Origin of the sequence: Sediminibacillus massiliensis (genome assembly GCF_900156915.1) — a bacterium.
Lineage (GTDB): Bacteria > Bacillota > Bacilli > Bacillales > Amphibacillaceae > Sediminibacillus_A > Sediminibacillus_A massiliensis.
Genome location: NZ_LT732535.1, coordinates 3,398,719 through 3,489,561, shown reverse-complemented (window position 1 = coordinate 3,489,561; position 90,843 = coordinate 3,398,719). Strand labels below are relative to the sequence as shown.

Sequence of the window (90,843 nt, the reverse complement as noted above, 5' to 3'; positions counted from 1 at the left end):
TTAACGGGACTTCCTTCCATCCTTTTCTGATTGAGTGGTAGTCCAGCGCTGCGGAAAAATACTCGCTTTCCGTGGGGAACGCTTCAGCCTCCTCGGGAAAAGCGCCCTGCGGGGTCTTCAGACTGTTCCTTTCCCACTGGAGTCTCGCATTTTTCCGCAGCTTAAGATAGATATCTGATCAAGTGAGAAGTGGTCCTGAAAGTTGTCTAACATGTGTACTCGCAACAAATAAAGCTAACTATTACTAGGTCAATTCACAGCACACACACTGCAGATTTTTCGGAACTGCCCTTTGGCAAAAATTTTAAAAGACAACCATTAATTTACATCCAAAACAGAAAATGAACAATATATTCAAGGAAAGCAAGCAATTTCCGCTGCTTACGATTGACTTTTAGTTAATTGGGGTTAAATCCCAGAATATGTCTAACATAGGTATCTTAACATCGAAATTCAGAAAACTCCTAACAGCGAAGGCATACCACTCATTTTAATCAGAAAGAGAGAAAGTCTCCCGAGAATGAACTTTTACTATGTTGCATTTTGCCTCATTTGTAAAACTTTTAAATAAGTGTTTTCGATGGATGAAATTCCGTGGTTTTGACTTGATTATCTGAAATGGTCTTTTTACTTCGCTATTGGAAAAATTTCCTTTTGAATTGTATTGATTTTTCAAAAAATAATGGTAAGATAGTAAACCTCTCACAAAAATCTGCGGTATTGGAAGGGGGAAATGAAATGCAGAAAATCGCCATAATCGGCAGTGGAGGAGCGGGCAAATCGACGCTCGCTAAACAAATCGGTACTATACTGAATCTTCCAGTTTATCATTTAGACGCTTATTTCTGGAAACCTGGATGGGAGCCTATCCCCAAGAAAGAATTGATCAGCTATCATCAGGAAATTTTTCAACAAGATGGTTGGATTATTGATGGAAATTACAGCTCAACCATGGAAATGCGTCTACAAGCAGCTGACACAGTGATTTTTCTGGATTATTCCACCATCCGGTGCCTCTACGGGATCATAAAAAGAAGATTTCAATACAGGGGAAAAACAAGGCCCGATATGGGAAAGGGCTGCCCGGAAAGACTGGATCCCCAATTTGTGTTATGGGTCGCCAGATATAAACAACAAAAGGCTCCCATCGTAAAACAAAAACTTAGAAACGCAGGCAATATCACTATTTACCACCTAAAGAAACCCAGACATACAAAAGATTTCCTTACTCAACTTGAAAGAACCAGCACGATTGAAGCTGAATCGCCTTCAAAAATTACCCCTTAAAACAGGCGAACTTCCTTTTTAAACCGGGGTCATGGGAACATCATCCTCTGGCCCCGAAAATAAATGAGTCGAACCGCCGGTCCGACCCATGGGATCACTTATTGATTATTCTTTTCTTCTTCTTCCAATCTTTCCATATCCCGGTGGGTTTGCGGGAAGCCATTAGCCACCCATTCAGCTCTATATTCATGATCCAGTCCTGTTAATCCTTTTTCAGCTTCATCTTTATCTGCATCGGGACTCTCAATATCATCCTTCTTGGCAATGGTGTTATCTGCCTGAGCCTTCCCTTCATTGTCGTCAAGTTTTGTTTCCATATCGTCCAGTGCTTCTTTTTCTTTTTTCATCATACCCATTTGGCCGTCGATTAACGATTTGGTCTTTTGAATAGTTTTGCCGGTATTATTTTTCAGTGATTGCTTAAAGTCGTAACTTCCTTGCTCTTCATTTTTCGCTTTCTTCTGGAAAGTCTTCACAGCCACCATAGTCCCGGCAGATACTAAAGCAGTAGATCCGGCTATCATACCAATAGTAGATTTTTTCATAGAAAACACCCCTCCGTAAATTTGACTCCGTTGTTATTACTCTATAACCCGATTAGGGCAAACCTAAACAAGTAATATATGCCAAGTCAAAAGTTCATCATTTAACCTACAGCTTCGACAAGGGGGTGAATGAATAATGTCATTTGGATGGACATCTTGTAGTTAAAACATGACCGGAAATCAATCATTTATGCAGGGCAATTCCTTGTTCAGAGCGAATATTAGTAACAAGAGAAAGACATATCCGGATGAACAGGAGATGATGAATGATCGATGAGTAAACAAATGGATGGACAAGCTGAAGAGAAGGACAGAAACAATACAAACTATGTGAGCATTTCCGAAGCTTCAGAATGGACAAAAATTCCTAACGCCACTTTAAAAAGATATATACTTAACCATGAACACATCATCAATTTTAAAAAGCACGGCAGAGAATACAGGGTCAGAGTTTCTGACTTGGAAAAATTGAAATTGATTCGGAAGCTATATAGTGAAGGACTGAAAAAGGAAGCAGTAAACGAGAGGCTTGAATCAGAGGGCCTGCCTGTAACAATCACGCTTCCTTCAGGAAATGAAGGCCGGAACGGATTAATCTCCGTAAACCAGGAACTTCACGAACTGAAGAATAATTTTAAAAGTTACATGCAGCTTCAAGAGCAAAAAAGGCAAGAAGAAATGCGATTAATCCAAGAAAAGTTTTCCCAGTTGGAACAAGACAATCTTGAATTAAAACGGATCATCAATGAACGGGATGTACGGATGATTGATCATATGAATAAAAGCATGGAAGAGACCAAGAAATCTTACGAAGAAGCTGCAGCCGCCAAGGGCCAGCAAAAAGGATTTTGGAAAAGGCTATTCCAAAGAGAGTAAAAATGAACAAATCAATGTTCTTTTTTTTTGCTTTTTTCACACCTTGTCCACTAACTATCTGCTTTTTACCAGTAAGTTGACGGCCTCTTTCACTAACTCATCACTGTCTTCTCCACTTTCTTCCGCTTTTCTGACACATTCGATTAAATTGGCACTTACCAACACACCGATAGTTCGATCGAGTGCAGTTCTGCTTGCGGACAACTGGGCAATGATGTCTTTACAGTCTTTTTCCTCCTCCATCATCCTCAAGATACCACGCAATTGTCCTTCGATTCGTTTCACACGGTTCTTCGTTTGAACATCGTATTCCAAGATAATTCCCCTCCATTATTGTTCTTTAAATATATCTAGCACAACTATATACCCTGACAGGTATAACGTCAACTGCCGGGATAATTCTAAAAGACAGGCAATTTAACAAATAGCGCGCATAAAGTAATTTTACATGCAGTTTGAAAAAAGGGAGAGGATTTATTTTGCTTAAGGAACAAAGGGTATGTGTCGGTGAATATAAAATGAACATAAGATTCTTTCATGAATCAAATAGCCAGGAAGTGGTCGTACTTATTCACGGGATTCCGACCAATTCCCATTTATGGGACCAGGTTGCCCCTTATTTAGCTGAAAATTATGCTGTGATTGCGATAGATATGATTGGTTACGGAAAGTCTGATCGTGCCCCTTTTACGGATTTGACATTACCAGACCAGGCTAATTACATCGTTCAGGCGCTAGACCAGCTGAATATCCCAACAGCTCACTTCATCGGACACGATTTGGGTGGCGGTGTTGTACAAATTCTGGCAGTAGCCTCCCCAGAGCGGGTTTCCAGTATTGTAGTGATAGACGGAGTTTGTTTTGCAAATTGGCCGCTGCCGAAAGTGGTCTCCATCCGCTACCCAACTGCAGAAGAATTTGTACCTTCCCCGCTATTTATCGAACGAATGTTGAGAGAAGGGGTTTACTATCCGACGATGCTGACTCCGCATTTAATCGAAAAGTTCACGTCACCTTTCAATACACCGAGCGGACCGGAAGAGCTTCGTCAGGCATCCTTTGCATTGAATCATCACCAGACAGAAGATCTCGTTCCTTATTTACCTGGAATCAAATGCCCTGTTACGCTATTATGGGGACAGCACGACAGGTACCTTGTGCCCTTTTGGGGATTGCTTCTACAGCAGACAATTCCTCATTCAAGCTTTAAAATCATACCGAATGCCAGCCACTATTCCATGATAGACCAGCCAAGTATTGTCGCACATGAATTTCTGCGGCACTTAGCTTCTCATTAAAACGCCAACATATATACTTACTTCGAATAATTTAAGAATTGAAAGGGATGGAACCCGAGGATATTTTCCCCTTCTGCCAGTTTCCACTCTTAAAACTCCTCATCTGTTCATTTTTTCCTGGAATAAAAAGCGCAACAAGCCGGATAAGCTGCTGCGCTTTTTATTGTGTCATTGGTTGCCAGTTAGAAAATGAACTATTTGGAAATCAATCACCCGGCAGAACACCAACTTTGCTTAGTTCGAAAACGTAGCTTGCTGATAGTCTAATGTAAATACTGCAGCACGATTTGTGCAGCACGCTGTCCGGAAATAACTGCTCCTTCCATAGTGGCAAAATAGGGTTGTCTGGTATAGTCACCTGCCAAGGTCAACCCTCTGATTGGTGTCGATTGGTCGGGGCGCATCCAATCATGGCCTGGTTCTAAGGAATGGAAGTCTTCCGGATGGGATACAATACGGTAATCCTTTAAGTGAGGCTTAATATCAAGGCCGATTTTCCGTGCTTCTTCTATTGTTATTTCAAGTACTTGTTCCGGCTTCATGTCCAAAAATCGGTCAGACGGTCCCAAAATAACCGAAAGCCGCCCAGGAACATGTTTGAAAGTAGTCCGTGATTGTTCTGCAAAACTGACTAAAGCAGTTCCTGCTCCAAAAGTAGTCCGGTCATAAGGAATAAGCGGCTTGTCCAATTCCATTTGAATCGTGACAGCAGGCATTGTTGGAAGTTTCATCATTTTAGCAAGACCTTCATGATTTATTCCGGACTGTTTCAAAATTCGTTTGGCAGCACCCAATTCAGTCGCGACGACCGTCTGCTTTGCCTTGATTTCTTCCTGTTTGAATGCAACTCCTGTTACTATTCCGTCTTGATAAAGCAGTCTATCCACTTTCACACCGGTCCGGACAGTTCCCCCCTTTGTTTCAATTGCGTCGGCAATCGGCTTTGTGGTCATTTCTGTCATTCCGCCTAAATATGCACCAATACGCATCTTATAAAATCGCGTTACCGCCGGAAAACACAATCCAAAAAATACATAGGCAGAGTACCTTTCAGGTGGTAGGAAAAACAGTCCAGCCGTCAAAGGAAAAAGCAGGATATGATAAGCATCATCATGCACACCATGCTTCTTTGCATACTCATGGATACTCACCTTATCAAGTTCTTCCGGATGATTGAGATAATCCCAGAATCCTTTCACAAAAAAAGGGAGCAGCGACAACTTATCAGAAAACGAAAGAATATCATTGTTGCCAAGAATTCCTTGCAGCATTTTGACGGGTCCGTGCAACGGAGCAATACCGAACGTTGCGATTCTTTCCTTAATGGGGGAACGTACGTCCATTCGTTCCTCCCAATTCACAATTTTATTGACATCAACGCCTGCCTTGGCCAGCACCGCCGGGTATTGCTTATAATACCCGATCACCCGGTGGAAACCTGATTCCACATGCATCCCGTTTTCCACCCAGGATGACGTCCTCCCACCGACGACATGATTGGCCTCCAGGACAAGTGTCTTATACCCCTTCTCTGTTAATTCCAGCGCACAGGTCAACCCTGCCAATCCTGCTCCCACAACAACAGCGTCAAATTGTTTATCTTCCATTTCCATAACCCCGCACTTTCCTTATATATTACTAATATCCTTTCCATCTCTACTCTTCTTACTCAGGGGAATAAATCATTAGACAGAAAAGTGCGACCTTCTTGTTTTATTCAGGGTAAGTCTCTTGCAGGAAAGAGATCGATTCAGAAATCATTTTTTTCAATATGTCTATATCGATATCATCCACCTTGTTGATATAAACACACGACTTGCCGGTTTTATGTTTTCCAAGTTCCGCTAATAATGTCTCGCGATTCGGCTCTGCCTGAGCAAGGTATAAACTGATTTTTGCTTTCCGGGGTGAAAAACCGACTAACGGCGCGTCCCCTTCATGGCCGGTTTGATATCTATAATGATACCGCCCAAACCCGATAATGCTTGCTCCCCACATTTTCGCTTCATATCCGGTCGTTGAAGTGAATATATCCAGTAACCTAAAAGCATCCTCCCGTTTCTTTGGGCTTTCCACTTTCTCAATAAATTCGATCACACTTTGATCTGTCTGTTTTGTTTTTTGTTCATAAGCCATTTTCCTCACTCCTTTGTTCTAACAATTCTCTGTCTGTTTATCTATTTCCTACCCGATTCACCATTTCTCTGCTATATCGCTTTCATGGAGCCCGATGTTTAATCTATTTCATTATCGGATAAATAAAACCTTTAAGCTGAGTCATTGATCATTCTCTTAAAAACATCCGTTTTACAGCAGGAAAACCAACATCAATATTGGTGTTTATATAAATCCCTGTAAAAATCATAGCAAGAAAATACTTAAAGAAAGGTGAGACTAATGGAAATACTACTAATCTTTCTCATTCAGCTTATTTATGTTCCGATCATGTCGATCCGGATTATTTTCTTAGTAAAAAACTTGAAGGCCCAGGCAACAGTGATAGGCGTTGTGGAAGCCTTTATTAACATTTTTGCATTCTCTCTCGTTTTAACAGGAGATCAAAACATAGTAGCAATGCTTGTTTATGCGTTAGGTTTTGGAGTAGGACTGTATATAGGCGGTGTAGTGGAGAACAAACTGGCTGTCGGTTATACCACTTTCATTGTCAATACACAAAACCTGAATGATGAATTAATAGAAAGACTGCGTGTCGAAGGATTTGGAGTGACAACTTTCCGCGGAGAGGGGCGGGACAGCTCCAGACATAAATTAGAGATACTGACTAAACGAAGACGTGAGGAAGAATTGGAAACCCTCGTATTAAAGTACGAGCCGAATGCATTCCTTGTGGCTTATGAGCCAACGAAGTTCCATGGCGGCTTCCTATTAAAAGCGATGAGTAAAAGAAGAAGAAGGAAGATGGAAAGACAACAGAACCAGTCCTCTCCATCTGAGGCTTAAAATCAACAACAAAGCGTATAGGGCAAATATCCCTATACGCTTTTTTCAATGAAAAGAGTTCACTCTCCCCATCTTCGCGGACTCCAAATAGTTCCTTCTATCTCATCTTCCATCTGATGGATCCGTTTCTTTTGTTCTTTGATGATATCTTGGGTCGTTTTGATTAAAATCCGTTCATTATAATCCTGACTATTGACGAAAAGTTTTTCCAACTCTTCCAGGATCCATGTTTCCTTTTCCACCTTTTATCCCCCCCCATTTTGTCGTCATCCATACATCTGATCCAAAACAATTTTCAAATCATCCATTGTATCTCGATTTTCTTCCATAATCCCAATGGCAAAATCCACCACATTTACCCCTTTAGGATTTTTCTCTGATGTGGATATATTCTCCAACTGCTTAATGAGCCACCGTTCCCGGGAAGCCAAGCTGTCATCATTTTCCATCGTCAGTTTCTGCCAGTATTGAACGAGCATTTTCATCTTTTGCTCCTCTTCCAAATAAGCGAATTGGAAAATGGAAAAGGGACGAAGATATTTCATACCCGTTTTATAAGCCATTGCCTGGAAGGGCCGGGTAAGTTCACTTATTGTGTACAACTCTTCTCCCCCGGCTTGATACTCCTTCTCATGCACTCCAATCATCATGATTAACCCGAACTCTTTTCCAGCTAATGCATTTCCCCTAGTCCCATAGGCAAACCCATCTTCCAGCACAACATCCTGCCAATGCTTTAACAAAGGAGGAGAACTGTACCAGTAAAAAGGAAATTGAAAAAGAATCCGATCATGTTGTCTAAGTAATTTCTGTTCTTCCGAAACATCGATATTACCGTCCGGATAAGCGGATTCCAGGTGGTGAACGGTTATTCCCTCAAAGTTTTTGATGGAGTTTAAAAAATATTGCTGGCTCCTGGACTCGATAATATCCGGATGGGATATAATTAATAGCGTTTTCACACCTACTGCCTCCCACTACATTTTGTTAGTATTGTAGCTTACAACTCTCGTATTGTCTTATGTTCCGCACTGATACATTTCGATTTATCCAGAGGATATTAGAATTTAAAATGGATTCCTTATTCTGTTCCATTTTTGCTATTATATAAACAAACAGCTCAAGGCAGAAATATAGAAACCTTTAGAAAGATATTTCTTAAAGCAGGTGAATGGACGAATGACGCCTAAAATACTGATTGTAGAAGATGAACAGAAGATTAGTCGCGTTTTACAGTTGGAGCTCGGTTACGAGAACTATCATACAGAGATTGCTGGTGACGGCAAAACAGCACTACAGTTAATGGAAGAAAAAGAATGGGATTTAGTTTTGCTGGATATCATGATTCCTGAATTAAGCGGCTTTGAAGTTTTACGAAGACTACGAAAAAGGGATGAACACACACCAATCATCCTGCTAACCGCAAGAGATGAAGTGCACGACAAGGTGAGTGGACTCGATCTAGGTGCGAATGATTACATCACCAAACCTTTCCAAATAGAAGAATTGCTGGCAAGAATACGTGTCCATCTAAGAAGGCCCAAAACAAAGCCGCAGCAGATGAATACTTTTTCCCTAGGTAACCTAACCGTTGATCCTGACTCCCGCGAAGTCAGGCAGGGGGATTTCCTAATTGAACTGACAGCGAGAGAATTCGACTTGCTTCTATGTTTGCTTCGTAATAAGAATATCGTGATGACAAGGGATCAGTTGATCGCACAAGTCTGGGGTTATGACTATCATGGCGAAACCAATATAGTCGATGTCTATATTCGTTACTTAAGACAAAAATTGGAAAAAGATTATGGTACAAAATATATTCAAACGGTAAGGGGCGTGGGCTACACGATAAAGGATACCAATCATGAAACTTAGAACGAAAATCCAGTTGTTTTCCAGTTTGTTCATATTGTTTTTAGTATTATTAGTTAATATGGCTGTATATGTGTTCTTCTACAAGATTAGCACAAATGCCGAATTGGAAGAACTCGAACTCATAACGACAGATGTCATTTCGGCTATAAATGAAAATCCAGATGTAGACCCAAGAGGATTAATGGAAGCTTACCTGCCTGCAAATGGTATGATTCGGATAATTTCAGAAAATAATGTTCCGATTATCGAGCAAACAAGGTCAAAAGATTATCTAAGCTTGCCTTGGCATTTCTCCAATAATGAAAATCGGGAACTGATTACGAAGGAAGATGCACCGGACATTGTTGTCATCGAGAAGCCGCTCATTTGGCCGGCAGGTGAAAATAGAGGAAAAGTAGTAACCCTCCAAGTATCGAATCATCTAGTATCTTTTCATCAGACCATGCGTACGCTCTTATTTGTGTTGGGAGTCCTATCGCTTATTGTATTAGTTCCGGCATTTATAGCAGGTTCATTATTAAGCAGTTTTCTATTGCGGCCAATCCAGAAACTTATTCAGGCTATGAAGGAGAATACAAAACTTGAAAAGTGGCAGACATTAGATATAAGACATCATTCCAATGATGAAATTCACGAAATGGAGATGACTTTTAACGAAATGATCGAGCAGTTAAAAGCCAGCTATGAAAAGCAGGAGATGTTTGTTTCAGATGCCTCGCATGAATTGAAAACACCGATCCAAATCATAAAGAGTTATGCTCAATTGTTGGAAAGAAGAAAAAACATAGACCCGCACATATTTAATGAGTCAATAAAAGCAATCGATTCGGAAGCTGACCGGATTCAAAAACTGGTAGAACAAATGCTTGCTTTAGCCAAAAATAAACAGCCTGATTTGAGAGAAATTGTCAACATCGGGGAAGCTGCAAAAGAAACCGCCTCCACCTTCCAAAGTGCTTATCATCGTGATATACATGTTGCGATAGAGGATAAGAATCTCCATGTTCATGGCAACAGGGACCAACTCAAGCAGATTATTTACATATTAATCGATAATGCCATCAAGTATAGTGATGAATCCATTTATGTAAGTGTATTTCCTCAAGACGGTCAAGTGATTTTAAAAGTGGAAGATCGTGGGCAAGGGATGGCAGCCAAGGATGCAAATCGCATTTTTGATCGTTTTTACCGTGTCGATAAAGCCAGAAGCCGGGATACAGGAGGAACAGGTCTAGGGCTTTCCATTGCCAAATCAATAGCGAAAGCACATGGAGCTGAATTGACAGTCGAGAGTGAACCGGAAAAAGGCTCCATTTTCACACTGAAACTAAAAAGATAATAAACCACTAGTCAATTTCTCATCAAATTTTAATCTTCCTCACATCCTCCTTTCATGATGTAAGTATACAATGAGGATACTAAAGAACAGGAGGTATTCATAGTGAAGAAAAAAACAGTTATTGTCATCGCAGTAATGGTTGTAGCAGGTATCATGGGCCTTGCGTTTTCCCAGTCAGGAATCGTAAACGCTGATCCGGATTATTCCAAGGATGATATCCGGAAGCAGGTAACGGAGCTTTATCCAGGTGAAATTACCGAGTTGGAATTTGAAAAACAAGGCAATAAAGCAATCTATGAAGTCGAAGTTATCGTTGATAACAAAGAATACGAATTGCAGATAGACGGAAACACTGCTGAAGTTATAAAACTTGAGGAAAAATCCGTTTCAGCTCAAAGTCGTTCAGATGATTCCTCTAAGCAGCCTATACCTGATGACGATGAATCAGGTGATGATAGGACTACTAACAGCAATGGTAAAGAAGAAGACAATCACACCAGCAGCGATGCAGCAGAAAAAACAGTAATTAGTGAAGCGGAAGCGGAAAAAATCGCAAAGGATAATTTCTCCGGGAAGATTGAAGAATTGGAATTAGACGAGGACGACAATCGCCTAGTTTATGAAATTGAAATGGTCGATGGGAATCGGGATGCTGATATCGAAATTGATGCCATTACTGGTGAAGTCCTTGTATTAGAAATTGAAACAGACAATGATTAATGAAAAAGGATCCTTATTATTTATAAAACCGGCACATATTAGTGCCGGCTATTTTTATACAGTACTATCTTAACTGTTGCTCCGCAAATTCCCTGTATAGATTGTGGGAGTCCACCAGCTCCCGATGTGTACCCGTACCAGTTATCTTCCCATTTTCTATAAAAATGATTTTGTCCGCATTGACGATCGTTGACAACCGGTGCGCAATGATAAAGGTGGTTCTGCCCTCCATCAGCCTTGTTAAAGCTTGCTGGACTATCCCCTCAGATTGACTGTCGAGGCTTGCTGTTGCTTCATCCATCATCAAAATTTTCGGGTCTCTCAGAAAGGCTCTGGCAATGGCAATGCGCTGTCTTTGTCCCCCGGACAATTTGATTCCTCTCTCCCCAACCTCTGTGTCTAACCCATTCGGAAACTCATTGATGAACTGATCAGCATAGGCCATTTTGGCGACCTCCCATAATCGTTCGTCCGTAATTTCCACAGAATCTTCCAGGCCATAACAAAGATTTTCACGGATTGTGCCCACCATCATAGGACTTTCCTGTGAAACATAACCAATTTGCCTTCTCCAAGAATACATAGAAAGTTCCCTTACCGGAGTGTCTCCGATAGTAATTTCACCAGAAACAGGTTCATAAAAACGCTCAATCAAACCAAACAAGGTCGTTTTCCCACCGCCGCTTGGCCCAGCAAAAGCCACAACTGAACCAGCTGGAACATCAAAAGATATATTCTCCAATACACGTTCATCTTCACTATAAGAGAAAGATACATCGACGATATGAATCTCTTGATTGGAAATATCGATGTCTTTCCCCTCTTGTCCGGGCTCTACCTCCACCCCAAGTATATCCACAATTCGTTCTGTTGCTCCTTTCGCCTTTTGCAGCTGTGTGAAAAACATGGTAAAAGAAGTAATTGGATAAATAATTTGAAAAAGGTAAAGCAAGAAAGCAACCAGCGAACCTGTTGTCATGGTACCTTCTTTTACTCTTATCCCTCCATATCCAATGATAATGACGATCACTACCATCACAACAAGATACATAAGTGGACCGATGAGAGCAAAAATCTTCCCTTCCCTCAATCCTGTGGAGAAAAGCTTTCCGATTCCAACCAAGCCTTTGTTTTCCTCTGTGTTCTCGGCATTGGAAGCCTTCATTAATCTTATTTCGCTAAGCGTCTGCTGGACACTGGCTGTAAAGTTTGCAGTGTCATCCTGAAGCTTTCGCGATATTTTGGCCATCCTGCTACCAAGCGGCGCTATGAGCAGAACCGTAACCGGAACAGCTATCAACATAAGCAGTGTCATTTTCCAGTCCATGATGAACAAGATGATAATCGAACCGATAATGGTGATAATACCACCGATGAATTGCGGGAAGTGCTGGGAAATCAAGTCTTTCAAAATACCTGTATCATTTACGACACGGCTGACTGTTTCTCCGCTGGTATGTTTATCAAAGTAATGAACCGGTAGTCGTAATAGTTTGAACCATAGTTTTTCTCTTAATTGGGCAACTATCTTTTGGCCGACATAGGTCAATGCATATAAAGACAGGCCGTCAATAACCGCCTGCAAAATAAACACCAGGACGATGGCTGTAATTAACATAGTATTCAGTGATTCCACCGAAAATCCGTCGACCATTTCTCTTGTTAATAACGGGATGGCAAGTCCCGCCATCGTCGTCAAAAGGCTCCCGGCTATCCCGATTGTCAAAACAAATTTTGGAATGTTTAAGGAAAGCAGCAGAGAAAAAAACGACCCGCGCTTTGTTTGTCCAGTATCCATATATTCATGCTCCTTTTATAAGTAAAGCTAAATAACATACTTTCCCATGACCACTCGCCAAGATGATAACGCTTTTTGAACTTCATAGATAAGAGAAACTGCGACATAGTGACAATTCTATTTATTGAAGCTTATTCTTGTTCTGATTTTAGTTAAGCTTATGTACTCGCTGCGGCAGAACACTTCGCTTTCCGCAGCGCTGGACTACCACTCAATCCGAAAAGAATGGGAGGAAGTCACTTTAAAGTTATGGCGCAGTTTATGGGTATGACGAATAAGCTACAAGGTCATTTTATTCTGAACTCAATTGGATTTCTTTGTCATATTTTACTTTATCAGAAAATGAGACAATTTTCTCCAGCAACAGTAAAAAAAGCTTCTACACTTAGAATGTAGAAGCCTCGAGGGTGATTTTTGTTGTTGTGTACAGTCAAGGCTGTACGTTATCTTGCTGGGCGTTCAAATTAGAAAGGGCTCTGTCCATCTGATGCTGACTCTCTTCTATACTTAATTGAGCCTCGATTAATGGCTCGGTTGATGTTCCACTGCCATTGATTGCCTTGCCGCGGGCATCCTGAATTTTAGCCTGGAGTTCACGCAGCTCCTCCTGGAGTTGTTGTATCTCCTCTGCATCTGCGTTGTTTTTGGCCTCGCGTGCAGCCTGCTCCAATTTTTGAGATGCTTCAAACAATGCTTTAATTTCATGTCCGTTTTGAATAGGCATAAACGTTTTCCTCCATATGTTTTTTCCCTTTTATCATATACAGAAATTGTTTATGTTACTCATACGCTTCATTAAAGAACTTAAAGCCCGTCTATTTAGAACCAGCAGAATTTTTGAATAAAAAAACAGGGAATACTTACTGCATGTAAGCTTCCCTGTTTCCATTTATTATTCTGCTAAACTTTCCAATACATCATCGATCATTTGTTGATTGGCAACAGGGCCTGTGTAGAGCCAGCTGGACTCTGGACCATATTCATAAATATTGCCATTCTTGACGGCAGGAATGTTCTGCCAGATTTCATCCTCAAGCATTTCGGCTCCATCGCCGTCGCTATTAATAAGGAAAATGTGATCAGCATCCAATTGCGCTAATTTTTCCAAAGAGATTTCAGACCAGTTCGCAGTTGAATTTGCAGATATTTCTTCCACAACATTCGGCAGCGTCAACCCCAGATCATTATATAGCACATCCCCGCTCGATAAGCTGTCACTAACTATATAAAAAGTGTTGCCAACCAGCCAGATGGCTGCTACTGATTCGTCACCAATTGCTTGGTGAACCTGTTCTTTGGCTTCCTCCGCTTTTTGTTCGTAATCATCCAGGACCTGCTGGGTTTCCTCTTCTTTGCCGAAGATTTCTCCCACCTGCTTGAATTCTGAACGCCAATCGTTGTTTTGTTCTGTTCCAATCACGTATGTCGGAGCGATACTGCTGTATTGATCATATTTATTTCCTTCAACCATTTCTGCCGAATCCATTATAATTAAATCAGGATCGAAACTCGCTACGGTTTCATAAGGAAGATCATGAGGAATAGTTGGCACATCTTCCAGAGAATCCTGTAAATAATCTTGAATGCTCTCTCCATCTTGAACAGACCATTGAGCAACAGGGGTAATACCTAAAGCTACTAGGTAATCCTCCAGGTAGGAAGCAAGCACTCTTTCAGGATTTGCCGGAATTGTCACTTCATTTCCCATGGCATCTGTCAATATTCGTTCTTCTGATGTTTCTTCGGTATTTGATGTTTCTTCATGGTTTGACGATTCATCGTCAGCATTATCTTCTTCACTATTCCCACAAGCTGATAAAACAAAGAAACATAATAGTAAACTAGCAAATATGTATAGATAGTTTTTCTTTTTCATGTTTTCTGTCCTCCCGAAATTGCTGTCTGAATAAATGATAACAATTCTCATTATCATTTACAAGCTTTATTTTATTTGGCCGGTATATTACAATGATAGTTATTATTAATCTCACCTTTTTTAGGAGTTCTACATATGACAATCAAAAAAGCAACTAATAAAGAATCCCGCCCTGTACTGGCTTCTATAATATTAATTGGCGGGATGATCCTGCTCCTTTTGTCTATGGGAGGGTCTATTTTATATGGTGCTGCCGACTTGGAATGGGGAGCAATATGGCAGAGCATCTATCAATTCGATCCTGCTATTACATCACATCAGATTATCAGAAATCTACGGATTCCCAGAGCGCTTGCAGCCGCTTTAATCGGGGCTGCTCTAGCCATTTCAGGTTCCATTATGCAAGGGATGACCCGGAATCCACTTGCTTCTCCCTCCATTATGGGGGTAACTTCCGGTGCAGCTTTCATGATGGCTCTAGCACTTGCAATCACACCTGGTGCTTCCAGCATTACCATGATGCTGTGGGCATTTGCCGGTGCTGGTTTAGGTACTGGTATAGTATTCGGAATCGGGTCAATTTCGAAAACCGGACTGACTCCAGTGAAACTCGCTCTGGCAGGAACAGCTCTGACCGCCATGCTTAATTCGTTATCATCTGTTATTGTCATCCATTTTAATATCGCAAAAGACTTGGGGTTTTGGTATGCGGGGGGTGTCTCAAGCGTCCAGTGGATTCATGTTAAATTACTTGCACCAGTAGTCGTAATCGGCATCATTCTCGCCATTTTGCTTGCAGGCTCGATCACCATCCTGAATTTAGGTGACGACATCGCCAAGGGACTCGGCCAGAAAACCTGGCTGGTTAAACTGGCTGGAACGATCGTTGTCTTAATGCTCACTGGTGCAGCCGTATCTGTGGCTGGAACAATCGGTTTCATCGGACTGGTGATTCCACATATTACCCGCTTTCTTGTGGGTATTAATTATCGATGGATAATCCCCTGTTCTGCCATTTTAGGGGCGATTCTTTTAGTGGTCGCAGACACAGTTTCGAGGATGTTAAATCCACCGTTCGAGACACCCGTCGGAACGGTGACTGCTTTGATTGGCGTTCCCTTTTTTCTTTATCTGGCCCGTCGTGAAGGGAGGGCTTTATAATGAGAAATCAAATGACACAAAAAGCTTGGTTAATCGGAATATTGCTGGTTTTAGCTATCTTAGGGACCCTGTTACTTAGTTTGAATCTCGGTGTTATCCGGATATCGCCTATGGATGTTTTCCGGACACTGACGGGGAACGGAAATGAACAAAACACAATGGTATTGTTTCAGTTTCGATTACCAAGGATGGTTATTGCATTGTTAATCGGTGCTGGCATGGCCGTATCCGGCGCATTGCTTCAAGGGGTTACACGTAATGAGTTGGCAGACCCAGGGATAATCGGCATTAATGCTGGAGCGGGGTTTGCCGTTGTTCTCACCATCTTCTTGTCTCAGGGAAATACTGCGGATGCTGGGGTTTTGTCTATCTTCCTCTTGCCGTTAGCTGCGTTAATTGGTGCCGTCATTGCGGCGGTGCTCATTTATGCTATTTCCTGGAAAAACGGGGTTTCACCGATTCGTTTGGTTTTGGTTGGAATCGGGATCAATAGCGCCTTTGCAGCTTTGATTGTCGTTTTTCAATTAAAGATGGATCCGGATGATTTCACTCGGGCAACGGTTTGGCTGTCCGGAAATATATCAGGAACAGATTGGACATATGTACTAGCTTTACTGCCCTGGATTCTTATCTTTATACCATTAGGTTTATACAAGGGAACGTCATTAAACACTCTTTTTCTTGGGGATGATGTTGCCCAGGGACTCGGGACAAAGGTAGAACATGAGCGAAGAACACTGTTGTTCATCGCAGTCGCTCTTGCGGGAGCAAGTGTTTCTGTCGGAGGTGGTATTGCCTTTCTGGGACTGGTAGTTCCGCATTTATCCAAAAAACTGGTCGGTCCAACCTTTGAAAGACTTCTTCCAATAACCGCACTGATGGGAGCTTTTCTCTTACTAGCAGCAGATACCATCGGCCGCAACATACTGGCACCTTCAGAAATACCAGTTGGTTTGATTGTGTCTCTCATAGGCGGAGGTTACTTCATTTATTTGTTAATGAAATCGTGACTAGTAAAGTTTTCCAAACCAGAAAAGAAGGACGCCACCTACAAATGTAGATGTCGTCCTTTTTGAATCCGTGGATGGAGCTTCGTGCTATGCTTCCAATCCAACTATATAAATACCTTCACTCCACCAACGTTTGCCTACGAAATTTCTCTATCCTCACGAGCACCTGTTTCATCCACCGGATGTGTTGCCTCATAAATCAATTGGTCCAATTCATCCTGATAAGCGGTCCGCTGCTGCTCTGTCCAACCGAACAACTGCTTCATATAATTGATGACTCCCGTTTTATTTGCTTTCACCCAATCGATATGGAAAAATAACGCACCCGTTCTTCGAATAAAGAAGTCTGCAGGTTTGTAACATGCTTCCTGTTCAGTTGCATAGCGGAGCATCGCGTAAACTAACGGATCTAATTTCGCTTTCTCAGCAGCTGATTTTTGGTTATGATAGATATCCAGAATTTCAGTAACATTTGCACCATAACGTTGAACGATACTGTTTGCATCTTCCGGAGATAATCCAAGGGCAACCGCTTCTTCTATTTTTTCCTTGGCAAACACTTTAAAACCAGCAGATCCACCGACATCTCCTCCCGAAATCGGCAAATGTTTCGTTGAGGAGGAAGAATACAGAATCCCTTTCGAAGCTTTAAGCTTTTCCACTGTCAGGTCGACGACACTTTCGGCCATTTTACGATAACCTGTCAACTTTCCGCCTGCGATCGAAATCAGCCCAGAATCTGCAACAAAAATTTCATCCTTTCTCGAGATTTCGGATGGATCTTTGCCTTCCTCATGAATCAATGGTCGTAGACCTGCCCAGCTGGACTCTACGTCTTCCGGTCCTACATCAACTGAAGGAAACATAAATCGAATTGCGTTCAATACGTAGTCCCTGTCTTCGGTCGTCATCGTTGGGTGGGCGATATTGCCTTTATATACAGTATCTGTCGTCCCTACATACGTTTTTCCTTCCCGTGGGATGGCAAATACCATTCTGCCGTCAGGCGTATCAAAGTAAATCGCCTGCTTGAGCGGGAATTTTTTCCCGTCAAATACTAAATGGATCCCTTTCGTCAACTGGAGTGTTTTTCCTTGTTTGGATCCATCCTGCTCACGCAGCGTATCGACCCATGGACCAGCAGCATTAATGACATGATCTGCATAGATGTTGTGTGTCGAATGATCGATCTGATCTTCCACTTCTACTCCTACAACCTGTCCTTGATCATACAATAATTGATCAACTTTGGCATGATTGATCGACAAGGCCCCTTGTTCCACTGCTTTTTTCATCACTTCAAGCGTTAAGCGGGCATCATCTGTTTTATACTCGACGTAATAACCGGCCCCTTTCATATCTTGCTCTTTTAACAGAGGCTCTTTCTCTAATGCTTCCGGCTTTTTGAACATCTTTCTGCGTTCCTGCTTTTTAACACCTGCCAGAAAATCGTAAACACGTAACCCTACATTAGTAGACAACGGTCCGAATGTCCCACCGTCATAAAATGGCAGCAACATCCATTCCGGCGTGGTCACATGCGGCCCATTTTCATAAACTATGGCACGTTCTTTGCCTACCTCTGCAACCATTTTCACTTCGAATTGTTTCAGATAGCGCAATCCACCATGCACAAGTTTCGTAGATCTGCTCGATGTTCCGGCGGCAAAGTCCTGCATTTCCACCAATGCTACTTTCATTCCCCTTGTCGCGGCATCGAGTGCAATCCCGGCACCTGTAATCCCTCCGCCTATTACGATCAAGTCATGTTTTTCTGCTTCCATCTTGTTGTACATCTCTTTACGATTCAAACTTGAAAATGTCATTTTCCATCGCTCCTTTATAATTTAAACGATGTTCATCTTGTTTTCTCCATGTCCTCAAGAAAAACAACTGGATTAAAGAAAAAAAGAGACCACAACAAACCCTAGGATAATACTATCCTTAGTGATCGTGTGGTCTCCTTATCTCCGAACGAAATATTAACTTGTATCTTCATTATAACAAGTTTTATCACAGAATGCGACTAATAATACTTATTTTATTTAAAAGCTCTTGTGGCTTCGACCGCTTTCTGCCATCCAGTATATAACTTGTTTCTATCTTCCTCTGTCATTTCTGGATGGAAGTTTTTTTCTGTTTTCCATTGCTTCGCGATTTCTTCTGTGTTTTTCCAATAACCGACTGCAAGACCCGCGAGATACGCTGCACCAAGAGCTGTTGTTTCATTAATCTCCGGTCGTTCCACCGGCACCCCGAGGATATCGCTTTGAAATTGCGTCAAGAAATCGTTTTTCACTGCCCCGCCATCTACACGCAATGACTTCAATTCAATGCCTGAATCAGCAATCATGGCATCAAGGACATCTTTGGTCTGATAAGCCAATGACTCTAATGTCGCACGGATAAAGTGTTCCTTCGATGTACCACGTGTGAGTCCAAAGATGGCACCACGTGCGTCACTATCCCAATATGGTGTTCCAAGCCCTACAAAGGCAGGAACCATATAAACGCCATCCGTGGATTCCACCCGGCTCGCATATTGTTCTGTTTCCGGCGCATTGTCGATCATCCGCAAACCATCGCGCAGCCATTGAACAGCAGAACCCGCAACAAAAATACTGCCTTCAAGCGCGTATTCCACTTTTCCATCTAACCCCCAGGCCAATGTTGTAAGGAGACCGTGCTGTGATTTAACCGGTTTTTCGCCAGTGTTCATAAGCATGAAACAACCTGTTCCATAAGTGTTCTTGGCCATTCCCTTTTCATAGCATGCCTGTCCGAACAATGCAGCCTGCTGATCACCGGCAATACCTGCGATAGGTACTTCCTCGCCGAAGAAATGATAACTGACGGTTTTGCCATATACTTCAGAAGAAGGCCGAACTTCCGGCAGCATGCTTTTTGGTACAGCTAGGATGTCCAATAGTTCTTCATCCCACTCTAAGTCGTATATGTTATACATCAATGTCCGGGAAGCATTCGAGTAATCTGTCACGTGAGTTTTTCCGCCTGTCAGCTTATAAATCAACCAGGTATCCACCGTTCCAAATAACAAGTCGCCCCGTTCGGCTTTCTCCCTGGCCCCCTCTACATTGTCCAAAATCCATTTCACTTTTGTGCCAGAGAAATAGGCATCGATCAATAAACCGGTCTTTTCCCTGAAGAGGTCCTGGTATCCCTCTTCTCTCAACTGCCTGCAAATATCTTCTGTCTGGCGTGATTGCCAAACAACAGCTTTATAGACAGGTTTACCTGTATGTTTATCCCATACAACTGCTGTTTCCCGTTGATTTGTAATGCCGATTCCTTCGACCTGCGAAGGATCTATATCACCTTTTCTCAAAACTTCGGCAATACAAGCAAGCACCGAGGTCCAGATTTCATTTGCATCATGTTCGACCCAGCCCGGATTCGGAAAGAACTGCTCGAATTCTTTTTGTCCTGTCGCGACAATTTCGCCCTTTTTATTAAATAAAATAGCACGTGAGCTTGTTGTTCCCTGGTCTAACGATAAGATATATTTTTCCATTTTGAAGTCCCCTTATTATATGTTTTTTACTTTTTTCAAACTGTTGTTATTAACGTTGCTAGTTACGGATACATTGCCTTTTTTCAGTTCGATGTTTGTTGCCACTATCATAATGACGACAATAATTCCTGTTACGGCCCAGAAGCTTAAGCCATACTCATTTGCAAAAATAGCACGATAGAACAATGCTCCATATATACCGCCGATCGCCGGCCCTGCAACCGGTATCCAAGCATAGCTCCAATCAGATTTCCCTTTACCTATTATCGGTAGAACAGCATGAGCAATCCTCGGCCCTAGATCACGGGCTGGATTAATCGCATAACCTGTGGTTCCACCCAGAGACATTCCAATCGCCATGATCAACAACCCTACAATCGCTGGATTGAGTCCTTCAGTGAAGCTGTTGGCACCGATGAACAGCAATCCCATGACAAGGACAAAAGTACCGATAATTTCACTTACTAAATTAGATAACGGACTCCTGACCGCCGGATCTGTTGAAAAGACTGCAAGTTTGGCACCTTGGTCTTCTGTTTCCTTCCAATGTGGCAAGTATTGCAAAAAGACAATTACCGCACCGATAAAGGCGCCGATCATTTGTGCCGAAATATACATTGGCACCTTGGCCCAAGGAAATTCTCCAACAGAAGCAAATCCCAGTGTGACAGCAGGATTCAAGTGTGCTCCGGAAACATTTCCCACAGCATATACCCCCATTGTGACGGCTAATCCCCAGCCAATTGTAATCAAGACCCAGCCTGCACCTTCCGCTTTTGTTTTCTTCAATACAACGCCGCCAACAACGCCACCGCCAAATATGATTAAAATCATGGTACCGATAATTTCTGCTAAGAACTCTGACAACTCCATCCACCCCTTAAGGATAATATAGTGGTTCCATCAACAAATTTCGCATATGTGCTCTCTATTGGTAGGGCCCTCGAAATGTATGGCAAAGTATCTCTGATACTACCTAACTCATCTCATCAATTAAAATAACGCAAAAAAGCCCACACAACAATCACCCATGTACTTTATACCTAGGAAAAGTACACGGTTTGCTGTGTGGGCTCCACTTCTCTAACACATTTACTTAACTTGTTAATACTAGATTAATATAAACTGAAAACGCTGTCAACATATGAGTGGATTTTTTCCCAGAAAAAATAGCCCGGCATTCCTGTATTATAAGAAATGCCGGGCATTATACTGGACCGTTATTTACTATTCCACAATTCCGAGCGGGAAGTGGTCACTGCTACCGCCCCACTATCCAAGGCATTTTTCACGTCTTGATCTGTTCGTATCAATCCACCTGCGATGATCGGCAGACCGGTACGCTCGTTAATTTCAGCCAATATAGACGGCGCGATTCCCGGCAGCACTTCTATGTAGTCTGGCTTCAGCCGTTCAACCAGCTTAACGTTATGATTAATTGCCTGACTGTCCAGGGCAAACAAGCGTTGAACAGCAATTATCTTGTGTTTCTTGGCGAGTGATATCACATTCCCTCTTGTCGACAAAATACCATCTACTTTCAGGTCGTGCACCAAATATTCAACACCGTAGTCATCCGCTTTTAATCCTTGAATAAGATCAGCATGAACAAGCACCTTTTTTCCGCTTTTTTTCGCATAAGCAACAAGACTGGAAATTTGGGATATGCGTGATTCGAGGAAAATAACGCATTCCTTGTCGCTCGAAAGAACTTGATCAAAGTCCTTCATGCTTCTTATAGCAGGCAGTACGCCTTGTAATTGAACCATGTTGATACTCCTCTCCACACTTGCACGATTATCGTATAGACAATTTTAGCAGAATCTTATCGGACAGTCCTTCTTCGTGTACCGTGCTTGCCGGAAATCAGGTGGAAACATTTCATCACTGTTATTCAAAATAACTTTTAATCCTAAAAGTGCTATTTCTTCCTTTGCCTGAATAAATCGATTGATTTATATCCTTGTGAGAGAATATCGACCATTTGTACCTGGCGCTTTTCCTTTGTCTTCTGTTGCTTTGCTGAAAAGATATACCGAGCCCAATCCCTTTGATAGCCTGGTGTCAGGCCTTGAAAAAATATCAGCACATTTGGATCGTCTGCTAACATGTTCTCTATATCTTTTACATGTTCTTCATAATCTGCCACACACTGACTCGGGGCCGATGACCGCTTAACTGTTCTCTTCTCCCGCTTTAATCCGATAACCGTAAATACGTCGTCCATACTCACCATACGGGAGAATTTCAAATCACTATCTCCAACATATCCTTTTTCTCCGACTTTCATTGCAGGGAATATATCGTCTCTGTGTATAAACGTATCATATCGCTTGTTGCCTTTTTTCGGATAAGCAAAAAATAAGTACCCTTTTTCAAGCAATAGCCCATTATCCAGGATACTATTGGTGTGTCTTACCATCTCCTCGGTTGTTTCGACGAAAATGAAAATAGCATCATGGTTAGTCGAGAATGATGCCCGATACCCATTAAACACCTCATAATCAACCGGTTCATGAATCACTGCAAGATTTTGGTACTTATTCAAGTTCAATTTATCAATGATAGTCATAACTACTCCTTTATTTCATATACAGTTTTCTTTTCCAAGTATCCTTTCAACGCATCCAAGTCTTTCGCACAGGCTTTCTTAAAAGTGCCTGCCATCATCTTCCCGAACATCTTGGACAAACCGGTAAGTCCATTTATTTCGCCATCTAAAGTAACCTCTGTTTGATCCGTCGTGGAGACAAGCGTGTATGTAAATACGTATTCCCCTTTGCCAGTTGTCCCCTTCGTTCCATCGCAGCGCAGCACGATCTTATCCGGTTCCCGGAGTTCCTGCACTTCGAAATGTTCTGTTGCCTCTTTTCCAAATATTTTCCTTGTTTCTTTCCACTCACTTCCCTCATCAATCGCCCCTTCGTCCAATCGCTCAATTCTTACTAATCCTTGCATCCACTGTTTTGCGGAATCTAGATCCAGCAATCCTTCATAGGCTTTTTGTTTTGGTACTTGCATGGATTTTTTCACTTCAAATCGAATGGTCAAGCCAGTTTCCTCCTTAGGATATTCACTTAATTTAAGACTGTAAACGGCTCCCTGTCCCTATAAATTCAACATACATGATGGTGAATCCTTCTATGCCGGCTTCCATAACCAAAGTGCCTCTGGCATACACCAGGGGCACTTATTTTCAATTTTCTATATCCCGTTTGTTAAAACCGATAAATCCAATTATTATCAAAACGAACGCAAGAACTGTCAATAGTATCAACGGCATGTAGGCGAAATCTTCGATCGGTATTTGTGGAACATGGCCAAAAGGAGAAATCTTGCCAATCCAGTCAGAGAACTGGAATAATCCGCCTAAATACAGGACGATAAAGGAATAAAATACATACAGCCAAATGAAGCTGGTTGTCTTTGGGAAAACCCCGATCAATAGAATTGCCACCCCGATCATGACAAGCATTGCCGGATAATAAGACAATGCTGCCCCAATAATCATCTCGAATGATAATCCTCCTTCGACCATTGCCGTTCCTGCAGACCAAAGACCAAATGCAGCGAGCGAAATCATGACAAAACCATTGATGACTGATATGAGGAAATAACTTCCTAATAGTTTTTTTCTGGAAACTGATCTGGCCAAAATATTGACAATCCGATCCTTTTTCTCTTCCCCACGCAGCTTATTTGCAGCCATAACGGGAGGGACTGTTGCGAGCAGGGATACGACGATCATCAACATAGGTATAAATTGTTCAACCAAAGTTACCCCTTCCGCTGGCTGGAGCAGCTGTTTCATCGTTTCATTTTCAGAAAAAAACGATTCCAGATCCCCTAAAACGGATCCGTAAGACGCACCTAACACATACATCCCAATCGCCCATGAGATGATTCCCGTCCGCTGCAGCCTTAAAGCAAGACCGATCGGACTTTGCAAAAACCGAGAGGCGTTTGTTCTGCCTGGTTTGGATGGCAGAAAGCCGCGGTCGAGGTCCCGGATGGCATTCAAGTAATTCGCCGCAATATATAGAACAAAAGAAACAGTGATCATCAACACGATCGGCCACCAATTATTCGTATCATAAACCTCCGCCTTGGTTACCCAGGCCAATGGTGATATCCAGGATAATCCTTCGTTGCTTACGTCTGTAACAGCTCGAAAAAGATAAGCAATCAGCAGTACAGAAATCGAGTAACCAATTGTGCCCCGTGAACTGTCAGACAACTGCGCGAACACAGCAGTTACACCAGCGAAAAAAGTACCGGTAGCACCCAAGGCTGTGCCGTACAATAAAGAACCTTCCAAATTCATACTCTCAATGCCAAGTGCATATAGGCCTAGACCATTAATCAGTGCCAGTCCCCCACATGTCAAGGTTATAACCAGTAACGATGCATTCAAATAGGAAAGGCGTCCTGTTGGCAATGCACGGATCATTTCAAGGCGGCCATCCTCTTCATCGGCTCGAGTATGGCGGGTGACAAGCAGAATACTCATCAGTCCCACCACTGCAGCAGTCATAAGCAACATTTGATGAGCTGTCATAACACCCATTGTATAATTACTTAAATCTGCAGGACCTGTCATGGCTGTCATCGCCGGGTTTGCCATCGTCTGTGCCATCGCATCTCTTTCCTCTTGGGAACCGTATAAATCCCGAAAAGCAGTTGGCACAATTATCGTAAAAAAAGTCAGAGCAATAATCCAAACAAGGATCCGGAACCGATCAAGCCGGAAAATGAACCGGGAGAGAGAACCCATCTTGGCACCTAAATCGCCAGTCATCACCGCTCATCACCTACTCCCGTTTTATTCGTCCCTTCATAATGGCGCATAAACAAATCTTCCAAAGTCGGAGGCGCACTTTCCAGCTTAACGATACCAAATTGACTGATATGCTTGATCACTACATCCATTTTGTCACTATCAACCTGAAAAGATAAACCTTGATCAGTTTGTTCCAACTCATGGATCCCTTCCATGTCTTGTAAACCCGTGACGGGCTGTTTGGTGTCGACCAGCATTTGGGTCCGGGTCAAATGCCGCAATTCATTTAAAGATCCGGATTCAATAATCTTGCCTTGCCGGATGATGCTGACCCGGTCGCACAGCTTTTCTACCTCTGATAAAATATGACTGGAAAGCAGTACACTTTTGCCTTGTCTCTTAACATCCATCACGCATTCCTGAAAAACCTTTTCCATCAACGGATCTAGACCAGAAGTGGGCTCATCCAGAATATATAGGTCTGCATCCGTGGAAAAGGCAGCAACAAGGGCGACCTTTTGACGGTTTCCTTTGGAATAGGTCCGACACTTTTTTGATGGATCCAAATCAAACTTCTTTATTAATTCATCGCGCTTTCCCTTATTTGTTTGACCATTTAATTTTCCAAACAAATCGATGACCTCTCCACCGGTCAAGTTGGGCCATAAATTCACGTCGCCCGGCACATAAGCAATCCGTTTATGAATTTCTACTGCGTCCTTCCAGGCGTCCTTGTCAAAAATCTTCACTTCACCACTTGTTGCCTTTATTATTCCTAACATCACCCTGATCGTGGTCGATTTACCTGCTCCATTCGGTCCGATAAAGCCTAACACTTCCCCATTCTCCACTTCGAAATTAACCCCATCCAAGGCAGTGAATTTGCCAAACCTTTTAGTTAAATTGGTCACTTTTAATAAGCTCATCGCTCAATCCCCCGCTTCTTTATAGAAACAACGTTTCAAAATGTCTGAATAGCTGTTCCATTCATTGATCAGCTCCATTCCAAGCCCCGTCTCCATGTTCTTAAAAGATTTGATTTTTTCCATTTGCATTTCCCCAAAGCCGACCATCGTCCAATTCAGGATATGAAGGGCTTTTTCAGGATCGATATCTTCCCGGAACTTTGACCAGTCGATGTTTTCATAGATTCTATTCAAACCGTTCTCCATAATATTACCCATTATTCGTTCAACATCTTGTTTGACTTCTGCAGCTTCTTCCTCCCGGGTCGCTTTCAGAAAATCAAATACTAACGGATACTTTTGTTGTATCTTTAACTTGACCAACCCTACCTGACTGATGCGTTTAAAAAGATCCCTTTCTTCCAAGTCCATTTCACCAAAGATAACATCCAGAATTTTAATTGCTTCATCGATCAAATACAGGTACAAGTCTTTTTTATTATTAAAATAATTGAACAACGAGCCTTTCGAAATCTCTGCTTCTTTGACTATTTCGTTTGTAGATGCTTTCTCAAAACCGTTCTGCACAAATTGTTTCATTGCAGCATTGACAATGCGTTCCTGCTTTTCCGTCTTCAAACTGAAAAATTTATTATTAATGTTTCTGACTCCTCTCACAACAAATGACCAACCCGGTCATTTTAAACTTACCACAAATGACCGGGTTGGTCAAAAAGAAGTTTGCGACAAATTTTCGGGAAATTGAGCAGTGTGAGATAACCCGGGGAAAGCGTTTTGATAAAAGAAAAAGCATACTATCTGACAACAGACAGTATGCTTCATTCTATATTTTTTTATGAAACAGCGATTGAGATGTGGCTCAAATGGCTGTACTTCATTTAATCGATTATCTTAAGCTCTACATCCTCTTGACGATTTAAATACCAATTTTCGATAGCCAGTGCGTAAGCGAGCGGAATGTCATCAATGGTCTCGATATGAGCCGGAATAGAACGATTCATCGTCTTAATAGAGGCCACATGAAAATATTTTTGCAGCATTGTTTGGGAATGAGCTATTTCAATAATATTTTTCCGTTTCGTTATAAACATGCGGTTTGTCAGGCCACCGTTCCACCATTGCACCTGGTCTGAAGTCACTGCATATCTTGTATGGATATAATCAAGAATCCGGTGTAACAAAATAAAGCAAAGTAGAGTAAGACTGACAATCCACCAAGCTTGATCCATCTGAAAGAAACGGGGTCTAAAAAAAGCTAATCCAATAGTGGCCACCATCCAAACCCAGCTTGGTTTCAACAGCTTGATATATAAAGACTTGCGAGGGAGCTTTTCTAATTTTCCATTCAACCGATAAATGGGAAGTAAATCTTCTATTAGTTGATAAGCCTGTTTCATGGGCAAAAAAGGATAGAGCGAGTTAACATTAACCGTCCCATCACCACTACCAGGATTGGAAGAACTGATTAATTTTACTTCAGCTAACCCAAATATCCGCTTTAACCATGTTTGCTGCATTTCCAGTCCCTGAACCTTTCTCTTTTCGATTGCAAAATAACTTTCGTCCAATATTCCTCTGTCAATATAAATGTGGCTTGCATCCGAAGAGATTTCATACTTGCCATAGTGGATGAATGTTCTCGCAACCCCGAAAATGACAGCAACAATAATGGCTATGACAATAATGATAAAAAGCAGCCACCCACTTTTTATCAGCCCCCGGAACAAGCCTTCTGCCTGGTTTGCATCAGGTAAAAAAGGCTCCAAATAATCCATAACACCAGCAATTACCGGAATGATTGCCAGAAAGCTCAATGAAGTGAAACTTGCTTTCCACAAGTCTTTTCTTTGTGGAGTAAAATGAACCGTACGAGTTGGCACGTGAACGTCTTCTTGTTTTACATCATTTTCTGGACAATCCACTACCTCTTCATCAGTACTATCAGCTTCTGATTCTTGGAAGCCTTTCTCCTTTAGCTGTACTAACTCAATCAAATAACCGGCATGCTGCTTCGATAAAATTTCAAAGTGGATTGCATCATCTTTTCCATCCATTGCCGTTTCAAAAGTTAAAGAAGTAAGCCCCGCCATTTTGTGAAAAAAACTTGTCTTCCTCGTCACATTTTGAATTTTTGAAAATGGAATAGCACTCGTTTGTTTTATGAAAATCCCTTTATGTATATGAAACGTACGGTCCTTCCATTCATACCTCTCGAAAAACCAAGCGATAATAATATAAAAAAGCCGCCATATAAAAAATAAAACAAATGCATATCTTCCGTACTCGATAAGCCAGAAGTCGGAATCTTTCCTCATGACAAATAGAATAATGGCAATCAATAAACTGTTTTTCACTAATTGAAAGATACGAAAACCGATTGTTAGTGGATGATACCTCATCATTCATCCACTTCCTTTAGCTTCGCATATTCCGCTAATGTTTCCCTTAACTCGTATGCGACGTTCTCTTCCAAAGCGGGAATTGCATGGGATGAACCCATCGTTTCTACTTGGATGGCACGCGTCCGGTATCTTTTCATAATCGGACCTTGACTGATGGAGACCGACTGTATCTTTGTCATCGGAACGGTCACCCATTGTTTTTTAAAAATTCCATAGCTTAGCTGAAGATATTCATCATCAAACTGGTAACTCCAACTTCGATATAGATAGGTAGATTCAAAGATTGACCAGACAGTGCTGCATACAGCCATTCCGACCAGGCCAACCAAGACCCAAAACACCCAATCAGGCCAAGCGAAAAAGCGATCCACCCAAAAAAGTACACCCAATACGATAAAACCGACAATATTACCAATGGTTTCAGAAACGATTCTTATTTTGGTAAAAGAAGGCGATAAATTATTTTTTAATTTCCTATCATTCATAGCAGCGAACTCCTTACAGTACTTAGCATTTTAATGATCAAAACTATAATTAATGTAATGGAACGTTTGTATCCTTTTCCTCTCATTAAACTGTCGCTCTCCCCCCAATACCTTGTTATTAGGAATACGACGACTCGGATAAAAAAGTTTCACAATCCGCATTTCCACCATAATTGATTTATTTAACAAAAAATACGAGGCTGGGACAAAAGTATTTTGACTAGTGAAGAATCCGAACAATACAAATGCGGTGCGTATAATCGCTCCTGAAATATACTTTCCGCTGGGCGGGTGGTGAGCATCCTCGCTGCTCCAGCTGCGGGATCTCACCTATCCCACTCGCCCCGAAGGTGTCTGCGTATATTTCATCCGCTAAATTCGTTCTTTGTTCGTATCTCAGTTAAACACTTTTATTATGTCCCAACCTCGCTATTCATGCATTAATGCATGCCCTGTTGAGGAGCTTTCGTATACGCTTGTAACATCGTGGTCATATCCTGCTGATTAAGTTGCGGAACCTGATAATAACCATTTTTATTTTGGTACAAAAATAACTCATAGCTCATTTCAATTAAATTCGGCACACTGTCTGCGACTATACGGCGCAATACCGGGTTATTCATTTCTGCGGCTGCCATTGTGAAAGTAGACGAGGCTGCTTTTGTTTGTCCCAGCATAAACGAGGAGTAGCATTCATCTGTAAGCTCATTCACAGACTGTTTTGGCTTCTTGGGCTGACTTGCCTTCAATCCATAAGTAACTTCGTTGCTTTGCTGCATTTTATACTGTTGTGTCGGTACTTGTGGATCTTGACCCGTTTGAAAACTTTCCACAATGGTGTTATAAGTTTGCGTCAAGAAAGATGATTGGCGCTGCAAGATCCCTTTCAGTTCCTGATCCTGAATATGTTGATTGTACAATTGATATTGCTCCAATACTCCAATAACGCAGCCAATCAATTCATGCGAGTCAAGAACTTCGTGCGCACCATGATTAAGGTTCATCGCCTGGTTTACCGCATTTTGCGGATTTTGCATCTGGTTTTGATTTTTAGCCATACTGAAGACCTCCTATTTTATCGATCAAAATATATATTTTCCTCTAAGGAGTCAATTATGTATCATTCTTCAAAGAGTAACTGCATCGACGGCTTCAAAAGTAAACGCTTCTTGTAAAGCTCTCCTTAAAGAGCAGACCACGACCATCTTGACAATAAAACAAGCCCATTTCTCAGTAGGTATTCACCTGGCGCCACCAAAGTTGAATACATTATAAAAGCTACTGGAGGTTGTTAAGATGAATGGTTTATATCACGATACCCATAATAGAAGTAAGCTTAGTGATTGGGAAAAAACAACGCTGAGGCAATTCAAAGTAAAAATGTCCGATAATAAGAAACCATTTCCTTGTATACCAGCGACGATCGGGTTTTCAATGAATCAACTCCGATATGGTTTTATCGGGGATCCCCGGATGATGTCAACGATAGAAGCCCTTGCCGATATATTGACGGAATATACAAAAAACGCAAAAGAATATGGGGATTATACTTCTCTCATCGTCTTTTATGAATTGCCGGAGGAGTTACTCGAGACCTGTACTGTTACGGATTATGAACAGCTTTTTTGGAGAAATTTGAGCGGACTGTCGGCGATAGATACTAGCGAATGGCCAGGCGACATCCCAACAGATCCAAACAATCCTATTTGGGAGTTTTGTTTCCATGGAGAAAGGTATTTTATGTATTGTGCCACACCAGCACATATAAATAGAAAAAGCAGATACTTTGATACGATGATGCTGGCGATCACTCCAAGATGGGTACTCCAAAAATTCAATAAAAACCAGACACATGCAGAAAAGATAAAAAGGCACATTCGAAAGCGCTTGTCCAAATATGACTCAACCCACATCCATCCTGATTTAAATAGTTATGGTGCAGAGGATAATTATGAGTGGAGGCAATATTTTTTACGTGATGACGATACCACAATTGCTAAGTGTCCGTATCATCAATTTATTAACTTGTTGTCGGTAAATAAGAAATAATGGAAAAGGCACTTGCCACAAGAACCAAAAACCTCAAAGGAAGACTTTGAGGTTTTTTAATCCCTATATGTAATCTCATTTCACCAAAAAACCATCCATTAAAGGATCGGAGTGATCAATAACAAATCGATGTAATCCAGTTATAAAGCCCTTTCCGCGAATGTCTATTTGCAGATTGAAACTGAAGTCAGATTCGGAATAATTTAGTACATGGCATTCAACTTGGTTATTCAAAAAATTAACTACTTTAAAATTACTCTCATCTCGGCTAATGCTGCTTTGTTGAAGCAAATAACCAATATGGGCAGCTGACGAACGATAAGGGGAACGTTCAATATGCAGATTCCGGTCTATAGCTAAATGGGTTATTTGCCGGGGACTTGTTCCATGAACAATTAGTAGTTTACTGACAGCATTCAGTTCATTTTGTTCAAACAACCAAACAGCCTTTTCCTTTACATCCTTTAAGTGATTGACAGACAGTACCACATCCACGTAACTACTATCGATGACGGCAGTCTCTTCACCATTAACCTTAAAAATATTTATTTCCGTACCTTTGACATTCACTTGCTCCTTATAAGAACTGGATTCCACGACTTTCGCTTCTTTGACTTGTTGCTTTTCATCATCAAATTGAACAAAGACTTCCACTTGGCCTGTAAGCGAATCAAATACATATTTGTCTTTTATAATGTTCTTGACTTCCGCCAGAACAGTAGCCACCCCAATTGCTCCATAGTTTAAATTGGAAAGTTCTCCATCGACATTTCTAAACAATACTCCTGCATCAGCATCCTCTGTGACTGGCGGTGTTATGATACATAGCTTCATTTCGTTATGTCCTCTAGGTTCTTCTAATAACGTTTTCCATTGTCCTGAAAAACGCTCTCCGTTTAGTTCTTTTCGGTATTCCTGCATCGTGGTTTTTCTTTTCACAAGAGGATCCATATCTAGAATACGTATTGACTCACCGGCTGCATGGACATCTACTGTATTTATATAGTGGTTGACCTTCAATTGCCTCACCTCCGTTATTAATGATCTTCCATTTCAGGAATTAATAAAAATCCGGTAAGCTGTGGGTCTTCTTTATTTAAGACAAATTGATGATGGCCTGTGACCCATGCAGATCCACCAATATAATTAATCGTTGCTTCGTACCCGCCTACTTTAGTAATTTCGCGAATGTGTCCTTTAAATAGGGAACCTACAATGCTTTCATGTACAAATTCCTCATTCAATTTCAACTCTCCTTTGGAATACAGTGTGGCCATTTTGGCTGATGTACCCGTGCCACATGGCGAACGGTCAATCCCTCCAGGTGGTACAACGACAGTATTTTTTATGTCGGCATCAGGATTACTGGGATTTGTGGAAAATTCGATATGGGTCAAACCTTTTATGAAATGATTCTCCGGATGTATAATTTCTACTTGGCTATTCACTGCTCTTCTTATTGCAATAGCCCTTTCAATAATCTGTTCTGCATTAGATGGCAGTAATTCGAGTCCAATATCCTCGGCAGAAACAATGCCATAAAAATTGCCGCCATACGCGATGTCGATAGCTATTCCATCACCTATCCCCGCTACATTCAACTTTACTATTTTGTATAAAAATGACGGAACATTGGTAAATGAAACGGAAATCACTTTATCATTCTCGATTAGAATGTCGACTTTCACCAACCCTGCAGGTGTATCAAGTGTCAATTTAGTCAACGGTTCTTGGTAAGCGATCAATCCGCCCTCTACCAGAGCTGTACAAAATCCTATTGTATCGTGGCCGCACATCGGTAAATAGCCACCCGTTTCAATAAAAATCACGCCGACATCCGCTTCTGGATGGCATGGTTCCTGCAAAATAGCACCCGACATGATATCGTGCCCCCTAGGTTCATTCATGAGAGCCTGCCGAAACCAGTCACAGTTGTTTTTCATATAAAGCATCCGTTCACTCATGGTGCTGCCTTCCAGCTTCGGAGCCCCGCTTATGACAGTCCTGGTAGGATTTCCGCCTGTATGGGTATCAATGGTTGTGACTAAGCGATCTACTTTCAAAGAATTACCTCCTTCTTTTCAAATCGGTCAAAGCGTAACGGATCTATATCTATGGAAGTTTTATCCTCATTAATCATCTCGGAAATCACCTTCCCCGTAATGGCCGCCAAACCTATTCCATCACCTTCATGGCCCGCTGCAATAAAATAGCCGGGATATTGTTCCACTTCTGAAATAATTGGAAGATTATCCTTCGTCCACGGTCTTAACCCAGAATAGACTCGCAACAAGTCCATGTCTTTCATTTTCGGATAAAAACGCATGCACCTTCTGGCGATGGTACCTACCACATCCCAATTGACATTAGTATCGAAGCCGACGAACTCTCTGCTTGAACCAAGCAGAAAGTTTTGACTCTGGGTTGGTTCAAAAACCAGTGCGACCCCATATTTGTCCGTCTTCTCATCGACCCTTCTTTCTCCTCCGAATTTAGACATTAAGTAACCGAATTCCATCACTTTTCTTGGCGAAACCGGCACTTGCCGGGTAGATACTAATATGTGCCCTTTCCTCGGTGAAATGGGGATTTTCAAATCAAGCATCTCCCCTACATGCGGGGCCCACACTCCAGCACAGTTCACTATGTACTTTGCACGGATGTCGCCTTGATCTGTTTCTATATGATAAAAAGAATGCTTGTAATCCACGTTTTTAACTGCTGTTTTTTTTCTCAATTGAGCTCCATTTTGTTTGGCTCCTTCAAAAAGGGAAAAACACAAAAGGTATGGATTAACAGTTGAATCCGTACCACATTCCAGGCCACCTAACAGATCATCTGCTAGATATTTCGATTCAAACTTCAAATCCTGACGATCTAACATTCGAAAAGGAAGCCCTGCATCTTTTTGTAGATTCACCCATCTCTGGGCAGCCTCCATTTCCTCCTCTGTTTCACACACCAATATGCTCCCCGGCAATCTATATTCAAACTCCAAAGGTAATTCTTTTGATAATTGGTCGATCAGCTTTTGACTCTCCCAGGCCATCTGACTATCAAATCCTGGATCTTTATCAATCGCGAGAATATTCCCATCGCAATGGGAGCTGGTTCCACTGGCAAGTTCATTTTTTTCAATAACAGTAACTTGATAGCCTAATTTAGACGCATAATACGCTACCGCACAACCGATAATTCCACCGCCGATAATTGCAACATCTGTCTGAAATGACACGTATGCTCCCTCCTCTACTACTTAATCCAATGCAAGTATTATGCCAACTTTAAAAACACTAAATTTTCTAAAAAATTAGACAGTAATCGGAAAATGTGTTTAAATTCTTATATAAAGTGTCATAGATAAGGAGGATAAGATGAAACATTTACTACCTTCTATTAAAGAATTAATTCAAACTGATTTTATTTACTGGGATAAAGCTTCCGCCCCCTCAGCTCCCCCACCAAATAACATTGGAGCTAAAATATTATTTATTAATCATCCTGATCGACTGATTGCTCAAACAATCAATGATATTCAACACCTCAATAACCCCAACAAGAGCTTGCCCGCCTATACAGCACAAATAATTGATATACATGATTCATGGAAAGATATTCAGATAAAAATCACGGAATGCGATTACCTTTTAGTCACAGAATCATCCACTCCAATTGGTTACATGAAAGTATCTACTTTAGCATCTACCACCCTTTACTCATACATATATTTAAAAGCTTATTACGATACAATCTTAGACACAACAGACAGCAGCATTTCAGTAATCAACGACTCCTATGAAACAGTGGTCTGGACTACTGGGGCTGAACGTATATTTTCGATCAAGAGAAAAGACATCATCGGCAAACCGATGACTGACTTCTTTCCTGAAAAAATGTTGGAAAATATCATAACCCTGCAAAAAGGGGAAAGTGTTAGACGAAAACAGCATCAACCAAGAGAAGACTTGTTTGTGTTAATCAATACGAACCCGGTTAAAATCGGCGATAAAATCGTTGGCGTGGTCGTATCTGAAACAGATGTTACAAAGCAAGTGCATTTGAGCGAAAAACTGGTCAATGCCAATAAGACCATCCAAGACTTAAGACATAAAGTCCTGGGCGAAACTTCGCCCAATCCTTTTCGTTCGATTGTAGGAACAAGCTATGCTGTTCAAAAGACAATCCAGAAAGTTAGACAAATTGGAACTACGGAGGCAAGAGTCCTCTTTTACGGAGAATCGGGTGTTGGCAAAGAATTGTTTGCCAAAGCGATCCATGAATTACGAAACGATAAGAACGCTCCTTTTGTTGCAGTAAACTGCGGAGCCATCCCTGCTTCTTTATTCGAGAGTGAGTTGTTCGGCTATGAAAAAGGGGCTTTTTCCGGTGCTAACTCTCAAGGTAAGAAAGGACAATTTGAACTAGCCAAAGGCGGTACACTATTCCTGGATGAGGTTGGAGAATTACCACTAGACATGCAGGTAAAGCTATTACGCGTATTACAAGAGGGGACATTTTATTCTGTCGGCGGGACGAAAGTAAAAAAAGTTAATTGCCAAATCATCTCTGCTACTAACAAAAACTTGCAAAAATTAGTGGAGTTGGGTGAATTCCGGGAGGACTTATATTATAGATTGAACATTGTAAGTATCAAAATACCACCCTTAAGAGAACGGATGGATGACATTATGGAGTTGAGTCATATGTTTCTCTATGAATTCTCTGAAAGGTATGACCGGGAAGTCCATGAAATACCGAAATCCATCATGCAAAAATTAATGAACTATCATTGGCCCGGGAATATAAGAGAACTCCGAAATACGATGGAGAGACTAGTAGTTTTCTCTACGGAGGGTAAGTTAGATGCAGAAGATTTACCATCTAAGATGATAATGAGTCAAGACAATCAAGAAGAAATCAGGCACATAGATCCTTCTCCGGCAGCTACAATCGATGAAGAGTCGATACTTCCTTTAAAAACAGCTTTAGAGGAGTTTGAAAAGGATTATATCAAGCAAGCACTGTTAAAAACGGAAAACAAAAATAAAGTCGCCGATATGCTGGGAGTGTCACGTGCTACCTTATATAATAAAATAAACAAACTTGGTCTTTGATGGTGATTTGGAAGACATCGGATTTACCGACGTCTTCCTTATTAATTTAAGCGGATTGGTCTATATCGGCTTTTCCCTTATCATCCTGGTAAAAATAAAGACCCTTATATCCAAAATAAAGCGTGACCAAAATACTAACGAAATTCAGCCACATAAACGGTAGGTATTGTAACGTTGATACCCCCAATACTGCAGTCATATAGACACCTGCATCTGACCAAGGGACCATTGGCGCCGTTAGTGTTCCACCAGCTTCCGTATTTCTTGATAAAGCCCGTTTATCCACTCGATGCTCTTCGTAAAGTTTCTCTGTGATTTTTGTACCGGTAATCATGGAAACGTAGGCTGCACTTCCAAAAACATTACCAAAGAATGCAGAAAGCAACGTGGAAACGGTAAGCCTGCCTGATTTCCTAGACCCTTTATCAACCCATTTTCTGAACAGATTGCTGAAGGCATACAACACGCCGATCCTGTCCATTAAACCACCCAGTCCCAGAGCTAACAAAATGAGTGCAATGACACCGAGCATTGCCTCGATTCCCCCTGAATTTAAAAGGCTATCCAAAAAGTCAATTCCCGAGTCGATTACAAACCCCGTGTAAGCGATTTCAATAGAGTTTATAATTGGCATACCTTGAAACACGATGGACCACACAATACCCAGGAAAGCACCAAATGTAATCGCGGGAATCGATGGCTTCTTCATCGCTAACAATGTAATAACCACTACCGCCGGAATCAGCACATACCAACCAATGTTGAAGTTAGCCTGTAAAGCTGCCGCTACCTCTTCCGCTCTGCTAAGGTCTGCTGAACCATTGACATAGAAAAAGCCAACTATTGTGAACAATGCCCCGGTTATGACATAAGTTGGCAAGCTTATCCGCAGCATTCCTTTTACGTGGTCAATAACATCTAACTTGGCTAAGGATGCTGTCATCACGGTTGTATCAGACAAAGGTGACATTTTATCTCCAAAGTACGCGCCTGACAAAACTGCACCCGCTACGAGTGGCAGCGGCACGCCGAAGCTGGCTCCAATTCCCATCATTGCAATCCCGGCTGTACCGACCGTCCCGAACGAAGTCCCTGTTGCCAAAGCTGTTATCGAACAAATAATCATTGTGGCCAACAAGAAGATAGATGGATGAATCACTTGCAGTCCATAGTAAATAAGACCAGGAACCACCCCGCCTGCGATCCAGGTACCAATCAGTGCCCCCACAGTGAATAATACTAATGTAGCTTCCAGTCCATTGTAAATTCCCGTCAGAATGGAATCCTGCAGCTCTTTGTAAGTATGCTTCAGTTTCATACCCAGACCAATGAATAGAAACCATGACGCAAACAAAGCTAATTGAATCGGTAAGGCGAAAGTGGACACAGACAAGAACATGATGATTAAAAACAATACCAATACCCCAATGACCTCGAATAGTTTGGGTTCTTGAACACGACTCATAAATCTAACTCCTCCTTTTAAGATTGAAAAGTCTTCATAATATTCCGTTGCAAAAACTATGCCATTTCTCCCGGTTACCTATATCAAAATTTCCTATGTATTTGTCTAGACTTTTTTACACCAACAATCCACTTTCTTAGAAAATTGTTTCCAAGGGCAATTTTTCTTAACTTTTAAAGGTGAACGTTTTTGGCACGCTTCTTGCATTACATTTTTCAAAAGGAGGGGGCCTATGACAGACAGAGATTATGTGATATGTCGATGTGAAGAAGTTAGTTACAAGGATATTTATCGAACGGTAAAAGAATTCAACTGTTCCTCCCGTGAGGCAAAATTAAGAACTAGAGCAGGTATGGGGCAATGCGGTGGCAGAACTTGCAGAAATTTTGTTGACCAAATAGTTGCAAACATAAATCAGGAAGCCATCACAGATGACATTCCATTAAAATATCGCCCGCCAGTAAGGCCGGTACCGTTTAAGTTATTCGGAGGTGAATAGTTTTGGGACAACTGCGTATTAAAAACCACCCAATATTATCGATAGACCAAGATAGACAGGAGATCAACTTCACTTTTGATGGAAAAGTTCTATCAGGGTACCAGGGCGACACGATTGCAAGTGCTCTGCTCGCCAACAATATCCGGACGCTCCGCCATCATGAAGAAACAGAATCTCCTCGCGGTATTTATTGCAATATCGGCCATTGCTTTGAATGCAGGGTTACAATTAACGAACATCATGTACAGAGAGCCTGCCTGACAGAATTGGCAGAAGGAATGACTATTCAATCAGGCAAAAGGCTGCCAGCACCTTTTAAAGAAGGGGTCTATCATGAGTAGTCTATTGATAATCGGGGCTGGTCCGGCAGGGTTATCAGCTGCCATAACCGCAGCCCGACAAGGTGTTGAAGTCACTATAGTCGATGAGTTTGTCAAACCGGGTGGAAGACTTTTAGGCCAACTGCACCAGGAACCAAACGGTGTTTGGTGGAACGGTATAGAAGAGGCGGGAAAGCTGGAGTCAGAGGTCAAAAAGCTTCCCGTCGAAATCCACTATCATACAAGTGTCCATCATATAAGAAAAGTCGCGAAGCAATGGGAAGTACAAACGAACAAAAAAGTCTTCACCGCTGAAGCGTTGTTACTAGCGACCGGAGCGGCGGAACGAAGCATACCAATTCCGGGTTGGACCTTGCCTGGCGTGATGACTATCGGAGCAGCTCAGGTAATGACTAATGTACATAAAGTAAAACCCGGACAAAAAGGAATAATCGTCGGTCTGAATGTTCTTTCCATGGCCATTGCCCATGAACTAAAACTGGCAGATGTCGATATCGATTCTATGGTGCTCCCACCACAGACCATTTTAAGTGAACAAGAGAGTAACCCCAAGCAAGTATTAAATACCCTGTCAACACTTTCACACCTGGCCCCTTCCCCACTATTACGATATGGTGGGGCTCTTATCCAAAAATCATCCTGGTTAAAAGAGAGGGCACTTGCCTTTTATCCAAACAGCGGTTTTAAGGTTTGGGGGGTGCCGATAAGGTTGAGGACACAAGTAATAGAGATTATTGGCACTACTCAAGTGGAAGCGGTGCGGGTTGCTCGTGTGACGTCGTCAGGAAAAATTATCGATGGTACAGACAGAACCATCGATGTTGACTTTGTATGTATTGCCGGCGGTTTATATCCTCTGTCCGAATTGATCGCCCTGACCGATTGTCCAATGAAGTATATCCCATCTTTAGGAGGACACATACCCGCTCACAACGAGAACATGTGCACACCTGTGGAAAGCCTGTATGTTGCAGGGAACATTACCGGAATAGAAAGCGCAAAAATTGCAATTAGACAAGGTACCGTAGCGGGCCTGAGTATTGCTAAAGATATGAATCTATTAGAAAACCACCAACAATTAGATACTGCACGACAGCTAGTCAAAAAAGAACGAGAAAATGCCACAATCAAATTCCATCCCGACATCAGCCAGGGCCGGGACGATCTCTACCAAGGCAGCAATGATTTGTTGGCATAGTTTTTGCATTGTAATTATAGAAAAAACAAAAGGAGTGTTTTGATGGAAAAGTTTAAAGGAGTCTACGTCGCCCTCGTTACACCGATGAAAGAAGATTTCAGCCTGGATACAAAACGTCTGTATGAAATATGTGAATGGATGATCAGTAAAGGTGTTGCTGGATTAATCCCTAATGGATCGCTTGGTGAATATGCGACATTAACTCATGAAGAAAGAGCTAAAGTAGTAGAAACAGTGATGGAAGCCAGCAAAAATAAAGTACCGGTCGTGGTCGGAACAGGAGCCCCGGCGACAAGAGATGTTGTATTTTGGGCAGAGCATGCGAAACAACATGGAGCTGAAGGAATCATGGCCTTACCTCCAATCAATTATAATCCATTGGAAAATGAAGTAATCTATCATTATGAACAACTATCAAAAGTCGGCTTACCTATTATTGCATACAACAATCCACGGGATTATGCGACAGATCTAACACCTGACCTCCTCGCCAAACTAGCGAAAATCGACAATGTGGTTGGTGTAAAAGAGTTCAGTGGCGACATTCGAAGGGTCCATGACATCAAAGCAAAAACCGACCTGGAAGTGCTTATAGGGGTGGATGATTTGTCGATGGAAGGCCCACTTTGCGGAGCAACCGGCTGGATCTCTGGTGTACCGAATGCCCTGCCTGAAGAAGGAGTTCAACTATTTAACTTGGCAAGGGAAGGAAAAGTGGAAGAAGCACTCCCCCTATACAGGAAAATGCTTCCACTATTTCACTATGACGCCGAACCACAATTAGTCCAGGCAATTAAATACATGATGGAGCTGGCAGATCAACCGGTCGGTCCAACACGTCCACCGCGTCTTCCATTAACGAATGAAGAGTATGCAAATATTCAAAAGGCTTACCACGAAGCAGTAAAACCACTATCCAAGCAAGTTTAACCCGAATATTTTGGGAAAGGAGTTGGTAAGATGAACATCACACACAGCCCTTTAGTGGCAACAAACTGGATCAATGGCAAGTGGGAAATCGGAAATGGCGAACGATCTCTTCGATATAATCCCGCCAATGTAAATGAACCTGTTGGTGAAATTGCCTTTTCCAGTCAAAAGGAAGTAGCCTTAGCAGAAAAAGCCGCGCACCAAGCCTTACCTCACTGGAGAAAGCTAACTGGAAACCAACGTGCGAATTACCTTTATGCTATGGCAACCGCGCTGGAAAACAACACAGATGAAATAGCCGAGTTAGCAACACGAGAAATGGGAAAACCGATCGGAGAAATGAAAGGCGAAGTTGCTCGCGGGATACAGCTTCTGAAATACTATGCAGCAGAAGGTGTAAGGGCAGACGGTGATGTTATCCCGTCTTCCGCTAATGGAGTCTTGCAGTACACGAAAAGAATCGCATTAGGGGTTGTGGGATTGATTACCCCCTGGAACTTTCCTGTTGCCATACCTATATGGAAGCTAGCCCCGGCACTTATCTGTGGTAACACAATTATTTGGAAGCCTGCCGAAAATGGGTCACTGACTGCTTACAAGCTTTGCCGGATTTTCGAGGAAGCGGATCTGCCGGAAGGTGTTATCAACCTAGTGATAGGTAAAGGCAAAGAAGTAGGCACATACTTAACGGAAGAAGCGGAAATTAATGGACTATCCTTTACTGGCTCAACCTATACCGGCACTAGGCTGGCCGGAGTCTGTGCCCAGCGCAATATCAAATATCAAACGGAGATGGGCGGGAAAAATGCCGCTATCGTACTAAACGATGCAGATTTAAACACTGCTGTGCCCGCCATTGTAAGTGGCACATTTCGCTCAGCGGGGCAAAAATGCACTGCATCCAGCAGAATTATTGTAGAAGAAGGGATTTATGATTCCTTTATAGAAGCTATTAAAAGCGAGATGGAAAAGGTAAAACTTACGAATCCTCTCGATAAGGACGCATACCTAGGACCGGTTGCTTCGAAAGAACAACACCGTAAAGTAAATCTTTATGTAGAACTGGCAAAGAAGGAGTCCAATATAATCCATGAAAACAAGGATGAACTTTCAGAAGATGGCTACTATGTAAATCCATTGGTTATAGAGGGTATATCAAAAAGCCACCCACTATTTCAAGATGAAATATTCGGACCTATAGCTGCCGTTTTAAAGGTAAAGGATTATCAAGAAGCAATCGACACCTTTAATGATACAAAATACGGATTAAGCGGTTCAGTCTTTACAACGAACTTGGCTAAAGCCCACCAGTTTTTAGAAGATGCAGAGGCTGGAATGGTGCGTGTGAATTTGGAGACAGCCGGTGTGGAGTACCAGGCCCCATTTGGAGGGTTAAAGCAATCAAGTTCACATACGCGGGAACAAGGTCAGGAGGCTCTGAAATTCTATTCCAATATTAAAACATGTGCCATTAAGTATGAGTAAACACAGCGGAGAAAGATGCTAATCTTTCTCCGGTTTTACTACCAACCCATTTTGGAGGTGAAAACATGGAATTAGGTCTGGTCCAGGAACAGAAAATCAGATTATCGATGACAACCGAACTACAACAAGCCATTTCATTATTACAATACTCATCTTTACAACTTGCAGAGTTCATACAAGATCAATCATTAGAAAATCCTTTTATCGAATTGGAAGAAACCAATTCTAATCATACCTATGATAGGCCGCCTCGATCGACGAATAATATCTCACAGTACACCAATCCTATTGATTACATAAATAATGATTCCTACACATTGAGCCAGCATCTCCTTAATCAGCTTTCTTTTCTAAAGATTTCAAAGAAAGAACACCGAATCATGAACTACATCATTTTGATGCTAAATAGCAAAGGCTATTTCGAAGAGAGCCTTGAATCTACAGCTGAGCATTTGAGAGTCGCCAAAGAAGAAGTTGCTGGCTGCTTAAAAAAGATACAACAATTAGATCCTATCGGAGTGGGAGCAAGAAACCTTATCGATTGTCTTCTCATTCAATTAAACCACTTTCATCCTCAAGAAAAAGTTGCTGAAGAAATAATCAAAAATTACTTTTTGCAATTCGCTGAAAAAAATCAAAAATTCATTGAACGAAAATTAGCTGTCACAAACAAGGATATCGACCATGCATACTCTATCATTAAATCGCTAAATCCCAGACCCGCTGCAAATATCGAAAAGTTCAAACCCACTTACATTACACCAGACGTAAACGTTTCTTTTCAAAAAGGGAACATTGTAATCAGAATTAACGACCATACGCTTCCCAAGATAAAAATGAATGAAGAGTATCATCATTATTTAAGTACGCTCAACAAAAAGTCTGAAGCATCCATTTACCTGCAGAATAAATATAAAAATTTCCGCTGGCTGATCCAAAGTATCGAACGAAGAAAAATAACATTAGTGAAGATAATGAAGGCCATAACGGAAAAACAATATAATTTTTTCAGGAAAGGACCCTTTTTCTTAGATCCATTAACGCTTAAAGAAATAGCAGAAGTATGTGGTGTGCACGAGTCAACCGTGAGCAGAGCTACAACCAACAAATTCGTACAAACTCCTTTTGGCATTTTCGAAATGAAGTATTTTTTCTCTTCAGCCTTAAAGCTGAAAAACGGGACGGAGGCATCCTCCCATTTGATCAAGAAGATGATAAGCGAGATGATTGCAGCTGAATCAGTTAGAAAGCCACTATCAGACCAAGCCATCACTTCGCAGTTACAACAACAAGATATTTGTGTATCGAGAAGGACAGTAGCAAAGTACAGGGTGCAAATGAATATACCACCCTCTTCTAAAAGAAAGGATGTTTTCAAGAAGACCGGTGTTTCTGGATTACCATAAACTGCGACATAACTTTTTCTGGCTTCCTTTCATTCTTTTCGGATTGAGTGGTAGTCCAGCGCTACGGAAAAATACTCCCTTTCCGGGGGCAGCACCTCAGCCTCCTCTTGAGCAAAAAGCGCTCACTGCGGGGTCTTCGGAAGCTGCTCTTCCCCCAGGAGTGTCGCATTTTTCCTCCGCTTTCAGTAGATTTCTGATAAAGCGATAAATGGTCCTGAAATATGTCTAATATGTGGTATTTCCTAAACAAAATTCAGAAAGCCCCTAAAGGCGAAGCAGAACACGTAGACTCCTCGAAAATACAAACCAATATTCTTCGTGCTAAGTGATACTGTCGTAGCTTACCTTTTCCTATGGGAACAGCAAAGATCTTAGATGGGACGAGTAATCGCAGTCCCAATGGAGCAAGGAAGCTTATTCAAAGTACCTGGGTGAGGCCGAGCGAAGTGTTCTGCCTCCGCTGTTTGGGACTCTCTACATTTTTTGGGTAGAAAAATCTCTATAACTCCTCAACTGTTATTTCCTCTTTCAAATAAAGAGTTCCATTACAAGCTGCGGTAAAATGCGAGACTCCTTGAAAATAAAGGTCGATTTTCTGCGTGCGGTGTAAATTCAAGGAGGTCTTTTCAAAGTCCTGCGGGAAAGGAACAGTCTGAAGACCCCACAGTTGGCGTTTTTTGCCAGCGAGGAGGCTGAAGCGTTCCCCGCGGAAAGCGAGTATTTTACCGCAGCGTTGGGTTAGCACACAACTAACATCAGAAGGAATGAAAACTTCACAATGCAGAAATTTCACTATGTCGTAGTTCCCCTCAAAGCTAAATTTAAAAAGCAACAATACTTACGAAAAGAGACAAAAAAATGAATAATAAAAATTAAGAAGGCTTCCCATAAAGCGGAAGCCTTCTCTTTGTTCTAGTATGAAAAGACAAGAAAGAAGGACCCGACGATAAAGGGTCCCTCCAATCTAGATCTATTACTTCCCTTCAATATACGTCCACTTGTAAGAGCCAAATACGCCAAATGGATGCGTGATCAGATCCTTCACATATGGTTTCGTAAGCATGGCCTGACCTGATTGGTACATTGGAGAAATCGCCACATCTTCCTCGATTAAGATACGTTCAGCTTCCTGCAGATTTTCCCATCGTTTGTCTAAATCAGCTGTATCTGTTTTAGCTTCCAAAACCAATTCGTCGAACTTTTCATCAGAATAGCCTGTTAAATTACTAGTACCATCTGTGACAAACAAATCTACAAAGGTCATCGGGTCTTGATAATCCGGGTTCCACCCACCATATGACAAGTCATAATCCATCTCGACCTCACGATTCAGCTTCACTTTGTTTGGCAAGTTTTGAATTTGGATTGTCAGCCCTTCCAAGTTTGTCTCAAGCTGGTTTTTGATGAATGCCGCGACATTCCCTCTCTGGTCATCTTCATAGCTTATTAGTTCTAATTCGATACTATCCACTCCTAATTCTGACAGTCCTTGTTGCCAATAGTCTTGAGCTGCTTCTACTCCTTCGTTATTAAACTCAGGATATTTAGCTCTGAAATCCTCACCAGAAGGACTGAAAGCAAACTCTTTTGGTACAAGATAATTGGCAGGTACAGAGCCGTTGTTCAACAGTGATTCAGCCACTCCGGCTTTATCCCATCCCATATCTATGGCTCTTCTGATGTTTTCATTAGCCAAATATTTATTCGTTTGGTTAATCCTCATAAAGTAAACTTCCGGCTTCAATACATGAGTATAATCTTCGTGACCGGCATACTTCGTAACAAACTCTGAAGTAATTTCTGTCATATCGATTTCCCCTGCTTCATACAAACTGACTCTTGTACTATTATCAGAAGCAATTTTCACCTCGATTTTATCCAGCTTAACAGCCTCTCTATCCCAATAGTCTTTGTTTGGCTCGTAAGTCCAACCAGTACCGTGATCCCATGAAGTTAACGTAAACGGTCCGTTATAAATTAAATTCTCGGCTTCAAGTGCATATTGATCGCCTTTGGATTCTACAAACTCTTGGTTCTGAGGGAAAAATAATGGGTAGGTTACCAAGCTGACAAAGTAAGGAATTTGATTCTCCAATTCAACCTTTAACGTATGGTCATCAACCGCCTCTACTCCCAGTTCATCGACAGCACCATATAATTCGCTGTCTTGATTCTGAATTTCTGCAGCATTTTTAATATCATTCATCATATAAGAAAAAGGTGATAATGTTTCCGGTGTCAGGGCTCTTTTCCAAGCAAATACAAAATCATTTGCAGTAACCGGTGTACCGTTACTCCAGACAGCATCCTCTCTCAACTTGAAAGTATAAGTACTTCCATCTGAAGACACTTCATAACCCTCTGCCATACCTGGAACAGGCTCATGATTTTTATCCAATCGATAAAGACCTTCCATGACATTGTTCAAAGTTTTACTAGCTAATACATCCATTAATTCCAGAGAATTCAATGTCGTTAAGTCTCCACCCTCAACTAGATTTAAAACTTGTTTAGAATCTCCAGCTTCTGAATCTTCCGTACCTTCTGTGCCCTGTTCTGTTTCAGTAGTCTCATTTTGATCTTGATTGTCCTCAGCCGACGATGTCTCTCCTTCACCAGTACACCCAATCAGAACAGCACTAAGTACAATAAATAAGATCAACGACAGAAATTTACTCTTACTCTTCATCCAATGAGTCCCCCTTATTGATTTATAAATAGAAACGACAAAACCTTTTTCCATAAAAATAAACGGTTGTGGCCCTCCCTCCGCTTTCTCCTTACTTTCACTATTGCAAGATAAGTGCCAACTTTTGATTGTTGGTTTAAAATGAGGTTTAAGTAGTCATTTTTTCTTAATTTTCAATTAATTCATACAGGTCCGAATGTTGGAATCTAATTTTATGTACACCCTGTCTTACCCTTTAGACACAGCATGCAAAAGATTTAGACACATGTTTGTCACATTTGCTGACATGAAATCTTCACGTTTTGAATTATTTCTTTGGCATAGATATTGCAATATATATACCAAATCTATTTAAAGGGGCCCTAAGTGACATGAGTATTTTAAAAAGAATAAGGAAAAGGTTAGAAGAAGATCACTTGGATGGAATAATGATTACCAACGGATACAATCGAAGATATGTTTCACACTTCACTGGTTCATCCGGCATTCTATTAATTACAGCCAGTAAAGCCATGCTTTTGACTGACTTCCGTTATGTTGACCAGGCAACAAATCAAGCCACCCAATTTGAGGTAATCAATGGTGGAAGAGATTTAACAAAGGAATTAGCAAAACAAACAAAAGAGTTGAACATAAAACGTCTGGGATTTGAATCAATCGATATCAGTTTTGATAGTTATTCAAGTTATAAAAAGGTAATCGCATCCGAATTGATCCCTCTTAAGGGATTCATTCAACAGTTTAGGATGATAAAAACGACAGAAGAAATGAAAAAAATAAAAACAGCTGTGGACATTACTGACCAAGCATTCATCCACATCTTGAATTTTATCCAACCAGGTAAATCAGAGATTGAAGTCGCTAATGAATTAGAAAGAAAAATGCGGGAACTTGGTGCAAAATCTTCTGCTTTTGATATGATCATCGCTTCCGGGTACAGAGCATCCCTGCCTCATGGATTGGCGAGCAACAAAAAAATTGAGGAAGGCGACCTTGTAACAATGGATTTCGGAGCTTATTATGATGATTATCGCGCGGATATGACCAGAACGATCGCTGTAGGCAGTATCAGTGAAAAATGGAAAGAAATATATCATATTGTACATGAGGCATTAGCAAGACAAACACAAGGAATCAAGGCAGGCCTTTCTGCCAAAGAAGCCGATTCATTGTCGAGAGACTATATCACTTCCCAAGGATATGGAGAATTTTATGGACATGGATCAGGCCATGGAATCGGCTTGGAAATACATGAAAACCCATTTATGTCCACCCGTTCTACAGACACATTAGAGGCTGATATGGTGATTACGATAGAACCTGGAATCTATCTCCCTAATGAAGCAGGTGTTCGAATCGAAGACGATGTATTAGTAACCGACGAAGGATGCGAAATTTTAACAGGGTCAACAAAGGATATGATCGTTCTGTAATATAGGCATGCAAAAAAGTGATGGTTGATCCATCACTTTTTTGTATGCTGTCTTCAACCACCTTCGATCAGCGTTGCTAGTTCGTTGTATTCTAATTTACTCACCGTCCTGATACCGAAGACTCTTCTCACTCTTCCTTTCGGGTGTGCCTGGAACTTAATAGTTATCTTATTTTGACCACGTTGGATATGATCAGCTAAATGACAGGAGACTGTTTGGAAACGCGCCGTCTCGTCAAATCCCTTTTCAAAGTTGGTCAGTTTTTTATTATCTATGAATATATCGTATTCTTTTTCTTTCCTTTGTAATTCTTTCGCATAGGTGAGGAGCAACATCATCTCCCTCGCATCATCTACTTCTAACTCAAAAGAAAACCAACCATCATAGGCAGTCCGGCATTTTCTCATTTGCAGGGACTCGACACGAGCCTTCTCACCATCAAATTGATGATCTCTCTCAGGCTGCATTTCACCGGGCTGAACATAATCAATGGTAGCTTTCTCTATCAGACTTACATATTTACGTGAGGTTACATAATCTTGTTTTAATCGTTCCCACTCCTCTTCAGTGAAAAGGTCCCAGTAAACGGAATACATCTTGTCGTGCATTTTATAGAAAGGATAAAGAATAATATCCCGCGGGTGGCCTGCCTCAACCGTTCGAAAAACAGTTTGTTTCCCGTCTTCTTTCTTAATCCATTCAGATAATCGCTTATTCTTTGGAATCATGACCGGACTGTACAAGGAGTCCGATGCTTCTGGATCATTTAGTGGTCCTAACTCACCAGCAAGCACTAATGGACCGTACATAATTGCCACTCTATTCTCCTTATCCGGCATCGGCTCTAAGCGCAGAGTCATGGGTATTTTTATATCAATGCAATCGCTGTCTTTCCATGACCTGTCTATCTTTATAAACGATCCGGGTTCTTCATCAACGTGATGGACTTCCCCGTTTATGTTTATTTCTATTCCTTCTTCCGCCCAATAAGGATATCTGATGTTTAATGTAAATCGTACTTCTTCTACTGAAGAAACTCGTATATTGATTTGATCATCTTCTGGATAGTTAGTTTCTTGTATGATCGTTACGCCTTTATCCTTCCAATGGAGTCTTGAAGCTATATATTGATTAATATATAAGTTTTCATGATCAAAAAAATAAATGCTGTTTCCATGGCTGGCGTGATTCTCCATTCCTGTCCCCACGCAACAAGTAAAGTCATGGAATTTATCGTTGTAATCTTTATATCCACCCATATCCAGCGATAAACAATACGTTACTCCATCACCCACTGGGTCTTGAGAAGAAAGGATATGATTGAATAAAGCCCGCTCATAATAATCAGCAGCCTCCGCTGAAGCGTTCCATTCAAACAAATGCTTCGTTAGTTTCAACATATTGTATGTATTACATGTCTCGGTCGTATTCGGCCCTAACCGATCACTCAGGTGATCAGGGGTGCCGAAGTATTCTTCAAAGCTATGGCCTCCGATAACATACGAATGATGGTTGACAACGCGATTCCAAAAGAATTCGGACGTCGATTTGTATTTCTCATTATTAGTTATTTCATATTGTTTCGCCAGCCCGAGAATTTTTGGAATTTGTGTGTTGGCATGATTCCCCCCTAGGCGATCCTTTTGTTTGGAAAGAGGGTCTAGTATTTGCTTATGCCAAAATTTCTCCGCCAGCTTCAAATAAGCCTCTGCGCCGGTATCAGCATAAAGATCAGCTAATACTTCATTAAGACCGCCATATTCGCAAGCCATTACTTCTTCCATCTGCACTTCATCAAGTTCGGAAAAAATTCCGCCCAGCCAATCTGCAAGTTCCATTTCTATGGTTAAGGCCTTCTTGACACCAACTATTCGAAAAGCATCTCTCAGCCCCGCAAATAGCTTATGGATTGTATATAAAGGGGCCCACAAGCCATTTAAGTCAAAGCCTTGTGAACGAATATTCCCACCAGCCACTTCTTGAAAAATTTCTTTTGCCTGCGGAATTCCCGACACATAACCATCACCGTGAGCTTCCTGACAAACCCTTAACTCGTCAACAATATAAACCACACGCTCTTTAAAACGTTTATCTTCTCCTAAAGAGGCATACATCATCGAACAGGCAGAAAGATAATGCCCCAGCGTGTGTCCAGAAATACTTAAAGATTCCCAGCCTTCATAACTTGGAGCTTTCCTTTCGAGACCTGCATATTCTCTGAACCTGGCTAAAAAACGGTCGGGTTCTAATTGAAGAAGATAATCTGCGTTTAAATCCATCGCCCATTTAAAGGGACCCCCAGTTATCCGGATGTCCTTCAATTCAAAGGACTCAACTTCTTTCTTGCCTTTCGTTTCTACTTTCATTTGCACGAAGCCTCCTCTTATATAGTTTTCCTCTATACCCTGATCAATTGTTTAGGATAAGAAGTTAACACTTCGACTTCTCCACTTTCGTTTACATACACATTATCTTCTATTCGCACACCACCAAGTGCAGGGATATAAATGCCAGGCTCGATTGTAAAAACCATACCAGGAGCAATCAACTCCTGATTTAATCCATGAACAGATGGTGCTTCATGCACTTCAAGACCCAACCCATGACCGACCCTATTATTAAAATAGTCACCATAGCCTGCTTGTGTGATCCAGCTTCTTGCAGCATCATCGACTGATCCTAGGGTACTACCAGTGTTCACTGCATCAATCGCTTTCTGGGTAGATTCCAAAACGATATGGTATAATTTTTCTTGTTCCTTTGATCCCTCACCCACTAAGAAGGTTCTGGTGATATCCGAGCAGTACCCTTCCGTCTTTACACCCATATCGATTAGAACAAAATCATTAGGTGCAATTGCGGCATTTCCTGGATGACCGTGTGGAAGTGCTGATTTTTTCCCCGTTAGAACAATTGGACTAAACGACGGTCCATCAGATCCTACCTTCCTCATTTGATATTCAAGTTCAGCAACCAAATCTGTTTCTGTCATGCCAACTTTTATTTGTTTTCTGCCAGTTTCCATTACTTCTTCAATCATTTTAATCGCTTTCGATATTTTCTTTATTTCGTTCGGGCTTTTATGAAGCCGAAACGATTCTATTAATCCCTCCATATCAATCCACACCGCTTCAGAAAATCGTTGACGTATTTGTTCATATTGAAATAAAGAAAGTTGCTTTTTCTCTACCCCGAAACGGTTAATTTCCTTACTTACATTATCGAAGAAAATTTGAAAAGGATCCTCTGTATCAGAAACCGTTATAACATTTTGCACATAAGACTCCGCCTTTGCGGCTTCTAAATCAAGAAGTGGCACAAACAACATATCTTCGTCAGTGTTAAAATCGATGACCAGTGCCATAAAACGCTCATGCGGATCAGAATAGAAACCGGTAAAATAATAGATATTCACCGGAGAAGTCATCATCACCACATCGATTTGACGTTCATTCATCTGCTGTTTTAAACTCGTTATCCTTTGCCTGAAAAGTTGATCTTCCACTCGTATCATTCCTTTCATTCAATCACTTGCTCGCTAATAATGGAATGCAAGAAATGTGCCAAAGTAACCTCATAGAATTCCTGAAAAGGCAATAGAAGGGTCATGACCGGATGCACTACCCTAAACAAGTCTTACAATCTACCAGGCATGGCTTGAAGGCAACACACAACTTGTTTTATAGATATGAATTTGTAAACAATTTTCCGAAGTATCCGATATAATATATAGAAGAAAAGCAAAACCCTTTGTACATAACAAGGCTTTATGAAAGGTTGTATGGTTCATGGATGATTTGGGATATTTATTAATAAAAGGTTTAGGTATGCTTTCTAGAAATGGAAGCAGCAAATGTAAGGCTTGCCATTCAAAGTTTCCCGTCCAGGAAATGATTTCCGTGAATGACATGAAAGAAGACATAGATTTTAAGTATGTTAATACAAATTGGGTAATATATCATTTAATCCTTAAAGATCAGGCCGATCGCGATGGGGATACGAACATTGTGCATTTATGTTCGGATTGCTATAAAGCAAGGCTGTCTAAAGCAAACAGAAAATATCTGGATGCCTATTCCTCAATGAACCAAGTGAAGACTTTTCCAGCCAATTATAATGGTAATTTCAAATTGGATGATAAGGTTGATCCAAAGATAGAAACGTATAATTTTTCCGGGGGTAAATGGAATACCCTTAACAAAATGAAGTTTTGGGCAGCATGGGAAGGTTTCAATCTTATTTATAATATCACTTATGATTATCAGTATGACCAAAAGACTGTTACAGGGATATTCGCCAAATTAAAGGACGCGAGATAGCAAATGAGCCATTCTATTAGGGGAACAGTTAAACTACTGACAAAAGCCCCCGCCTCCTCTAAGTCGTTCAGGAAAACGACCACTTAACGCAAAAAGGACGATACATAGTTATATCTAAGTACCGTCCTCATGCACTTTATTCTATACCGGTAGACCCTAACTCGTTTTACACAATCAATATAAGTACTTTAGTAATTGCAAAGCATGATATCTTGCTTCCATAAATTAATAGAGTCAATAGGTTCGGTTCCATCATTAGATTCCCTTTGAATGCCTAGGCTTTTGTACGGTAATTTAGATTATGATTCTTTAACGTTTTATCTTTCCCAAATAAGAAGTGTTTCTCCATATCAGGTGAATATTTAGAGTTGATTGTTTTCGCTCCTGTTGCCTCTGCTACTGCTCTAATCATGGCAGGTGATGCTCCACAACAAAGACCAATATAGTTAACACCGATATTTTGTGCTTCTTTTGCCCAATCCGCTAATTCATACCGATTATGGTAAAGTGGATCTAACGATGTAGGGAAAGTTGTTTCAGTCGGTAATGTACAACTGCATCCTCCATCAGGTAAGTTGAAGAATGTTGGGTGTTCTTCAGTAGTTCGATATGGAATTGGTAATCCACCGACAAAACCTTCTACAGCTTCTCTAATTCTTTTTAGGTATGGCTGCATCGTATCTGGTCCTCGGAAACAGTTCATTCCAACAACTAATGCACCTTTTTCTGACAAGATCTTACAGGATTCTTCTACCGTATAACCGTCGCGTAAGATATTTTCGCCCATCAGCCCTAATGTTATAACTGCAGGCAATCCTTGTTTTTTAATTTCTTCTAACGCTATAACGGCCTCTTCGTGGTAATAAAAGGTCTCTCCATTTATAAAGTCTACCCCTTCTTCTTTACACCACGTTATCATTTCCGCAAAAATACCCCTCACCCTTTCGGAAGATTCTGAATCTTCCGGGTCAAAAATATTCGTATTCGAAATGTTTCCTGCAACTAATGCTTCCTCGTTAGGATGTTCCTTTGCAACTTCCTGCGCCAAACGGATCGCACTCCGGTTTAATGGCTCAAGTAAATGTTCTTTACCTATAATTCTCATTTTTTCACGATGGGCATTATAGGTGAAAGCCAAAACAACATCCGAACCAGCGTTCATGTAATCCCTATAGGTTTGTTTTAAAACCTCTGGGTGTTCCAAAGCTACTTCTGGTACAAAAGATCCTGCCTGTAAATATCCTCTGCGTTCCATTTCAAACAAATATCCTTCTCCTACAATGACAGTACCTTCTTTTAATCTTTGTTCTAAACTTCTTTTCCCCACTACATCTAACCCTCTCTCTTTTGATTTAAAGTTAGTGTAGCATTAGGCTAATATATTGCATAACACTTAAAGTCTATCCTTAGCCATAGCTTTAAACTATAGCAAGGTTAATTCATGTGCAATCGTTTCTTTTAAGTGGTTAATATAAATCGTTGCCAGCGGGCTGTTTGTGACATTCTTATGTGTAATATAGCCAACCGTAATTCGCTCGTCTACCTGCAGCGGGACCGCTACAATATCATTATCGTTAATATCATAACTAATCACCCCTGTAGAAATCGTGTATCCATTCAACCCTATCAGTAAGTTGAACAAAGTAGCTCGGTCACTGACGCGAATATTCTTGGGTCTAGAAATCGTGCTGAGTATCTCCTCAGAAAAATAAAAAGAATTGTAGTCCCCTTGTTCAAAAGACAGATACGGATAAGGATCCAAATCGTCTAAGGTTACATACTCCTGAGTCACAAGTGGATTGTTCGTGCTAATGAATACATGCGGTTTTGCTTCAAATAGTTTGTGAAACGTCAAATTTCCTTCTCTTAAAAACTTACTAATTACTTTTTGATTGAAATCATTCACGTATAAAATGCCAATTTCACTCCGAAGGTTTTTCACATCATCAATAATTTCATATGTCCTTGTTTCCCGCAAAGTAAATTCATATTCATCACGATTATAGTCTCTCAACAATTTCACGAATGCACTGACGGCAAAAGCATAATGGTGTGCCGACACAGAGAAGTGCTGCTGTGGGGATTGAGTCGTATCAGAATAGCGATTTTCAAGCAAGTCTGTTTGTTCAATCACCTGCCTTGCGTAGCCTAAAAACTCTGAACCCTCCGGAGTAATGACGATTCCCTTATTCGTCCGTGAAAAAATCGTAATCCCCAGTTCATTCTCCAAGTCTTTGACTGCATTGGATAGACTCGGTTGGCTAATAAACAATCGCTGTGCTGCTTTACTAATCGATCGGTTCTTAGCCACTTCGATTACATATTTTAATTGTTGCAATGTCAACTACTCTTCCTCCTCACAACCATTTTGCATAGTTTTATTGTAGCATAGATGGCTCGTGAGGGATTTTGACCAGGACTGAGGATTATCTGCGGGCAGTTGATCAAATTGGAACGGCCTAAAAGAGTAAAGTACATACAAAAAAAAGCCAATGCTTTATGAAAGCATTGGCTTTTTTTTTGGCTTTTCAGCTTTTGTTGATACCGGTGGTCGGGGTCGAACCGACACTCCCGAAGGAACACGATTTTGAGTCGTGCGCGTCTGCCAATTCCGCCACACCGGCATGATCTGATTGTGGAGGCGGCAACCGGATTTGAACCGGTGATAAAGGTTTTGCAGACCTCTGCCTTACCACTTGGCTATGCCGCCTTAAAATGGAGCGGAAGACGGGATTCGAACCCGCGACCCCCACCTTGGCAAGGTGGTGTTCTACCACTGAACTACTTCCGCATTTTATGGCTGGGCTAGCTGGATTCGAACCAGCGAATCACGGGATCAAAACCCGATGCCTTACCGCTTGGCTATAGCCCAACTATGCACTATAATTTTTATTTTGAGTTAATGGGGCGACCGATGGGAATCGAACCCATGAGTGCCGGAGCCACAATCCGGTGCGTTAACCCCTTCGCCACGGCCGCCATGATAGTTAATATGGCAGGGGTAGTAGGAATCGAACCCACACCGGAGGTTTTGGAGACCTCTGTTCTACCGTTAAACTATACCCCTACTTTTAATGTTATTATAACATATAAATGGTGGAGGGAGTAGGACTCGAACCTACGAACCCGATGGGAGCGGATTTACAGTCCGCCGCGTTTGGCCAACTTCGCTATCCCTCCATATTTAAATGAAAAAATGGTGGCTCGGGACGGAATCGAACCGCCGACACACGGATTTTCAGTCCGTTGCTCTACCGACTGAGCTACCGAGCCTTTGGATTATGATATAATCATCATCATTGCCACCTATGTAATATAGTGGCGGTCCGGACGGGACTCGAACCCGCGACCTCCTGCGTGACAGGCAGGCATTCTAACCAACTGAACTACCGGACCATTTTGGTTGCGGGGACAGGATTTGAACCTGTGACCTTCGGGTTATGAGCCCGACGAGCTACCAGACTGCTCCACCCCGCGATAGTGTAAGTTTCAAACTTACTATATTTCATTTAAAGAAATCATGGTGGAGGATGCAGGGCTCGAACCTGCGACCCCCTGCTTGTAAGGCAGGTGCTCTCCCAGCTGAGCTAATCCTCCATAATGGTGACCCGTACGGGATTCGAACCCGTGTTACCGCCGTGAAAGGGCGGTGTCTTAACCGCTTGACCAACGGGCCATATTTTTTAAAAGATGGCGGAGAGCGAGGGATTCGAACCCTCGAGACCGCGGTAGCGGTCTACACGATTTCCAATCGTGCTCCTTCGGCCACTCGGACAGCTCTCCGTGGCTCCACCGGTAGGATTCGAACCTACGACCGATCGGTTAACAGCCGATTGCTCTACCACTGAGCTACGGTGGAATGGATATGCCTGGCAACGTCCTACTCTCGCAGGGGCAATGCCCCAACTACCATGGGCGCTGGAAAGCTTAACTGCTGTGTTCGGCATGGGAACAGGTGTGACCTTTCCGCTATTGTTACCAGACCCTTTTGTGCACATCCAAGTGATTTGCTTAATTTTCAGTGACAACAAATATTATATCTGTTTTTCACAAAAAATCAAGGGGTAAAAAGTAATTTTTTATACTTTCAAAACTAAATAAGAGTTTCAAGGCATCTGAAGGTCTATTCATGTTTGTGCAGTCCAGCTCCGACTCCCAGGTCCTCGCTGTTATAAGCAATACCTCTCCAAGGCTGAAGAACCCAGCCTTTACGCGGTCTTACTTATCCAGTCGGACCTAAACGGTCGTCTACGCTTTCTATTTTTATAGTTAAGTCCTCGATCGATTAGTATCCGTCAGCTGCACGTGTCACCACGCTTCCACCTCGGACCTATCAACCTCATCGTCTCTGAGGGATCTTACTCATTTAAAATGATGGGAAGTCTCATCTAGAGGGGGGCTTCATGCTTAGATGCTTTCAGCACTTATCCCTTCCACACGTAGCTACCCAGCTATGCTCCTGGCGGAACAACTGGTACACCAGCGGTGTGTCCATCCCGGTCCTCTCGTACTAAGGACAGCTCCTCTCAAACTTCCAACGCCCACGACGGATAGGGACCGAACTGTCTCACGACGTTCTGAACCCAGCTCGCGTACCGCTTTAATGGGCGAACAGCCCAACCCTTGGGACCGACTACAGCCCCAGGATGCGATGAGCCGACATCGAGGTGCCAAACCTCCCCGTCGATGTGGACTCTTGGGGGAGATAAGCCTGTTATCCCCGGGGTAGCTTTTATCCGTTGAGCGACGGCCCTTCCATACGGCACCGCCGGATCACTAAGCCCGACTTTCGTCCCTGCTCGACTTGTAGGTCTCGCAGTCAAGCTCCCTTCTGCCTTTACACTCTGCGAATGATTTCCAACCATTCTGAGGGAACCTTTGGGCGCCTCCGTTACTCTTTAGGAGGCGACCGCCCCAGTCAAACTGCCCACCTGACACTGTCTCCGGACCGGATCACGGTCCTGGGTTAGAATGTCCGTACAGCCAGGGTGGTATCCCACCGACGCCTCCACCGAAGCTAGCGCTCCGGCTTCTAAGGCTCCCACCTATCCTGTACAAGCTGTACCAACATGCAATATCAGGCTACAGTAAAGCTCCACGGGGTCTTTCCGTCCTGTCGCGGGTAATGCGCATCTTCACGCATAGTATAATTTCACCGGGTCTCTCGTTGAGACAGTGCCCAAGTCGTTGCACCTTTCGTGCGGGTCGGAACTTACCCGACAAGGAATTTCGCTACCTTAGGACCGTTATAGTTACGGCCGCCGTTTACTGGGGCTTCGGTTCAACGCTTCGCCTTGCGGCTAACGCGTCCCCTTAACCTTCCAGCACCGGGCAGGTGTCAGCCCCTATACTTCGCCTTACGGCTTCGCAGAGACCTGTGTTTTTGCTAAACAGTCGCTTGGGCCTTTTCACTGCGGCTTCTCGCAAAAGAAGCACCCCTTCTCCCGAAGTTACGGGGTCATTTTGCCGAGTTCCTTAACGAGAGTTCTCCCGCTCACCTTAGGATTCTCTCCTCGCCTACCTGTGTCGGTTTGCGGTACGGGCACCTCTTTCCTCACTAGAGGCTTTTCTTGGCAGTATGAAATCCGGAGCTTCGGTACTTATGTTCCCTCCCCGTCACAGCTTGAGATTGTTGGACGGATTTGCCTATTCCAACTCTCTTACTGCTTGGACGCACATTTCCAATCGTGCGCTCTCCTTATCCTCCTGCGTCCCCCCGTCGTTCAAACGGAAAGGAGGTGGTACAGGAATATCCACCTGTTGTCCATCGCCTACGCCTTTCGGCCTCGGCTTAGGTCCCGACTAACCCTGAGCGGACGAGCCTTCCTCAGGAAACCTTAGGCTTTCGGTGAAAGAGATTCTCACTCTTTTTTCGCTACTCATACCGGCATTCTCACTTCTAAGCGCTCCACCAGTCCTCACGGTCTGACTTCGCTGCACTTAGAACGCTCTCCTACCATTGTTCGCAAGAACAATCCGCAGCTTCGGTGATACGTTTAGCCCCGGTATATTTTCGGCGCAGAGTCACTCGACCAGTGAGCTATTACGCACTCTTTAAATGATGGCTGCTTCTAAGCCAACATCCTGGTTGTCTAAGCAACTCCACATCCTTTTCCACTTAACGTATACTTTGGGACCTTAGCTGGCGGTCTGGGCTGTTTCCCTTTCGACTATGAACCTTATCACCCATAGTCTGACTCCCAAGATCGAGTAGCTGGCATTCGGAGTTTGACTGAATTCGGTAACCCGATGAGGGCCCCTAGTCCAATCAGTGCTCTACCTCCAGTACTCAACTCTTGAGGCTAGCCCTAAAGCTATTTCGGAGAGAACCAGCTATCTCCGTGTTCGATTGGCATTTCACCCCTACCCACACCTCATCCCCGCGTTTTTCAACACGCGTGGGTTCGGGCCTCCAGTCAGTGTTACCTGACCTTCACCCTGGACATGGGTAGATCACACGGTTTCGGGTCTACGACCAACTACTACAGGCGCCCTGTTCAGACTCGCTTTCGCTGCGGCTCCGTCTATGCGACTTAACCTTGCAGGTGATCGTAACTCGCCGGTTCATTCTACAAAAGGCACGCCGTTACCCATTAACGGGCTTCGACTACTTGTAGGCACACGGTTTCAGGTTCTATTTCACTCCCCTCCCGGGGTGCTTTTCACCTTTCCCTCACGGTACTGGTTCACTATCGGTCACTAGGGAGTATTTAGCCTTGGGAGATGGTCCTCCCGGATTCCGACGGAATTCCTCGTGTTCCGCCGTACTCAGGATCCACTCCGGAGGAAACGGCTTTTCAACTACAGGGCTCTTACCTTCTTCGGCTGATCGTTCCAGATCGATTCGTTTAAACCATTTCTTGGTAACTCCGATGGAGTGTCCTACAACCCCAGAAAGCAAGCTTTCTGGTTTGGGCTGTTTCCGTTTCGCTCGCCGCTACTTGGGAAATCGCATTTGCTTTCTCTTCCTCCGGGTACTGAGATGTTTCAGTTCCCCGGGTCTGCCTCGGTTATCCTATGAATTCAGATAACCGTACTGCTCCATTACGAACAGTGGGTTCCCCCATTCGGAAATTCCCGGATCAACGCCTACGTACGGCTCCCCGGGACATATCGGTGTTTGTCCCGTCCTTCTTCGGCTCCTAGTGCCAAGGCATCCACCGTGCGCCCTTCTTCACTTAACTATTATCCAGTTACAGCTCCCAACAGCTAGCGTAATAGTTAATATCGCTGCCAGTTCTTCAAAAACAAAGAACTTCTCGCGATCTTATCTATTCGTACGCTGTTAAACGGTCGCTTTCACTTTTAGTATTAAACATGAAAAGACGTTTGTTTGATGTCTTGTATTAGTCTAGTTACAGTTCCTAATAGCTAGCGTATAGTTCATCCATCATTCTGTGCCAAGATCAGGCACGCCATGCTGGCTGATCTATCCGTACGCTATTGATCAGTCGCTTTCACTTCCTGATTTTACTCTTATCTAGTTTTCAAGGTACAAAAATGAAGGATTTAATCCCTCAAAACTGAACCAAACAATCGATTATGCCATTCGTTTTTGCTCCGAAGAGCAATTATCCTTAGAAAGGAGGTGATCCAGCCGCACCTTCCGATACGGCTACCTTGTTACGACTTCACCCCAATCATTGGCCCCACCTTCGGCGGCTGGCTCCAAAAGGTTACCTCACCGACTTCGGGTGTTGCCAACTCTCGTGGTGTGACGGGCGGTGTGTACAAGGCCCGGGAACGTATTCACCGCGGCATGCTGATCCGCGATTACTAGCGATTCCGGCTTCATGCAGGCGAGTTGCAGCCTGCAATCCGAACTGAGAATGGTTTTATGGGATTTGCTACACCTCGCGGCTTCGCTTCCCTTTGTACCATCCATTGTAGCACGTGTGTAGCCCAGGTCATAAGGGGCATGATGATTTGACGTCATCCCCACCTTCCTCCGGTTTGTCACCGGCAGTCACCCTAGAGTGCCCAACTGAATGCTGGCAACTAAGGTCAAGGGTTGCGCTCGTTGCGGGACTTAACCCAACATCTCACGACACGAGCTGACGACAACCATGCACCACCTGTCACTCTGTCCCCGAAGGGAACCTCTTGTCTCCAAGAGTGGCAGAGGATGTCAAGACCTGGTAAGGTTCTTCGCGTTGCTTCGAATTAAACCACATGCTCCACCGCTTGTGCGGGCCCCCGTCAATTCTTTTGAGTTTCAGCCTTGCGGCCGTACTCCCCAGGCGGAGTGCTTAATGCGTTAACTTCAGCACTAAGGGGCGGAAACCCCCTAACACCTAGCACTCATCGTTTACGGCGTGGACTACCAGGGTATCTAATCCTGTTCGCTCCCCACGCTTTCGCGCCTCAGCGTCAGTTACAGACCAGAGAGCCGCCTTCGCCACTGGTGTTCCTCCACATATCTACGCATTTCACCGCTACACGTGGAATTCCGCTCTCCTCTTCTGTACTCAAGTTCCCCAGTTTCCAATGACCCTCCACGGTTAAGCCGTGGGCTTTCACATCAGACTTAAGGAACCGCCTGCGCGCGCTTTACGCCCAATAATTCCGGACAACGCTTGCCCCCTACGTATTACCGCGGCTGCTGGCACGTAGTTAGCCGGGGCTTCCTCGTTAGGTACCGTCAAGGTACCGCCCTATTTGAACGGTACTTGTTCTTCCCTAACAACAGAACTTTACGATCCGAAGACCTTCATCGTTCACGCGGCGTTGCTCCGTCAGACTTTCGTCCATTGCGGAAGATTCCCTACTGCTGCCTCCCGTAGGAGTCTGGGCCGTGTCTCAGTCCCAGTGTGGCCGATCACCCTCTCAGGTCGGCTACGCATCGTCGCCTTGGTAGGCCGTTACCCCACCAACTAGCTAATGCGCCGCGGGCCCATCTGTAAGTGACAGCCAAAAGGCCGCCTTTCAACTCTTCTCCATGCAGAGAAAAGTGTTATCCGGTATTAGCCCCGGTTTCCCGGGGTTATCCCAGTCTTACAGGCAGGTTGCCCACGTGTTACTCACCCGTCCGCCGCTCGTTCCACAAGCGCACACCCCGAAGGGTGATTGCTTGCTTCCCGCGCTCGACTTGCATGTATTAGGCACGCCGCCAGCGTTCGTCCTGAGCCAAGATCAAACTCTCCATAAAATGTGAGCTTGCTTGCTCGAAAACTTGACTAGCATTTCTTGCTTGACATAATGATTGTTTTGTTCAGTTTTCAAAGATCAAATTTCGTTGTTGTCGTTTTGACAGCGACTTTATTATCTTAACATGCCGTTCGTTTCTTTGTCAACAACTTTTTTATTTGTTTTGTCTGCCTCATTTGCGGCGACTTAACTAATATAACATCTATTCAGTGATAGTGTCAATAACTTTATTTCGTTATTTTCTTAGTTAATCGCTCTGTCGTTTCGGCGACAGATATAAATATATCACGCTAGCAAGGGAGAGTCAATAACTTTTTCAAGAAATATTTCACCTTGATGAATAACATCCAAAAGGCTGGTTATAGAACCCTCCACTGCCTCACATCCACACCCTATACTAGTTTGGCCTTATACTGACGATGGTATATTTTGTTTCCTTTCGTATCGACTCTGATTGCTTCAATGATATTTTTCTCTGTCAGATACTCGACCAATGAACTTAGATCAAGGGAATACGCTTCTATCTCCGGTTCCAATTTCAATTCCCCGAATGTCCAGGCTTCCTCTTTTCTATTCATTAACTCAAGCAAGTGTTCCGCGCATGTCCTTGCACGGGTACTTATGGCAAAGTCGACAGCAAGCAGCATCAACTCCACACGTTTATCTATCCCCTCGTTACTCTTTGTTAATTCTTCATATAACTTATAAACCTCCGGATCGATACGTTTCACATGATTCCATACTATCACTTCCGGATGGTACCCTCTTTCAATGATTGCAAGCCTCGCCAGATAATGAAGCGACCGAATCACTCTGCTGTAGGAATCGAGATATTGTTCTGTTTGAAACAAGTCTTTCGCTTCCATATAACTTCTGGTCAGTTTCGCAAACTCCATCGCCATCTTCAGCTTCCGCTTTTCTTGCGGGAAAATATCCAGCTGTTCCTTTAAGTTGGATATATATTCATTACGATCGAAGACAATCTGCCCATTAATAATCCATTCAACAGCCCTCCGATATGTGCTTGTATCAATCCAATAATATAATAATTTCTCATCGACTACATGCATTGCCGCTGTTTTATTTTCGAACTCATAGTGCTTTACAAACCAATCTTCTGCCAAATCACGAACTACTACTAAAAGGATGACATCAAAGTTGTCTGTTACCGGACTAATCGGTTTATTCTTCTCTATGATCAATATGCCTAATGTATTTGGTGAACTGGCTCTCTCTTGATAGATCGGTCTTAATAAATCTTCCATTTTTGTTTCCTCCAATAATCAGATAAAAAATTAATTCGATAAAATCATGCAAATTCCTTTTTCAACGGAGAAGTTTTTAAACAAATTATGCTATACTACCACTTGTAAGTGTTAAGGAGGGAAAGAATTGGCTTTAAATTACACGAGCAAAATTAATAAAATCCGTACCTTTGCCTTGAGTCTGGTGTTTATCGGATTTGGCGTAATGTATATAGGTATCTTGTTGAAAAATATCGGCTGGCTTATGGCATTGTTCTTCATTTTGGGACTTTTATGTATCGTTCTGAGCACAGGCGTCTATTTCTGGATCGGGATGTTATCGACTAGGGCAATGCAAATCACTTGTCCTTCCTGCAACAAGCCTACAAAGATTCTGGGACGCGTGGACGCATGCATGCATTGCAAGCAGCCGCTTACCATGGACAAAAATCTGGAAGGCAAAGAATTTGATGAAAAATACAACTCCAAAGAATATCGGAAATCTTTAAAGCAAGAAGCAGACAATTCCAAATAAACGACCATCGTCCGCCCGAATGGAAGGCGGGCTCTTTTTTTGTCCATAAACTTACACAGAAAAAGAGCCTTGCTGCTTCCTTAGCAACAAGGCTCATAGGGATTCAAAGGTTATTAATGCTGGGGAACTTTTTTGCATTCCGTGCAGGTTCCATAAATCTCCATACGATGGTGACTGACATCGAACCCGGTGACTTTTTCAGCAAGAGATTCTACTTCGTCCAGGCTTGGGTAATGGAAGTCGACGATCTTCCCACAAGAATCGCATATAATATGATAATGTTTGGAAGTATTGCAATCAAACCGGCTCGATGAGTCGCCATAAGTCAGCTCCCTTACAAGGCCAATTTCACGGAATACTCTCAAATTATTGTAGACGGTAGCTACACTCATATTAGGGAATTTCCCTTCAAGTGCTTTGTATATATCATCAGCGGTAGGATGGATCTCTGCATTCAAAAGATATTCAAGTACCGCATGACGCTGTGGAGTAATTCTGACACCGGAATCTTTCAGTTTACCGACAGCTTCTTTAAGTTGTGCTTCAGACACCGTCATGCACCTCGCTTTCATTACTTATTATTCCTCTTTCATGTACTTATATAAACCATTAACAACTGCTTTTATAAGATATTTCATTCCAGGAAGCGGGCTATGTTGTTTTCTATCAATATTATTAGTTTATAATTCTTATAATTAGTGTAACCGTTCTTTGTGGATTCTGTCAATAAAAGTATATTAGCGAGTCAGCTGAATTATACTACACGTCCGCTTTTAACGGGATTTCTTGTCCACCCGCCTTCATATTTGCATACCTTGCAGCAACAAACAAGAAGTCGGACAAACGGTTTAAATAGGATACGACCAAGTCATTTTGGAGTTCATCTTCTAAAGCAACTGCCAGCCGTTCTGCCCTTCTTACCACGGTCCGCGCTGTATGCAAACCGGCGGCTACAGGGTGGCCGGATGGCAAGATGAAGTTTTTCAGTGCCGGCAGTTCTCCATCCCATTGATCAATTTGTGCTTCAAGCTCTTTAATATGGGCGTCCTTCAGCTTCCAAGTCACTTCCTTGTCTTTCGGTGTAGCCAGTTCAGCCCCGACATGGAACAAAATCGTCTGCACCCGGTGCATGAATCCTTGAAACTGTTCCTGACCGTCCCACAAATCATCTGTTAGGTGGCTCATAGCAAGACCAATGGCAGAATTGGCTTCATCACATGTTCCATATGCCTCCACCCGTACATCGTTTTTCGGTACCCGTTTCCCATAAATCAAAGATGTCTGCCCCTTATCTCCAGATCTAGTATATATACGCAAGTTAGTACCCCCTGTCCAGATTAATTTCATTGATTAAATTAGTATCATCCGATAAATACTTATCCAGATTTTCTTCAAAAATGCGGATTGCCCGCGGCAAATATTCTGGCGATACCCCCGAACTATGAGGGGTTATCGTAATTTTATCATGCTTCCATAATGGACTGGTTGTCGGAAGTGGCTCTTGTTCGAAGACATCAAGAACAGCATGGGCTATTTCGCCATCATCCAGGGCAGTCAAGATTGTATCCTCCGATACCGCATCCCCCCGCCCCATATTTAAAAAGATGGCAGTTTCCGGCATTCTTTCAAAATGTTCTTTCCGGAAAAACCCTTTCGTTTCTGAAGTACTTGGAAGAACAGAGACAATGAAGTCCGCTCCGGAAACGACTTTAGCTAAATCTCTTACTGTGTACATTTCGTCAAAATAATCCTTGTCAGCACCATTTTTCGAGACACCAATCGTTTTCATTCTGAATGCTTTGGCCAGTCTCGCCACTTCCTGTCCGATTGCGCCTGTGCCCGCAATAACCATTGTCTTGTTCGAAATTTCCTGTGTAGGAACGTCTCTGGACGAAACCCATTGCTGCTGGCGTTGTTTTTCCATCAACAGGCCCGCACTGCGGGAAACCTGCAGAATCATCGATATGGCATATTCGGCCATCGGCTGCTTATGAATCCCTCTTGAGTTAGTCACAAGGATACCTTGTCGTTTTATTGTTTTTAAAGGCATTGTATCTATCCCCGCAGATAAAACCATTATCCATTTTAAATCAGTCGCCATTTGAATGATTTCCTCCGTCAAATCCTCTCCATATGTAAGTAAAATCTCCGCAGTTCCAATATGGGGAAAAGCCTGTTCCATGTCGTGATAGAAAGAGAATTTCACAGATGGGTAGGTATTGACAAGATGCATTCTTATTGGTTCGGGAAGCTTTGCAGTTGATATTGCAATCATAAATAACAGAATCTCCTTCCTTTAAATCAGCCTCGACTTCTTTCTTTATATGATAAACCCTCCCACCTTTTATAAAAAGGAAAAAGCAGCTCAAAAAAAAAGAAAGCATAAGGCATTTTCCTTATGCTTCAACTATTTATATAAAGGGGAGGTTTCAGATTATAATACAATATATGCCGCCCTTTCCCCCGATGTATAGAAGCTTTGCCTAATGTGTACCACTTATTTGCCTTATTACAGCCTAATTTTCAATCAGGTCAGATTCTCTTTGATATAGGTCAGGGCTTCCTCGACATGCCCTTTCACCCGCACTTTCCTGAACTCTTTTTGCAGGTCTCCCTGCTTGTCGATGATAAACGTGGAACGTTCAATTCCCATATATTCTTTGCCGAAGTTCTTCTTCAACTTCCAAGCCCCGTACTTCTCTGCAACATGGTGATCTTCATCCACCAGCAGTAAGAATGGCAAATCATATTTTTCTCTGAACTTCTCATGACTCTCTTCAGAATCCGGACTGATTCCGAGAATGACTGCATCCAAGTCGGCAAAAGAAGCGTGATGGTCGCGGAAATCGCATGCTTCAGTCGTACAACCCGGAGTATTATCTTTCGGATAGAAATATAGCACGACATTTTTCCCTCGATAATCACTCAACTTGATTGTTTCTCCTGTGTTTGCCTTCAATTCAAATTCCGGAGCAGGCGCCCCTGTTTTCAGACTCATATGTATCCCTCCAAGCTTATCTTACTGTTAGATTATCCGATTTCCCTGGAAGTTACAAACCATCCATCCTCTTAACCGAACTCCCCTCTATCTTGTTTTTATAAAAGGAGTTTTCCCACAGTTTAATGAAAAAAGCTGCCGGAAGGATATAACCGATGAGAGCTTCCGTCAACGCCAGCACCCGGCCGATCCCTACTGGAGTAATATCTCCATAACCTACCGTCAAAAGCGTTACACCACTGAAGTACAAGGCATGGGCCAAAGATTCCAGGACATTTACCCGTTGAAAAGAATCTCCCTCGATCAATACGATTCCATTAAAAGAAAGAACAAAATACAACATGGAAAAGCCTACCATCACTGCCAAGTAGACGACGATTAAGGTGTAAAAGATTTCGAATGAAAAATAGCTCCTCTGATAGGTTTTATAATGTAAAAAAGAATAAAGACTGCCGCATAACAACCAAATAATCAACAGAACGATGAAAATGGAGACGAACATTCGTTTACCTCCTTGAATTGCACTCTTTAATCAGTGATAGGACAAACTGTCTTTTCTTCTATCTATTCATCCCACCCACCGTTTATTCCCTGATACCGAGAAGTCCAAGGCTTGTTTTTGCCCTTATTTTGAGTTTGTTGATATAATTGGAGACGATAAAGTTTGTATGGAGGTTTTTAAATGGATTTCACCAAGTCGGAGACATTACATAAAGAAGCGTTAGATCATATCGTCGGTGGAGTCAATTCACCGTCACGTGCATACAAAGGAGTCGGCGGCGGTACCCCTGTATATATGGAAAAAGGGGAAGGTGCCTATTTCTGGGATGTAGACGGCAATAAATATATCGATTATCTGGCTGCATACGGGCCAATCATCACTGGCCACGCGCACCCGCATATTACAGAAGCCATCACAAAAGCAGCAGCCAACGGTGTTCTTTATGGTACACCGACAGCATTGGAAAATAAGTTTGCAAAAATGCTGAAAGAAGCAATCCCTTCCTTGGATAAGGTTCGGTTTGTCAATTCCGGTACAGAAGCAGTAATGACGACGATCCGTGTAGCCCGTGCTTATACTAACCGTAATAAAATCATCAAATTCGCCGGTTGCTATCATGGCCATTCTGACCCCGTACTTGTTCAGGCTGGTTCCGGACCGTCCACACTAGGTACCCCTGATTCTGCAGGAGTTCCTAAATCAATCGCACAGGATGTCATCACCGTTCCTTTCAATGATATCGAGGCTTATAAAGAAGCGCTAAGCCATTGGGGCGACGAAGTGGCTGCAGTGCTAGTCGAGCCGATTGTAGGCAACTTCGGTATTGTGGAACCGAAACCTGGTTTCCTGGAGGAAGTCAACGAGCTTACTCATAATTCAGGGGCATTGGTCATTTATGATGAAGTAATTACTGCCTTCCGCTTCACATATGGTAGTGCCCAACAGATTCTGAATGTGGAACCAGATATGACTGCGATGGGGAAAATCATCGGCGGCGGTCTGCCGATCGGAGCATATGGCGGAAAGAAAGAAATTATGGAGCAGGTCGCTCCGCTCGGGCCTGCTTACCAGGCAGGCACCATGGCGGGGAATCCTGCTTCCATGTCCGCTGGTATTGCTTGCCTGGAAGTTCTGAGCCAGGAAGGCGTGTACGAGAAAATGGACAAGCTGGGCGAAAAGTTAGAAAAAGGAATTCTAGCACTTGCTGAACAATATGGGATCAACATTACCATCAACCGTTTGATTGGCGCGTTGACCGTGTTTTTCACGGACCAAGAAGTAGAAAATTACAAACAGGCCGAAGAAACAGATGGAGAAATGTTTGCTAAGTTCTTTAAACTAATGCTTAATCAGGGAATCAACTTGGCTCCATCGAAATATGAAGCATGGTTCCTGACTACGGAACATACGGAACAAGATATCGACCAGACATTGAAAGCAGTGAAAAACGCTTTTGCTGAAATGAGTTGAACTGACAGAGAGTCCTAATGAAGGGCTCTCTGTCTTCTATTTTCGGCTGTCACCGGATAAACATACTATAAGCAACTATTGAAAATCTTGATTCTTCTGACGCGAGAGATGAATCGCGTTAATTTTTATGCAATATTTTGAATATTTAATTGATTAACACTTTGGTGTTATGTTAAGATAAAGAGGAAAATTTTCATAATTTTCATTCATGCTTTATGTCAATTTGTTTGACTTCCCTTCCAAAGCATGTAAGTCATAGGTCTTTGCTGACGCCAGCAAAGACCTCTTTTTTGCGTCATGAAAGTTGTTGTTTGTTATAATAGCATGTGAAAGAGACTAGGGTTTGTAAAGACACTAGAATGAATACAGTAACGGCAGAATACACATGATACATACCTTTCCGAAAAAAAAAGGGGGGGGAGCTGCATGAAACTGGGAGCAAGGATGCTTAAAACTGGACTGGCAGTGGCTGTTTCGTTATATGTGGCCACTTTACTAGGATTGCCTTCACCGGTTTTTGCCGGAATCGCCGCTGTATTTGCCATACAGCCATCGATTTATCGCTCTTATCAAACTATCCTTGAACAAATACAGGCAAATATCATTGGTGCCATCATAGCCATTTTAACAGTCCTGACATTGGGAAACGATCCATTCATCATCGGCTTTTCAACAGTGTTGGCAATCGGGGTCTGTATGAAATTGAATATGAAAGAATCGACTGTCTTACTGGCGATAGTGGCTGTCATCGCCATCATGGAAACGACCGAATTAGACTTTACAACATTTGCTTTGATGCGTTTTTCAGCATTGACGCTAGGGATACTTTCCGCCTTTCTCGTCAATCAGTTTTTTCTGCCTCCTAAGTATGAAACAAAGCTATTCCAGCGGATTGACCGGTCGACTTCCGACATACTCCAATGGCTGCGCGTCACGACCAGACATTTATCAGATGAACCGGCACTAAAAGGGGAAATAGACAGAATTCAAGACGAAATACGCCGGATTGATCAGACATATTTACTCTTTTCAGAAGAGAGAACTTATTTTAAAAAGAACCATTACTTGAAGGCAAGAAAGTTAATAGTGTTCCGCCAGTTAATAGCAACAACCAAGAAGGCATTCGATGTCTTAAAAGCTTTTCATTCTTTAGACGAAAAAATAGAAAGCATTCCGAAAAATTTTCAGATCATTCTTGTGCAGGAACTGGACAAAGTCATTCATTCCCATGAAAAGCTGATCCTTAGTTCGATGGGAAGGATTAAGAAAGATCATAAAGAAACATTGAGACATATCTCAGAACCAGACATTCCCAAACTGGTAGAAGCACTTATCCATGTCTATCGGGAAGAGGATGAACACAGGCTGATCTTTTTGCCGCTGGCAACCCAGCTGATGGAATACCATCAACATTTGAAACACCTGCAAAGACTCCTGAAAAGCTACCAGCAATATCACCAGCAGGAACAATTAAAAATGACCGATTAAAAAAGGCTGCGGACAAATCCACAGCCTTTTTCTCATGTTCCTAAATATTCCGTTTTGGAGTCATCCAGTTCCTGTACTTGGAAAAGCGAATAATAGTTACCCTTCAAGTTCATCAATTCCTGGTGGGAACCTTGTTCTTTTATTTCACCGTTCTCTATCAAAACAATCCGGTCTGCATGTGTTATCGTCGACAATCTATGGGCTACAATGAATGTAGTCCGGTTAGAGGCGAGTTTTTCCAGGGCCTCCTGAATCAGATGCTCGCTTTCTAAGTCCAAAGCCGAGGTTGCTTCATCTAAGATCAAAATCGGTGGATTTTTCAAGAAGACTCTGGCTATTGCTATTCGTTGTTTCTGCCCGCCTGATAATTTCACACCACGCTCGCCGACCAATGTATCATAGCCATCGGAAAGTCCTGTGATAAATTCATGAGCATTTGCCGCTCTGGCTGCTTCCATCACTTGTTCGTCTGTGGCATAAGGGTTACCCATCCGGATGTTCATCGCTATGGACTCACTGAACAAAATATTGTCCTGAAGAACCATGCCGATTTTGTCCCTCAACGTTCTTACCTGAACATCTTTGATGTCGGTGCCATCTATTTTGAGCCGTCCCTCTGTGACATCATAAAACCTTGGTATCAAGCTGATCAAAGTAGACTTACCGCCACCGCTCATTCCGACAAATGCAACGGTCTCCCCTTTTTTCACATCCAGATTGATGTTTTTCAGTACAAGTGATTCCTCATCTGTGTACTTAAAGGAGACATTCTCAAAGTGCACATCCCCGTGTACTCGCTCCAATGGTTTGGCATCTTTATCGTCAACAATATCATATTTCTCATCGATAAATTCGAATACACGGTCCATAGAAGCAATCGATTGAACCAAAACTGTCGACGAACTGATCAACCGTCTTAACGGACTGTACACCCGGTCCATATAACCAACAAATGCAGCTATCGTACCAACCGTCAAGTCTCCTGTGATGGCGAAATAACCCGCAAAGCCGACTACCAATAATGGAGCCAGGTCCGTTATTGTATTCATGACTGCAAACGTCTTTGCGTTCCAGGAAGTATGGGCGATCGCCTTTTTGAAAAAGTTTGTATTCTGTTGATCAAACTGTTCCTGTTCATAGTCTTCCAGAGCAAAGCTTCTTGTAACCGGCACGCCTTGAACCCGTTCGTGCAAATGTCCCTGAACTTGCGCAAGCGCTTGGGAACGATCCCTGGTTAAACTGCGAAGCCTTCCGTAGAATATTTTCACAGCCAATCCATAAAGCGGAAACAAAGCGATTGCGACGATTGTAAGCCAAAAATCCATCGCCATCATGATTCCAATTGCAATCAAAATGGTGATCATGTCAAGCCATACATTCATCAATCCAGTCATCACAAAGTTTTTTGTCTGCTCCACATCGTGGATGACACGGGAAATGATTTCACCTGTTTTGGTTTGGGAATAAAACCTTAAACTCAGACGTTGGATATGATCAAATAATTTATCCCTTATGTCGTAAAGGATTTTGTTACCTGTCCACTGCGCCAAGTATTGCCGTAAATATTCAACGGGCGGTCTTAACACAAGGAAAATCACAAAAGCGCCACCCATCAGCCAAATCAGTTGGGATATTTTTTCGGAGTCGCTCATGCCTTCTGCTCCGAGTATGTTGTCAATGACATATTTAACAATTAAAGGCATGAGTAACGGGATACCGAATTTGATGATACCGATAAGTACAGTCCAAAGTATTTTCCATTTATACGGTTTTACAAATGCCATATATCTTTTAATGCTGTCCAAGATGTCCACCTCTCCCTAAGCTGGTGCATTTCCTTAGGAAAGTAAACGACAAAACCCTTGCCGCCGTTAATGGAGACAAGGATCTCAATGCAAACTTTCCTTGTATTCATGCGTTTTATTTCATCTTCCCTACCGGTAGGTTAAATACCTTTCATACCATTGGTCGACAAATTCCGGATCAAATGGTCCTTTTCTTTGTCTCACCCAATGGATCAAGTACTCTACGTGATTCCATAAAATCCGGTCAACGACCTTTGGATAATTCATTTCCTTTTTATGCTGCTCGTATTCATCTTCGTCCAGCAATGTAAAGGTCATATCCGGATACACTTTTATATCAAGGTCGTAGTCAATATATTTTAATGCCTCTTCATCATACACGAATGGCGAACTGATATTGCAATAGTAATAAATTCCATCCGTGCGCAGCATGCCGATGACATTAAACCAGTACTTCGAATGAAAGTAGCATATGGCAGGCTCTCGGGTAACCCAAGTCCTGCCATCGCTTTCGGTGACAAGGGTTTTATCGTTAGCTCCTATCACTACGTTTCTGGTGCCTTTCAATACTGTACTACTCTCCCAAACGCGATGGAGCTGGCCATTATGTTTATAGCTCTGTATTTGTATTTTTGAACCTGGTTGTGGGCCAGCCATCATATCTTCCTTTCTTTCACAATTATTTGGCTCTGCTGTACCTGTTCTGCATCGGAAAAACCTTCGTAGTTCTCTTTTCCCTAAAACAAAGCCGGCAATCGCTTTTTCGATCAATCTTTATGGATAATTTGTTCTATCTCCTTATTATAACGATTAACAAAACTAAATGGAAATAATGACGTCTTAAAATCATTGCTGTTTTTTATGTTTGGCTTAACTATCATAGCCACCCTCAAAAAAAAACACAGCAGCACAAAATCTATAAACCGCGACATAACTTGGCATGCTTACTCCCATCCTGATTAAGTCGAGCGGTATAGAACCGCTACAGCAGAACACTTCGCCTTCCGCGGGCACGCCTCAGCATCCTCATCAGCAAAGTACGCTTCTTGCGGGGTCTTCGGACTCGTGGGACTGCGATTACTCGTCCCATCGAAGACCTTTCGCTATTCCTGCAGGAGTCTGCGTTTTCTGCCTTCGCTGGTAGAAGTTCTATGGATTTTGGTTGGTAATATCTCATGTTAGACATATTTTGAGGACCACCTCTCACCTAATCAGAAGTTCTATCCAAAGCGAAGGAAAAATGCGACACTCCTTGAAAATACAGTTCGATTTTCTGCGTGCGGTGTAAAAAGCAGGGATGTCTTTTCAAAGTCCTAGGGGAAGAGCAGCTTCCGAAGACCCCGCAGTGAGCGCTTTTTGCTCAAGAGGAGGCTGAGGTGCTGCCCCCGGAAAGGGAGTATTTTTCCGCAGCGCCGGGCTAGCATCCAACTAAAATTAGAACAAGAAGAAGCCACACAAAGTAGAATTGTCACTATGTCGCAGTTTGCCTCAACTGCAATGCCTCAAGAAATCTTTTAAAGAAAAATAAAGGAGCTCTCCGCGATATGGGAGAGCTCCTTTACAAAGTCTGAATTACTCGGGGGTTAGCAGATTACTTTTTGTTTTGCTGAGACTTTTGATTTTGTCTTCTTACTTCTTGAGCGTCAGTCTCAGAAGCAAACTCTGTACCAAACTGTTGTTGTCCAGTACCTTGAGCTGCTTGTTGGTTTTGGCGTCTAACTTCTTGTTTGTTAGTTTTGCTTGGGTTGTTTTTAGCCATCTCATATCACCTCCGCAACAATTAATTTCTCCAATTGCGAGGATGTTATCCAAAGAAAATTTGCAAGAAACTTTTCCAACATGACCAAAAAATCCCAAACAAGAATAGTATCAGTATAATCGCCTAAACTAAAGAAGATAATCAATCGATATGTTTCAGGATTTTCTGATGAGACACAGGGAATGGATAACTTTCAAGTTCTTTCCGTGAGACGAACTTTGCTCTTTCCGATGTAAGACCGCCACTTACAATAGCTCCAGCAAACACGTCTATTTCCCATATCAAGTGGGAAAAAACGTGTTTGATCGTATCGACTTTTACGAGAGAATCTATCTTCAAACCATATACTTGAGTGAACCAATTCCCTGCATGTTCTTCATCAGTCTCTGCCAGCGGAGCCATCGGAAACTGCCACAAACTGGCCAGCAATCCTTTATCAGGTCTTTGTTCAATGAGGTAGTTGCCATCTGTGTCCACCAATAAAAACGCCATATATTTTACACTTTTTTGTTTTTTGCCCTTTGTCTTGATTGGCAAGTCTTGCTGCATGCCTTCAGAAAAGGCTCTGCAGTGGTTTTGAACTGGGCAGAGCAGACAGGAAGGTTTTGTCGGTGTACAGACAAGTGCACCGAGTTCCATAAGGCCTTGATTAAAGTCAGATGGATTTGTCTCTGGTATCACTTCCTTGACGCAATCTTCAAAAATCCGCCTTGTCTTGGATTTGGCGATATCATCATCAATTAGAAGCACTCTTGACATCACTCTCATTACATTCCCATCCACTGCGGGTTCGGGAAGGTTATAAGCGATACTTAAAATGGCGCCTTTCGTGTATGGGCCGACGCCTTTCAAAGAAGCCAATTCTTCGGATGTGTCAGGAACCTTGCTGTTATACTCGGCCGCTACTTCCTTAACTGCGTTTTGCAGGTTGCGCGCCCGGGAATAGTAACCTAACCCTTCCCACGCTTTCAGCACTTCTTGTTCATCAGCTGCTGCCAAGTCGTCTAAGGTGGGAAACTTATCAATAAAACGGTTAAAATACGGGATAACAGTATCAACCTTAGTTTGCTGAAGCATAATTTCGGATACCCATACCTTATAAGGATCTTTATCCTTACGCCAAGGTAAATCTCGCTGTACCGTTTGGAACCAATCGATTAAGTCATGTTGAAATTGCTCTTGATCAAAATCGCAGATTATGTTTTTTGCTCGTTGATCTTTCACCATTGTTCATCCTTCGTGTTACAATAATATAGTTATAATAAAATAAAATTACTTTAACACCAGTATTTGGATGGCGTTAAAAGTATTACTTGATAAAAGGAGGGCCATTTTGGATGGATACTGGGACCCATGTCGTAATGGGGGTTGCGCTAGGTGGTCTGGCTACCCTGGATCCTGTAGTACAAAGTGATCCTACTTTATACAGTGCAGTTATGCTAGGAACAATTGTAGGTTCGCAAGCACCCGATTTCGATACCATCTTAAAACTAAGAAATAATGCGGTATATATAAGACACCATCGTGGTATTACCCACTCCATTCCGGCTGTTGTTTTCTGGGGGTTGGCCATCGCAAGCCTTATCCACGCGTTCAGTCCTGAGGTGAACTTTCTCCATCTTTGGCTGTGGACATTTGTGGCTGTGATCCTCCATGTGACAGTGGATGTGTTCAATGCTTACGGTACCCAGGCATACCGTCCGTTCACGCGAAGGTGGGTAGCGTATGGATTTATCAATACATTCGATCCGGTTATATTCAGTTTCCACATCATCGGAATTGTTGCATGGATGATCGGAGCACCTGCCGGTTATACCTGGCTTCTCATTTACTTTGTGATTATCCTATATTATCTAAAACGTTATTTGGATAAGCGGGATATCGTCAAAAAAGTAAATGAACAAATCGAAGGTGTGCAGCAAATTGCCACATCGCCGACGTTGAAACAGAACTTCTGGAGAATTGCAGTTACAACCGGAGACCGTTACTACGTCGGAGTTGCCGAAAACGGCCGAGTCCGGATTATCGATGAATTTGACAGAGAACCCCTTCCAGAAGGGGAATTGATCGATAAGGCGTTGAAGGATAAAAATATATCTGCCTTCTTGTCCTTTTCCCCTGTACATCGATGGGAATTAAACTATTATGATGACTTTACCGAGGTACGTTTTACCGACTTAAGATACCGTTCCAAAGATCATCATTATCCTTTTGTGGCAGTCGTGCAGATCGATGATAACATGAGAATTATGAGCTCCTATACCGGCTGGATATTCTCAGAGAAGAAATTGCAAAGTAAGTTACTCATCGAAGATTCTCCTTCACCGTTTTCTTAAAAAGTGTGAGGCTGGTGTCTTAGGCACCAGCCTCTTTTTTAGTGTTCTGGATACTGGTTATCGAACATTTTTTTATATTCCGGATTATTCTCCAGGAATTCATGCAGGTTGGGTCCGTAATGCTCCACCCATTTCGATACGACTTGTTCTATCACATCTTCACTCTCATATTTGCGCCCGGCTTTTGCTCTGGTTGCAGCGAAATCCTCCCAAAGCAATTCCACCCATGCCCGAGCCTCTTCCAGGCTTAATGTTTGATTCTTATCATATAGTCGTTCCGCCAAGCGATTTATATTTTCTTGCATCATTCTTCATCCTTTAAGTAAGGTTATTGGTTTCCGGATAATATTGTACCACATAGCCTGCAGCTTATCGCATAAACTAAACAAGCATCATAAGGATGCAAACTGGGAGGTAATGCAAATGCGAAACAAAAAGTATGGCTTCACCGACCAGCGCATGGACAGTGTCCCGCGCGCCAAAACCCGATACAGTTCCACTCGGGCGGATGGTTCTATCAATACCAAGCCACAAGAACGAATGAAAAACTCTTCAAACAGATAAATTTTTCAGGAGGAATGACTTGTGGTACAACAAAACAAACCATTCTTTAACAATCTGTACAGCGATCCATTCCAATCCCCACGTGCTAACCCAAAGCATGCGAGCCAACAGGTAAACGGGGAGACAGCGAAGAGCCAAATGGACAAGATCAGAGATATCATGAAGAAAAAAGGTTAAGGAAAATTCCTGCTGAAATGTTTTAAGCGTTGGTTTCAAAGGATAAATAAAAGGCTGTTCCGGGTGTTTCATCACTCCGGGACAGCCTTTGCTATGATTTTCTTTTGCCCAGAACGGACAACGGTACAGCCTCTTCTTTTTCCAGACTCTGGCCGAGCAGGTTGAGCCGGTGGCCCCATGCAAAAACACCGTTGATGTAATTGATACGGAATGTGTGACCTGGATCCTCTTCTATTTCATAAACTTCTCCGCTATTAAATTCCTCAGGATTCAACATATAAGCCATGGCCATCTGTACTTTTCTCTCATATATAGCATACTCGCTGACATTTCCCATTTGTTCAGCCTTTTGTGCTTTTTCCTTCAATTTAGCCACTTCATCTCGCAGCTCTTCTACTGTATATTCACTATACCTTTTTTCCACGGTCAGTCATCCTCTCGCCGGAGCTGTTTTATCGATAACGATTTCATTTCCTTCATTTCCTTTACATTTTATCAAGTTTTAGAAACAATATAAACAATCAACTACCCATTTCCAAAGCGAAGGAGGAGCAGACGATGGAAACAATCGCTATTACCGGAGCTGGCAGCGGTTTGGGCAGGGCACTTGCCCGTAGATATGCCGATGCCGGTCATACCATTTTTTTAATTGGAAGAGACGAAGAAAAACTCTTAGTCGTCCAAAAAGAAATAAGGGATAACGGCGGTTTTGCTGAGGTACTTGTTTGTGATATAAGCGAACCCGCTTCCGTATCGGTCGCCATTGAACAGTTTGAACAGCTTGATTTGCTGATAAACAATGCTGGTACAGGCATATTCGGCCCCTTGTCCGATTACTCTCCGGAAGACGTGGATCAATTGCTCGAAACCAACGTCAAAGGCACCATCCTCATGACGCAATATGCAGCCCCGCTCATCGAAAAAAAGAATGGCAGGATAATCAATATCATCTCTACGGCTGGATTACGCGGGAAGAAAAATGAATCGGTTTACTGTGCCAGTAAATTTGCCGTTAAAGGATTCACGGAAAGCCTGCAGAAAGAATGGGAAGACAAAAACATTTCTATCACTGCAGCATATATCGGCGGTATGAACACTCCGTTCTGGGATAAGACCGACCATGTGACCAACCCTGAAACCTTGAAAGGACCTGAGTCTGTCGCGGAACAGATTTTCAACGAGGATGACGGACGCATCGAAATTGTAATTGACCGATAGTGCAGCCACCCACCGAAAGACATAAAAAAAAGTAATGGCTGGTTCTTTTTACCAGCCATGGTCTTCCTGTGTATATTCATCCAAAAAGCGTTCGATATGTTCAAAACTGAACCCTTTACGATAGAGGGCAGCTTTCACTTTATGGCGGAGCTCCGATCCCTCCGTTTTTTTTCGTTGTTTTGCCAGGATTTTCTGTCCTTGATGCACAACAGCTTCCCATTCTGCATCTTCATTTCGGTTATCATCTATATCATTTAACACATCTTTAATTATTTCGGAATTAAATCCTTTTTGCAGTAATGTCTGTTGTATGGATTGCACTTGTTGTTTGAATGATTTTCTTCCATCATTTTTCAATTTTTTCGCAACCCATTTTTCCGCTTTTTTGTATTGCTCTTCGTAAGGAAAAAGTCCAACTGCCTCGTCAGCAATTGTCCTCGCAACCCCTTTATCGATTAATTCCTTTCGCAAAAGCAATGGACCTTTGCTTGTGGTGTTTATTCTCGTTCTTATCAGTGCATGAGCGAAATCGCGGTCATTTAGAAACCCTTCATTTTCCAGTCTGTCGATGACGACAGGTATTTGATCGGGATCGACTTCTTTCTTCACTAAATAATCATACATTTCTTTTTTTGAACGCATTCTGTAGCTTAAAAAGTTTAATCCAAGGGTAAAAGACTTCTGTAGATTATCTTTCTGGATTAGAGCGTTTATGTCCGATTCATTCAGTTCCAGACCTTTTCGAAGTTGGTATTGAATGAGTATGTCTTCGTCGACACTGAAGCCATACTTCTCCCCCTGTTCCTGATCCAGAAAGATATTGTAGCGGCTCTTGCTTTTCTTTTGCGTAGTAATCCTTGTTATTTTTGCCAAAAGATCCACCCCTCTCCTCTATTTTAACATGGATATACATCCTTAAGAAAAGGAAGAGACCGTTCCATAATGTGATCATACGTAAAGTTTTGACATATACAAAAAATACATAAAAAAGGTGGATGGATATGAAAGTAGCAATTACTGGCGGTACTGGTTTCGTAGGGAAACATCTTCAAGAACAGCTGACAGCCGGCGGACATGAAGTATATATATTGACCAGGTCTCCGGAAAAGTATGAAGACACCGCTTCTGTCACCCATATTGGCTGGTTAAAAGAAGACACGAAACCAGAAGAAATTCTTCCTCCGCTCGATGCAATTGTCAACCTTGCAGGAGAGTCTTTGTTTGGTTATTGGACCAAAATAAAGAAACAAAACATCCTGAACAGCCGCATACAAGCAACGGAAAATGTTCTTGACTTAATTAAAAAGATGGACACCAGACCCCAGGTGTTGATAAATGGGTCTGCAGTTGGTTTTTATGGCACTTCCTTATCAGAAGCCTTCACGGAAGCTACTACCACTCCCGGGGAAGACTTTCTCGCCGATGTAGCCGAATGCTGGGAAGCAAAGGCAAGCGAAGCAGAAAGCTTAGGCGTCAGGACAGTCTTTATGAGGTTCGGTTTAATCCTTGGAGAAGAAGGCGCACTGCCGCTCATGGCTCTTCCTTTCAAGATGATGGCAGGAGGAAAGGTGGGATCAGGCGAGCAATGGGTTTCCTGGATTCATGTGAAAGATGCTGTGGGCTTGATTCAATATGCAATTACAAATGACCAAATAAGAGGAGCAGTGAACGCAACAGCCCCTTACCCTAAACGAAACAAGGAATTAAGCAAGGCACTGGCAGATATTGTTCATCGCCCCTACTGGCTGCCTGTTCCATCAGTTCTGATCAAGACCGCACTCGGAGATATGAGCCAGCTTGTATTAAAGGGACAATGCGTCTATCCGACTGTCGCTCAGTCACACGATTATTCCTTCGCTTTTCCTGAATTGAAAGGGGCATTACAAGACATTTTCATCAAGTAATGGCCACTCATTTCACTCCCAGAAAATGTCGAATTTTTTATAGAAATTTCCGTTTCCATTTCAATAATTTTTGTGTAATATATGAGTGTAAATATGTTACGAACAGATTACATTTCATCAAGATCCCACTATTTCAGAAAGATCTTGGAGGTTAAAATACACTTGCATACCAAACTGGTTCAAATAAATAAGGGAAGGCAAATGGTGCGCCACCAGCACAGCTGGTTCTAGTGGGTTCGATTCCCACCCCGAATTTTTGTTGGTCTTTGATAAAAATTCGAGGGTGAGACAATCCACTGGGCTTCCCGGTGAGAAATCATCCTCTCCATAAACAGGAGGGATTTTTTTATGCTGAAAAAAAGAGATTTACAAGAAGCTCCACAGCTTTATGAATTAATGATCGACCCGCAGGTATTTCCATATGTCCGTCACAAGGCATATTCTTCAGATGAGTACTACTTTCTTACCAAACAAACAATCGAGCAGGAAGAGAGCGGAAACCTGATTTCCAGAACGATATTAGATGAATACCACCATCCAATCGGAACGATCAACTTATTCGACATACAAAACAGGGCAGGATTCCTGGCAACTTGGATTGGCAGTCCTTATTTCGGCAAAGGCTATAACAAAATCGCCAAAGAAGACTTTCTGGAGGAAGTTTTCCTTGTATATGAAATGAAAGCTGTCTTTATTAAAATCAGAAGAACAAACACGAGGTCACTAAAAGCAACGCTAAAGCTGCCGTATGTGACGCTTGGCAACATTTTATATCCGGATGTTTATGAAAAAATCAATCAAAAGGAAGCAGTATATGAATTGTTTGTCATCACCCGGGAACATTATCTCCTCCACCGTGAAATATCGATTGAGCTCAGCGGCGGCGAAGCGGTCGTATAATTTGCCCGCACAGGGACAGACTAGCAGGAAACGGAACTTTATGCTGGTTTTGGTAAATTAGCAAAAGATTCATCCAGGATAAAGAAGCACGTAATCCACCGCAAAGTGAGGATTTTGCATGCAGAAGAAACAGAACGGTGTCCGAGATCAGAAGAGTTCATTGTCAAAAACCCAAGAAGTACTTTACCAAAAAGAGTTCAAGTCAGCGGACAGAGCTTATATGAACACGAAAAACCGGGTTTAATCCTTTTCTAAAGGGGTATTTATTTAAAAGGATTCCGATTAATCACTATTGTTGATAAAAGTTATACACAAGGTTGTGCACAATGTTGATAACTACTGAAAATTGTTGGTACGTATATCACTTTGTTGTTGATTAAATTTTGTGGATGTTTCAACATTAAACTGTGGATAATGGGGATATCCTTTTAAAACACGGTGTATAAAAGTGTTTGTATGTGGATAAGATTGTTAGTAACTGATTGTCGTATTCCTTAATTAATAAAACCCGATTCCTCCCCTTTTTCGGATAGGAGTTGACAATCGAGCAAAAAAAGGACTTTCGCAAATGAAAGTCCTTTTTTTTATATGAGACATTATTTATTCTCTGTTTGTTTTTCATTGAACTTTTTAAATACCTTCTCAGCCACTGCGGCTTTTTCGTTCTTTTCTTCGTCTTCTAATTCGAAATATAACCGGTCCTTCTCGGAAAGGTTAAAATACTGTTCTTTCTTTGATTTATCATTCTTCAACGCCACCCTTAATCACCCTCTCCTATTCAATAAAGGTTCAATTCCGGATCATAATAGCTTTTCTTTTTAATCCAGACGAATCCGTCACCCTTTGTAATGACTGCTACATCTATTGGAGGTCCTACAGACTCGGTTTCCCTCGTCACTCTTCTTTTGAAAGAGGTGAGATTAACGAGCGCCTCGGCCATTTCAGCCAGTTCTTCTTTTGGCAAAGACCTGACAATGCCGAGTAGTGGTTTTATATAATAATCCATCCGGTACTCTTCGACGGAATCTACAATTGAATCATATAATTCATTACCCATTTTCTCCAGGGCGCTAACCTGTTCTTCCGAAAAATGTATATCCAAGTGTTTTTGAATTTGTTCCGGGTAGCCACTCAACACCCTTTCGATGATCCCGAACACCGCATCTTCCATACTGGGCTCTATTCCGCCCATGAAAGAATCGACCATTTCTCTTTGTGCGAATGGAATGATGGAAGCTGTTCCGTCGTCTTTGTCGAGAGTATAATTAATTTTTCTTTCCCTAAGTTTTTTATACTTCAACTGTCCAAACACAAAACCCTCAAGACGATATTCCAGTAGATGGGGAAATATTTCCTTTTCTCCATAGCCCGCTATCACGATGCCTGAACTTCCCAAACTGAAGAAATTTTTCTTCGTGGCTTCAAAAGCGAGCCTTGTCAGCTTATCTTCCAAATCGGCTGGAATTTCATAAGTGATTAAGTCTTGTTTAATTTCTGTTACGACAGACTGGAATCTTTTTTGAAATGCTTGATATTCCAAGTCCAAATATACTTTTTCCATTTCTTGAAAAGTGGCGATGTTTTCTTCGACTGTTTTTGTCAGCCATTCTGTCACGTTGCTATCCGATACTTCCTCTCCAACACTTTTGTGGTTGTTGATCTGTTCCTCCACCTTCTTCACAACTCGCTTCAAGACGTCGGAAAACGTTCTGTGAATAATGATCTCTTCTATCTCTTCGACTTTAAACCGTTCGTCATCATTTAAGAATTCGATAAAATGCTGGAAATAATCATCTACGACATCGAATCGTTTGTTCCCAATATAATCCCTGAATGATTTGATAATCACTTCCCAAGGGACTTCCATAAACGAAGCAGACCCAAACACCATGATCCCGATTGGATGTTGTTTGGATATTGAAAACAATTTGTTCGCTGAATTATATACTTTCTGGACACCTTCCCGTCCGCTCGTCACCGCACTATCTGCTGCCATGGACATTCCTAGTTTGTTCATTATTGCGACTTCTGCTGTCATCTAAAATCAACCGCCTTTCCTGAACAAAGGACAAAAAATGCGCCCGTTCCATAGTCAGGCACATCGTGTCCATTGTTGAATAATGAGCGAGAAACCGGTCCTTGTCCGATTTCCGGCAGTAACTGTATGTATCCTTTCTGGTAAACATCAATTACTTTCCCTATGTAAATATCCAAAAGCTATCCTCCTTAAACTTTACAAACCGGCTGCTTTAACACCAGTGCATAGATCACCATCAGACCGCAGACTTTAAACATAGAGACAGGCAAAAAAAGTTTACCTTTAATTCCCTTTGGGAATTCGATATAATCAATACAAGGAACCGAAAAATAAAGTTCGGTTCTTAAAAGGAATGAAAAAAGTGGAAACTAAAAACATTGAAGCTGAAATAGCCAGTTTTATAGGGAAATTAATCAGAGATAATTTCGGAAAAGGACCTTCTTCTGTTTATGTGACATGTGTGAAGCCTTTCATCACCATTTACTTAAGAGACTTTTTAGCTCCGATGGAAAGAGTACTTCTTAAACAAGGGAATGACTTGAAAGTACAGGAAACAAGAGACTTGCTGATGGAAGAACTGCTTCCTGAAATAAAGGCTACAATCAAGGCGACCGCACAAGTCGACATTCATAACATTTACTATGATTGGGGTCTGGAAAACAAAACAGGAATAATCATAGCCGAAATGGACAGCGATGGTCTGAATTTTGATCCCGAATATCTATCATACCCTCAAAAAGAGGAAGTACATCAAGAGATTGACCGTTTCAGCGCTAAAGCGCAAAAGGTCCCCGAAAGGACCGATTCTTATCTGCTAAATACACGGACGCTTGTCGTTGTAAGAGAAGGCATCCTTGTTTCAATAGAGAAAGAGCTGCTCGAGTCCGGATTTGAAGAACAATTGATCCTATCCAAGAGACGCCTGGAAAAAAAGCTGCTTGATCGAAACTTTCTGGAAAAATTACTGCAAGTTACTATTCAGGACGTATTTGCAGATTGGAATTTCGCAGTTGATAAAGGTTATCTCGTTTTAATATTAAAACCCAACTAAACATTATTAGGTGGAAATGACTGGACCAAAGAGCCAGGACATAAGCCGAAGAGGATTTATTCCTTTTCGGCTTTTTTATTTTTAATTTTTGCACTATTTATTCTTGTTTCTTTAAATTGAAAAGGAGATGTTGTTTTGTATAAAGTAGTAGGGATCGTGAAAAACGGAATCAAAGTGGAGTTTTACAAAGGGAACGAGGAAATTATATTTCAAACCGAGGAAGAGGCCGAACAATTTATCGAGGATGCTCAAAGGGATAATGTATTTCCGGAAAACTACAAATTGATCGTGAAGAAAACGGGCATTTAGATTCAAATTATATCCTAATAAAAATTGTACTGAAAAGGAAGGTCGGTGATTAGCGAACATTGATGCCGGCTTCCTTGATAATAGTTGTTGTTGGAGGAGCAAGTGCTGCTTCCTATTCTAAAAACAATTAATATTTACATCCTGATTAGCTGGTCAGCTGATCAGGATTTTTCATTCTAACTTCGTTTAACAAGTCGGCATATTGGGAAGTTGTCATAATTATAGGAAATATAAACTTATAGTTAAATGGAGGATGGAAAATTGACCTTAGGCAATATCCTAATTGGCATGGCTTATTTGTTTGTTCAATTATTTTCTAATAAATTAATTGCTTCTTCCAAAATAGGGCCTAATAGATGGCTGTCTTTCTCAGGTGGTATAGCTGTATCCTACGTGTTCGTCTACGTACTGCCTTCCCTACACAAATATCAGGAGGAATATGGAGGAAAGGCCGGAGATTTAACAATGGAAACAGAGCTTTACTTCATCGGCTTAATAGGGGTAATGCTTTTTTATACAGTGCATAAGGCAGCCGATAAAGCGGAAAGAAAACACCGAAACGGAGAAGGAAGTTTCTTTTGGATCCAGATAAGTTTCTTTGGATTATATAATATGTTGATAGCCTTTATTGTATTTGGTTCCGGAAAAGAAGGTGTGGAGGCAGCCTATTATGGAATTGCCATTGGTTTCCATTATATGGCCGTTTCACACGACCTCTGGATAGAAGATCCGAAAAGGTATGAAAAATTTGGGAGATATATACTTGCGGGAGGCATTTTTACTGGGTGGATAGTCGGCATTTTAGCATCATTCCCTCCATTGATACTGGCAATTATCTTTGCATTCATTTCAGGAGCTATGATTTTGAATGTTCTTAAAAAAGAGCTGCCCTCTGAAGGGAAAGCGAATCTCCCTGCTTTTTTAACCGGAGTCTTAATCCATACCATCATTACAATGACCTTGAAAGCGATATTCGAGTGGTAATGCAAATCAAAGGAGATGGACATTTCAGGGCAGCTCCTTTGCGTCTAACACCTATTCACTATGCCATCTCTTTTCCTTTAAAAACGAACAGTGCAGCTGTCATTAACACAATAATAAGCAGGATGGTCACAATGGACGTTCCCCATAAATCTTCCGGAACACTTCCTTGTGCGAGCATGTCTCTTATTTGTGCTGAAATATTGTTTGGATACCACGTCAAAATATGAGAAAAAATTGATTTGACTACACTCATTACCGCCAAGGTCGCTAACGAGACAAAAGCCACCAGACCAGGAGAACGAAATAAGGCACTAAAGAAAGTGGTAACAGTCAACACCAACATCATCCAAAGCCCATAGAAGCAAAACACTCTTATAAAGGAGAGGAAGGAAAGATCGCCAAATAACAAATTGACATAATACCAACTCGACAGCAATCCGGCAAACAAAGATGTCAATACCAGTGCGAGCTGCGCGGTCCATTTACCTGATATATATGTAAGGTAAGAAACCGGCTTTACAAGCACCAGCTCAGCAACACCGCTTTTCCTTTCTCCGGCTATCATCCCCCTGGAAATCAACACCACAATCGCAACTCCGATAAAGCTGAGTTGGGAAAGACTCATCATCAAAGCATCTTCCGGAGCGGTTTCCGGAATTTCAAAGACACTTCCCTCCGGCAGTCCGCCGACCGACTCTAAAATCTGCGGTAGGTAATAGGTAGACAGGGGATCCATAATAGACAGAACGACAAAAACGAGCGGAACCCAAATCCATTTGATATTACGCCAATTTTCCAACATCTCTTTTTTTAAAATGGTTATCCACTGCATTATTGACTCACCACTTTCATAAAGAGATCTTCCAGTGAAGTGCGACTTATTTCGAATTTTGTTAAAGGCCAATCTTCCATGTTGGCCATCCAGAAGATTTCTTTTCTCGCTGTTTCCATATCGGTAACCAATAATTGAACCTCTTTTCGTTCTTTTTGCACTTCCGTCACCCACGGCAATGATTGTAGCCGTTCAGTGTACTTATTGCTATCATCTTTGAAAGCGAGCTCGATTTTTTCTGTTTGATGTTTTGAACGTAAGTGTTCAAGGGACCCTGATTCGACGATTCTTCCTTCGCTCATTAACAAAAGCTCGTCACTAACTTCTTCTGCATCGTTCAAGATATGGGTTGAAAACAAAATAGTCGTCTGTTCTTTTAACTCTTCCATTAAGTTCAGCACTTCCCTTCTCCCAATCGGATCAAGGGAAGATACCGGCTCGTCCAACATAATAAGTTTGGGTTCATGAATCATCGCCTGGGCAATGCCAAGACGCTGTTTCATACCGCCGGAATACTTGCCGATCCGGCGGTTTTTCGCCTCTGCTATCCCTACTCTTTCAAGCAATTGTTCAGCACGGGTGGAAGCCTCCTGCTTTGTCAGACGTGCAAGCTGTCCAACGTACACCAGAAATTCTTTCCCGCTCATCCATTGATGGAAGACCGGATATTGAGGCAGGTAACCAATATATTTACGGATATCCGCCCCTTTTTCCATGCCTTCAAAAGTGATGGATCCAGCGGAGTGTTTCAATAGTCCTGAAAGCATCCGCAATGTTGTCGTCTTCCCAGCTCCGTTGGGACCCAGCAGAGCAACACAGCTTCCATTATCCAAAGAAAATGTCAGTTGCTTGACGACCTCTTTCCCATCGAATTTTTTGGTTAAACCGGCTACGGTAATCACTGACATTAATCCTGCCTCCTGCCAACTACAAAGTATAAAATCGGTCCTATCAAATTAATAAACAAAATAATCAACAACCACATCCACTTTGGTCCGTTGGTTTTCTCGATCTTGAACCAGTCAACCAATGCTACAACGACAAGTATTAGTTCGATAATCAATAATGGTGCTATAACTGCTAAGTCAACGCCGAAAATTTCCATGTGAACCTCCCCATTGCACTTTTTTGCTTTATACTATTAATACGGATAACTGTATATGTAAGTTTCAAACCAAGCGGTCAAATTGCGGAAAGAATTTTCAAAAATTACCCACCTATAACAGTAGAGGCAACCATTTGCCCGGCATATCGTTTTCGAAATAACCATAAACTACGGCATAACTGCTCCCATTCTGAATCGAGTGCTATACGACCGCTACGGCAGAACACTTCGCTGTTTGGAATTCTCTGCATTTTGGGTAGAAAAATCACTTATAAGGCTTAAACTGGTAATTCTTCTTACTTAAACAGAACGCCAATCCAAGCGGAGGAAAAATGCGAGACTCCTTGAAAATAAAGAACGATTTTCTGCATGCGGTGTAAATGCATGGATGTCTTTTCAAATTCCTGCGGGAAGGAACAGTCTGAAGACCCCGCAGTGATGCGTCTGCGTCTTCTAGTATCGCTTCGTAGTAAGCTTCCTCGACGCATGGTTTTCGGTGGGACGAGTAATCGCAGTCCCAAGGAAGCAAAGGTGTCTACTCAAGTAGTCCCCTGGCTGAAGCGTTCCCCGCGGAAAGCAATATTTTACCGTAGCGACGGGGTTAGCACTTAACCTGTAAAGGATTAGAGAAAGTCTCTAAGGTGAGTTTTCACTATGTCGCAATTTCTCTCAACTTAGAACTTTGAAAGCAAGGGTTTGTATAAAACAAGGCTTCATATTGTTTAGAAAAAACCTTTAAAAGCTATTGCGTTCGAGTGGTAGTTTAATGTATAATACTTCTTGTCCGAGTTATTTACGGGGCATTAGCTCAGCTGGGAGAGCGCTACACTGGCAGTGTAGAGGTCAGCGGTTCGAGCCCGCTATGCTCCATCAATATAAAAACCTCCATGTTCCCGGTGCGGAATATGGAGGTTTTTTGCGTTCTACTGAAGTTCGGTTCTTCATGTCCCCCGCTTCACCATATTTCACAACTCTATTTTCCAGTATCATTCCCTTTCTTGGTTTGTCTCCATATTTTGAACAGAACTTCTTCTCTTCTTACAAACCTCGCACTGTTAATAATGGTAAAATTTATGTAAGATTTGGTAGATTTTTGCTGAAAATGGGGGTAAAATAAGGATAGACTTCCATCCAATACGATAATGGCAAACTTATTGAAAAGTAAGGACGCAAAGCCATGGGTCTAAGGTATGAATATACTATGACTGCCAGGTTACCGAAAAGGGAACAAGTTTTGCCCTCCTTTTTGGTGGGTTTTTTTATGCAAAATTTCCTGGAGGAACAAGGTATAGACCATTCAGATAGATATTGATGATTTGGAAGGAACAGTATTTACCTATTCGTACAAGGGGGCTATGTAGTGAGTAACGTTTTATATACTGACGACAATACGGAGACAGTAGAAAACAGTTTACACCCAAAATTAGAGGCCTTTATGGAGGTCGCTCCGCTGCTTAAGGATCTTTTTCCACAGGATTTCAACATTGGAATTTCCGATAAAGAAAGCTTACTGTTGGGAATCGGCGGTGATAATGTACCTGCTTTGCCTGTCGGCTATGCTCTGCAGGAAAATGACGGGTTATTCGAAGCAGTTCACTTCAATGAAATCCAACGGGTTGTCCTGCCGAAAGAAGTCTTCGGTTTCCCTGTAGTTGCTACAGCTATACCGTTACATGACAGGGAGGGGGAAGTAATCGGTGGTGTCGGGGTTGCAAGTAGTTTGGAACAGTACAATATTTTATATGAAATTGCGTCCAAGTTATCCGCTGCAGTAGAACAAGTGAACGCCACCATCCAGGAATTAGCCGGTTCCATCACTAATTCATCTGAAAACATACATAGTATTTCCGGTCAGTCGAGTTTTGTTTTAGAAAATGTGTTTGAAATCGATAAAGTAGCAAAGATGGTAAAAGAAGTATCCGCCCACTCCCAAATACTAGGGTTAAATGCATCTATAGAGGCAGCAAGGGCGGGTGAATTCGGAAAAGGGTTCTCTGTAGTGGCTACAGAAATTAGAAAAATGGCCGATAACTCCAAAAACCATACAGACACCATCATGAATACCACTTCCAAAATAAGTGATCTTATTTCCGATCTACACCGATCTATTTCATCAGTTACCACGGAAGCGGAAGAACAATCTGCAGCAACGGAACAATTGGCTGCAACCATGCAGGAAATAAGCGATAATGCAAATTCACTCGCAGAATATGCAGGACGCATTATTAATGGGGAAAAATAGAGAGAGGGAAAATAACATGAATCAATTTATCGAACTGAATAAAAGCTATTTGAACGGAGAATGGGTAGCGGGAAATAGTGAACGTACATACGACATTCTGGATCCATTTGATGCTTCTGTCATTACAAATGTAAAATTGGCAACAAAGGACCAATTAAAAGAGGCCTTTGAAACTGCCAAAGTCGCCCAAAGACAATGGGCCAAAACCACTCCGGAAGATAGGAAGGCAATCCTCAGGAAGGCGGCCGATTATTTAATGGAGCACCGTGAAGAAATTGTCGACATCGTCGTTCGCGAAACAGGTGGTACACTAATCAAGAGTCACACAGAAGTACAAGTGTCTATCGATGAATTGGAGGAAGCCATTCTTATAGCTGATGAACTTTACAAAGTCCGGGAAGTTCCTTCCATCGTAGACGGAAAGGTGAACCATGTTCATCGTCTGCCTTTGGGCGTGATTTCCTCTATCTCGCCATTTAACTTCCCTATGAATCTTTCAATGAGAACGATTGGACCCGCGATTGCTTTAGGCAATAGTGTAGTTCATAAGCCAGATATTCAGGTAGGTTTATCTGGAGGAGCTATTATCGCTAAAGCATTTGAAGAAGCTGGTTTGCCAAAAGGCGTATTTAATATGATTTTGACAGACCTGGAAGAAATCGGGGACGACATGCTGACAAATCCGATTCCGGGATTAATCAGTTTCACTGGCTCCACCCCTGTAGGACGTCATATCGGAAAGATTGCAGGAGAAAATTTGAAGCGGGTTGCGCTTGAACTTGGAGGAAATGGTCCATTTGTCGTGATGTCGGATGCTGATATCGACAAAGCTGTCGATGCGGCGATTTTCGGTAAATTCCTACATCAGGGACAAATTTGCATGATTACGAACAGAATCATTGTCCATGAGGATATTTATGAGGAATTCGTGCAGAAATTCGTCGATCGTGTAAAGCAACTGCCATATGGTGATCCAAAAGATCCATCAACTGTTATTGGTCCATTAATTAATGAGCGTCAGCTGGAGAAAGCAGTCTCTGTTGTCGAGAAAGCAATCAATGCCGGGGAGAAAGCAGCTCTGGAAGGAAAACGTATCGGAAATGTACTGACTCCTTATGTATTTGTGGATGTCGATAATTCCAGTGAACTTGCCCAGACTGAATTATTCGCCCCTGTTGCAACTATTATCAAGGCTAACTCAGATGACGAAGCGATTGAATTGGCAAATGATACAGAGTATGGATTAAGTTCTGCCGTCTTTACCAGTGACTTAGAACGAGGTGAAGAATTTGCCTTGCAAATTGACGCAGGAATGACCCATGTCAACGATCAAACTGTGAATGCCCATCCAAATCTCCCATTCGGAGGAAATAAATCGAGTGGTCTTGGTAGATTCGGCACCCCATATATAATCGATGAATTTACCGTGACAAAATGGGTTTCAATCCAGACCAAGTATCGCGAGTTTCCGTTTTAATTGAGTCATAATAAAAGCAGCCGGTCCGCAGATTATTGCTTCCAGCTGCTTTGTTTTTTATAGTAGTAATAAAATAATTGTATAACCGACCATACCTACGAGAAATGCTCCAAACTTACTATTCCTTTCTTCCGGGAGCTCTTCTTTCAGTACATTGACGATTACACCTCCGGCCAATATTGCGAATAAGACTGAAATAAACCATTCCGGTATTTCAAAAAGGACACCAAGTATCCCTCCCATTCCAATAGAAATGGAAAGCAGCCATCTGCCCCTTCTGTCATACTGTTCCTGAAGCATATCTCTTAAACTATGGTCATTAGAAACAAAATGGACACCCATCGCCAGGAAGTAAAAGAACATCCCCGTTACACCGTCGAATTCTTCGCTTACCAATAAATAACCGATCAAGGCATTGTACAGGCTGAAAGATATCATGTGAATTTGATATACTTTGTCTTCATCCTTATTGGTCTTTTTACTTTTGGCCAGTTTTTCCAATCCGTAAAACAAAGCAAGTCCAAGCATCGCCACTATATATAAATGGTGCTCGACTGCCGTCCAGAAAGAATTAGAAATTATCCCTTCAACATTGTCCTGATGCGCTTTCAAATCGGGAAGCAGGTGGACAAAAACATATGCCACCGATATTCCGCCAAAAATAGAAAGCAAAGGGCTTCTTGGTATCATCTTGGCAAAAAGCATTTTACGCGAGATTAAATGAATAATGATTAAACAAAAGATAAAGAAAAAACTTAAAAAAATCATGGCACCACACCTATTTATATTAATATAGAGACATTTTCCCAAATGACTCTCCCTGAAACGCCATTCTAACGGACCGTCTGAAAGTAAAGCAAAATAAAAAACAGCTGGCATCAAGTCAATGATAACAGCCGCTTTTACGTTCCTTATATAGAAATGCTACGCTTACGTTTGATCGGCAAAGAACAACAGCG

At 42.2% G+C, this 90,843-nt stretch carries 86 protein-coding genes, 15 tRNA genes, 3 rRNA genes and 1 riboswitch (1 of these 105 only partly in view); of the genes, 35 read left to right on the top strand and 69 right to left on the bottom strand.

Translation table 11 applies throughout. The features are described 5' to 3' along the window. Nucleotides 1-738: 738 nt before the first annotated feature. The gene (locus tag CZ434_RS18130) at nucleotides 739-1,287 is read left to right on the top strand and encodes a DNA topology modulation protein (protein WP_077624416.1); all 549 of its coding nucleotides are present in this window, start codon (nucleotides 739-741) and stop codon (nucleotides 1,285-1,287) included. Between the two features lie 98 nt (nucleotides 1,288-1,385). Here the strand turns inward: CZ434_RS18130 and CZ434_RS18125 are convergent, their stop codons facing one another. Continuing rightward, entirely contained in the window at nucleotides 1,386-1,832 is a 447-nt protein-coding gene (locus tag CZ434_RS18125; protein ID WP_077624415.1) for a hypothetical protein, read from the bottom strand. A gap of 273 nt (nucleotides 1,833-2,105) precedes the next feature. Between CZ434_RS18125 and CZ434_RS18120 the strand changes: the two genes are divergently transcribed. After that, nucleotides 2,106-2,708, top strand: coding sequence for a MerR family transcriptional regulator (locus CZ434_RS18120; protein ID WP_077624414.1), 603 nt, complete (start codon nucleotides 2,106-2,108; stop codon nucleotides 2,706-2,708). A 54-nt stretch (nucleotides 2,709-2,762) separates the two neighbouring features. Here the strand turns inward: CZ434_RS18120 and CZ434_RS18115 are convergent, their stop codons facing one another. Next, nucleotides 2,763-3,023 (bottom strand): metal-sensitive transcriptional regulator, encoded by a 261-nt coding sequence (locus CZ434_RS18115; protein WP_077624413.1) that lies wholly within the window; start codon nucleotides 3,021-3,023, stop codon nucleotides 2,763-2,765. A gap of 164 nt (nucleotides 3,024-3,187) precedes the next feature. Here CZ434_RS18115 and CZ434_RS18110 point away from each other — a divergent pair, with 164 nt between their 5' ends. Then, nucleotides 3,188-4,006, top strand: coding sequence for an alpha/beta fold hydrolase (locus tag CZ434_RS18110; protein WP_245831021.1), 819 nt, complete (start codon nucleotides 3,188-3,190; stop codon nucleotides 4,004-4,006). Between the two features lie 263 nt (nucleotides 4,007-4,269). On the opposite strand, the gene CZ434_RS18105 is transcribed toward CZ434_RS18110, so the two are convergent. Both CZ434_RS18105 and CZ434_RS18100 read right to left on the bottom strand, forming a co-directional pair. After that, entirely contained in the window at nucleotides 4,270-5,613 is a 1,344-nt protein-coding gene (locus CZ434_RS18105) for a hydroxysqualene dehydroxylase (RefSeq protein ID WP_077625248.1), read from the bottom strand. 106 nt (nucleotides 5,614-5,719) lie between these two features. Continuing rightward, entirely contained in the window at nucleotides 5,720-6,142 is a 423-nt protein-coding gene (locus CZ434_RS18100; RefSeq protein ID WP_077624412.1) for a DUF1801 domain-containing protein, read from the bottom strand. A 261-nt stretch (nucleotides 6,143-6,403) separates the two neighbouring features. Here CZ434_RS18100 and CZ434_RS18095 point away from each other — a divergent pair, with 261 nt between their 5' ends. Continuing rightward, on the top strand, nucleotides 6,404-6,967 hold the full coding sequence (locus CZ434_RS18095) for a DUF2179 domain-containing protein (RefSeq protein WP_077624411.1): 564 nt from the start codon (nucleotides 6,404-6,406) through the stop codon (nucleotides 6,965-6,967). Nucleotides 6,968-7,026: 59 nt separating this feature from the next. Here the strand turns inward: CZ434_RS18095 and CZ434_RS18090 are convergent, their stop codons facing one another. Then, nucleotides 7,027-7,209, bottom strand: a complete 183-nt coding sequence (locus CZ434_RS18090) for a hypothetical protein (RefSeq protein WP_077624410.1) — start codon at nucleotides 7,207-7,209, stop codon at nucleotides 7,027-7,029. A 24-nt stretch (nucleotides 7,210-7,233) separates the two neighbouring features. Further along, on the bottom strand, nucleotides 7,234-7,929 hold the full coding sequence (locus tag CZ434_RS18085; RefSeq protein ID WP_077624409.1) for an NAD(P)H-dependent oxidoreductase: 696 nt from the start codon (nucleotides 7,927-7,929) through the stop codon (nucleotides 7,234-7,236). 217 nt (nucleotides 7,930-8,146) lie between these two features. Here CZ434_RS18085 and CZ434_RS18080 point away from each other — a divergent pair, with 217 nt between their 5' ends. From CZ434_RS18080 to CZ434_RS18070, 3 genes are all read left to right on the top strand, one after another. Further along, nucleotides 8,147-8,842 (top strand): response regulator transcription factor, encoded by a 696-nt coding sequence (locus CZ434_RS18080; protein WP_077624408.1) that lies wholly within the window; start codon nucleotides 8,147-8,149, stop codon nucleotides 8,840-8,842. Continuing rightward, nucleotides 8,832-10,181, top strand: coding sequence for a HAMP domain-containing sensor histidine kinase (locus CZ434_RS18075; RefSeq protein WP_077624407.1), 1,350 nt, complete (start codon nucleotides 8,832-8,834; stop codon nucleotides 10,179-10,181). The genes CZ434_RS18080 and CZ434_RS18075 overlap by 11 nt, the downstream gene beginning before the upstream one ends. A gap of 102 nt (nucleotides 10,182-10,283) precedes the next feature. After that, nucleotides 10,284-10,901: a PepSY domain-containing protein gene (locus CZ434_RS18070; RefSeq protein WP_077624406.1), complete on the top strand. Its 618-nt coding sequence runs from the start codon at nucleotides 10,284-10,286 to the stop codon at nucleotides 10,899-10,901. Nucleotides 10,902-10,965: 64 nt separating this feature from the next. On the opposite strand, the gene CZ434_RS18065 is transcribed toward CZ434_RS18070, so the two are convergent. From CZ434_RS18065 to CZ434_RS18055, 3 genes are all read right to left on the bottom strand, one after another. After that, nucleotides 10,966-12,699: an ABC transporter ATP-binding protein gene (locus CZ434_RS18065; RefSeq protein WP_077624405.1), complete on the bottom strand. Its 1,734-nt coding sequence runs from the start codon at nucleotides 12,697-12,699 to the stop codon at nucleotides 10,966-10,968. A gap of 430 nt (nucleotides 12,700-13,129) precedes the next feature. After that, nucleotides 13,130-13,423 carry a hypothetical protein gene (locus tag CZ434_RS18060; RefSeq protein ID WP_077624404.1) on the bottom strand — a complete coding sequence of 98 codons (294 nt, stop codon included), beginning with the start codon at nucleotides 13,421-13,423 and terminating at the stop codon, nucleotides 13,130-13,132. Between the two features lie 168 nt (nucleotides 13,424-13,591). Continuing rightward, nucleotides 13,592-14,575: an iron-hydroxamate ABC transporter substrate-binding protein gene (locus CZ434_RS18055; protein ID WP_077624403.1), complete on the bottom strand. Its 984-nt coding sequence runs from the start codon at nucleotides 14,573-14,575 to the stop codon at nucleotides 13,592-13,594. 135 nt (nucleotides 14,576-14,710) lie between these two features. Here CZ434_RS18055 and CZ434_RS18050 point away from each other — a divergent pair, with 135 nt between their 5' ends. Both CZ434_RS18050 and CZ434_RS18045 read left to right on the top strand, forming a co-directional pair. Beyond that, nucleotides 14,711-15,736: a FecCD family ABC transporter permease gene (locus tag CZ434_RS18050; protein WP_077624402.1), complete on the top strand. Its 1,026-nt coding sequence runs from the start codon at nucleotides 14,711-14,713 to the stop codon at nucleotides 15,734-15,736. After that, entirely contained in the window at nucleotides 15,736-16,746 is a 1,011-nt protein-coding gene (locus CZ434_RS18045; protein WP_077624401.1) for a FecCD family ABC transporter permease, read from the top strand. The genes CZ434_RS18050 and CZ434_RS18045 overlap by 1 nt, the downstream gene beginning before the upstream one ends. A gap of 137 nt (nucleotides 16,747-16,883) precedes the next feature. On the opposite strand, the gene CZ434_RS18040 is transcribed toward CZ434_RS18045, so the two are convergent. The 12 genes from CZ434_RS18040 to CZ434_RS17985 form a co-directional block, all read right to left on the bottom strand. Next, on the bottom strand, nucleotides 16,884-18,572 hold the full coding sequence (locus tag CZ434_RS18040; RefSeq protein WP_077624400.1) for a glycerol-3-phosphate dehydrogenase/oxidase: 1,689 nt from the start codon (nucleotides 18,570-18,572) through the stop codon (nucleotides 16,884-16,886). A gap of 215 nt (nucleotides 18,573-18,787) precedes the next feature. Next, nucleotides 18,788-20,278 carry a glycerol kinase GlpK gene (glpK, locus tag CZ434_RS18035; protein ID WP_077624399.1) on the bottom strand — a complete coding sequence of 497 codons (1,491 nt, stop codon included), beginning with the start codon at nucleotides 20,276-20,278 and terminating at the stop codon, nucleotides 18,788-18,790. 15 nt (nucleotides 20,279-20,293) lie between these two features. Beyond that, complete coding sequence (locus tag CZ434_RS18030; RefSeq protein WP_077624398.1) at nucleotides 20,294-21,145, bottom strand: MIP/aquaporin family protein; 852 nt, start codon at nucleotides 21,143-21,145, stop codon at nucleotides 20,294-20,296. 353 nt (nucleotides 21,146-21,498) lie between these two features. Then, entirely contained in the window at nucleotides 21,499-22,047 is a 549-nt protein-coding gene (locus CZ434_RS18025) for a glycerol-3-phosphate responsive antiterminator (protein ID WP_077624397.1), read from the bottom strand. Between the two features lie 152 nt (nucleotides 22,048-22,199). Next, a complete protein-coding gene (locus CZ434_RS18020) occupies nucleotides 22,200-22,850 on the bottom strand; it encodes a YdeI/OmpD-associated family protein (protein ID WP_077624396.1) in 651 nt (216 codons plus the stop codon). A 2-nt stretch (nucleotides 22,851-22,852) separates the two neighbouring features. Further along, nucleotides 22,853-23,329: an SRPBCC family protein gene (locus CZ434_RS18015; RefSeq protein ID WP_077624395.1), complete on the bottom strand. Its 477-nt coding sequence runs from the start codon at nucleotides 23,327-23,329 to the stop codon at nucleotides 22,853-22,855. A gap of 145 nt (nucleotides 23,330-23,474) precedes the next feature. After that, nucleotides 23,475-25,076 (bottom strand): ABC transporter permease, encoded by a 1,602-nt coding sequence (locus CZ434_RS18010; RefSeq protein WP_077624394.1) that lies wholly within the window; start codon nucleotides 25,074-25,076, stop codon nucleotides 23,475-23,477. Beyond that, complete coding sequence (locus CZ434_RS18005) at nucleotides 25,076-25,984, bottom strand: ABC transporter ATP-binding protein (protein ID WP_077624393.1); 909 nt, start codon at nucleotides 25,982-25,984, stop codon at nucleotides 25,076-25,078. Before CZ434_RS18005 ends, CZ434_RS18010 begins: the two co-directional genes overlap by 1 nt. A 3-nt stretch (nucleotides 25,985-25,987) precedes the next feature. Then, the gene (locus tag CZ434_RS18000; RefSeq protein WP_245831020.1) at nucleotides 25,988-26,641 is read right to left on the bottom strand and encodes a TetR/AcrR family transcriptional regulator; all 654 of its coding nucleotides are present in this window, start codon (nucleotides 26,639-26,641) and stop codon (nucleotides 25,988-25,990) included. A gap of 221 nt (nucleotides 26,642-26,862) precedes the next feature. Then, nucleotides 26,863-28,386 (bottom strand): PH domain-containing protein, encoded by a 1,524-nt coding sequence (locus tag CZ434_RS17995; protein WP_245831019.1) that lies wholly within the window; start codon nucleotides 28,384-28,386, stop codon nucleotides 26,863-26,865. Next, complete coding sequence (locus tag CZ434_RS17990) at nucleotides 28,383-28,871, bottom strand: PH domain-containing protein (protein WP_077624391.1); 489 nt, start codon at nucleotides 28,869-28,871, stop codon at nucleotides 28,383-28,385. Before CZ434_RS17990 ends, CZ434_RS17995 begins: the two co-directional genes overlap by 4 nt. Nucleotides 28,872-29,311: 440 nt before the next feature. Continuing rightward, a complete protein-coding gene (locus CZ434_RS17985) occupies nucleotides 29,312-29,929 on the bottom strand; it encodes a spore coat protein (RefSeq protein ID WP_077624390.1) in 618 nt (205 codons plus the stop codon). A gap of 238 nt (nucleotides 29,930-30,167) precedes the next feature. Between CZ434_RS17985 and CZ434_RS17980 the strand changes: the two genes are divergently transcribed. Beyond that, nucleotides 30,168-30,920, top strand: coding sequence for a YqcI/YcgG family protein (locus CZ434_RS17980; protein WP_077624389.1), 753 nt, complete (start codon nucleotides 30,168-30,170; stop codon nucleotides 30,918-30,920). 75 nt (nucleotides 30,921-30,995) lie between these two features. On the opposite strand, the gene CZ434_RS17975 is transcribed toward CZ434_RS17980, so the two are convergent. From CZ434_RS17975 to CZ434_RS17965, 3 genes are read right to left on the bottom strand one after another with little or no spacing between them, the layout of a single operon-like run. Continuing rightward, a complete protein-coding gene (locus CZ434_RS17975) occupies nucleotides 30,996-31,940 on the bottom strand; it encodes a proline racemase family protein (RefSeq protein WP_077624388.1) in 945 nt (314 codons plus the stop codon). A 17-nt stretch (nucleotides 31,941-31,957) separates the two neighbouring features. Next, nucleotides 31,958-32,983, bottom strand: a complete 1,026-nt coding sequence (locus tag CZ434_RS17970) for a proline racemase family protein (protein WP_077624387.1) — start codon at nucleotides 32,981-32,983, stop codon at nucleotides 31,958-31,960. Continuing rightward, nucleotides 32,980-34,155, bottom strand: a complete 1,176-nt coding sequence (locus CZ434_RS17965; protein WP_077624386.1) for an NAD(P)/FAD-dependent oxidoreductase — start codon at nucleotides 34,153-34,155, stop codon at nucleotides 32,980-32,982. The genes CZ434_RS17970 and CZ434_RS17965 overlap by 4 nt, the downstream gene beginning before the upstream one ends. A 139-nt stretch (nucleotides 34,156-34,294) precedes the next feature. On the opposite strand from CZ434_RS17965, the gene CZ434_RS17960 reads away from it, so the two are divergent. Next, nucleotides 34,295-36,034: a sigma-54 interaction domain-containing protein gene (locus tag CZ434_RS17960; protein ID WP_077624385.1), complete on the top strand. Its 1,740-nt coding sequence runs from the start codon at nucleotides 34,295-34,297 to the stop codon at nucleotides 36,032-36,034. 46 nt (nucleotides 36,035-36,080) lie between these two features. Here CZ434_RS17960 and nhaC read toward each other — a convergent pair whose 3' ends face one another. Further along, the gene (gene nhaC, locus CZ434_RS17955; protein WP_077624384.1) at nucleotides 36,081-37,499 is read right to left on the bottom strand and encodes a Na+/H+ antiporter NhaC; all 1,419 of its coding nucleotides are present in this window, start codon (nucleotides 37,497-37,499) and stop codon (nucleotides 36,081-36,083) included. A gap of 232 nt (nucleotides 37,500-37,731) precedes the next feature. On the opposite strand from nhaC, the gene CZ434_RS17950 reads away from it, so the two are divergent. The 6 genes from CZ434_RS17950 to rpoN all read left to right on the top strand — a co-directional run bounded on the left by CZ434_RS17950 (nucleotide 37,732) and on the right by rpoN (nucleotide 43,358). After that, nucleotides 37,732-37,998: a (2Fe-2S)-binding protein gene (locus CZ434_RS17950; protein WP_077624383.1), complete on the top strand. Its 267-nt coding sequence runs from the start codon at nucleotides 37,732-37,734 to the stop codon at nucleotides 37,996-37,998. Nucleotides 37,999-38,000: 2 nt separating this feature from the next. After that, nucleotides 38,001-38,339 (top strand): (2Fe-2S)-binding protein, encoded by a 339-nt coding sequence (locus CZ434_RS17945; protein ID WP_077624382.1) that lies wholly within the window; start codon nucleotides 38,001-38,003, stop codon nucleotides 38,337-38,339. Continuing rightward, nucleotides 38,332-39,537 carry an NAD(P)/FAD-dependent oxidoreductase gene (locus CZ434_RS17940; RefSeq protein ID WP_077624381.1) on the top strand — a complete coding sequence of 402 codons (1,206 nt, stop codon included), beginning with the start codon at nucleotides 38,332-38,334 and terminating at the stop codon, nucleotides 39,535-39,537. Before CZ434_RS17945 ends, CZ434_RS17940 begins: the two co-directional genes overlap by 8 nt. 42 nt (nucleotides 39,538-39,579) lie before the next feature. Next, nucleotides 39,580-40,467 (top strand): dihydrodipicolinate synthase family protein, encoded by an 888-nt coding sequence (locus tag CZ434_RS17935; protein WP_077624380.1) that lies wholly within the window; start codon nucleotides 39,580-39,582, stop codon nucleotides 40,465-40,467. Nucleotides 40,468-40,497: 30 nt separating this feature from the next. Next, entirely contained in the window at nucleotides 40,498-41,952 is a 1,455-nt protein-coding gene (locus tag CZ434_RS17930; protein ID WP_077624379.1) for an aldehyde dehydrogenase family protein, read from the top strand. Nucleotides 41,953-42,017: 65 nt separating this feature from the next. Further along, the gene (gene rpoN / locus CZ434_RS17925; RefSeq protein ID WP_077624378.1) at nucleotides 42,018-43,358 is read left to right on the top strand and encodes an RNA polymerase factor sigma-54; all 1,341 of its coding nucleotides are present in this window, start codon (nucleotides 42,018-42,020) and stop codon (nucleotides 43,356-43,358) included. 499 nt (nucleotides 43,359-43,857) lie between these two features. Here rpoN and CZ434_RS17920 read toward each other — a convergent pair whose 3' ends face one another. Continuing rightward, nucleotides 43,858-44,151 (bottom strand): hypothetical protein, encoded by a 294-nt coding sequence (locus CZ434_RS17920; RefSeq protein ID WP_077624377.1) that lies wholly within the window; start codon nucleotides 44,149-44,151, stop codon nucleotides 43,858-43,860. A 180-nt stretch (nucleotides 44,152-44,331) separates the two neighbouring features. After that, complete coding sequence (locus CZ434_RS17915) at nucleotides 44,332-46,047, bottom strand: peptide ABC transporter substrate-binding protein (RefSeq protein WP_077624376.1); 1,716 nt, start codon at nucleotides 46,045-46,047, stop codon at nucleotides 44,332-44,334. A gap of 371 nt (nucleotides 46,048-46,418) precedes the next feature. On the opposite strand from CZ434_RS17915, the gene CZ434_RS17910 reads away from it, so the two are divergent. Beyond that, nucleotides 46,419-47,480: a M24 family metallopeptidase gene (locus tag CZ434_RS17910; RefSeq protein ID WP_077624375.1), complete on the top strand. Its 1,062-nt coding sequence runs from the start codon at nucleotides 46,419-46,421 to the stop codon at nucleotides 47,478-47,480. Between the two features lie 53 nt (nucleotides 47,481-47,533). Here the strand turns inward: CZ434_RS17910 and CZ434_RS17905 are convergent, their stop codons facing one another. Then, on the bottom strand, nucleotides 47,534-49,846 hold the full coding sequence (locus CZ434_RS17905) for a glycoside hydrolase family 127 protein (RefSeq protein ID WP_077624374.1): 2,313 nt from the start codon (nucleotides 49,844-49,846) through the stop codon (nucleotides 47,534-47,536). Between the two features lie 32 nt (nucleotides 49,847-49,878). Next, complete coding sequence (locus CZ434_RS17900; RefSeq protein WP_245831018.1) at nucleotides 49,879-50,985, bottom strand: M24 family metallopeptidase; 1,107 nt, start codon at nucleotides 50,983-50,985, stop codon at nucleotides 49,879-49,881. A 283-nt stretch (nucleotides 50,986-51,268) separates the two neighbouring features. Here CZ434_RS17900 and CZ434_RS17895 point away from each other — a divergent pair, with 283 nt between their 5' ends. Beyond that, nucleotides 51,269-51,799 carry a hypothetical protein gene (locus CZ434_RS17895; RefSeq protein ID WP_077624373.1) on the top strand — a complete coding sequence of 177 codons (531 nt, stop codon included), beginning with the start codon at nucleotides 51,269-51,271 and terminating at the stop codon, nucleotides 51,797-51,799. 274 nt (nucleotides 51,800-52,073) lie between these two features. Here the strand turns inward: CZ434_RS17895 and CZ434_RS17890 are convergent, their stop codons facing one another. From CZ434_RS17890 to CZ434_RS17795, 20 genes are all read right to left on the bottom strand, one after another. Beyond that, nucleotides 52,074-53,126: a homocysteine S-methyltransferase family protein gene (locus CZ434_RS17890; protein ID WP_077624372.1), complete on the bottom strand. Its 1,053-nt coding sequence runs from the start codon at nucleotides 53,124-53,126 to the stop codon at nucleotides 52,074-52,076. 96 nt (nucleotides 53,127-53,222) lie between these two features. Then, nucleotides 53,223-54,143, bottom strand: a complete 921-nt coding sequence (locus tag CZ434_RS17885) for a LysR family transcriptional regulator (protein WP_077624371.1) — start codon at nucleotides 54,141-54,143, stop codon at nucleotides 53,223-53,225. A 198-nt stretch (nucleotides 54,144-54,341) separates the two neighbouring features. Continuing rightward, nucleotides 54,342-54,423 (bottom strand) — tRNA-Leu (locus CZ434_RS17880). 12 nt (nucleotides 54,424-54,435) lie between these two features. After that, nucleotides 54,436-54,509: transfer RNA gene (locus tag CZ434_RS17875), tRNA-Cys, on the bottom strand. Between the two features lie 6 nt (nucleotides 54,510-54,515). Further along, nucleotides 54,516-54,590, bottom strand: a tRNA-Gly gene (locus CZ434_RS17870). Nucleotides 54,591-54,596: 6 nt separating this feature from the next. Beyond that, nucleotides 54,597-54,671: transfer RNA gene (locus tag CZ434_RS17865), tRNA-Gln, on the bottom strand. 31 nt (nucleotides 54,672-54,702) lie between these two features. Beyond that, a tRNA-His gene (locus CZ434_RS17860) sits at nucleotides 54,703-54,778 on the bottom strand. 14 nt (nucleotides 54,779-54,792) lie between these two features. Next, a tRNA-Trp gene (locus CZ434_RS17855) sits at nucleotides 54,793-54,866 on the bottom strand. A 27-nt stretch (nucleotides 54,867-54,893) separates the two neighbouring features. Further along, nucleotides 54,894-54,979: transfer RNA gene (locus CZ434_RS17850), tRNA-Tyr, on the bottom strand. A gap of 17 nt (nucleotides 54,980-54,996) precedes the next feature. Further along, nucleotides 54,997-55,072: transfer RNA gene (locus CZ434_RS17845), tRNA-Phe, on the bottom strand. Between the two features lie 46 nt (nucleotides 55,073-55,118). Next, a tRNA-Asp gene (locus tag CZ434_RS17840) sits at nucleotides 55,119-55,195 on the bottom strand. 4 nt (nucleotides 55,196-55,199) lie between these two features. Then, nucleotides 55,200-55,276 (bottom strand) — tRNA-Met (locus CZ434_RS17835). 44 nt (nucleotides 55,277-55,320) lie between these two features. Continuing rightward, a tRNA-Val gene (locus CZ434_RS17830) sits at nucleotides 55,321-55,396 on the bottom strand. Between the two features lie 4 nt (nucleotides 55,397-55,400). Further along, nucleotides 55,401-55,475 (bottom strand) — tRNA-Glu (locus CZ434_RS17825). A gap of 15 nt (nucleotides 55,476-55,490) precedes the next feature. Next, a tRNA-Ser gene (locus tag CZ434_RS17820) sits at nucleotides 55,491-55,582 on the bottom strand. A 1-nt stretch (nucleotide 55,583) separates the two neighbouring features. After that, nucleotides 55,584-55,658 (bottom strand) — tRNA-Asn (locus tag CZ434_RS17815). An 8-nt stretch (nucleotides 55,659-55,666) separates the two neighbouring features. Then, nucleotides 55,667-55,782, bottom strand: a 5S ribosomal RNA gene (gene rrf / locus CZ434_RS17810). A 282-nt stretch (nucleotides 55,783-56,064) separates the two neighbouring features. Beyond that, nucleotides 56,065-58,983: ribosomal RNA gene (locus CZ434_RS17805) — 23S ribosomal RNA — on the bottom strand. A gap of 397 nt (nucleotides 58,984-59,380) precedes the next feature. Next, nucleotides 59,381-60,947 (bottom strand): 16S ribosomal RNA (locus CZ434_RS17800). Together the 16S, 23S and 5S rRNA genes with 14 tRNA genes alongside form the textbook arrangement of a ribosomal RNA operon. Nucleotides 60,948-61,338: 391 nt before the next feature. Then, nucleotides 61,339-62,211, bottom strand: coding sequence for a nucleotidyltransferase-like protein (locus CZ434_RS17795; RefSeq protein ID WP_077624370.1), 873 nt, complete (start codon nucleotides 62,209-62,211; stop codon nucleotides 61,339-61,341). A gap of 127 nt (nucleotides 62,212-62,338) precedes the next feature. On the opposite strand from CZ434_RS17795, the gene CZ434_RS17790 reads away from it, so the two are divergent. Then, a complete protein-coding gene (locus CZ434_RS17790; RefSeq protein WP_077624369.1) occupies nucleotides 62,339-62,725 on the top strand; it encodes a YgzB family protein in 387 nt (128 codons plus the stop codon). 113 nt (nucleotides 62,726-62,838) lie between these two features. On the opposite strand, the gene perR is transcribed toward CZ434_RS17790, so the two are convergent. The 5 genes from perR to CZ434_RS17765 form a co-directional block, all read right to left on the bottom strand. Beyond that, nucleotides 62,839-63,282 (bottom strand): peroxide-responsive transcriptional repressor PerR, encoded by a 444-nt coding sequence (gene perR / locus CZ434_RS17785; RefSeq protein ID WP_077625245.1) that lies wholly within the window; start codon nucleotides 63,280-63,282, stop codon nucleotides 62,839-62,841. Nucleotides 63,283-63,484: 202 nt separating this feature from the next. After that, nucleotides 63,485-64,042, bottom strand: a complete 558-nt coding sequence (locus CZ434_RS17780) for a cob(I)yrinic acid a,c-diamide adenosyltransferase (protein WP_077624368.1) — start codon at nucleotides 64,040-64,042, stop codon at nucleotides 63,485-63,487. Between the two features lies 1 nt (nucleotide 64,043). Then, nucleotides 64,044-65,000 (bottom strand): D-2-hydroxyacid dehydrogenase, encoded by a 957-nt coding sequence (locus tag CZ434_RS17775; RefSeq protein ID WP_077624367.1) that lies wholly within the window; start codon nucleotides 64,998-65,000, stop codon nucleotides 64,044-64,046. A gap of 252 nt (nucleotides 65,001-65,252) precedes the next feature. Beyond that, on the bottom strand, nucleotides 65,253-65,723 hold the full coding sequence (gene bcp, locus CZ434_RS17770; protein WP_077624366.1) for a thioredoxin-dependent thiol peroxidase: 471 nt from the start codon (nucleotides 65,721-65,723) through the stop codon (nucleotides 65,253-65,255). 52 nt (nucleotides 65,724-65,775) lie between these two features. Next, nucleotides 65,776-66,225, bottom strand: coding sequence for an ion channel (locus tag CZ434_RS17765; RefSeq protein WP_077624365.1), 450 nt, complete (start codon nucleotides 66,223-66,225; stop codon nucleotides 65,776-65,778). A gap of 180 nt (nucleotides 66,226-66,405) precedes the next feature. Between CZ434_RS17765 and CZ434_RS17760 the strand changes: the two genes are divergently transcribed. Beyond that, nucleotides 66,406-67,695, top strand: coding sequence for a glutamate-1-semialdehyde 2,1-aminomutase (locus CZ434_RS17760; RefSeq protein WP_077624364.1), 1,290 nt, complete (start codon nucleotides 66,406-66,408; stop codon nucleotides 67,693-67,695). Between the two features lie 426 nt (nucleotides 67,696-68,121). Then, nucleotides 68,122-69,183 (top strand): FUSC family protein, encoded by a 1,062-nt coding sequence (locus tag CZ434_RS17755; protein WP_077624363.1) that lies wholly within the window; start codon nucleotides 68,122-68,124, stop codon nucleotides 69,181-69,183. Nucleotides 69,184-69,215: 32 nt separating this feature from the next. On the opposite strand, the gene CZ434_RS17750 is transcribed toward CZ434_RS17755, so the two are convergent. From CZ434_RS17750 to mutY, 4 genes are all read right to left on the bottom strand, one after another. Continuing rightward, nucleotides 69,216-70,988, bottom strand: coding sequence for an ABC transporter ATP-binding protein (locus tag CZ434_RS17750; RefSeq protein WP_077624362.1), 1,773 nt, complete (start codon nucleotides 70,986-70,988; stop codon nucleotides 69,216-69,218). A gap of 129 nt (nucleotides 70,989-71,117) precedes the next feature. Continuing rightward, the gene (gene ntdP, locus CZ434_RS17745) at nucleotides 71,118-71,645 is read right to left on the bottom strand and encodes a nucleoside tri-diphosphate phosphatase (RefSeq protein ID WP_077625244.1); all 528 of its coding nucleotides are present in this window, start codon (nucleotides 71,643-71,645) and stop codon (nucleotides 71,118-71,120) included. A gap of 934 nt (nucleotides 71,646-72,579) precedes the next feature. Continuing rightward, nucleotides 72,580-72,747 (bottom strand): gamma-type small acid-soluble spore protein, encoded by a 168-nt coding sequence (locus tag CZ434_RS17740; RefSeq protein ID WP_077624361.1) that lies wholly within the window; start codon nucleotides 72,745-72,747, stop codon nucleotides 72,580-72,582. 141 nt (nucleotides 72,748-72,888) lie between these two features. Beyond that, the gene (gene mutY / locus CZ434_RS17735; RefSeq protein WP_077624360.1) at nucleotides 72,889-73,974 is read right to left on the bottom strand and encodes an A/G-specific adenine glycosylase; all 1,086 of its coding nucleotides are present in this window, start codon (nucleotides 73,972-73,974) and stop codon (nucleotides 72,889-72,891) included. Nucleotides 73,975-74,084: 110 nt separating this feature from the next. On the opposite strand from mutY, the gene CZ434_RS17730 reads away from it, so the two are divergent. Next, a complete protein-coding gene (locus tag CZ434_RS17730) occupies nucleotides 74,085-75,083 on the top strand; it encodes a metal-dependent hydrolase (RefSeq protein WP_077624359.1) in 999 nt (332 codons plus the stop codon). Between the two features lie 38 nt (nucleotides 75,084-75,121). Here CZ434_RS17730 and CZ434_RS17725 read toward each other — a convergent pair whose 3' ends face one another. Further along, a complete protein-coding gene (locus CZ434_RS17725) occupies nucleotides 75,122-75,388 on the bottom strand; it encodes a YfhJ family protein (RefSeq protein WP_077624358.1) in 267 nt (88 codons plus the stop codon). Between the two features lie 112 nt (nucleotides 75,389-75,500). Between CZ434_RS17725 and sspK the strand changes: the two genes are divergently transcribed. Together sspK and CZ434_RS17715 are read left to right on the top strand one after the other, a co-directional pair. After that, on the top strand, nucleotides 75,501-75,647 hold the full coding sequence (gene sspK, locus CZ434_RS17720; protein ID WP_425442072.1) for a small acid-soluble spore protein K: 147 nt from the start codon (nucleotides 75,501-75,503) through the stop codon (nucleotides 75,645-75,647). 21 nt (nucleotides 75,648-75,668) lie between these two features. Next, nucleotides 75,669-75,824, top strand: coding sequence for a YpzG family protein (locus CZ434_RS17715; protein WP_077624356.1), 156 nt, complete (start codon nucleotides 75,669-75,671; stop codon nucleotides 75,822-75,824). Nucleotides 75,825-75,915: 91 nt separating this feature from the next. Here the strand turns inward: CZ434_RS17715 and CZ434_RS17710 are convergent, their stop codons facing one another. Beyond that, nucleotides 75,916-76,248 (bottom strand): YfhH family protein, encoded by a 333-nt coding sequence (locus CZ434_RS17710; protein ID WP_077624355.1) that lies wholly within the window; start codon nucleotides 76,246-76,248, stop codon nucleotides 75,916-75,918. A gap of 134 nt (nucleotides 76,249-76,382) precedes the next feature. On the opposite strand from CZ434_RS17710, the gene CZ434_RS17705 reads away from it, so the two are divergent. After that, nucleotides 76,383-77,042: an SDR family NAD(P)-dependent oxidoreductase gene (locus CZ434_RS17705; protein ID WP_077624354.1), complete on the top strand. Its 660-nt coding sequence runs from the start codon at nucleotides 76,383-76,385 to the stop codon at nucleotides 77,040-77,042. 48 nt (nucleotides 77,043-77,090) lie between these two features. On the opposite strand, the gene recX is transcribed toward CZ434_RS17705, so the two are convergent. Continuing rightward, entirely contained in the window at nucleotides 77,091-77,924 is an 834-nt protein-coding gene (gene recX / locus CZ434_RS17700; RefSeq protein WP_342745710.1) for a recombination regulator RecX, read from the bottom strand. Nucleotides 77,925-78,043: 119 nt separating this feature from the next. Here recX and CZ434_RS17695 point away from each other — a divergent pair, with 119 nt between their 5' ends. From CZ434_RS17695 to CZ434_RS17685, 3 genes are all read left to right on the top strand, one after another. Continuing rightward, complete coding sequence (locus tag CZ434_RS17695; RefSeq protein ID WP_077624352.1) at nucleotides 78,044-78,946, top strand: TIGR01777 family oxidoreductase; 903 nt, start codon at nucleotides 78,044-78,046, stop codon at nucleotides 78,944-78,946. 348 nt (nucleotides 78,947-79,294) lie between these two features. Next, nucleotides 79,295-79,846, top strand: a complete 552-nt coding sequence (locus CZ434_RS17690) for a GNAT family N-acetyltransferase (RefSeq protein ID WP_077624351.1) — start codon at nucleotides 79,295-79,297, stop codon at nucleotides 79,844-79,846. A 118-nt stretch (nucleotides 79,847-79,964) separates the two neighbouring features. Next, nucleotides 79,965-80,090, top strand: a complete 126-nt coding sequence (locus CZ434_RS17685; protein ID WP_077624350.1) for a YfhE family protein — start codon at nucleotides 79,965-79,967, stop codon at nucleotides 80,088-80,090. Nucleotides 80,091-80,442: 352 nt separating this feature from the next. Here the strand turns inward: CZ434_RS17685 and CZ434_RS22305 are convergent, their stop codons facing one another. From CZ434_RS22305 to CZ434_RS17675, 3 genes are read right to left on the bottom strand one after another with little or no spacing between them, the layout of a single operon-like run. Then, nucleotides 80,443-80,604: a hypothetical protein gene (locus CZ434_RS22305; protein WP_179107313.1), complete on the bottom strand. Its 162-nt coding sequence runs from the start codon at nucleotides 80,602-80,604 to the stop codon at nucleotides 80,443-80,445. Nucleotides 80,605-80,624: 20 nt separating this feature from the next. Beyond that, the gene (locus tag CZ434_RS17680) at nucleotides 80,625-81,884 is read right to left on the bottom strand and encodes a BAR domain-containing protein (protein ID WP_077624349.1); all 1,260 of its coding nucleotides are present in this window, start codon (nucleotides 81,882-81,884) and stop codon (nucleotides 80,625-80,627) included. After that, nucleotides 81,881-82,060: a hypothetical protein gene (locus CZ434_RS17675; RefSeq protein WP_077624348.1), complete on the bottom strand. Its 180-nt coding sequence runs from the start codon at nucleotides 82,058-82,060 to the stop codon at nucleotides 81,881-81,883. The genes CZ434_RS17680 and CZ434_RS17675 overlap by 4 nt, the downstream gene beginning before the upstream one ends. 185 nt (nucleotides 82,061-82,245) lie before the next feature. On the opposite strand from CZ434_RS17675, the gene CZ434_RS17670 reads away from it, so the two are divergent. The 3 genes from CZ434_RS17670 (at nucleotide 82,246) to CZ434_RS17665 (ending at nucleotide 84,228) form a co-directional block, all read left to right on the top strand. After that, nucleotides 82,246-82,935 carry a Na-translocating system protein MpsC family protein gene (locus tag CZ434_RS17670; protein WP_077624347.1) on the top strand — a complete coding sequence of 230 codons (690 nt, stop codon included), beginning with the start codon at nucleotides 82,246-82,248 and terminating at the stop codon, nucleotides 82,933-82,935. Between the two features lie 135 nt (nucleotides 82,936-83,070). Beyond that, nucleotides 83,071-83,244, top strand: a complete 174-nt coding sequence (locus CZ434_RS22300; protein WP_179107312.1) for a hypothetical protein — start codon at nucleotides 83,071-83,073, stop codon at nucleotides 83,242-83,244. 261 nt (nucleotides 83,245-83,505) lie between these two features. After that, complete coding sequence (locus CZ434_RS17665; RefSeq protein ID WP_179107311.1) at nucleotides 83,506-84,228, top strand: DUF3270 family protein; 723 nt, start codon at nucleotides 83,506-83,508, stop codon at nucleotides 84,226-84,228. Between the two features lie 58 nt (nucleotides 84,229-84,286). On the opposite strand, the gene CZ434_RS17660 is transcribed toward CZ434_RS17665, so the two are convergent. From CZ434_RS17660 to CZ434_RS17650, 3 genes are read right to left on the bottom strand one after another with little or no spacing between them, the layout of a single operon-like run. Further along, on the bottom strand, nucleotides 84,287-85,060 hold the full coding sequence (locus CZ434_RS17660; RefSeq protein ID WP_077624345.1) for an ABC transporter permease: 774 nt from the start codon (nucleotides 85,058-85,060) through the stop codon (nucleotides 84,287-84,289). Continuing rightward, nucleotides 85,060-85,968 carry an ABC transporter ATP-binding protein gene (locus tag CZ434_RS17655; RefSeq protein ID WP_077624344.1) on the bottom strand — a complete coding sequence of 303 codons (909 nt, stop codon included), beginning with the start codon at nucleotides 85,966-85,968 and terminating at the stop codon, nucleotides 85,060-85,062. The genes CZ434_RS17660 and CZ434_RS17655 overlap by 1 nt, the downstream gene beginning before the upstream one ends. Beyond that, nucleotides 85,968-86,165 carry a PLDc N-terminal domain-containing protein gene (locus CZ434_RS17650; RefSeq protein ID WP_077624343.1) on the bottom strand — a complete coding sequence of 66 codons (198 nt, stop codon included), beginning with the start codon at nucleotides 86,163-86,165 and terminating at the stop codon, nucleotides 85,968-85,970. The genes CZ434_RS17655 and CZ434_RS17650 overlap by 1 nt, the downstream gene beginning before the upstream one ends. 797 nt (nucleotides 86,166-86,962) lie before the next feature. On the opposite strand from CZ434_RS17650, the gene CZ434_RS17645 reads away from it, so the two are divergent. The 3 genes from CZ434_RS17645 to CZ434_RS17635 all read left to right on the top strand — a co-directional run bounded on the left by CZ434_RS17645 (nucleotide 86,963) and on the right by CZ434_RS17635 (nucleotide 89,884). Next, nucleotides 86,963-87,035 (top strand) — tRNA-Ala (locus tag CZ434_RS17645). Nucleotides 87,036-87,299: 264 nt separating this feature from the next. After that, nucleotides 87,300-87,386: riboswitch (cyclic di-GMP riboswitch) on the top strand. Between the two features lie 139 nt (nucleotides 87,387-87,525). Beyond that, nucleotides 87,526-88,407 carry a methyl-accepting chemotaxis protein gene (locus CZ434_RS17640; protein WP_245831017.1) on the top strand — a complete coding sequence of 294 codons (882 nt, stop codon included), beginning with the start codon at nucleotides 87,526-87,528 and terminating at the stop codon, nucleotides 88,405-88,407. A gap of 16 nt (nucleotides 88,408-88,423) precedes the next feature. Further along, nucleotides 88,424-89,884: an aldehyde dehydrogenase family protein gene (locus tag CZ434_RS17635; protein ID WP_077625242.1), complete on the top strand. Its 1,461-nt coding sequence runs from the start codon at nucleotides 88,424-88,426 to the stop codon at nucleotides 89,882-89,884. 57 nt (nucleotides 89,885-89,941) lie between these two features. On the opposite strand, the gene CZ434_RS17630 is transcribed toward CZ434_RS17635, so the two are convergent. Continuing rightward, complete coding sequence (locus CZ434_RS17630) at nucleotides 89,942-90,529, bottom strand: hypothetical protein (RefSeq protein ID WP_245831016.1); 588 nt, start codon at nucleotides 90,527-90,529, stop codon at nucleotides 89,942-89,944. Nucleotides 90,530-90,795: 266 nt separating this feature from the next. Then, nucleotides 90,796-90,843, bottom strand: the 3' portion of a protein-coding gene (locus CZ434_RS17625; RefSeq protein WP_095742933.1) for a dimethylarginine dimethylaminohydrolase family protein. Its footprint extends 825 nt past the window's final position; 48 of the gene's 873 nt are visible here — the last part of the coding sequence; the start codon falls outside the window, past its right edge; it ends in the stop codon at nucleotides 90,796-90,798.

What these genes read in the sequence shown, in the direction of transcription:
- CZ434_RS17915 (WP_077624376.1), bottom strand. Translation starts at nt 46,047, where the DNA reads ATGAAGAGTAAGAGTAAATTTCTGTCGTTGATCTTATTTATTGTACTT.
- CZ434_RS17960 (WP_077624385.1), top strand. Translation starts at nt 34,295, where the DNA reads ATGAAACATTTACTACCTTCTATTAAAGAATTAATTCAAACTGATTTT.
- mutY (WP_077624360.1), bottom strand. Translation starts at nt 73,974, where the DNA reads ATGGTGAAAGATCAACGAGCAAAAAACATAATCTGCGATTTTGATCAA.
- CZ434_RS17635 (WP_077625242.1), top strand. Translation starts at nt 88,424, where the DNA reads ATGAATCAATTTATCGAACTGAATAAAAGCTATTTGAACGGAGAATGG.
- CZ434_RS17695 (WP_077624352.1), top strand. Translation starts at nt 78,044, where the DNA reads ATGAAAGTAGCAATTACTGGCGGTACTGGTTTCGTAGGGAAACATCTT.
- CZ434_RS17995 (WP_245831019.1), bottom strand. Translation starts at nt 28,386, where the DNA reads ATGATGAGGTATCATCCACTAACAATCGGTTTTCGTATCTTTCAATTA.
- CZ434_RS18080 (WP_077624408.1), top strand. Translation starts at nt 8,147, where the DNA reads ATGACGCCTAAAATACTGATTGTAGAAGATGAACAGAAGATTAGTCGC.
- CZ434_RS17935 (WP_077624380.1), top strand. Translation starts at nt 39,580, where the DNA reads ATGGAAAAGTTTAAAGGAGTCTACGTCGCCCTCGTTACACCGATGAAA.
- CZ434_RS17680 (WP_077624349.1), bottom strand. Translation starts at nt 81,884, where the DNA reads ATGACAGCAGAAGTCGCAATAATGAACAAACTAGGAATGTCCATGGCA.
- CZ434_RS18105 (WP_077625248.1), bottom strand. Translation starts at nt 5,613, where the DNA reads ATGGAAGATAAACAATTTGACGCTGTTGTTGTGGGAGCAGGATTGGCA.
- CZ434_RS18100 (WP_077624412.1), bottom strand. Translation starts at nt 6,142, where the DNA reads ATGGCTTATGAACAAAAAACAAAACAGACAGATCAAAGTGTGATCGAA.
- CZ434_RS17755 (WP_077624363.1), top strand. Translation starts at nt 68,122, where the DNA reads ATGAAACTGGGAGCAAGGATGCTTAAAACTGGACTGGCAGTGGCTGTT.
- CZ434_RS17910 (WP_077624375.1), top strand. Translation starts at nt 46,419, where the DNA reads ATGAGTATTTTAAAAAGAATAAGGAAAAGGTTAGAAGAAGATCACTTG.
- CZ434_RS18045 (WP_077624401.1), top strand. Translation starts at nt 15,736, where the DNA reads ATGAGAAATCAAATGACACAAAAAGCTTGGTTAATCGGAATATTGCTG.
- CZ434_RS18055 (WP_077624403.1), bottom strand. Translation starts at nt 14,575, where the DNA reads ATGAAAAAGAAAAACTATCTATACATATTTGCTAGTTTACTATTATGT.
- nhaC (WP_077624384.1), bottom strand. Translation starts at nt 37,499, where the DNA reads ATGAGTCGTGTTCAAGAACCCAAACTATTCGAGGTCATTGGGGTATTG.
- CZ434_RS17765 (WP_077624365.1), bottom strand. Translation starts at nt 66,225, where the DNA reads ATGTTCGTCTCCATTTTCATCGTTCTGTTGATTATTTGGTTGTTATGC.
- CZ434_RS17690 (WP_077624351.1), top strand. Translation starts at nt 79,295, where the DNA reads ATGCTGAAAAAAAGAGATTTACAAGAAGCTCCACAGCTTTATGAATTA.
- CZ434_RS17990 (WP_077624391.1), bottom strand. Translation starts at nt 28,871, where the DNA reads ATGAATGATAGGAAATTAAAAAATAATTTATCGCCTTCTTTTACCAAA.
- CZ434_RS17905 (WP_077624374.1), bottom strand. Translation starts at nt 49,846, where the DNA reads ATGAAAGTAGAAACGAAAGGCAAGAAAGAAGTTGAGTCCTTTGAATTG.
- CZ434_RS18065 (WP_077624405.1), bottom strand. Translation starts at nt 12,699, where the DNA reads ATGGATACTGGACAAACAAAGCGCGGGTCGTTTTTTTCTCTGCTGCTT.
- CZ434_RS17985 (WP_077624390.1), bottom strand. Translation starts at nt 29,929, where the DNA reads ATGGCTAAAAATCAAAACCAGATGCAAAATCCGCAAAATGCGGTAAAC.
- glpK (WP_077624399.1), bottom strand. Translation starts at nt 20,278, where the DNA reads ATGGAAAAATATATCTTATCGTTAGACCAGGGAACAACAAGCTCACGT.
- CZ434_RS17650 (WP_077624343.1), bottom strand. Translation starts at nt 86,165, where the DNA reads ATGGAAATTTTCGGCGTTGACTTAGCAGTTATAGCACCATTATTGATT.
- bcp (WP_077624366.1), bottom strand. Translation starts at nt 65,723, where the DNA reads ATGAGTCTGAAAACAGGGGCGCCTGCTCCGGAATTTGAATTGAAGGCA.
- CZ434_RS17980 (WP_077624389.1), top strand. Translation starts at nt 30,168, where the DNA reads ATGAATGGTTTATATCACGATACCCATAATAGAAGTAAGCTTAGTGAT.
- CZ434_RS17655 (WP_077624344.1), bottom strand. Translation starts at nt 85,968, where the DNA reads ATGTCAGTGATTACCGTAGCCGGTTTAACCAAAAAATTCGATGGGAAA.
- CZ434_RS17705 (WP_077624354.1), top strand. Translation starts at nt 76,383, where the DNA reads ATGGAAACAATCGCTATTACCGGAGCTGGCAGCGGTTTGGGCAGGGCA.
- CZ434_RS18010 (WP_077624394.1), bottom strand. Translation starts at nt 25,076, where the DNA reads ATGACTGGCGATTTAGGTGCCAAGATGGGTTCTCTCTCCCGGTTCATT.
- CZ434_RS18095 (WP_077624411.1), top strand. Translation starts at nt 6,404, where the DNA reads ATGGAAATACTACTAATCTTTCTCATTCAGCTTATTTATGTTCCGATC.
- CZ434_RS18125 (WP_077624415.1), bottom strand. Translation starts at nt 1,832, where the DNA reads ATGAAAAAATCTACTATTGGTATGATAGCCGGATCTACTGCTTTAGTA.
- ntdP (WP_077625244.1), bottom strand. Translation starts at nt 71,645, where the DNA reads ATGGCTGGCCCACAACCAGGTTCAAAAATACAAATACAGAGCTATAAA.
- CZ434_RS17795 (WP_077624370.1), bottom strand. Translation starts at nt 62,211, where the DNA reads ATGGAAGATTTATTAAGACCGATCTATCAAGAGAGAGCCAGTTCACCA.
- CZ434_RS17740 (WP_077624361.1), bottom strand. Translation starts at nt 72,747, where the DNA reads ATGGCTAAAAACAACCCAAGCAAAACTAACAAACAAGAAGTTAGACGC.
- CZ434_RS17930 (WP_077624379.1), top strand. Translation starts at nt 40,498, where the DNA reads ATGAACATCACACACAGCCCTTTAGTGGCAACAAACTGGATCAATGGC.
- CZ434_RS18040 (WP_077624400.1), bottom strand. Translation starts at nt 18,572, where the DNA reads ATGACATTTTCAAGTTTGAATCGTAAAGAGATGTACAACAAGATGGAA.
- sspK (WP_425442072.1), top strand. Translation starts at nt 75,501, where the DNA reads ATGCAAATGCGAAACAAAAAGTATGGCTTCACCGACCAGCGCATGGAC.
- CZ434_RS17760 (WP_077624364.1), top strand. Translation starts at nt 66,406, where the DNA reads ATGGATTTCACCAAGTCGGAGACATTACATAAAGAAGCGTTAGATCAT.
- CZ434_RS18130 (WP_077624416.1), top strand. Translation starts at nt 739, where the DNA reads ATGCAGAAAATCGCCATAATCGGCAGTGGAGGAGCGGGCAAATCGACG.
- CZ434_RS17950 (WP_077624383.1), top strand. Translation starts at nt 37,732, where the DNA reads ATGACAGACAGAGATTATGTGATATGTCGATGTGAAGAAGTTAGTTAC.
- CZ434_RS18060 (WP_077624404.1), bottom strand. Translation starts at nt 13,423, where the DNA reads ATGCCTATTCAAAACGGACATGAAATTAAAGCATTGTTTGAAGCATCT.
- CZ434_RS18120 (WP_077624414.1), top strand. Translation starts at nt 2,106, where the DNA reads ATGAGTAAACAAATGGATGGACAAGCTGAAGAGAAGGACAGAAACAAT.
- CZ434_RS17730 (WP_077624359.1), top strand. Translation starts at nt 74,085, where the DNA reads ATGGATACTGGGACCCATGTCGTAATGGGGGTTGCGCTAGGTGGTCTG.
- CZ434_RS18005 (WP_077624393.1), bottom strand. Translation starts at nt 25,984, where the DNA reads ATGAGCTTATTAAAAGTGACCAATTTAACTAAAAGGTTTGGCAAATTC.
- CZ434_RS17725 (WP_077624358.1), bottom strand. Translation starts at nt 75,388, where the DNA reads ATGCAAGAAAATATAAATCGCTTGGCGGAACGACTATATGATAAGAAT.
- CZ434_RS18075 (WP_077624407.1), top strand. Translation starts at nt 8,832, where the DNA reads ATGAAACTTAGAACGAAAATCCAGTTGTTTTCCAGTTTGTTCATATTG.
- CZ434_RS17940 (WP_077624381.1), top strand. Translation starts at nt 38,332, where the DNA reads ATGAGTAGTCTATTGATAATCGGGGCTGGTCCGGCAGGGTTATCAGCT.
- perR (WP_077625245.1), bottom strand. Translation starts at nt 63,282, where the DNA reads ATGACGGTGTCTGAAGCACAACTTAAAGAAGCTGTCGGTAAACTGAAA.
- CZ434_RS17685 (WP_077624350.1), top strand. Translation starts at nt 79,965, where the DNA reads ATGCAGAAGAAACAGAACGGTGTCCGAGATCAGAAGAGTTCATTGTCA.
- CZ434_RS18050 (WP_077624402.1), top strand. Translation starts at nt 14,711, where the DNA reads ATGACAATCAAAAAAGCAACTAATAAAGAATCCCGCCCTGTACTGGCT.
- rpoN (WP_077624378.1), top strand. Translation starts at nt 42,018, where the DNA reads ATGGAATTAGGTCTGGTCCAGGAACAGAAAATCAGATTATCGATGACA.
- CZ434_RS18020 (WP_077624396.1), bottom strand. Translation starts at nt 22,850, where the DNA reads ATGACTATCATTGATAAATTGAACTTGAATAAGTACCAAAATCTTGCA.
- CZ434_RS18025 (WP_077624397.1), bottom strand. Translation starts at nt 22,047, where the DNA reads ATGGTTCAATTACAAGGCGTACTGCCTGCTATAAGAAGCATGAAGGAC.
- CZ434_RS17660 (WP_077624345.1), bottom strand. Translation starts at nt 85,060, where the DNA reads ATGCAGTGGATAACCATTTTAAAAAAAGAGATGTTGGAAAATTGGCGT.
- CZ434_RS17895 (WP_077624373.1), top strand. Translation starts at nt 51,269, where the DNA reads ATGGATGATTTGGGATATTTATTAATAAAAGGTTTAGGTATGCTTTCT.
- CZ434_RS17775 (WP_077624367.1), bottom strand. Translation starts at nt 65,000, where the DNA reads ATGATTGCAATATCAACTGCAAAGCTTCCCGAACCAATAAGAATGCAT.